This is a genomic window from Desulfoferrobacter suflitae (genome assembly GCF_022603395.1).
Lineage (GTDB): Bacteria > Desulfobacterota > Syntrophobacteria > Syntrophobacterales > Syntrophobacteraceae > Desulfoferrobacter > Desulfoferrobacter suflitae.
In genome coordinates this window covers 403,400-518,742 of sequence record NZ_JAIBKA010000002.1, presented here as the reverse complement: position 1 = coordinate 518,742, position 115,343 = coordinate 403,400, and the positions used below count along the sequence as shown (strand labels likewise).

The 115,343-nt window shown below is 54.3% G+C and carries 97 protein-coding genes and 1 pseudogene (2 of these 98 running past the window's edge); 62 read left to right on the top strand and 36 right to left on the bottom strand.

Going from position 1 to position 115,343, the window contains the following annotated elements; translation table 11 throughout:
• Positions 1 to 143, bottom strand: the beginning of a protein-coding gene (locus K1V27_RS05090) for a class I SAM-dependent methyltransferase (protein ID WP_258928479.1). Its footprint begins 424 nt before the window's first position; only the first 143 of its 567 coding nucleotides appear in the window; its start codon is at positions 141 to 143; its stop codon lies beyond the left edge, outside the window.
• Positions 144 to 443: 300 nt separating this feature from the next.
• Here K1V27_RS05090 and recJ point away from each other — a divergent pair, with 300 nt between their 5' ends.
• Positions 444 to 2,108, top strand: a complete 1,665-nt coding sequence (recJ, locus tag K1V27_RS05085; RefSeq protein ID WP_258928478.1) for a single-stranded-DNA-specific exonuclease RecJ — start codon at positions 444 to 446, stop codon at positions 2,106 to 2,108.
• A 38-nt stretch (positions 2,109 to 2,146) separates the two neighbouring features.
• Here recJ and K1V27_RS05080 read toward each other — a convergent pair whose 3' ends face one another.
• The gene (locus K1V27_RS05080; RefSeq protein ID WP_258928477.1) at positions 2,147 to 2,605 is read right to left on the bottom strand and encodes a CBS domain-containing protein; all 459 of its coding nucleotides are present in this window, start codon (positions 2,603 to 2,605) and stop codon (positions 2,147 to 2,149) included.
• A 385-nt stretch (positions 2,606 to 2,990) separates the two neighbouring features.
• On the opposite strand from K1V27_RS05080, the gene K1V27_RS05075 reads away from it, so the two are divergent.
• Both K1V27_RS05075 and K1V27_RS05070 read left to right on the top strand, forming a co-directional pair.
• Positions 2,991 to 3,614 carry a hypothetical protein gene (locus K1V27_RS05075; RefSeq protein ID WP_258928476.1) on the top strand — a complete coding sequence of 208 codons (624 nt, stop codon included), beginning with the start codon at positions 2,991 to 2,993 and terminating at the stop codon, positions 3,612 to 3,614.
• Positions 3,615 to 3,920: 306 nt separating this feature from the next.
• Entirely contained in the window at positions 3,921 to 5,186 is a 1,266-nt protein-coding gene (locus K1V27_RS05070; RefSeq protein ID WP_258928475.1) for a D-alanyl-D-alanine carboxypeptidase family protein, read from the top strand.
• Between the two features lie 288 nt (positions 5,187 to 5,474).
• On the opposite strand, the gene K1V27_RS22740 is transcribed toward K1V27_RS05070, so the two are convergent.
• Both K1V27_RS22740 and K1V27_RS05065 read right to left on the bottom strand, forming a co-directional pair.
• Complete coding sequence (locus tag K1V27_RS22740; RefSeq protein WP_353740518.1) at positions 5,475 to 5,684, bottom strand: FmdB family zinc ribbon protein; 210 nt, start codon at positions 5,682 to 5,684, stop codon at positions 5,475 to 5,477.
• A 119-nt stretch (positions 5,685 to 5,803) separates the two neighbouring features.
• The gene (locus tag K1V27_RS05065; RefSeq protein ID WP_258928473.1) at positions 5,804 to 6,226 is read right to left on the bottom strand and encodes a carboxymuconolactone decarboxylase family protein; all 423 of its coding nucleotides are present in this window, start codon (positions 6,224 to 6,226) and stop codon (positions 5,804 to 5,806) included.
• A gap of 350 nt (positions 6,227 to 6,576) precedes the next feature.
• Between K1V27_RS05065 and K1V27_RS05060 the strand changes: the two genes are divergently transcribed.
• Both K1V27_RS05060 and K1V27_RS05055 read left to right on the top strand, forming a co-directional pair.
• Entirely contained in the window at positions 6,577 to 7,464 is an 888-nt protein-coding gene (locus K1V27_RS05060) for an Mrp/NBP35 family ATP-binding protein (RefSeq protein ID WP_258928472.1), read from the top strand.
• 34 nt (positions 7,465 to 7,498) lie between these two features.
• Complete coding sequence (locus tag K1V27_RS05055) at positions 7,499 to 9,463, top strand: transketolase (RefSeq protein ID WP_258928471.1); 1,965 nt, start codon at positions 7,499 to 7,501, stop codon at positions 9,461 to 9,463.
• Here the strand turns inward: K1V27_RS05055 and K1V27_RS05050 are convergent.
• The 3 genes from K1V27_RS05050 to amrB all read right to left on the bottom strand — a co-directional run bounded on the left by K1V27_RS05050 (position 9,414) and on the right by amrB (position 12,364).
• Positions 9,414 to 10,232: a zinc dependent phospholipase C family protein gene (locus tag K1V27_RS05050; RefSeq protein WP_258928470.1), complete on the bottom strand. Its 819-nt coding sequence runs from the start codon at positions 10,230 to 10,232 to the stop codon at positions 9,414 to 9,416. The two genes, K1V27_RS05055 and K1V27_RS05050, sit on opposite strands and share 50 nt — an antisense overlap.
• A 21-nt stretch (positions 10,233 to 10,253) precedes the next feature.
• Entirely contained in the window at positions 10,254 to 10,793 is a 540-nt protein-coding gene (locus K1V27_RS05045; RefSeq protein ID WP_258928469.1) for a hypothetical protein, read from the bottom strand.
• 173 nt (positions 10,794 to 10,966) lie between these two features.
• The gene (gene amrB / locus K1V27_RS05040) at positions 10,967 to 12,364 is read right to left on the bottom strand and encodes an AmmeMemoRadiSam system protein B (RefSeq protein ID WP_258928468.1); all 1,398 of its coding nucleotides are present in this window, start codon (positions 12,362 to 12,364) and stop codon (positions 10,967 to 10,969) included.
• Between the two features lie 313 nt (positions 12,365 to 12,677).
• On the opposite strand from amrB, the gene K1V27_RS05035 reads away from it, so the two are divergent.
• Together K1V27_RS05035 and K1V27_RS05030 are read left to right on the top strand one after the other, a co-directional pair.
• Complete coding sequence (locus tag K1V27_RS05035; protein ID WP_258928467.1) at positions 12,678 to 13,436, top strand: RNA methyltransferase; 759 nt, start codon at positions 12,678 to 12,680, stop codon at positions 13,434 to 13,436.
• Between the two features lie 189 nt (positions 13,437 to 13,625).
• A complete protein-coding gene (locus K1V27_RS05030; RefSeq protein ID WP_258928466.1) occupies positions 13,626 to 15,605 on the top strand; it encodes a hypothetical protein in 1,980 nt (659 codons plus the stop codon).
• Between the two features lie 5 nt (positions 15,606 to 15,610).
• Here the strand turns inward: K1V27_RS05030 and K1V27_RS05025 are convergent, their stop codons facing one another.
• The gene (locus K1V27_RS05025; RefSeq protein ID WP_258928465.1) at positions 15,611 to 15,805 is read right to left on the bottom strand and encodes a CooT family nickel-binding protein; all 195 of its coding nucleotides are present in this window, start codon (positions 15,803 to 15,805) and stop codon (positions 15,611 to 15,613) included.
• Between the two features lie 139 nt (positions 15,806 to 15,944).
• Between K1V27_RS05025 and K1V27_RS05020 the strand changes: the two genes are divergently transcribed.
• From K1V27_RS05020 to K1V27_RS05005, 4 genes are all read left to right on the top strand, one after another.
• Entirely contained in the window at positions 15,945 to 17,114 is a 1,170-nt protein-coding gene (locus K1V27_RS05020) for a DegT/DnrJ/EryC1/StrS family aminotransferase (protein ID WP_258928464.1), read from the top strand.
• Between the two features lie 21 nt (positions 17,115 to 17,135).
• Positions 17,136 to 17,825 (top strand): thermonuclease family protein, encoded by a 690-nt coding sequence (locus K1V27_RS05015; protein WP_258928463.1) that lies wholly within the window; start codon positions 17,136 to 17,138, stop codon positions 17,823 to 17,825.
• An 8-nt stretch (positions 17,826 to 17,833) separates the two neighbouring features.
• Positions 17,834 to 19,096 (top strand): hypothetical protein, encoded by a 1,263-nt coding sequence (locus K1V27_RS05010; protein WP_258928462.1) that lies wholly within the window; start codon positions 17,834 to 17,836, stop codon positions 19,094 to 19,096.
• 156 nt (positions 19,097 to 19,252) lie between these two features.
• Positions 19,253 to 19,504, top strand: coding sequence for a hypothetical protein (locus tag K1V27_RS05005; RefSeq protein ID WP_258928461.1), 252 nt, complete (start codon positions 19,253 to 19,255; stop codon positions 19,502 to 19,504).
• Here K1V27_RS05005 and K1V27_RS05000 read toward each other — a convergent pair whose 3' ends face one another.
• The 7 genes from K1V27_RS05000 to K1V27_RS04970 form a co-directional block, all read right to left on the bottom strand.
• Positions 19,505 to 20,437, bottom strand: coding sequence for a DUF4338 domain-containing protein (locus K1V27_RS05000; protein WP_258928460.1), 933 nt, complete (start codon positions 20,435 to 20,437; stop codon positions 19,505 to 19,507). It lies immediately after the preceding gene.
• Between the two features lie 70 nt (positions 20,438 to 20,507).
• Positions 20,508 to 21,080, bottom strand: coding sequence for a hypothetical protein (locus tag K1V27_RS04995; protein WP_258928459.1), 573 nt, complete (start codon positions 21,078 to 21,080; stop codon positions 20,508 to 20,510).
• On the bottom strand, positions 21,052 to 21,861 hold the full coding sequence (locus tag K1V27_RS04990) for an LbetaH domain-containing protein (protein WP_258928458.1): 810 nt from the start codon (positions 21,859 to 21,861) through the stop codon (positions 21,052 to 21,054). Before K1V27_RS04990 ends, K1V27_RS04995 begins: the two co-directional genes overlap by 29 nt.
• Positions 21,862 to 21,949: 88 nt before the next feature.
• Positions 21,950 to 22,384 (bottom strand): CoA-binding protein, encoded by a 435-nt coding sequence (locus tag K1V27_RS04985; protein WP_258928457.1) that lies wholly within the window; start codon positions 22,382 to 22,384, stop codon positions 21,950 to 21,952.
• Positions 22,385 to 22,529: 145 nt separating this feature from the next.
• Positions 22,530 to 23,660: a sensor domain-containing diguanylate cyclase gene (locus K1V27_RS04980; RefSeq protein ID WP_258928456.1), complete on the bottom strand. Its 1,131-nt coding sequence runs from the start codon at positions 23,658 to 23,660 to the stop codon at positions 22,530 to 22,532.
• Between the two features lie 130 nt (positions 23,661 to 23,790).
• Positions 23,791 to 24,297 (bottom strand): TIGR00725 family protein, encoded by a 507-nt coding sequence (locus K1V27_RS04975; protein WP_258928455.1) that lies wholly within the window; start codon positions 24,295 to 24,297, stop codon positions 23,791 to 23,793.
• The gene (locus tag K1V27_RS04970; protein WP_353740530.1) at positions 24,298 to 24,939 is read right to left on the bottom strand and encodes a protein-L-isoaspartate(D-aspartate) O-methyltransferase; all 642 of its coding nucleotides are present in this window, start codon (positions 24,937 to 24,939) and stop codon (positions 24,298 to 24,300) included.
• A 323-nt stretch (positions 24,940 to 25,262) separates the two neighbouring features.
• On the opposite strand from K1V27_RS04970, the gene K1V27_RS04965 reads away from it, so the two are divergent.
• Entirely contained in the window at positions 25,263 to 25,550 is a 288-nt protein-coding gene (locus K1V27_RS04965; protein WP_258928453.1) for a hypothetical protein, read from the top strand.
• Here K1V27_RS04965 and K1V27_RS04960 read toward each other — a convergent pair.
• Positions 25,542 to 27,524, bottom strand: a complete 1,983-nt coding sequence (locus K1V27_RS04960; RefSeq protein ID WP_258928452.1) for a hypothetical protein — start codon at positions 27,522 to 27,524, stop codon at positions 25,542 to 25,544. The genes K1V27_RS04965 and K1V27_RS04960 overlap by 9 nt on opposite strands.
• Before the next feature lie 226 nt (positions 27,525 to 27,750).
• Here K1V27_RS04960 and K1V27_RS22735 point away from each other — a divergent pair, with 226 nt between their 5' ends.
• The 5 genes from K1V27_RS22735 (at position 27,751) to K1V27_RS04940 (ending at position 33,212) form a co-directional block, all read left to right on the top strand.
• A complete protein-coding gene (locus K1V27_RS22735) occupies positions 27,751 to 28,044 on the top strand; it encodes a FeoA family protein (protein ID WP_353740517.1) in 294 nt (97 codons plus the stop codon).
• 114 nt (positions 28,045 to 28,158) lie between these two features.
• Positions 28,159 to 28,401 (top strand): FeoA family protein, encoded by a 243-nt coding sequence (locus K1V27_RS04955; RefSeq protein WP_258928451.1) that lies wholly within the window; start codon positions 28,159 to 28,161, stop codon positions 28,399 to 28,401.
• Complete coding sequence (feoB, locus tag K1V27_RS04950; RefSeq protein WP_258928450.1) at positions 28,398 to 30,632, top strand: ferrous iron transport protein B; 2,235 nt, start codon at positions 28,398 to 28,400, stop codon at positions 30,630 to 30,632. Before K1V27_RS04955 ends, feoB begins: the two co-directional genes overlap by 4 nt.
• A 330-nt stretch (positions 30,633 to 30,962) precedes the next feature.
• Entirely contained in the window at positions 30,963 to 32,051 is a 1,089-nt protein-coding gene (aroB, locus tag K1V27_RS04945) for a 3-dehydroquinate synthase (protein WP_258928449.1), read from the top strand.
• 66 nt (positions 32,052 to 32,117) lie between these two features.
• Positions 32,118 to 33,212 carry a two-component system sensor histidine kinase NtrB gene (locus tag K1V27_RS04940; protein ID WP_258928448.1) on the top strand — a complete coding sequence of 365 codons (1,095 nt, stop codon included), beginning with the start codon at positions 32,118 to 32,120 and terminating at the stop codon, positions 33,210 to 33,212.
• 131 nt (positions 33,213 to 33,343) lie between these two features.
• Here the strand turns inward: K1V27_RS04940 and K1V27_RS04935 are convergent, their stop codons facing one another.
• From K1V27_RS04935 to K1V27_RS04925, 3 genes are all read right to left on the bottom strand, one after another.
• Positions 33,344 to 34,738, bottom strand: a complete 1,395-nt coding sequence (locus K1V27_RS04935; RefSeq protein WP_258928447.1) for an ammonium transporter — start codon at positions 34,736 to 34,738, stop codon at positions 33,344 to 33,346.
• 59 nt (positions 34,739 to 34,797) lie between these two features.
• The gene (locus K1V27_RS04930; protein ID WP_258928446.1) at positions 34,798 to 35,136 is read right to left on the bottom strand and encodes a P-II family nitrogen regulator; all 339 of its coding nucleotides are present in this window, start codon (positions 35,134 to 35,136) and stop codon (positions 34,798 to 34,800) included.
• A gap of 292 nt (positions 35,137 to 35,428) precedes the next feature.
• Positions 35,429 to 36,226: a tRNA (adenine-N1)-methyltransferase gene (locus K1V27_RS04925; RefSeq protein ID WP_258928445.1), complete on the bottom strand. Its 798-nt coding sequence runs from the start codon at positions 36,224 to 36,226 to the stop codon at positions 35,429 to 35,431.
• A gap of 344 nt (positions 36,227 to 36,570) precedes the next feature.
• Between K1V27_RS04925 and K1V27_RS04920 the strand changes: the two genes are divergently transcribed.
• The 6 genes from K1V27_RS04920 to K1V27_RS04895 all read left to right on the top strand — a co-directional run bounded on the left by K1V27_RS04920 (position 36,571) and on the right by K1V27_RS04895 (position 44,918).
• Positions 36,571 to 37,083, top strand: coding sequence for a MamS/MamX family magnetosome protein (locus K1V27_RS04920; protein ID WP_258928444.1), 513 nt, complete (start codon positions 36,571 to 36,573; stop codon positions 37,081 to 37,083).
• A 447-nt stretch (positions 37,084 to 37,530) separates the two neighbouring features.
• Positions 37,531 to 38,586, top strand: coding sequence for a BMP family lipoprotein (locus tag K1V27_RS04915; RefSeq protein ID WP_258928443.1), 1,056 nt, complete (start codon positions 37,531 to 37,533; stop codon positions 38,584 to 38,586).
• Between the two features lie 20 nt (positions 38,587 to 38,606).
• Positions 38,607 to 40,322: an ABC transporter ATP-binding protein gene (locus K1V27_RS04910; RefSeq protein ID WP_258928442.1), complete on the top strand. Its 1,716-nt coding sequence runs from the start codon at positions 38,607 to 38,609 to the stop codon at positions 40,320 to 40,322.
• 12 nt (positions 40,323 to 40,334) lie between these two features.
• Complete coding sequence (locus K1V27_RS04905) at positions 40,335 to 41,438, top strand: ABC transporter permease (protein ID WP_258928441.1); 1,104 nt, start codon at positions 40,335 to 40,337, stop codon at positions 41,436 to 41,438.
• 6 nt (positions 41,439 to 41,444) lie between these two features.
• A complete protein-coding gene (locus tag K1V27_RS04900) occupies positions 41,445 to 42,359 on the top strand; it encodes an ABC transporter permease (protein WP_258928440.1) in 915 nt (304 codons plus the stop codon).
• Positions 42,360 to 42,773: 414 nt separating this feature from the next.
• A complete protein-coding gene (locus K1V27_RS04895; protein ID WP_258928439.1) occupies positions 42,774 to 44,918 on the top strand; it encodes a flagellar assembly protein A in 2,145 nt (714 codons plus the stop codon).
• A 257-nt stretch (positions 44,919 to 45,175) separates the two neighbouring features.
• Here K1V27_RS04895 and K1V27_RS04890 read toward each other — a convergent pair whose 3' ends face one another.
• On the bottom strand, positions 45,176 to 45,982 hold the full coding sequence (locus K1V27_RS04890) for a M48 family metallopeptidase (protein WP_258928438.1): 807 nt from the start codon (positions 45,980 to 45,982) through the stop codon (positions 45,176 to 45,178).
• Between the two features lie 353 nt (positions 45,983 to 46,335).
• Between K1V27_RS04890 and K1V27_RS04885 the strand changes: the two genes are divergently transcribed.
• Together K1V27_RS04885 and K1V27_RS04880 are read left to right on the top strand one after the other, a co-directional pair.
• Positions 46,336 to 48,552: an ATP-binding protein gene (locus tag K1V27_RS04885; protein ID WP_258928437.1), complete on the top strand. Its 2,217-nt coding sequence runs from the start codon at positions 46,336 to 46,338 to the stop codon at positions 48,550 to 48,552.
• Complete coding sequence (locus K1V27_RS04880) at positions 48,527 to 48,916, top strand: response regulator (protein ID WP_258928436.1); 390 nt, start codon at positions 48,527 to 48,529, stop codon at positions 48,914 to 48,916. The genes K1V27_RS04885 and K1V27_RS04880 overlap by 26 nt, the downstream gene beginning before the upstream one ends.
• A gap of 137 nt (positions 48,917 to 49,053) precedes the next feature.
• Here K1V27_RS04880 and K1V27_RS04875 read toward each other — a convergent pair whose 3' ends face one another.
• From K1V27_RS04875 to K1V27_RS04860, 4 genes are all read right to left on the bottom strand, one after another.
• On the bottom strand, positions 49,054 to 50,031 hold the full coding sequence (locus K1V27_RS04875) for a hypothetical protein (protein WP_258928435.1): 978 nt from the start codon (positions 50,029 to 50,031) through the stop codon (positions 49,054 to 49,056).
• A 23-nt stretch (positions 50,032 to 50,054) separates the two neighbouring features.
• The gene (gene rpsA / locus K1V27_RS04870) at positions 50,055 to 51,260 is read right to left on the bottom strand and encodes a 30S ribosomal protein S1 (protein ID WP_258928434.1); all 1,206 of its coding nucleotides are present in this window, start codon (positions 51,258 to 51,260) and stop codon (positions 50,055 to 50,057) included.
• 83 nt (positions 51,261 to 51,343) lie between these two features.
• Positions 51,344 to 53,035 carry a glutamine--tRNA ligase/YqeY domain fusion protein gene (locus K1V27_RS04865; RefSeq protein ID WP_258928433.1) on the bottom strand — a complete coding sequence of 564 codons (1,692 nt, stop codon included), beginning with the start codon at positions 53,033 to 53,035 and terminating at the stop codon, positions 51,344 to 51,346.
• 141 nt (positions 53,036 to 53,176) lie between these two features.
• Entirely contained in the window at positions 53,177 to 53,902 is a 726-nt protein-coding gene (locus K1V27_RS04860; RefSeq protein WP_258928432.1) for a glutamine amidotransferase, read from the bottom strand.
• 478 nt (positions 53,903 to 54,380) lie between these two features.
• Between K1V27_RS04860 and K1V27_RS04855 the strand changes: the two genes are divergently transcribed.
• The 4 genes from K1V27_RS04855 to K1V27_RS04840 all read left to right on the top strand — a co-directional run bounded on the left by K1V27_RS04855 (position 54,381) and on the right by K1V27_RS04840 (position 60,444).
• A complete protein-coding gene (locus tag K1V27_RS04855; protein WP_258928431.1) occupies positions 54,381 to 54,899 on the top strand; it encodes a Ros/MucR family transcriptional regulator in 519 nt (172 codons plus the stop codon).
• 474 nt (positions 54,900 to 55,373) lie between these two features.
• On the top strand, positions 55,374 to 57,107 hold the full coding sequence (locus K1V27_RS04850; RefSeq protein ID WP_258928430.1) for a L,D-transpeptidase family protein: 1,734 nt from the start codon (positions 55,374 to 55,376) through the stop codon (positions 57,105 to 57,107).
• 8 nt (positions 57,108 to 57,115) lie between these two features.
• Positions 57,116 to 59,044 (top strand): molybdopterin-dependent oxidoreductase, encoded by a 1,929-nt coding sequence (locus tag K1V27_RS04845; RefSeq protein ID WP_258928429.1) that lies wholly within the window; start codon positions 57,116 to 57,118, stop codon positions 59,042 to 59,044.
• Positions 59,044 to 60,444, top strand: coding sequence for a mechanosensitive ion channel family protein (locus K1V27_RS04840; protein WP_258928428.1), 1,401 nt, complete (start codon positions 59,044 to 59,046; stop codon positions 60,442 to 60,444). The genes K1V27_RS04845 and K1V27_RS04840 overlap by 1 nt, the downstream gene beginning before the upstream one ends.
• 93 nt (positions 60,445 to 60,537) lie before the next feature.
• On the opposite strand, the gene K1V27_RS04835 is transcribed toward K1V27_RS04840, so the two are convergent.
• A complete protein-coding gene (locus K1V27_RS04835) occupies positions 60,538 to 61,149 on the bottom strand; it encodes a DNA polymerase ligase N-terminal domain-containing protein (RefSeq protein WP_258928427.1) in 612 nt (203 codons plus the stop codon).
• A 376-nt stretch (positions 61,150 to 61,525) separates the two neighbouring features.
• Here K1V27_RS04835 and K1V27_RS04830 point away from each other — a divergent pair, with 376 nt between their 5' ends.
• The 11 genes from K1V27_RS04830 (at position 61,526) to ahcY (ending at position 75,124) form a co-directional block, all read left to right on the top strand.
• Positions 61,526 to 62,002, top strand: coding sequence for a MarR family winged helix-turn-helix transcriptional regulator (locus tag K1V27_RS04830; protein ID WP_258928426.1), 477 nt, complete (start codon positions 61,526 to 61,528; stop codon positions 62,000 to 62,002).
• Positions 62,003 to 62,116: 114 nt separating this feature from the next.
• The gene (locus tag K1V27_RS04825; RefSeq protein WP_258928425.1) at positions 62,117 to 62,812 is read left to right on the top strand and encodes a vitamin B12 dependent-methionine synthase activation domain-containing protein; all 696 of its coding nucleotides are present in this window, start codon (positions 62,117 to 62,119) and stop codon (positions 62,810 to 62,812) included.
• Between the two features lie 59 nt (positions 62,813 to 62,871).
• A complete protein-coding gene (locus K1V27_RS04820) occupies positions 62,872 to 64,335 on the top strand; it encodes a trimethylamine methyltransferase family protein (RefSeq protein WP_258928424.1) in 1,464 nt (487 codons plus the stop codon).
• A gap of 167 nt (positions 64,336 to 64,502) precedes the next feature.
• Positions 64,503 to 65,303 carry a dihydropteroate synthase gene (locus tag K1V27_RS04815; RefSeq protein ID WP_258928423.1) on the top strand — a complete coding sequence of 267 codons (801 nt, stop codon included), beginning with the start codon at positions 64,503 to 64,505 and terminating at the stop codon, positions 65,301 to 65,303.
• Between the two features lie 109 nt (positions 65,304 to 65,412).
• Complete coding sequence (locus tag K1V27_RS04810) at positions 65,413 to 66,948, top strand: trimethylamine methyltransferase family protein (protein WP_258928422.1); 1,536 nt, start codon at positions 65,413 to 65,415, stop codon at positions 66,946 to 66,948.
• 91 nt (positions 66,949 to 67,039) lie between these two features.
• Positions 67,040 to 67,723: a corrinoid protein gene (locus tag K1V27_RS04805; RefSeq protein ID WP_258928421.1), complete on the top strand. Its 684-nt coding sequence runs from the start codon at positions 67,040 to 67,042 to the stop codon at positions 67,721 to 67,723.
• A 140-nt stretch (positions 67,724 to 67,863) separates the two neighbouring features.
• Positions 67,864 to 69,129, top strand: a complete 1,266-nt coding sequence (locus tag K1V27_RS04800; protein WP_258928420.1) for a class I SAM-dependent methyltransferase — start codon at positions 67,864 to 67,866, stop codon at positions 69,127 to 69,129.
• 118 nt (positions 69,130 to 69,247) lie between these two features.
• Positions 69,248 to 70,771 (top strand): asparagine synthase B, encoded by a 1,524-nt coding sequence (asnB, locus tag K1V27_RS04795; RefSeq protein ID WP_258928419.1) that lies wholly within the window; start codon positions 69,248 to 69,250, stop codon positions 70,769 to 70,771.
• A gap of 94 nt (positions 70,772 to 70,865) precedes the next feature.
• The gene (locus K1V27_RS04790) at positions 70,866 to 72,389 is read left to right on the top strand and encodes an asparagine synthase-related protein (RefSeq protein WP_258928418.1); all 1,524 of its coding nucleotides are present in this window, start codon (positions 70,866 to 70,868) and stop codon (positions 72,387 to 72,389) included.
• Positions 72,390 to 72,409: 20 nt separating this feature from the next.
• Entirely contained in the window at positions 72,410 to 73,609 is a 1,200-nt protein-coding gene (metK, locus tag K1V27_RS04785; protein WP_258928417.1) for a methionine adenosyltransferase, read from the top strand.
• A gap of 72 nt (positions 73,610 to 73,681) precedes the next feature.
• Positions 73,682 to 75,124: an adenosylhomocysteinase gene (ahcY, locus tag K1V27_RS04780; protein ID WP_258928416.1), complete on the top strand. Its 1,443-nt coding sequence runs from the start codon at positions 73,682 to 73,684 to the stop codon at positions 75,122 to 75,124.
• A gap of 143 nt (positions 75,125 to 75,267) precedes the next feature.
• Here ahcY and K1V27_RS04775 read toward each other — a convergent pair whose 3' ends face one another.
• Together K1V27_RS04775 and trkA are read right to left on the bottom strand one after the other, a co-directional pair.
• Complete coding sequence (locus K1V27_RS04775; protein WP_258928415.1) at positions 75,268 to 76,716, bottom strand: TrkH family potassium uptake protein; 1,449 nt, start codon at positions 76,714 to 76,716, stop codon at positions 75,268 to 75,270.
• Positions 76,716 to 78,080 (bottom strand): Trk system potassium transporter TrkA, encoded by a 1,365-nt coding sequence (gene trkA, locus K1V27_RS04770; protein WP_258928414.1) that lies wholly within the window; start codon positions 78,078 to 78,080, stop codon positions 76,716 to 76,718. Before trkA ends, K1V27_RS04775 begins: the two co-directional genes overlap by 1 nt.
• A 346-nt stretch (positions 78,081 to 78,426) precedes the next feature.
• Here trkA and K1V27_RS04765 point away from each other — a divergent pair, with 346 nt between their 5' ends.
• From K1V27_RS04765 to K1V27_RS04740, 6 genes are read left to right on the top strand one after another with little or no spacing between them, the layout of a single operon-like run.
• Positions 78,427 to 79,227 carry a methyltetrahydrofolate cobalamin methyltransferase gene (locus tag K1V27_RS04765; RefSeq protein WP_258928413.1) on the top strand — a complete coding sequence of 267 codons (801 nt, stop codon included), beginning with the start codon at positions 78,427 to 78,429 and terminating at the stop codon, positions 79,225 to 79,227.
• 53 nt (positions 79,228 to 79,280) lie between these two features.
• Complete coding sequence (locus K1V27_RS04760; RefSeq protein WP_258928412.1) at positions 79,281 to 79,919, top strand: cobalamin B12-binding domain-containing protein; 639 nt, start codon at positions 79,281 to 79,283, stop codon at positions 79,917 to 79,919.
• Positions 79,920 to 79,947: 28 nt separating this feature from the next.
• Positions 79,948 to 81,396 (top strand): trimethylamine methyltransferase family protein, encoded by a 1,449-nt coding sequence (locus K1V27_RS04755; RefSeq protein WP_258928411.1) that lies wholly within the window; start codon positions 79,948 to 79,950, stop codon positions 81,394 to 81,396.
• Between the two features lie 9 nt (positions 81,397 to 81,405).
• Positions 81,406 to 82,851, top strand: coding sequence for a trimethylamine methyltransferase family protein (locus K1V27_RS04750; RefSeq protein ID WP_258928410.1), 1,446 nt, complete (start codon positions 81,406 to 81,408; stop codon positions 82,849 to 82,851).
• The gene (locus K1V27_RS04745; RefSeq protein WP_258928409.1) at positions 82,851 to 83,486 is read left to right on the top strand and encodes a DUF1638 domain-containing protein; all 636 of its coding nucleotides are present in this window, start codon (positions 82,851 to 82,853) and stop codon (positions 83,484 to 83,486) included. Before K1V27_RS04750 ends, K1V27_RS04745 begins: the two co-directional genes overlap by 1 nt.
• 11 nt (positions 83,487 to 83,497) lie before the next feature.
• On the top strand, positions 83,498 to 85,426 hold the full coding sequence (locus tag K1V27_RS04740; RefSeq protein ID WP_258928408.1) for an ASKHA domain-containing protein: 1,929 nt from the start codon (positions 83,498 to 83,500) through the stop codon (positions 85,424 to 85,426).
• A 40-nt stretch (positions 85,427 to 85,466) separates the two neighbouring features.
• Here K1V27_RS04740 and K1V27_RS04735 read toward each other — a convergent pair whose 3' ends face one another.
• Positions 85,467 to 86,360 carry a DUF362 domain-containing protein gene (locus K1V27_RS04735; RefSeq protein ID WP_258928407.1) on the bottom strand — a complete coding sequence of 298 codons (894 nt, stop codon included), beginning with the start codon at positions 86,358 to 86,360 and terminating at the stop codon, positions 85,467 to 85,469.
• A gap of 515 nt (positions 86,361 to 86,875) precedes the next feature.
• Between K1V27_RS04735 and K1V27_RS04730 the strand changes: the two genes are divergently transcribed.
• From K1V27_RS04730 to K1V27_RS04720, 3 genes are read left to right on the top strand one after another with little or no spacing between them, the layout of a single operon-like run.
• Entirely contained in the window at positions 86,876 to 87,826 is a 951-nt protein-coding gene (locus tag K1V27_RS04730) for an ABC transporter ATP-binding protein (RefSeq protein ID WP_258928406.1), read from the top strand.
• 21 nt (positions 87,827 to 87,847) lie between these two features.
• Positions 87,848 to 90,334: a DUF4350 domain-containing protein gene (locus K1V27_RS04725; protein ID WP_258928405.1), complete on the top strand. Its 2,487-nt coding sequence runs from the start codon at positions 87,848 to 87,850 to the stop codon at positions 90,332 to 90,334.
• A 1-nt stretch (position 90,335) separates the two neighbouring features.
• Positions 90,336 to 91,394 (top strand): DUF4340 domain-containing protein, encoded by a 1,059-nt coding sequence (locus K1V27_RS04720; RefSeq protein ID WP_258928404.1) that lies wholly within the window; start codon positions 90,336 to 90,338, stop codon positions 91,392 to 91,394.
• Between the two features lie 10 nt (positions 91,395 to 91,404).
• Here the strand turns inward: K1V27_RS04720 and K1V27_RS04715 are convergent, their stop codons facing one another.
• Positions 91,405 to 93,225 (bottom strand): ATP-binding cassette domain-containing protein, encoded by a 1,821-nt coding sequence (locus tag K1V27_RS04715; RefSeq protein ID WP_258928403.1) that lies wholly within the window; start codon positions 93,223 to 93,225, stop codon positions 91,405 to 91,407.
• A 623-nt stretch (positions 93,226 to 93,848) separates the two neighbouring features.
• On the opposite strand from K1V27_RS04715, the gene K1V27_RS04710 reads away from it, so the two are divergent.
• The 9 genes and pseudogenes from K1V27_RS04710 (at position 93,849) to panB (ending at position 103,028) form a co-directional block, all read left to right on the top strand.
• Positions 93,849 to 94,607: an ATP-binding protein gene (locus tag K1V27_RS04710; protein WP_258928402.1), complete on the top strand. Its 759-nt coding sequence runs from the start codon at positions 93,849 to 93,851 to the stop codon at positions 94,605 to 94,607.
• Positions 94,608 to 94,630: 23 nt separating this feature from the next.
• A pseudogene (purH, locus tag K1V27_RS04705) lies at positions 94,631 to 95,230 on the top strand (bifunctional phosphoribosylaminoimidazolecarboxamide formyltransferase/IMP cyclohydrolase); the annotation flags it as partial.
• A gap of 26 nt (positions 95,231 to 95,256) precedes the next feature.
• Complete coding sequence (purD, locus tag K1V27_RS04700; RefSeq protein ID WP_258928398.1) at positions 95,257 to 96,552, top strand: phosphoribosylamine--glycine ligase; 1,296 nt, start codon at positions 95,257 to 95,259, stop codon at positions 96,550 to 96,552.
• 11 nt (positions 96,553 to 96,563) lie between these two features.
• Positions 96,564 to 97,088: a 5-(carboxyamino)imidazole ribonucleotide mutase gene (gene purE / locus K1V27_RS04695; RefSeq protein WP_258928396.1), complete on the top strand. Its 525-nt coding sequence runs from the start codon at positions 96,564 to 96,566 to the stop codon at positions 97,086 to 97,088.
• 103 nt (positions 97,089 to 97,191) lie between these two features.
• Positions 97,192 to 97,791, top strand: coding sequence for an L-threonylcarbamoyladenylate synthase (locus tag K1V27_RS04690; protein ID WP_258928395.1), 600 nt, complete (start codon positions 97,192 to 97,194; stop codon positions 97,789 to 97,791).
• A 55-nt stretch (positions 97,792 to 97,846) separates the two neighbouring features.
• Positions 97,847 to 100,015, top strand: coding sequence for a glycosyltransferase (locus K1V27_RS04685; protein WP_258928394.1), 2,169 nt, complete (start codon positions 97,847 to 97,849; stop codon positions 100,013 to 100,015).
• Positions 100,012 to 101,118 carry a phospho-N-acetylmuramoyl-pentapeptide-transferase gene (gene mraY, locus K1V27_RS04680; protein ID WP_258928393.1) on the top strand — a complete coding sequence of 369 codons (1,107 nt, stop codon included), beginning with the start codon at positions 100,012 to 100,014 and terminating at the stop codon, positions 101,116 to 101,118. The genes K1V27_RS04685 and mraY overlap by 4 nt, the downstream gene beginning before the upstream one ends.
• Positions 101,119 to 101,263: 145 nt before the next feature.
• Positions 101,264 to 102,199, top strand: coding sequence for a ketopantoate reductase family protein (locus tag K1V27_RS04675; protein WP_258928392.1), 936 nt, complete (start codon positions 101,264 to 101,266; stop codon positions 102,197 to 102,199).
• Position 102,200: 1 nt separating this feature from the next.
• A complete protein-coding gene (gene panB, locus K1V27_RS04670; protein ID WP_258928391.1) occupies positions 102,201 to 103,028 on the top strand; it encodes a 3-methyl-2-oxobutanoate hydroxymethyltransferase in 828 nt (275 codons plus the stop codon).
• Between the two features lie 22 nt (positions 103,029 to 103,050).
• Here panB and shc read toward each other — a convergent pair whose 3' ends face one another.
• The 5 genes from shc to K1V27_RS04645 all read right to left on the bottom strand — a co-directional run bounded on the left by shc (position 103,051) and on the right by K1V27_RS04645 (position 110,244).
• Positions 103,051 to 105,153, bottom strand: a complete 2,103-nt coding sequence (shc, locus tag K1V27_RS04665; RefSeq protein WP_258928390.1) for a squalene--hopene cyclase — start codon at positions 105,151 to 105,153, stop codon at positions 103,051 to 103,053.
• A gap of 491 nt (positions 105,154 to 105,644) precedes the next feature.
• On the bottom strand, positions 105,645 to 106,457 hold the full coding sequence (locus K1V27_RS04660) for a metal ABC transporter permease (RefSeq protein ID WP_258928389.1): 813 nt from the start codon (positions 106,455 to 106,457) through the stop codon (positions 105,645 to 105,647).
• A gap of 3 nt (positions 106,458 to 106,460) precedes the next feature.
• The gene (locus tag K1V27_RS04655) at positions 106,461 to 107,222 is read right to left on the bottom strand and encodes a metal ABC transporter ATP-binding protein (RefSeq protein ID WP_258928388.1); all 762 of its coding nucleotides are present in this window, start codon (positions 107,220 to 107,222) and stop codon (positions 106,461 to 106,463) included.
• Between the two features lie 8 nt (positions 107,223 to 107,230).
• On the bottom strand, positions 107,231 to 108,151 hold the full coding sequence (locus K1V27_RS04650; RefSeq protein ID WP_258928387.1) for a metal ABC transporter solute-binding protein, Zn/Mn family: 921 nt from the start codon (positions 108,149 to 108,151) through the stop codon (positions 107,231 to 107,233).
• A 5-nt stretch (positions 108,152 to 108,156) separates the two neighbouring features.
• On the bottom strand, positions 108,157 to 110,244 hold the full coding sequence (locus K1V27_RS04645; RefSeq protein ID WP_258928385.1) for an acetate--CoA ligase family protein: 2,088 nt from the start codon (positions 110,242 to 110,244) through the stop codon (positions 108,157 to 108,159).
• 369 nt (positions 110,245 to 110,613) lie between these two features.
• On the opposite strand from K1V27_RS04645, the gene mutY reads away from it, so the two are divergent.
• The 4 genes from mutY to K1V27_RS04625 all read left to right on the top strand — a co-directional run bounded on the left by mutY (position 110,614) and on the right by K1V27_RS04625 (position 113,777).
• The gene (gene mutY, locus K1V27_RS04640; protein ID WP_258928384.1) at positions 110,614 to 111,723 is read left to right on the top strand and encodes an A/G-specific adenine glycosylase; all 1,110 of its coding nucleotides are present in this window, start codon (positions 110,614 to 110,616) and stop codon (positions 111,721 to 111,723) included.
• Between the two features lie 64 nt (positions 111,724 to 111,787).
• Positions 111,788 to 112,987, top strand: a complete 1,200-nt coding sequence (locus K1V27_RS04635; RefSeq protein ID WP_258928383.1) for a ChaN family lipoprotein — start codon at positions 111,788 to 111,790, stop codon at positions 112,985 to 112,987.
• A 64-nt stretch (positions 112,988 to 113,051) separates the two neighbouring features.
• Entirely contained in the window at positions 113,052 to 113,198 is a 147-nt protein-coding gene (locus K1V27_RS04630) for a hypothetical protein (RefSeq protein WP_258928382.1), read from the top strand.
• A 24-nt stretch (positions 113,199 to 113,222) separates the two neighbouring features.
• On the top strand, positions 113,223 to 113,777 hold the full coding sequence (locus K1V27_RS04625; protein WP_258928380.1) for a lipocalin family protein: 555 nt from the start codon (positions 113,223 to 113,225) through the stop codon (positions 113,775 to 113,777).
• Positions 113,778 to 113,932: 155 nt separating this feature from the next.
• Here the strand turns inward: K1V27_RS04625 and K1V27_RS04620 are convergent, their stop codons facing one another.
• Both K1V27_RS04620 and K1V27_RS04615 read right to left on the bottom strand, forming a co-directional pair.
• On the bottom strand, positions 113,933 to 114,586 hold the full coding sequence (locus tag K1V27_RS04620; protein ID WP_258928378.1) for a response regulator: 654 nt from the start codon (positions 114,584 to 114,586) through the stop codon (positions 113,933 to 113,935).
• Positions 114,583 to 115,343 carry the 3' end of a cache domain-containing protein gene (locus K1V27_RS04615; RefSeq protein ID WP_258928377.1) on the bottom strand. Its footprint extends 1,423 nt past the window's final position, so the window shows 761 of its 2,184 coding nt (coding positions 1,424-2,184); its start codon lies beyond the right edge, outside the window; the stop codon is at positions 114,583 to 114,585. The genes K1V27_RS04620 and K1V27_RS04615 overlap by 4 nt, the downstream gene beginning before the upstream one ends.

The following is a 115,343-nucleotide window of genomic DNA, read 5'->3' as shown; positions in this document are numbered from 1 at the left end:
GGACCGTACTCGATGATCAAGCTGCTGCTGTCGAAGTCTATTTTGCGGCACACTCTTTTGACGCCCACCGATGAGGTAGGGGTGATGGAAGCCACATTCTTGTCCCTGAGAAACGTCTTTAAATAGGTAATCGTATCAATCATGGATGGCTCCTGCTAACAAAGTTCTTTAACGAAACCGGCACCCTCGCCGCCGGCAATATAAAACCGCCAAAACCAGGATCGCATGGATCTTGTGCGGAAAAGGATACACATTGTGCCCGCCTGTAAGGGGAATTTCATAGCAAAAATTAAACTTGGCATCTATAGCAAACTTTTAAAACTTAGAAAACTGTGTTGTACTCCCGCTGCTCTAAATAATGTGGTTTGCTGTCGGGCTGTTTCTCAGACGCGCGGGATCAGTGAGCAACCCAAAAAATCAAGAGATGAAAGGCAAAACAGATAATGATCAGACCCCGGTGGGAGATTGTTAACCGGCATAAGGCGGGTTCCGCACAAGAGGTCCTGGAGATTCTGCTGGCCAACAGGCAGACGGGCACAGATTTTATCACGGGTTCCCTGAAAGATCTGGAGGTGCATCTATCGATGCAAGGCATCGCGGAGGGTGCGCAGCTCATGTGCTGGCATCTGGCCAAGGGGCACAAGGTAGTGCTGGTGGGTGACTATGATTGCGACGGCATCACCTCGGCGGCTCAACTGGCCCTCTTTCTAAGAGACATCGGCCACCTCAATCACACGGTTGTGATACCTCAGCGCAGTGAAGGCTATGGAGTACCACAGCGGGCAATTTCTGCCAATGCCGACGCAAAACTCCTGGTAACCCTGGATTGTGGAACTCTGGACAAAGACACCATCGGGCTGGCCCGCTCCATCGGCATGGACTGTATCGTGATCGATCACCACGAGGCACCCGCTGCGGGTCTGGCCCCAGCGAACGTCATCATTAACCCGAAGCAGCACTCGTGCCCGTCTTCGTTTAAAGAATTCGCATCAGCGGGGCTCACCCTCATTTTTCTGGCCGCGCTTCGGCGCACGATGCAGCACAAATTTCCCCGCCTCCGGCTGGGCTCAAAGTATCTTGCTCTGGCTGCCATAGGCACAGTGGCCGATATTGCGCCGCTGGTCAACGCAAACCGAATTCTTGCCAAGGTCGGTCTTTACCACCTCGCTCAAGGCGCTTTTCCCCCCCTCACCCAACTGATCAATGCCGCGGGACTGGGCGGAAAGAATCTCACCGCCGGGCATATCGGCTATTACATTGGTCCCCGGCTTAATGCAGCCGGTCGCATGGCCAGCGCTCAACTGGCCTTCGATCTGTTGATGGAGAATGACCCCGGAAAGATTGCTCAGCTGGTCCAAGAGCTCAATCGCCTGAACTCCAAGAGACAACTCCAGCAGGAGTCAATTTTCGCTGAAGTTACCAATCGATATTCACACCTTGCAGCATCCGGGAGAAGTGTGGTGATGGGAGACTCCAACTGGCCAACCGGTATCGTCGGAATTATCGCATCACGCATTCAGCAGGAACTCCATTACGGCCCAACCATTGTTTTCTCCATCGATGAGGAGGGTGGAATAGCTCGTGGGTCGGCAAGAAGCATTCCCGGGATTGACATCCACACCGCCTTAAAGTCTTGTGAGCGAGAATTGATTCGTTGGGGAGGCCACAAGATGGCGGCCGGTTTGACGTGCGAATTGAGCCGGATGGAAAAGTTCGCAGATCTTTTTGAAAGAGCCATGTGTCACTATGCTCAAGACATTTTCATCCCCAGGGCAAAAGTGGATATGGAGCTCGATCTTGGCCTTGTTGGACCACCTCTGTTCGAAGCTCTCAAGCAATTGGAACCTCATGGGCCGGGAAACTCCACCCCGACCTTTGTCGCCAGAGGAGTCAAAACCCAAGTGCAAAAGGCATTCGGAACAAACGGGGAACATCTGCAAATGGTTGTGGCAGAAGATTGCCGGGGAGTTTTTTGGAGGGGAAGCCGCCGCCTTGACTGGGGCGGCAGCGAGGCCGCTGATGTTATCTTTCAGCTGCAATGGGATCATTTTCGCAATGCGCCGTCCCTGAACATAAAAGACATCGGGCGGTTCTTCCAGAATCAATAGGTCTCCCCAGGCCAGATCCTTTCAAACTGTTCTCAAATCTACTTCCTGGACGGCATCAATGTCGACAGGATGTCTTCTTTCCCCACCACGCCCACAAGCTTCCCGTCCTCCACAACCGGGAGCGTGTGCAGATTCTTTTCCACCATTAGAGTCGCAATGTCCTCCACGGTATCTTCCGCATTGATCACGACGGGATCCGCCGTCATAGCCTGGACCACTTTGGCCGCGGCTATTTTCTCCAGTTCCTTATCAATGCTTTTTTGCGATCTGACCGGAATAAAAGTGTCCAACAAAGTAAATACCGATGGAAGGCGAACCTTTTTCTGTAGACTAATCAGGTCACTTTGGCAGATGATGCCCACCAGTTTTCCATTCTTATCGACTACCGGCAGACCATTAATATGTTTATCGAGCAATATTTTGGCGGCCTCTGTTATGTCGGTATCGGGAGACACAGTGATCAGCTCTCTTGTCATGATGTCTTTGGCTTTGACCATATACGACGCTCCTTCAGCATCTGCTCGGTTTCACTAAATGCAGCCGACCGTGCTGCTGGTTGCCAAACCGGTAGTGCTCGGCACAGGACTGCAGTGCAACAATCCACATGTCACACAATGCTTTTGCCCCAGAAAATTGATCGTCATCTCGAGGCAAATGCATTGCAATGATGCAAGAACGATCCATCGCACCAGAGTATAGGCCAAATGTGAACGCGGCAAAAGTACTGATTACAAAAACGATCTGGCGCCGGACTTTTGCTTGAGTTGTGCACTGCTGTGTGGGCCTATTAGGCGCCTTTGTGCCGCCTTTTATTCACGAACGGCTGAAAAGAGTATAGAATATATTTACTGTAATGACGGTTTGCGAAGGGACATAATCACCATGAGAAGGTTTCGTGTCATCCAGGGGGGCAGGCAGAACAGGGCAACAGATCCCGGTCTGCCGCGTCTTTTCAAAGCACACTCTGTAGGCAATCTCACCAGGGCTGAAAAAGTCTACCATGATGTCAAGTTCAATTGGTATTGCCTGGAAAGGAGTGTTCCGACGGCGCCGTACGAGAATCTCATCGCTGATTATCACAAACTGGAGGAGAAGCAGGCGAATGCCTTAAGAAGAGAAATCGATCACTATTTCACAAGCGACGAAATAAAGAGCCTGGAAGCCTATCTGCGGGAACGCTACGGGTTAGGCTTGCAGACCGAAGAGGTGATGCTCCCAGTCAAAGTGAAAGGCGGGTTTTTTACGGAGGGCAACGCAGTTGTATACGATTTTATTGAGCTTTCCGAAAAACCCGATTACCCGTTGCCTTTCAAAGTCTGGGGGTATTATACGATTCTTGGCTGTCTGTCCACGCCGGACATGGATAATGCTGTTATATTTTTACGTAAGTCTCTTGAATTACTTGGCTTTCCATTCAATATCGCGAGCAGAGATCTGGAAAGTGTGGCGAAAGAAGTATATCACCGCGAGGGACTGGTGGTGAAACCGCAAAAGGAGACGGTCTGAGGTAAAAGCTTCTTCCAGCCCAAGCATATAGATGAGCTGCCGGACGAATGCCCTGGAATCGGGTGCCTTCTTGCCGTAATCTCAGAAAATCGTTAACTGACTCGCCCAAGGCCGTGCTGAACGGTTTCCTGCCAATTCAATCGGTGCACTTGTAAAATGGCGGGAGTGACGCTATATAGTAGCTTTGAAAAATCGGCACACTCGGTGCTCTGGGTATCCAGCTTTGAGTTCAAAGGAATAGACATCTCCGGCTTTCGACCGGTTCCTGTGCTCCTTTTGGCACATCAAATCCACAAGAGGGTTCCTATGCATAAGAATTTTATTGTGCTGCTTGCATTAGCCTTTGTCATCAACTGCCCACTCTGGCTTTCCCAGGAGGCACTCGCGCAGCAGCCCCCCCCTCTCGAAGTGGATGTTCAATCTGCCGTTCTCATGGAAGTGTCGACCGGAGCCACTCTTTTTGAATACAACGCAGACCAGCCAATTGAGCCCGCCTCTTTCACCAAAGTGTTAACGCTTTATGTGGTTTTCGAAAGTCTGCAAAAGGGCCTGATCAACCTGCGGGATGAAATTTACATCAGCGAGAAAGCCTGGCGCACCGGAGGATCGAAAATGTTCGTGGAAGTGGGTTCAAAGGTGCCCCTCGAAGATTTGATCCAGGGGATCGCTGTAGTCTCCGGCAACGATGCTTGCGTGGCAGTCGCCGAGCAGCTCTATGGCAGTGTGGACGCCTTTGTGAATGAGATGAACCGCAAGACTCAAACATTGGGTATGACCCAAAGCCATTTTGAAAATCCTCACGGTTTACCCGCAGAGGGTCAGATGACAACGGCACGCGACATGGCAATCCTCGATGCCGCTTACCTGAAACGTTTCCCCCATTCCCTCAAGTATCACTCGATGCGTGAGTATACCTACAACAATATCACACAGCACAACCGCAACCGTTTGCTGTTCAAGGATCCCAGTGTCGACGGGCTGAAGACCGGCTACGTCTCCGCTGCCGGCTATCACCTGTCTGCCACGGGAGAGCGTGACGGCATGCGACTGCTGGCTGTCGTCATGGGGGCCAAGAGTCCAGTGGCACGCGAACGTGAAGCGTTGAAACTGCTCAATTACGGATTCAGAAATTTTGCCCTTATTCAGCCATTTCCCAAGGACCAGCCGGTTGCAACAGTCAAGGTATGGAAAGGACTACTGGACAGCCTCGACCTGTTTCCTGCAGAAGAGGCAACCTTGCTGGTGACGCAAAAGGAAAAGGATGCCATTCGGTGGCAGATCGAAGCACCCGCTGAGGTTACGGCACCCATTGCCAATCAGCAGGAGCTCGGCAAAATGGTATTTTACATCGCAGACCAACCCAAAAAAACCGTCTCTCTGGTGAGTCACCAAGAGATTGCCCGGGCAGGCTGGTTTAAGAGTTTGTGGCAATCCATTGTGCAGATCCGCTTACCCAGCATCAACTGGCACTGGCTAACCGGTGTATCGGCAGCCGTCTTTTTGCTCGCGGTGTTCATCATGTTTGTCCTGAACCGCCGCTCATCGCGGAGGTCCAAGACTTTCAGGAGGTGATCAAACGCGTTAGTCCTCTGCGTTTTGGGACTTAAGCGTCTGTTTCTTCTTTGCGGAATCGCCGATCCCGCAGCTGGGCGACATTCACGTGTTAATCCCGAACCTGGGCAGAATCCAACGATTCAAAGCGATCCATCCAACCAAAACGCCTGCTAGAATCAAAAATTCCGTGGGCACTTGTCCACTCCTCCCTGATTTTCCTCAAAAAGAATTGTTCTCCTCGGCTTATTCAACCCATACACCCGGATTACCCGAGCTGTTCCGGCAGCCTGCCGGAGTCCGCTAAGCTCAGCTGAACTTGCTGGAAGAAGGGCCACAAAGCGAACTGGCCGAAGCTAAACCATCGGCTCCGGAAGATGTGCAAAAAGGCGATAAGATACGCCCCAGATCCTTGCCCTGGCACTGAGGGCAACAGATGGTCCGCTCATCCCGCTCCGACCAAACCAGCGCTTCGAATTCATTGCGACATTGTTTGCAGCGATACTCATAAATAGGCATTCCCAAAACCTCCACCAAGTGATTGACAAGTCCGAAATCACGCTGAATTATCGGCGATTACTCCATATCACTAACCCTCTTGCGCATCAGGGGCAAGATGCAAAATAATCAAGACCGGTCTAGCCTTGGTCGCCTGTTTCTCCTTGTGGTTTTCCCCTGGGCCATGCACCACGGCTCACCAGCACCTCTTTGAGCGCTTCCAGGGCCGCATTTACGGCGGGGAAACCGGCATATATGCCCACCTGGAAAATAGTCTCCGCAAGCTTTTCCGCCGGCACTCCCACATTCAGGGCTCCATGAGCATGTATTTTCAGCTCGTCGGTCTTCTGCAGAGCAGCCAGAGACGCAACGGCCACCATTTGCCTTTCCTGCAGCGACAGAATTTTGCGAGAATACATGTTGCCGGTGATGAATAGAGAAAGTTGCCTGGCCAAATCGGGATCAAACTCCTTCCAAAGCTGGTAGGGAACCGCCACTGGAACGGGTCCTGAAAACAACAGCCTGGCAGTCTCTTTGGTGCGCTTTACAACATCATCCATCATTTTCAACTCCACAATTGATCATTGAACTGGGACCTGCCGGAAAACCTCCTCATCCCCTTGCAACGGGCCTTCCTCAAATGTCGGCAATCCACGTGGACTTCAAGGAATCCTCTCTGACAAGAATCATGCAGTTTGCTGCGCCCATGCACAGACTTCGGAGCCAGCGGGTTCGTCGCTTATCGTCGAATAATCTGTTTGTGATTACAATGGTCACTACAGCAAAAAATTAAGATCGCGAATTTTCTGCAAGTTGACAAGAGAGAAGATTGCTTTTAAGTTAAGTCGCTTTAATTTTAGCTCACCCATGGGAAGTATGAGCAAGCCCAATTTGAATGAGGAGTACAGGAAGTATGAAAACGTGCGATCCCACATCGTGTGACACTTGTTCGAGTAAAGGAAAAGGCTCCAAAGAAGAGATCATTCGCTGCAAGTTGACGCGCATCAGGCACAAGATCCTGGTCATGAGCGGCAAGGGCGGCGTTGGAAAGAGCAGCGTGGCCACATATCTTTCTCTGGCCCTGGCGCAAAAAGGCTATCAAGTTGGCCTCATGGATATCGATCTGCATGGCCCGAGCATTCCCAAAATGTTCGGCTTGCATGGAGTATTGAACATCACCCAGGAACAAGAGATTATTCCGCACCAGTACTCGCCCAATTTGAAAGTGGTATCGATAGAATCGATGATGGAAGACACCGATTCGGCCATCATCTGGCGAGGCCCCTTGAAGCATGGGGTGATTCAGCAGTTCATCGCAGACTGCAAATGGGACGCATTGGATTTTTTGGTCATCGATTGTCCCCCGGGAACCGGCGACGAACCTTTGAGCATCGCAAGAATTATCCCGGAAATTAAAGCAGTCATCGTCACCACCCCGCAAGAGGTTGCCCTGGCGGACGTAAGAAAATCCATCAATTTCTGTCGCAAGATGAATGTTGAAATGCTTGGATTGGTGGAGAACATGTCCGGGCTCTACTGCCCGCATTGCGACGGGTTCATCGCAATCTTCGGGGCGGGCGGCGGTGAAAAGACCTCAGAAAAAATGAAGGTTCCGTACCTGGGCCCTCTGCCTTTTGACCCTGCGGTTGTAACAGGTGGAGATAAAGGGCGGCCGGTTCTGGAAGAGGAAAACGAATCCCCTTTCAAGACCGCAGTGTATGCCTTCGCCGCGAAGATTTTGGGGCGCCTGGGAGAATCCGGGGAACAGTCGGAGCAAGCCAGAGAGCAGACCATTCATTGACAGCAGGAATCAGGAAGGGAGGTCAGTCCGGGCCATGTTTACCATTTCTTTTGACCAGACGTCTTTGACGCAGGAACAACGACAACGACTTCACCAGATGTGGCTGCGCTGCATGCGCCGCATCATTGTCAGTACAACGCTGGCGGGCAGTGGGCACCCGGGCGGCTCCATGTCTTCCTTGCATGTGCTGCTGATGCTCTACAGTACACTCCGGCATCGCCCGGATGATCCCTGCTGGGAGGATAGAGACCGGCTGCTGGTCAGCATGGGGCACATCAGTCCGGGTGTTTACAGCGTGCTGTGCGAGTTCGGCTATACCAAAGAGGACAACATGCTGGTCGAGTTCAGGCGGGCGGGTTCGTCTTTTGCCGGCCATGTGGAATGCTGCGTCCCCGGCGTAGAATGGAACACCGGCAATCTTGGCCAGGGTTTATCCGTGGGTACGGGCATGGCTCTGGCACTCAAGCTTAGGAACAACCCCGCCCGGGTCGGCGTCTTGATGGGCGACGGGGAACAGCAGAAAGGGCAGATCGGAGAAGCACGACGCTTTGCGATAAAATACGAGCTCAACAACTTGTTTGGGATCATTGACCGCAATCACATGCAGATCGGCGGAAGCACCAATCACGTCATGCCCCAGACGATTCGAGCCGAATACGTTGGATCCCAGTGGAACGTAATCTACCTGGAAGACGGGCACGACTTTGAAGGGATATTTCAGGCCCTGAAGCGAATCCATACGGGGGAAGTCGATGATCCACGCTATCCCTCTGTCCTGGTAGCACGAACCACCATGGGTAAGGGCGTCTCTTTTATGGAAAACAAGGCCAAGTACCATGGCAGTACCTTGACCGTAGAGGAAGCCTCGCGAGCCTTGGAAGAATTGGGGATCGAAAATGACCTGGCGGAATATCACAAGAAACGATCAAACCTGGTCACATTTGCCGAAGAATTTTGCGCACCCACTCGCTATCCCACGATCCAAGTGGGAGAACCAAAGACTTACAACCCGGCAACGTTGACTGATAATCGCTCTGCTTATGGCGCCGTGTTGGAAGACTTGGCACGCCTCAACAATGCCGGTGCCGTGCCCGCAGTCCTCGGCTTCAGTTGTGATCTCGAGGGTTCAGTAAAAATGGGGGGATTTCGCAAAATCAACGAATCGGCCTTTTTCGAAGCCGGCATCCAGGAGCACCATACGGCGACCATGGCGGGTGCCGTCAGCAAAGAAGGCTTCACGGTCTTCTTCAGTACATTCGGGGTCTTTGGAGTTGACGAGGTGTATAATCAACAGCGACTCAACGACATCAACCGAACCCAGCTCAAGGTGGTGTGCACTCACCTCGGACTGGATGTAGGTGAAGATGGGCAAACGCATCAATGCATCGACTATATCGGCCTGCTGCAGAACTTGTTCGACTTTTCCGTATTCATTGCAGCGGATCCAAACCAGACCGACAGGATTGCCCGCTACATCGCCGGGCACCCGGGGAATTTCTTCCTGGGCATGGGTCGGTCCAAGATACCTGTCATAACCGATCAGGCCGGGAATCCATTCTATGCCGGCAGCTATCGTTTTGAACCAGGCAAGGCGGACTGGCTGCGAGAGGGAAATCAAGGGGCCATCCTGAGTTATGGAACCACGCTACAGTTTGCCCTGCAGGCTCAAAATGAGCTGACTGAGAAACACGGATTGCAGCTTGCGGTTGTTAACTGTGCATCGATCAAGCCGCTGGATATCGAAGCCGTGCTCAAAGCGGCTGATTGCGGATTTGTGATGACCGTTGAAGACCATCATGCGGACACCGGCCTGGGAGCCAGAGTGGCAAACGTGGTCACGGCCCATAGAATTGCCTGCCGGGTGATTCGGCTGGGAGTACAACACTACGGCGTTTCCGGCAAGCCCAGCGTACTCTATCAAATGGAAGGCATTGATTCCAAAGGAATTGTTAAAACCGTTTTAGAAGCTCACGCAAATGGGTGGCTAGGTGAGAAATGACTTTTGCCATGCAATCCGGCGTGCAGAGATCTCTGTTCAAATTTGCCTGCAAGGCTGTTCCCTCCGATGTGCACAAATCCGATATTGGCGGCACCAGAAGTGCCCCCAGGAATTGTGCCGGAGGGAGCCTGAGCAACATCGGTCGAATTGTTTCCCAGGCCGGGCAGGCAAATAACCTGAGCAGCCGCAACTGCCAATTGAGACACCGGCGTATTCGGGACCTGGAGGGGATATTCCCGGGTTGCGCTCGCTGCAAGAACCGCCGAACATAGTCCACATGCCTCGTGACGGCCGCCTCTTGGCTCTCAAACCGGTGCAGCAATGGAAGGTATCCGTGCGGCGGCCCAATAACTTCCAGCCAGTGGGATTCCAGCTGGCTCTCCAACCAATGATGGCACGCTGCGGCGGTCAAGCCCAGATTTTTTCTGAAGCACGTGCAGAAGGCGTTGATTCTTGGGTGCATCATCCCATCTGCCAGCAGATGACTGGCAAACCCGAGCATCCAATATTTCATTTCCCGGGTCAACCGCCCTTCTTCTGCATCCAGCCATGACCCGAAAAAATCAACAACCTTAAGACCTTCATATTTATGAATGGCTCTCCCTGAAGTGTTACCAAGTTGCAGGAAGGGCAGATCATAAAAGAAGCTGTCCGGCAGAATCGCCCCCAGAAGATAACCCTCCCAGGCATCCCCCTCCGCCGCGTGCGATTCCTCGAGCACGCGCAACGTCTCATGGGCCAGCAAGATGTGCAGACGTTCCTTGGGCACTAGCGCAAATCCATTTGAGGATCAGGCCTCCTCCGGATTTTCCTTATAAATCTCCAACATTTCAGGGATCAGCCGCCGGATGAAAGAAGGCCGGTCCCCCTCAAAGGTCTGCAGGTACTCCTTGTAGCGCGGATGACTGGACGAGAGGGTCGGAGTTCGATGTTTATCCGCAGAAAATCGATCGGCAAATTGTGCCACGAGATCCACCATGGGAACGCTCGAATTCGGGGTGCCCTCCACCCATCCCAGGCGGCGCATAGCTTCAAAGCGAAGTTGATCCAGAAAAAACAAGGTGATGTCCATGATCGCCATCTTATCCAGGTTTTCCAGAAAATGAAAGCGAGTGCCGGTTCCCAGGCCCTTCACTCCCATAATAAATTCATAGATGGCCATCGATGACTCTTCCCCCGGCTGTATCAGCTTGGCCAAAGTCGCATCATCGAGATCCATCAGTCGCGTATTTTCATCGAACGTCTGCGCAAAACGCCGGGTCCATTCTTCAAAGCCCCGTTTGGCCGTGAGCTGCTGACGCATTTCCTTCATGTCCAAAATCTTTGCCACACCTTCTCCCCTCTGAGACACTCTCAGAGCCCATCGCAAAATTTGTCTACATCGTCACCTGGAAAAATTCCGAAGCGGGGACCCGGAAGGCCCACGCACCGAAGTTCACAACCGCCTGTAAAACCCCTTTTCCTGCCGCCCTGGCGGTACTCCCCCGGGAGGGCATTATTTCCTTAAAACACATCCGCAGAAAACATGTAGAGCTCAACGTCGGACTTTTTCCACGCGTTGGGCTGCAGACCGGCTTTTCTGCATGTCCATTCCAGAAACTGCTCCCGATCCCATCCATTCTCTACCGCAACCTGTGGAAGCAACAGACCCGACCGGTAGCCCTTGCGAATGTATAGACCATGTTTGCCAATTTCGATTTTGTCAAGATCAGTAACCCTTTCCATGGGAGTCAATACGGATATTTCGACTTCAATCCCATCCAATTCCGACGGTTGCAATGCACAAAAGCGCGGGTCAGAAAAAGCTGCTTGAACGGCCATTTCCTTGATCGTTTCATGGAGCGCGCCGCGCGCTTCGATCATTCCGATGCAGCCGCGCAGCGCTCCCGCCTTTTTGACGCAGACAAATGCCCCCCTCGGTTCGGTCATCTTGGACGTTTGCGGAGAAAACTCGGGCAACGGTTCGCCCAAGCAGCGACTTCGGATCGTCTGATAGGCCAGCTGCCGCAATGCCTTCTTTTCCTCCTCAGACAGGCCCAGATCTACCCCCACTGTTCCTTTATCGCCTCCCGGGTTGTTGATCAAAGCGGCAGCCATGTAGCCCACGACACTGTGACGGTCGCCCGTGGCATCCCCGGAATTGGCATATTGCAGGACTTTGCACTTGGTCGCCCCGAGCTTTCTGGCAGCCAACATGACGCTGACCATCGGGCCTCCCCCGCACGCTTCACACTCACCTCTTTTGAGGCTCTCGGCCAATCCCTCGGGATTGAAGCTGGATACCCGATCGAGGACGATTTGATCGAGTCGCCTGGCCTCGTCGTAAGAATGGAAGTGAGACAGATCACTGCTTGCCAAAAGAAGTACCTTTTTGTCCTGACAGACACTCACGATCGAGTCGGCCAGCCGGGCACAATTCTCGAAAGACTGCTCTCCCATGACGATGGGAGTCAGCTTGAAATCCTGCAGGACAACCTGCAGGAAAGGCAGCTGGATTTCCAGGGAATGCTCCTGCGAGTGTGCCTGTGGAACGTAGTCGATCGAGCCAGGCTGCTGCAGCAGAGCATCCACAATCTCCCTGTCCAAGGGAACTACACCCAGTGGAGTGCGATATCCACCCAGCTTGTAAACGCTTGCCCCCTGGAAGTAAGCGCGGTGGCTCGGTGCAACAATCAAAACCCGGTCAAAAGGTCGATCGATCAATAGCCTGTAGGCATGTGCGGCGACACCGCCCGAGTAAGCATAACCGGCATGCGGAGCAATCATGGCAACGATCTCCCCTTGAGGTGGAGAGAATTTGACCTTTCCGATATGTGCTCGGATTTCCTCCTCCAACGCTTTCTTATTGGCAGGATACCAGGAACCGGCAATCACCGACTCCCGAATCTTTTCTCCCTTCATAGGTTCCCCCTTCGCATGAGGAAAGAACAACTCCGGAACATACCCTCAAAACTTCTCTCGCGGTGAAACCCGGTTGTCCACGCAGCACAACACCGGGAAGTCCCAGCGCCTCTCCATAAGAATAAAACACTGGCCTTGGCACGTGTCAACGCGCACCCGGAATTAAAATTGTGGTGTCTGTGTCCATCCGGTGAAGCTCAGGGTATTGATTCACATTATAAATTCTTATAATTTACCCCCGCTCGAAAGCTCATTTTGACCAATCTCGAAATACCACTCATATGCTCTCCGACATTTGGCAGAAGGGATTCTAATGAAAGCGAAACTGGAACATATCGCCATCGTTCTCAACAGGCCTCATTTCCCCGAAAACATTGGAGCCTCGGCCAGGGCGGCAAAGAACATGGGCATAGGGCGGCTGATAGCCGTAAATCCCCGTGACTGCGATCTGACGCGAGTACTTAAGATGGCCACCCACAATGCCGAAGATTTGGTTGCCGAAATGGACGTCTACGATGATTTGGAGGAGGCACTGGCACCCTATTCCTACATTGTTGGAACCACTGCCCGCACCGGTTCCCATAGACCAACCCTGAAGAGTCCAAGGCTCCTCGCGGAGGAGCTCGTGCCCATAAGTCAGAACAACCTGATAGCCATTTTGTTCGGTCCGGAAGATGCCGGCCTCGCTGCCCGGGAATTGAAGTATTGCCACAGCATTGTCACTATTCCCACCGCTGATTTCGCTTCAATTAACCTTGCCCAGGCGGTCATGATCCTCACCTATGAAGTCTTTCTGGCCAGCGTCAATCCACCCGGAACATTTGTTCCGAGACTTGCCAACAGTCATGAACTGGAAGGGATGTATGCGCATCTCAAAGAGACCCTGACCAGGATCAGCTTCATCAACCCGGAAAACCCTGACTACTGGATGATGAGCGTGCGGCGCTTCCTGGGTCGAATCGGCCTCAGAGCCAGAGAGGTCAAAATGATTCGAGGCATTTGCAGACAAATAGACTGGTACTGTGATAATCGACTGCAGTCGTCTTCATCTTCTTCCGACGCAGATCAATGATGGTTTTCCTTTTGGCCGCGCTTGCCTCACCCCTGGTCATCAGTCATAATATTCAATGATTATGATGAGTAATCCTGAAAGGAACGGTATTCTTCTTGTGCCTGTGTAAACCGGGGATAGACGGCGGCCGCAACAGAGAGCGCGGCTTCGCATCCCATCACAGTGCTCAGCGGTGAGTGAAGCATGCGGATGGATGATTTGTTTCCTGATTGTTCTCATCCTCGCCTGGTGAACGGGGTAACCATCATCGGACCGGATCTGTTTGCCCGTGATCCGATGGGCAAGCCACTCAGCCCCATTGCGTCCATCTTCCCTCACCACAGAGTCATGGTAACGGGCCGTGGAATTCACGGCATGCAGGTTCAGGCGATGATCGATTTCTTGAGACGTGCAGGTCCTCCAGGGGAACCGAGAGAACTGAGCAGCGATGAGGAAGAGGATATTTACCGCAATGCGGTATCGATTCTGGCGCGTGACGGAATTATCCTGATTCGCTCGGACCCCTGCGCAATGGAAAAAGTCTTTGCCGCTGACGACTTGCTGCAGAACCTGCTGCCCAAAGAGCGTATCCAATTTACCGGAATCCAGCGGGCGGAAGTGAGAAGAAAACTTCGCCGCCGTGGGGAAAGCTGGCGCATCTCACCCGCTCCCCACTCGACAGAAGACATTCAGCGCTTCATTGAATCCAGCCGGGTTCAAGTGGGTACGGGGGCCTCTTTTTACTACAACGCGCCTACCGGAGGACGTTACGTCACATACCAGGAGCTCATTAAAATTCGTCCTCTACTGTTCACCGACCCGATTGAAGCTCTTGCCAGGCTGGAGGAGATCTATCATCTCACTCGCCTGACCAATGAACAGGGAGCCCGAGAACTGAGCTTTTTTCTGCAGACCCAATCGGTACTCGATACCGAAGATCTCGGGAGGCTGATTCACGTCCTGAAATCGCCCCCTTCAGAGCAAAATGCAGCGGAGGCAAGATACCTGTTTGACCGCTTTTCGAGCGCCTTCGCTCGTGCCGCCGGCTCCGAACTGCTGATCGACAGCCCCAAAGATGCAGCATGGCGCACCACCATGTTCTGCCGGCTCTATGACATCAATGAAAACGAAATAGAGGAATGGTCATTGGGACTCAGCCCGGAATTCCGCTTGAATGTCAGGTGGCTGCCGGGAGCCCGTATATCGGGCAAATTGCTGTTTGAACCGAATGCCGGGCACAGAGTACGAGCATTGATGCACCATTATTGGCAGGTGCAGCCGGGAATAGTCTCAATCAACGTGGGGCGGGTGGAAAAATCGCAAACCGATAGAGACCGCAGCGGCGAGCAACGAGAGGTCTATCTGGTGGTGCTGGGGCTTGCCGATGGCAGTGAAGACATTCGCATCGTCCGCATGATCAAATGGGATGTGATGCATCGGGTCAAGCGGGGCACCCCCCTGCACCAGGCAATAGCCGAGACCATCCAGTACCGGGACTATATCTGGGATCGTCTGCGCGCAGCTGACGAACTGGGTATTCCCAAACTTTCCTATACCGAGATCCGATTGGATGAAGATGTGCCCACGTTGGGGCACATTCCGGTGTTCTTCTTCAGCCGGCCCTATGTTTCGGGTATCGTGACCGATAAGATCCCTCTTGGCAGCTACGCTCAACCTGGTTTTGTGATGAGACTCTCCGGCCTGCTGGGCGCTGCTGCAGCTGCAAGCCTGGTCCTGGGTAGAGCGTGCCCGCGCAGCGGGCATGTCTTTTTTGACGATGGTGATGAAGTGATACAGCTTGGCGCTGATGGCCTGCCCGAGCGGCTGATCATAGCCGACATTACCGGATCTTTCACCGACTGGAGCACCCCTCTGGCGCAATTGTTGCCGCATTGTCTGTGGCACCTGGCTGTGCATCTGGACAAAGCAAAACAGAGTGACATACCCAATGCAGAACTGAAAGCCTCCGTTGCCGTCTTTGCCGGCAACTTAGCCAACGAGGTCATGCGCATGCAGCGCATCCTCACCCAGCCAGGCTCCCCGTTATGCTCTCTATTTGCCGATCGCACCAGCGAGCCCGGCGGCGTGCGTCATCGTTGGCAATCCATACTGCACCGATTGAACGAGACCAACATTGAACAGTTGCTTGGAATCATTGCGCAAAGTGATCATCTCAAGGCGTTTGTATAAATCTTCTAGGCTCTCGTCGCTTCCAGGACGATGCGGTGTTCCACCAACGACATACTGTGAATCTTGGCATTGACGAGTTTTTGTTCCCCGAAGATATTGGCAACCCGCAACTTGTCCCCCTTGGGCTCCAGGACATCCACGGCTTCAAGCAACAATTCCTCCTTTCCATCTTTCAACAAGTAAGCATTTGCTTCGCACATTGCTCGGTTCTCCTGTTGTTTGATTTACATTGGCCTTTAATTAATATAAAACCCTTTAATCTTCAAGGTGCACCCATTCTCGCGCGACGGCGGGTACTTTGGCAAGGTCAAGTCTATTCTGGAAAGCGAGAGGTTCTCGATGGAATTTATTGATCTCAAACTGCAACAGGCTAGAATAAGAAATCCTATTGACCAACGTATCAAAGCGGTGCTGGCACATGGCCGCTACATCATGGGACCGGAAGTCAAGGAATTGGAAGAGGCTCTTGCATCCTATACAGGTTCGCGTCACGCTGTCGGCTGCGCCTCGGGAACGGATGCTCTGCTGCTGGCTTTACTGGCTCATGATGTGAAGCCGGGCGACGCCGTTTTCACGACTCCCTTTTCTTTTATTGCTACCGCCGAAGCGATAGCCCTGCTCGGTGCAACGCCAATCTTTGTTGATATCGATCCGGCTACTTTCAACCTGCACCCCGAGAATCTGCAGAGAGCCATTGAAGCACTCCTGGACCGTGATCCGACACGTCATCCGCTGCCCAGGCAGACGACCGGTTCCACTCTGCACCCCAAAGGCATCATTGCCGTAGATCTTTTCGGACTGCCTGCAGACTACCGGCAGATCAATGCAATTGCTCAGAGCAACGGCATGTTTGTCATCGAAGATGCAGCCCAGTCTTTCGGCGCGGGATACTTTGGCAAGAAAGCCGGCAGTCTTGCACAAATCGGCTGCACATCGTTCTTTCCGGCAAAACCTCTGGGCGGCTACGGCGACGCGGGCATGTGCTTCACCGATGACGCAGCGCTGGCCGACAAGATGCGTTGCCTGAGTCTCCACGGGCAGGGTGCGCACAAGTATGATCACATTCATATCGGTATCAACGGTCGGTTGGACACCTTGCAAGCAGCCATCCTCCTGGCCAAATTTGAGATTTTTCCCGAAGAAGTGGCGCTTCGCCGGCAGGTCGCAGACCAGTACCATAAACTTTTATTCTCGCAATCGTCCCCGGTTCTTCCACCCGCTGTCCCGGAAAATTATGATTCTGTTTGGGCTCAATACTCCGTTCTGACCAAGAAGCAAGAATATCGACGGAACCTGCTCGACAGGTTGCACGAAGCGGGCATACCAACAGCCATCTATTATCCCAAGCCGCTGCATCTGCAACCGGCCTTCAACCATCTGGGCTACAAGGCAGGTGATTTTTCTGTCAGCGAGGATTACGCGCGGCGCATATTCAGCATTCCCATGCACCCTTACCTGGAAAAGGAGCAGCAGGAAAGAATCGCCGGTATGTTGCTGGAATTGTCCTGAGGCGGCAGCAAAGAGCAGAAGATGATCACAGGAACTGGGCATGGCATCCGCACCATTTGCTGGCTTGGCCTTTTCACGGCGCTTTTTGCCGGCGCTTCCTGGGCATGGACGGGGAAAGTGATCGAACTGGAAGACGGTGACTCCGGAAGAGCGCTCAAGGGCTGGTCAACGGTAGAGTTCAGATTGTATGGCATAGATGCCCCGGAACATGAGCAGCCATTCAGCCGAAAAGCGAAATCGTTTGTTTCCAGGAGACTGCTGTGGAAGGAAATGGAGTTTCGGACGCTGGATCGCGATCAATATGGGCGCGAGGTGGGACTTGCTTACCGGGGCGGCCGGTGCATCAATGAACAATTGATAGAATCGGGCCTTGCCTGGGTTTACAGGCCGTACTGCAAAGAAAGCTTTTGCACCAAATGGATGATATTGGAAAACCAGGCCCGGGGAAAAAGAGCGGGCCTTTGGCGCCAGAGCGACCCCACCCCGCCGTGGGAGTTTCGCCGCAGCACCAAGACGAAGTATTCGCCGTCGATGGTGGACTTCCTCACGGGTCTTGTCAAGGGCAGGGGATACCATGGAAATGTCTCCTCCAAGGTGTTTCACAGCGAGCAGTGCAAGCACTACAACTGCAAAAACTGCACAGCCCGTTTTTCCAGCAGAGATGAAGCCCTCCGCGCGGGGTTCAAACCCTGCAGCATGTGTAGGCCATGACGAACGTTGTGAAAACTAAAGTTGCGTTGTCCGGCGCAGCGACCTCCCGGGTGGAATCCCCCAGGGACTGGCTGCTGCGCCTACAGCCGGTCATGTTGAAGGCGGCAATCCCCATCATGCTGCTGGTTTCCGCGCTGTTTCTGACCTATGAATTTTGGCGCCTGCTTTCTGACGCTGAAGTCAATCCCCTGAGCGACGTGCATAACGCTATCGACCTGAAGCTGCGCTATTGGGAGGTGCATCTGTGGTTTGCCGCCAAGAAATCATCGGCCGGCATTTGGCGGTCGGTCTATCAGCCGGCGAGTTTCGTCATGCTGTGGCCTTTCATGGGCTGGCTGTCACTGACTGCTGTCCGCTGGCTGTGGGCGGCAACCACTGTCGCCATGCTGGTTTGGCTGGTGCACATCACCGTCCGGGAGTCAGGGGCCGTGAACAAATTTCAACGTCGCTTCATGGCGCTGCTGCCGCTGTCCATGTACGCCACCGGCGCCACCATCGGCAACGGGCAGCTCATCGTGCACATCCTGCCCATGCTGCTGACCGGCCTTTTGATCCTGAGGAGGCAGCCTGCATCGATAAAATACGATCTGCCGGCGAGTCTGCTCATCCTTTTTTCCCTGGTCAAGGCATCCATCGGGGCTCCCTTCTTCTGGATGGTGATGTTCATGCCGGGCCGGCTGCGTCCGGCGATTTTTGTTGCCGCAGGATATCTTCTGCTCACCCTGATAGGGATCACTCCACTGGAGGCGCCGACGGAAGTCATGATGACATCGGTGGAGAGATCCTATGAGTTGGCTGCGCACAGCACGGAATGGGGAAGGGATCTGCGGGTGGCCGACCTGGCGGCCTGGATGCGTTTTGTTGGCCTAAAGAACGTGGTCTTTCCCGTTTCCGCCTTCTTCATGGGGTTGCTGGGCTTGTGGCTGTGGCGTCACAGGGCCGCAGACTTCTGGGTCCAGTGCGGGGTGACGGGGATCTGGACGCGTTTGCTCGCATATCATCGATGGTACGACGATTTGCTGCTTCTCCCGGCCATGATCGCCCTTTTCCGCCTGGCGCACATGGATGAGGACACTTCCTCTCGCAGGTTTTCGGGCATCCTATTTGCGTTGATGGTGCCGGCCATGCTTGCTCCGGGAACCCTATACGTCTTGCCTACTCCAATGAACCTCTATGTGGAAATCTTGAAATCCCTGCTGTGGATGACGGTGCTCGTGCACTTGATGATGCGCAGCGGAGCTGCCCTGGTCAGCGATCCCGCGACCGGCTGATACCCGCCGGACCCGTTATTCAGCAGCCGGAGGAATGGTATGCCGTTGTTGCCTCTCATGTTCACCCAGTGCAGACCGAGGCCGAAAATTTTGGCGGGGAATTGCCGGACGCAATCTTTGCCGCGGACCCGTAGGATGTCATTACAGGCAAGGCACATGAAGACTTTTGCAATCCGGAGGCGTTCTTCTCGGGGGACTCACCCCGTCGCAAACCTCGGGCTGCTGGAGAAAGATGTGGCCGAGCGGCTTGCCGGAGTCGAAGGAGGAGCACCGGTTTTCAGTCTTGAAACAGGGTTTGGTGGCGGCAAAACTCACGGCATCATTGCCGCTGTCCTGCATCAGAGCTATTCCATCCGGTTGACTTTTGCATTCGCTGCACTGCAGCGGATTGGCGGTGCGCCATGTTGATTACAGATCGGCGGCGTCCGGAAGCCTTGGCGCTACAAAGTCTTCCAACAGCCTTTCCCGGGCTTTGCGGCACAGGGGATAGACCCAGATGTCTTTTGGCTCCAGGCCGTGGCGCTTATGGGTTTTGTCCATGCGGCCGCGCCCCGTGGTCCGTCCCAGATAGATCCAGTTGGCGGCGCGGTAGCAGGTGCCCAAGTAGCGGGACGGATCTACCAGAGTTTCCATCAGAATCGGTCGGATGACATAGGCTGCTTGCCAGTCGTTCACTACGCGACGGGTCAGTCTGGCCAGGGATGCACTGGCCAAATGAGGAATTTTTACCCAGGGCAGAATCAGGAAGCGGCTGTTTTGGATGATTTGCTGCAGTCCCTTGGCACGTTGCGCGTCCGTCCAGCCGATCCATTCATCGCGCGGCGCCATCCTCCAGGCTGGACTCGATACCTGCAGACATCCCACCTGCTGCGGACGCGGCTTGGTTATCCACACGAAGTAGCGCAAATACGCTCCAAACGGAACCTTGTACCCCAAATAATGATGCTGCCCAACCCACTTGCGCCACTGCTTGTGCTCTTCGCTGGTGGTCACCAATTGCAGTTCCAACGGTCCCACCTCACTGAGCTTGCCCGTCACCGTCATAGGTGCCGGCGCAAGCTTTTTTTCGGTACTTTTGGGCTTACTGCGGCGCTTGCCGGCGTTGGCTTTGAGCTCCGGCAGCTGTAAAATCCCTTGTTCCTCGAGCTTCTCCAGGAATCCGCGACATTCGTGACCCTTGAGGGACCCGTTGGGGCGCCGCCAACCCAATAACTCGCACACGGTGTAGGCAAGTTCGGTACGGCTCAATCCTGCACAATCCCTGATGGTGCCTTCAATCAGTTCCAGATCGGATGAGCTCACCTCAATGCCGCAAAAGTTTAGACTGCCTCTTTTCGCCATGGTTTTCTACCCCCCGGTGGATGTTCTTATACCTCAAAACAAGCGCCGTGTTCCGCGAAAAAAGGTCGCATTATGGAACATTCATGTACAACGCCATTTGCTCTCGGCCACACCTGAGCATACCCACGGCTCGCAAGCGGTGTGGAGGCAGATGCGGCCCGTAAACAAGAAGGGTCCCGTTCCATGAGGAGAGCCTCTCTGCGAGACGATCAAAGGGCTTATCCGGGTACAGGTAGAGGCAATCCGCTCGATCCATACGGTGATCCAGGTAATCCCCGCAGACGAACGTGACTCGATGGCCCAGCCCCAGATCAAGTGAGGCCCTTCGAGCGATGCAACAAAGATCCGCATCGATTTCGATTCCCATGGACCGAGTGAACAGAGCGGCGACGCAACTGACGATTCCGTCTCCACTTCCGAGATCAAGAAACAGTTTGCAGGAGGAGAGATCAACGGATTTAAAAAAGAAATAAACATGCGACGCTCTAGAAGCCGCCCAGGCACCAAGCTGGGTCATGCGGTAGAGTTCGTGGCCGCCGCGTTGCAGTTCTGCATAAAAATCACGATAGTAACGGGCAATGGCTACCAGGCGCCTGCCGGTCGCAGCGGGAATATTAAGCACTGACAAAGGAATTGGGACCATAATAACCGGCTCGCACCGATACAACGGGGAACACCATGCTGCGTCGGCCAAGCAGCGTTCCGGGGTTGGTCACCGCGTTGCAGCCGATCTGAACCTCATCCCCTATGATGGCGCCAAATTTGCGCATGCCGCTGTCGATGATCTCCTCACCAATCTTCAGCTGGACCGTTCCCTCGGTGATCTTCAGATTGGCCAATTTCGTACCCGCCCCCAGGTTGCAGTTTCTTCCCAAAATGCTATCTCCGATGTAGGCAAAGTGCCCGGCTTTGGCACCATCCAGCATGACGCTGGTTTTCATTTCGGTGGTGTGTCCCACCACGCAGTGATCCCCCACCAAGCATTTGCCTCTCATGTAGGCCCCCTGACGAACTTCCGTGCAAGCTCCAATGATGGTGGGTCCTTTAATGAGTGCACCGGGTTCCACAACAGAACCCTCTCCCAAGAAAATCTGAGCATCCCACAGCACCGCTCCGGCAAAAAGCACTGCCGCTTGAGACGCTTCTTCCCCGCCAATGCGCACACGGAATTTCCCTCTGTTCACCTCTCCACCGAGAATCTCATATCCATCCCACCAGATCTTGTTTTTCCACAGAATCACCGTCTGCGGCAGAGGCCGCCCCCAACAGCCTATGGCTCCAACGTTGGGCTCCAAACATTCCGCTAGATAGGCGGGAATCTTGGCCAGGGCCTGCCAGACCTGATTGCAGCCTGCGAACAAGCCTCGATGCCGAAAAGCCGCCACATCGAAAAACGCCTCCGGGCGCAGAAAATCCATCGCCATGTCCTCTTCCTCTCAAAGCCTGACAGCAAGATAAATTCCATTCGGACGACCAGCTCCCAGATCCCTCGGTTCACCCGGCTTTATTTGTTCATTTGTTCATCAGGCGCTGATGCTCGATTTTGATACACTTGTCCATGACTACCTTGAGTCCTTCCTTACAGGCTTTTTCAGCCGACTCGTTGTGAGCCAGGCCCAACTGCATCCACACTGTGTCGGCGCGCACCTCGATCGCCTCATCCACAACCCCTGGAATGGCTTCCATATTTCTGAATATATCGACGACATCAATGTGCTCCGGTACGCTCTTGAGATCCGGGTAACAGGGCTCTCCCAGGACCTCTTGGTATTTAGGATTGACGGGAATCATCTTGAATCCATGTTGTTTCAAGTACTTGGCCACCTTGTGGCTGTCCCGCTCCGGTTTGTGGGAAACACCCACAACGGCAACCGTTTTTGTCTTTTCAAGTATCGCAACAACCTCTTCATCAGTAGCTCGTTTTTCAGGTATCTGGCATACTGTCATGGAAAATCTCCTTGTTAAGCGTCCAATTCAATCGAACAGCCCGCTTGGCGGTTCGCTCGCGTCAACCACGAGCAGCATCCGCGGATGGCTGTACCCATCCAACGAATATATCGACGGCCATCGAGAGATCACCCATGGCTCAATTCTACCCATGGGCAACCGGATCTCCACCGTGCTCATCCTTGGACATCTTGAGGCGGCACAGTTCGGTGCCGGCAGCATCCAGCAGGTCCTGTGTGCGCCTGGTCTGATCGCTTAGGGTTCCCATACCGATGTTGGTCTGGATCAAGATGGCGGTATTTTGATATTTGAAGGGGGACCTGCGGATGGCTTGAGTCAAGTAGGGTACGACTTCAGCGGCTTCCTCGGCGGGCACATCGGGCAATACCGCCAGGAACTGGTTGCTGCCGAATCTTCCAAGGTATCCTTCTTGTTCCGGAATAATTTCCTGGAGAACGCCGGCCGCATGCCTGAGCACCTCGTTCAGGAGTCCCGGATCGCCGTCGGTTGGATGGAAGAAGTCCATTTCAATCATCAGAATCGAGAGGGGGGTCTCAAAGCGTCGAGCTTTTCTTGCCTCTTTTTCCAGGATGGTGTGAATCTGGAAATAATTCATCAGTCCCGTCAACGGGTCGAGTACTGAAAATTCCTTCACTTTTTCATATGTCAGACAGTTGTCCATGCAGAGCGCAATTTTCACCCCCAACTGCTCCAGCAAGTCGGTGCTGTCAAACGGATGATAACGCTGCAAATCCTGGCTGCCAAAGAAGAGACTGCCGAACACCATTTCATGAATGCATAAAGGGACTGAAACTCCCGACATTATAGAAGAAACAATCGCTTCGGGGAGAACCGTGAGAAGCCCCCGGACCTCGCGGTCATTCAAGAATGAGGGCCTGCAAACATCGGCAGCGACGGCACAGCCATTATTCGAAGGCAGCGGCAACACCCAGGTATTCTCGGCAATGGGCTCATTCGTCCGACAAATCTCCGGGAAGAACTGTTCGATGATGTCCGTATGACTCAAAAAAAGCACCAGATAATCGGGTTCAAAACGGACCTTGATCTCCCTCAGCAGCTCTTCGACCAGGACATCCAACTGCCGGGTCCGAAAAAGAATCCGTTCAATCTCCGTAAAATGCCGCCAAATCTTTTCGTTATTGCTGGCCGTGGTGAGCAGGTGCTGCAATTGTTTTCGAAGCTCCTCATTTTCCAATCGAAGCCGTTCCAGTGCTGCCGTATCATTTTCAACCTGGTTGCTTCGGCCAGAATCCATCTGTTCCATCTTGCCGACCTCGGAGAATAAGATGATGTTCCTATAGTGGCCTGCTGACCACACCGACTTGCGCCCACTTCGTTGCCGGCCGCCCTTGGGCAGGGCCGCATGAGCGTTCCTGTTCCCTTTTTCAAGGCTCCGGAGGCAAGGAATGCTCCGTGTCATCGATGGGCCGTGGACTTTTCCGCACACAGGCCAAAGCCTCCTGCACCGCCTCCACAGGGGATTGGGCCGTGCGCAATCCTGGAATGGAAAAGCGTGGGGCGAGTGCGATCACCGTCCTTCCGATTTTGAGGGCCAGAGCGATTTCAGATAGAGTCCCATAGCTACCGCTCACGGCGATCAACACATCCGCTGTCTGGACTATAATGGCATTTCTCGCCTGCCCCATGTTGGTGGCTATGGGAAAGTCGATGTAAACATTGGCGTCCCGGGTGGAACTGCCAGGCAGAATCCCGACGGTAGCTCCTCCAACCTCCTTTGCACCCCGCGCGGCAGCGCTCATGACTCCGCCCAGACCGCCACAGATGAGAACCGCGTCGTGCCGGGCAACTTCACGGCCTACCTCGGCCGCCAATTCTTCCACCGATGGTTCGCAGGCACCGGCTCCAATAATTCCTACAATAGGGCGTCGCATCTATTCTTGCCACCCCCATTTACCAACCAGGTCCACAAAGCGCACTCCGCCCAGGTTGGTCTTTTGAATGCCCTCCGGCACACGCTTCACCAGAATCAGCTCCTGGGAAATCCGATCCCCCACTGGAACCACCAAACGCCCCCCCATGGCCAGCTGATCGACCAGCGGTTGGGGTACCCTGGGGGCCCCCGCAGTCACCATGATGGCATCAAAGGGGGCTTCGTCCGGCCAACCAATGGTCCCATCAGCCACCCGCACAATAACATTTTTGTATCCCAGTTTTTGCAATACCTGATTGGCTCGATAGGCAAGATTGGGGTAGCGCTCAATGGAAAATACCCGCTCGGCCAACTCGCCCAGAATGGCCGCTTGATAACCCGATCCGGTCCCTATTTCGAGTACCTTTTCGTCGCCTTTCAATTGCAGGGTCTCGGTCATTAAAGCTACGATATAAGGTTGAGAGATCGTCTGTTTATCGCCAATGGGCATGGGGTGATCACTGTAAGCCTGCTCTTGCAAAGCTTCGTCGACGAACATATGGCGCGGTACCTTGCGCATTGCCTCGAGCACTCGCGGGTCTTTAATCCCCCGGCTGATCAGCTGCGTCTCAACCATACGATCGCGCGCTTTTTGAAAGTTGATCATGGACCACTCTGATTTTCTGAAATTGTTGAGAAGTCTAAATATGCAGCGCAGCAATTGCTTACCGTCTCAGTTATCTGTTAGCCATAAAACTAAAGATGAAATGGATAACATTGTCAACGGTTTTTACTGGGTGCCAGGCGGCGCTCCCGCGCCATTCCTTTTGCATTGATCTGTCCAATCTTCAAAACAGCCTCAGTATTGCAGCAGCGGAAGGAATTGGAGCCGCACTTCGATTTGCTTGTGGAGATCAATGGCAACTTTTGGAATCCATTGTTATTATTTGGAAGAGTCAGAGAGCCTGGACCAAGAGGAGAGTCAAGATGTCCGAAAAGGAATATGGCTTGGTGGACATTATCCGCGACCCCGGCGTCTGGATCTATGAGACCTTTGAGTTATCCGAGGGCGGGCATTATTACCTCTACCGCTATGACGCAGGGGAAAGTGCTTTCAGTAGAGCGACGGTTCCCGCAGGCGCGGCGGCCATTCATTTTTATCCGCTCAAAGGCGAGGACAAAGTACCCATTGGCGGCTGGCGTCCTTTGGAAAGAATCTGGCTGCCGGCAGGACGTCCCAGGTTGGTAGCCGTTCGCAAGTCGGCCTCAGAGTAGGTTTGCCCAGTGATCATATGCGCTGCACAATGGATCGGCTGCCTCATCGCGTTCGTCTAATGACAGCTCCCTCAGTCGTTCTCTGAAATACAGGCCAAAGGGATACTTGCGCCCGCTCCAGGCGAGCCAGGGAGGAAACTGCTCCACATCGCACTGGATTGATAACAGAGGAAATACCTGGGTGCCGACATAGATGAAGGCCAGGCCATCTTTCCAGGCCGAGTCATAAGGTCGAAAAAACGGATAGTTGCGCTCTTGCAGCAGCTGCTCAAGGGACCAGGGATGATGAAGATCGTTGAGGGGCCGCAGGGCGAACAAACGAGTTTGGCGGTGCTCATTGAGGATGTGCTGCAACGCGTCGTCACGCTTTGATTCGCTCGGGTCAAACACGCCTATTCCGCGAAACGGAAGCCCCTGCGTCGCCAGTCTTTTAAGCATCAGCTGCAAGCTTGGAGCGTGACCGTGAGAGGTATCTTCCCAAAACAGCACAAGGGGATCTGCACCCTGTTGTTCCAGGTAGCTGACAAGGGAAGGCAAATACTCGATGTCATCCACCCGACGAGAGGAAATGAAGAACTTGTCGATCCAGGGCAGTACAAGATAAGGTAGTTTCTGCTTTGTCATCAGTTCTTGCCCTTCGGCCAGCATGGCAGTAAGTCGGACGAGACCTTTTTGCCAAATTCTCTTGCGCATTGCGCACCAATCCATCAGCCGGCCCAGGTGAATTCGCTGATGGGGGCTGACCGCACCACACCAGCCAAGCATTTTGTCTTGCCGAAGCTTTGCTTCATCAGGGCTTTTGAGCAACACCCTGGAGGATTCCAAATCCCTCTCATATGAGTCTTGCTGCGCCTCATCAAGGGCTGCTCGGAGCCGACTTTCCCACATTGCGTGCAGCACTTTTGGCCTGACCAGTCGTTCTTCCCACAGATCAAAAAGTTGAATCGCTGTGCTGTCACTCGAATATCGTCCTCCACTGGCCGATTCCATCCGCCTTTGGACTCCTCTCTTAAACTGCAGCCACAGATCCTCTGAGGGAAACTGGCGCGACAATTTTTCAAACGCCCAGCCGCCGGCGGCCGCCAGGCTGGCGTTATGCAAGCTCAACACAACCCGGCGCGTCTTCTGACTCACTGCGGTGGCAAGCCCCTTGACGGCGGCCAGCTCTTTGGCCTGCAGCCGAATCAAAAGATCCAGGCAACGCAGCGAATGGCTTCCCAAGCCTCCATAATAGATTCCCTCAGCGAGCGGCGGCAAGGGAGGTCGCTCGCCTCTTTTATGCAGCGTCCCTGCTCGAGCCGTACTGGAGGCATCGACTTGAGAAAAACCGGAGGGCAACAACAGGGCACGTCCAATCCTGCGCCATCGCCCGGTTGAACCGCAGTCACTGGCCCCCTGCCTGCTTTGCAAGAGCGGTTTCAAATCCGTCCAGGTGATCTCGCCAATCGCTGGCGATACGGATCCGGCAGGCATGTTCCGGCGCAATATCCGCCACCTTCTCTTGAAGTTTTTCTGTTGCGATGCGCGGCGCGGCATGACCGTTCGAGGCTTGATCCAGGGAAGAAAGGGGCCGGGGGCAAGCGGCCTTTGCAGAAGCACGGCAAAAGATGATTTGGACAAATGGCTCAAGACCCGTTCCGTTGCAGTTTGCAAAGGACCCGCCCTGGGAATCTCGCCCAGAAAACCCACGAGGTCAAAAACAAGCTCCAGGATGGCAACGGGCAGACGCTCCACACAAGCGACTGCTGTAAGAATCCCGGGCAGCAGCCACCGATAATGGGCAAATTCGTCGACATCGGGCGGGTGAAGCAGTGCAATGATTGCCTCTTCGCGCATTTTTTCCTGCGGATGGTTGCAAAGCTCCAACAATTGTCGCAGTTCTTGCCCGGCAGGCAAAATCTGCCGTTCTATTTTTCTCCTTATTTTTTTCACGATGTGGCCCGGGGTAGGCTCACGATGCGTTTCCATGTCCATTGCTATGGCATTCCTAACAGATCCGCGTTCTCTTTTCCTTTGCAATCAAAGTCTAGCACATTCACTGACTTTGGGGGAATCTGGTGTGGCTTTGCGGACAACGGGACTGACTTGACCATAGTCAAGGAAATTCTCAGCATGTCGAGTTATGGAATAGAAAAGCTATTGACAGCTTATAAAGTTTGGATTACCTAATATTCGACTTCAGTTGGGTGGGAGGAAACTCATGTTCAAGAACTGGAAACGCAATCAAGCGTGCCCTTGCAGGTGCCCGAAGGCCTCCGAAAGCTGCGCGCAGCCCCTTTCCAACGCAAAGGCGGGAAAGCGATTTAAAGTATGCGCTATTTCCGGAGGACGCAACCTGTGTGGGCGAATGGCTTCCATGGGTATCTATCCCGGAGTAGAAATGGAAGTGGTTTGTGGAGGATGCGGGTGTCCCTGCGTTGTCCGAGTGAACGGAGGAACATTCAGCCTTGGATCTGGGGTGAGTCAAAAGATTATGGTAACTTCCGCAGTATGACGAATTTACAGGGCAAGTGCAAGGTTTGCTGTAACGGGGCGGCTGTTCTTTCAGCCGCTCTTTTTTGAAAGAAAAGTTAGGCGCGCCTAATTTTGGGCCGAGAAAGGATGTCCTATGCCGACAGTGTTGCTGCGCCAGATGGCCGTCGGACAGGAAGGCGTCATCACCAAGGTGACGGCGGAAGGCGAGTTGGGGCGGCGCATTCGCGATATGGGACTGGTCCCCGGAACTCCTTTGAGAATTCAAGGTCGGGCTCCACTCAAGGATCCAGTAGCCATTAAGCTGCGCAATTTCACTCTGAGTTTACGCAACAACGAAGCGGATTATATCACTGTGGAGGTCGATGAGGGCAAATGACAGCTTCAGCCGAATATTTGATCGCCCTGGCAGGGAATCCGAACTGCGGCAAGACCACCCTATTCAATGCCATTACAGGGGCCCGTCAGCACGTTGGCAACTATCCCGGAATAACTGTGGAAAAAAAAGAAGGGGTTCACCTGTTCAACGGCCTCAAGTTGAGGCTGGTGGACTTACCCGGCACCTATTCTTTGACTGCCTATTCGATGGAAGAGCTGGTGGCGCGCGACTTCCTCGCCCTGGAACGTCCCCAGCTGGTCATCAACATCGTCGACGCATCCAATCTGGAGAGAAATCTTTACCTTACGATCCAGATCCTGGAGTTGGGGATTCCTGTCGTTCTGGCCTTGAACATGGTAGACGCCGCCGCCAGCCGGGGCATTGAAATTGATGCCGAAGAACTCTCCCGGCGTCTGCAGATACCGGTCATTCCAACGGTTGCCAGGAGCGGCACAGGCAAGCTGGAGTTGCTTGAGAAAACAGCCGAGGTGGCCGCTGAGAACCGATCGTGGAAACCTCTGCACATCTCCTACGGGGCCGATATTGATCCGGTACTGGATCAAATGGAAACAGACATCGCAGGTTCAGACTTTTTGCTGGACTTCTACCCCGCCCGCTGGATTGCCCTCAAGTACCTGGAAGCCGATGAACAGGTCATCAACAAAGGAGCGGAGGTGAACCCGGAGCTGTCCAGTCGGCTTGAGGCTTTAGCCGATCACGTTGCGGAGCATTTGCAGAAAACTCTGGAGACCTATCCGGAAGCAATCATTGCTGACCATCGCTACGGGTTTATCTCTGCCGTTCTCAAGGCGGGCGTGGTGCACAACAGTCAAAGGAGCGATCGCCTGTACCTTTCCGACCAGCTGGACCAGGTTCTCACCAACCGTTTCTTTGGCCCGCTCATCATGCTTGTCATCCTGTACGCCGTGTACAAAGCCACTTTCGATTACAGCGCCCTGCCGGTTGAGTGGCTGAACGCTGGATTCACGACCCTGAGCGCCTGGATGCAGACCATTATTCCACCGGGCCTGCTCCAATCGTTGATCGTTTCCGGCATTATCGACGGAGTTGGCGGCGTATTGAGCTTTATTCCGCTGATACTCTTCATGTTTTTCGCCATCGCCTTCCTGGAAGACACAGGCTACCTGGCGCGCGTTGCCTACATGCTGGACCGGGTGTTCAGGACTTTCGGTTTGCATGGCAGTTCGGTCATGGCGTATATCGTTTCGGGCGGCATAGCCGGCGGATGTGCCGTGCCGGGAGTGATGGCCACGCGCACCCTGCGCAGCCCCCGAGAAAGGCTGGCGACACTGCTCACAGCGCCGTTCATGAATTGCGGTGCCAAGTTGCCGGTCTTTGCCATGCTCATTGCGGCATTCTTTCCTGCCCGCCATGCGCAAATGATGTTTTTGCTGACAATTTTCTCCTGGATTGCGGCTCTCTCCATGGCAAGGATCATTCGCTGGACCATTCTGCGCGGCCCCAGCACGCCGTTTCTCCTGGAACTGCCCCCTTATCGAATGCCGACCCTTAAAGGGCTGCTGATCCACACCTGGGAGCGCACCTGGCAATATATCCGCAAAGCCGGCACCATCATTCTGGCTCTGTCGATCCTGTTCTGGGCTCTCATGACCTTCCCGCTGCTTCCGGATGCGCGCAAGAGTCAGTTTGAAGCCGATCGACAGCAAATCTTGTCGCAGCTTCCCGAAGACACACGCACTTCCCTCATGCAGCCTGGAATAGCCCAAGATGGCCTGACACGGGAAATCGCCAAAGCAAGCCAACGAATCAGAGCAATTGACAGGGCCGAATCTGAAGCGACGCTGCAACATTCTTACGCCGGCAGAATCGGAATGGCGCTCGAAACCTTGACCCAATGGTCCGGTTTCGAATGGCGCACCAACGTCGCTCTGCTGGCAGGCTTTGCCGCCAAAGAACTGATCATTTCAACCCTTGGGACGGCTTATTCATTGGGTGGGGCGGACCTTGACGCCGGCATGTCTTTGAGCCGGCGCCTGGCAAGTGATCCGCAATGGAACCGTTTACGAGCATTTTCTCTCATCGTGTTTATTATGTTATATGCTCCCTGCCTGGCTACCGTGACCTGCATAGCCAAGGAATCAGGCGCCGTCAAATGGGCCTTGTTTTCTCTGGCATTCAACACAACCGCGGCCTACTTGATTTCGGCAGCGATCTATCAAGGTGGTCTGTGGATGGGAATCGGAGGATGAGCGGTACATGTTTGAGACAGCCATTGTTTTAGTTATCGTGGCAACGGTTCTGATCTATGTGATACGGCACTATGCCCGAGTTTTGCGTGGGGAATCCGCCATGTGCGGTGACTGTTCACAGTGTTGCTCCGCTTCCCGCCGTGACGCCGGCGAATGCAGTCAAGACCTCATGCGATTCGCCGACCCTGCGGGATGGAGTGAGTATGCCGTCGGGGAAAGTGCACTGCGTTGCTCCGAGCTGAACGCGAAAACTCGGGATGTAGCGGAAAAGTCCTCTTCGAGGACCAGACGATCGCGCAAACCCTCTGCTTTGAGTCAAACGGAGCTAACATGAAGCAAACGATCACGCTGCCGGGAAGTCCTGCGCGCATCTCCCGGCTGGTTGCGGGCGAGAATCTTCTTGGGGAATTGCCCGGGGCGCTGGAAGCTCATGCCGGAAAGCGCACGCCCTATTGGATTTGGGACAAACGGGTGTGGGAAATATGGAACGAGAAACTCGGCCCCCTCGGCTGGCCGGGTACAAACACTGGGCGTGTGCTCTTGTTCGGGGCACTGGAACAACGCAAGCGTTTGAGCTCGGTCGAGCAGTTGGCACAGCAACTGGTCGAGGCCGGCGCTGACCGGCGGAGCGTGCTGGTTGCCGTTGGGGGAGGAGTCACGGGCGACGTGGTGGGGTTTTTAGCTTCCATCTACATGCGGGGCATCCCCCATTACCAGATTCCGACCACTCTGCTGGCTCAAGTTGACAGCAGCATCGGGGGAAAAACCGGGGTCGATCTGCCGGAAGGAAAAAATTTACTCGGTACCTTTCACCAGCCCGACTTGATCTGGATGAGCCCCGAGTTTCTCGAAACCCTGGCAGAGGAAGATTTTCGTCAAGGCATGGCGGAAGTGATTAAGACGGCGTTGATCGGCGACGAAGTTCTCTGGAAATACCTGGAGACGCACGCCGAGCAAATCAAGGGACGCGACCGGGAGGCTCTGCTGCGGATTGTCAGTGCCTGTTGCGTCATAAAAGCCAAGGTCGTGGAAGCCGACGAAAAGGAATCAGGATACCGCAGGGTCTTGAACCTGGGGCATACGGTCGGTCATGCTGTGGAGCGACTGAGCGACTACCGGATTCCCCATGGGGATGCCGTCGCCATGGGGCTGGTGGTCGCCACGAAATTATCCGTTGAGATGGCATGCATCGATCAGGGTGTGCTTTCCAAACTGGAACAACTTTGTGTCGTCTATGGACTCCCCACCCGGATTCCAAGCCACTTCGGCCCCGCAGCTCTGCTCGAGGCCCTGAAAACAGACAAGAAATGGGAGGCAGGCACACTCCACTTCATCCTTCCGGTAAGAATCGGAGAGGTGATGGATTATGACAGGCTCGATTTGCGAGCGTTGAACCGCGTGATGCAGTCTCTGAGATAGTTCATCTTCCCCGTAACGCCTGGTTCCGCCAGCCCCCGGCCGCACACGGCCGGCCCAGGAGATTCCATGGACATCCCTAAGCGCTCGACCGCCAAACTGCCATCCGAGTCCATTTTGTGGGACATTCTGGAATCTGTGAGCGATGCCGTAATAACCATTGATGAAGAACACAAAGTCTTGCTCTGTAACAAGGCCGCTGAACAAATGTTCGGCTTCAGCCGTGCAGAGCTCATCGGACACGATGTATCCCCCGTCATCCCCAATCCTCACCAGACCATACATCGAGACTATGTCGAAAGGTACCTGAATACGGGCATACCCAGAGTTATCGGCAAAGCGAGAGAATGCTACGGATTGCGCAAGGACGGCACCTCTTTTCCGGTGGAAATCTCCTATTCGGTTTCCAAGACCGGTGGTCATTTGTATTTCACGGCTGTGATCCGCGACATAAGCCGGAGAAAAGAGATGGAAAAGGAAGTGCGTTTTGTTGAGCGTCTGGCGGATGTTGGCAAAGCCGTAGCCCATGTGGCCCATGAAATCCGCAAACCGCTCATGCTGATTGGTGGCTTCGCCCGACAGGTGTCGCGCTGCGATGCCCTGAAAGGAGATGAAAAGGATCGCAAGAAATTGGGCATCATTGTAGAAGAGGTGCGCAGGTTGGAAAAACTGCTCAACGGTGTTCGGCTGATCACCAGACCCTCTACCTCGAGCAGAAAAGAATCTTTGCTGCTCAATCAGTTGCTGAGCGAAGCCTTTGATCTGCTGGAACCGGCCTTGAAAGACCGCAGCATCGAGCTGCAAATGGATCTGGCCGCCGGCCCCATCATGATCGAAGGCGACCCGGACCAGCTCAAACAAGTGATTCTTAACATCGTGGTCAACGCCATAGAAGCAATCCCCGATCAGGGAAAAATTCGTATCAGCTCAAGCGCATCCAACAGAGAAGCCCACCTGACCATAGCCGACAATGGCCCGGGAATTCCCCCTGAAGTCCAGGAAAACATCTTCGACCCTTTTTTCACCACCAAAAGTGATGGAACCGGACTGGGGCTGGCCATATCTAAGAATATCATCGAGGATCACGGCGGATCCCTCAAAGTTCGTTCAATCCCCGGAGAAGGTGCAAGTTTTTACATCTCGCTGCCGTTCGATATCCCCTGATGCAAGCCCGAAGGCGACACTGACGCGATCAGTAATCAAATAAGACCCCCTATGCAGTCGTGAGGCTGCATAAGGGGGCAAAATGGGTTTGCAAGAGCGATGTGAAGCAAGAGAAGTTCAACTGCACGACCCTATCTGCTCGCTTCCGCCTCCATCGCTCGGGGGTGGCCAAAAGCTTCCCTGGCCGTTTTGGAACCGAAAACGCTGCCCACCCCATGATCTGATGCCGTCGTGAAATCGGGGTAGGCTTCCTCGCCGTGTTCGCCGATGTCCAGTCCTTCCATCTCTTCTTCAGCGGTCACCCGGAGCCCTATGGTAGCCTTGATGATGCGAAACATGACATAGGCCGTTGCAAAGGTCCAAACGAAAGCGGTCGCGCATCCCAGTGCCTGCACTCCCAATTGATGCAGCGTGAAGCCTTCCATGTGGAATATGGCGGCGGCCAAAGTTCCCCACACGCCGTTCACACCGTGGACCGAGATGGCACCCACCGGATCATCAACTCCGCTCCGGTCAATGATCAACACCGAGCCCACCACCAAGATCCCGGCAAACAAGCCAATGACCACCGCACTGGCTGGTGTCACATTGTTACAGGGAGCGGTGATTGCCACCAATCCCGCTAAACCGCCGTTTAGGGCCATAGCCAGATCGGGCTTCCTGGCAATCGTCCAGATAGCCGCCAATGCCGATACGACACCGGCGGCCGCGGCCAGGTTCGTGTTCACAAAAATCATTGCGATGTCTTTGCTGCCCGCAGTTGTGGAACCTGGGTTGAAGCCGAACCACCCAAGCCACAGAATGAAAACGCCGAGGGATGCCAGCGGCAGGTTATGACCCGGAATAGCTCGCGGGCGGCCCTGGGAATCATATTTGCCGATGCGCGGTCCCAGTACAATGGCCCCAGCCAGAGCCGCCCAGCCGCCGACCGAATGCACTACCGTAGACCCTGCAAAATCAATAAAACCAAGCTTCTCCAACCATCCGCCGCCATGATACAGGCCGCCCCAGGCCCATCCTCCCATGATGGGATAGATGATGGCGCTGATGAAAACACTGTAAACCAGGTATGCAGTGAATCTGGTTCTTTCCGCCATCGCACCGGAGACGATGGTTGCGGCGGTTGCGGCAAATACCACCTGGAACATCCAGAAGGCCAGTACCCAGGGATCGCCGCCAGGGGTGAAATCTGAAAGAAAGAATCCTGAGGTGCCGATCAAGCCCCCGGCGGATACACCAAACATCAAACCGAAACCAACGGCCCAGAACGCTATGCTTCCCACTGCAAAATCCATGAGGTTTTTCATCATGATGTTGACGGCATTCTTGGCTCGGGTAAAGCCGGCTTCCACGCACGCAAACCCCGCTTGCATAAAAAACACCAGAGCCGCCGCCAACAATGTCCAGACATAATCCAGGTGGGTCTGCACCTGTGCAGCCGTAAGATCCTCCGCCCAAGCAAACAGCGGGCATGCGAGCGCAACCAAAATCATCGGTAAGATAGTCAACTTCCTGCTGCTGTTCATCGTTTCTCCTTTCAGTCTGCGAAAATCTAAAATATGTGGTTATGGCTCTAGGATCACCCCTAAAGGGCGTCAGCGCCCATTTCGCCGGTCCGTATGCGCATCACCTCATCCACCCTGGAGACGAAGATTTTGCCGTCACCGATCTTGCCCGTTTGAGCGTTTTTTTGAATGACTTCCATGACCCCGCCAACCTGATCGTCCGGCACCACCACCGTCAGCATCAGTTTGGGGACAAAATCAACCTGATACTCAGCGCCACGATACATTTCCTTATGCCCTTTCTGCCGTCCGAAGCCCTTGACCTCGCTAACGGTCATACCCTGCAGGCCAATGTTGACAAGAGCTTCCTGCACGTAAGTGAATCGAAACGGTTTAACGATTGCATCAATCTTCGTCATCTTCCTGGCCTCCTCGTCTTTTGTGAGAGTTGAATGTGACCGGCTAATGAGGCAAGAAGCTTGCCAGGCTGCGTGCACATTTTCTAACAATTGAATATTATTGTTTTAATTGCATTTATGATGATTTGTGAGGAAGGAAACTCATGGAATAATGATACATTTTTGTAGTAAGAGCGAATGTATTTCCGGGCGGGAAAACTTTTTTGTGCAACACGTGGCAGGAACTCGACGGCCATGCTTCAGGGAAGGTGGATCGCTGGCTGCAGCAGGTGTGCGGCCACCGCATGGGGCATCAAAAAGCGGCAAGCATGGCTGTCGCCCGATTTACTTTCTTGGCCACGGTGAGGAATCCGGTGTGCGCCACCATGCGGTCTACCGGCCGCGCTCGCAGGGCGTCGATCATCCAATCCCGTTTGAGCAGTTCAAAGGTCTGAATGTGGATATATCCATTGGTCTTGAGCTCTCGGTGAGTCAGTTGCACCTGCCCGACGTTGGGACTCAAGCTCACCAGCAGGCCGCCCATTTTGAGAAATGGTGTGACTTTGTTAATGGCTCCCCATGGTTCGGGCAGGTCAATAACGACACGGTCTGCGGCAACCTTCAGGCACACATGCTGGATATCGGCGACCACAAGGTCGTGATTCGGCGGAGAATAGCCGTAAAACCTCTTGATGTTGTCAGCTGCCAGCAGAGCGAACTCTTCCCGCTTTTCCACGGATACGACCCTGCCGCGCTCGCCCACCGCCCGCAGCAGCGCCAGGCAGAGAGAACCGGAGCCGACCCCCGATTCGAGGATGGTCAAACCGGGTTGGAGATCTCCATAAATGATGATGGCCCCCAAATCCTTGGGATAGATGATTTGGGTCTGCCGCTTCATCTTGAAGATGTAATCTTCCATGGTGAGACGCAGGAGAAACAGTTTAACGCCCTTGTTGGTTTCGAGAAATTCGCCTTCCTCTTTCCCCACCGCATCCATCATGTTGACGGTTCCCAGGTGGGAACTGTAGGGGGCGTTCTCGATCCGAACGAGCCACGATTTTCCTTTTTGCGTGGTCAGCAACACCCATTCATCGGGACGGAAAACTGTCATGATTGGCCGCATCTCCTGTCAGGAACCATGCTCACTCACGGATAGTTCCAAAAAAGCCATAGGCTTCCCAAAACTGTTCTTCTGAGAGAAACACAGATCTGCTGTCTTCCTGAGCGGCAAGCTGCCAAGCTTGAACACCTACCGCAAAGAAAGGGCTGTCAATTGCTTGCAGGTGCCTTCTTCCAAAAGCATTGCACCATAAAGAATAGGAAACCTTAAAGTCAATCTGATTTTTTGCTATACTGGATTTGCCAAAGTCTTTTGCGGCTCATATTTTTATGGGTAATATGATGAGGTTTTGAGGTGTGCGCATCGGATAATGTTTCTCGCAAATAGGAGGCGATATGATGTTAAGGAATTGCAAATTCTTGTTGTTTGTCTCCCTGACGCTGGTTTGTCTGATTGCTTTTAATGCTCGCAGCGTTTCAGCCGAAGACCCAGGACTGGAAGGATGGGAGGAAAGCAGCGAATACAACGGTCACTATAACGTCAATGAACTGGACTCCTTTCGGGGGGTATTTCAGGAAGTCATTGACATCACTCCGCTATCCGGCATGGCACCCGGTGTCGGCATAATCGTCGAGGACCAGGACGGAGACTTGGTGAAAGTACACCTGGGACCAAAATCATTTGTTAAAATGGACAGCGTCGGCCTCAGGAAAGGCGATAAAGTCAAGGTAAAAGGGGTCTGGGCGGACATCGACGGGCAAGAGGTCTTTATGGCTTCAAAGGTCAAGAACAAGAGCAGAGGAGAAAATGTAGAATTGAAGGTTCGACTGACCAGCGACGGCACTCCCTTCTGGACCATGACGCCGGAGCAACTGGCAAAGGAGATGCAGCCGACTCCCGATGAATAGCCGGCATTTTCCCTGGTGAACGGCATTGTTCGCAACATGTCTGTATAACAAGCGTAAGCTTGCGGACCTCCACCGTGATTCTCCAACTGGCGGGGGCGGACCGTCCTGGTCTGCCCCGAATCAAGCTCTGAGCTGATCATGAAGCACCCCTCAAGTAGCGCTTTTTCGGCCACCCGCCCAACAGCCGTCCCAAGTGGGCCGACTGCCAAAAGGACCAATGTTCCCTACAAGACGGACCGCAATGGGATGCCCACATCCCCTTTGAATAACCTTTGCACTTTAAAGCGTAGTTGTTTTATGAAGGCGGGATCGGGTGACGCCCGGGGCGTCAGGCCCGCATCGTTGGACTCATGATCGTTGCAGCTGCGACAAGCAAGAACCAAACGGGCAAAGGGTTCTGGTGTTGACGATGCAAACCGGGGGCTATCAGGAGGAGGAGAACGCTGCATGGAAAACTTTGCGCGGAGAATCGCTGTCAGGATACTTGCAACAGTCCTATTGATTTTTGTTACCCGGGTGTCCGCCCTGTCATCTGGCAGCGCTGTCGCTTTCCCGGATCCGCCATTAGAAGTCATGGTTTTGACCGATGTAGCCGGTCTTGGCGACAAAGGATTCAACGATGTCTGCTGGCAAGGGGTGCTGAGAGCCAAGCAGGATTTTGCACTGAAAGCCCGCTTTGTGCAAGCAAGAGAGCAGGCGGATTACCTGCCGAACATCACGCTTGCCGCCCAGAACGCGGATGTGGTGGTCACTCTGGGGTATCTGTTTGTGGATGCGCTCAAGCAAGTGACACCCGGTTTTCCTGGGACCCGATTCATCCATATCGAAGGAGATGTCACCGGAGAAAATGTTGCCAGCTTTGATTTCAAGTCCGAGCAAGGGGGGTTTCTCGCTGGCCTGGTGGCTGGCCTTTTCACCAAATCACTCAAAGTGGGAGTCGTGAGCGGCATGGATATCCCTCCGGTGAAAGCCTACGTCAATGGGTTTAAAAGCGGCGTTAAAACCGCCGAGGAAAAACGCGCCAAGGCGATAGAAGTCATTGTCGTTTCCGCAGGTTCGTTCAACGACCCGGTGAAAGGCAAGTCCCTGGCTCAAGCATTAATCGCCAAAGGCGCGGACGTGATTTTTCGAGTTGCCGGCAACACGGGCATAGGTGTGATGGAGGCCATAGCAGACAGGCAGGGCGTTTACCTCATTGCCGAAGATCTCGATATGGATGCGGAAATGCCGGGAAAAATCCTGGCGAGTACATTGAAGCGCATGGACGTCGCCATCTATCAGGCCATCGAAGGCATCGTACAGGGTCGATTTGAACCGGGTCATCACTGGCTGGGTGCTGCACAAGGAGCCATAGACCTTTCTCCGATGAAATATTCGCAGCAGCTGTTCACACCCCGGGACATGGAGTGGATCGACAAAGCCAGGAGGCTTCTCAAAGAAGGCAAAATCTCGGTACCCAAAAGCGATGCCGAACTCGCTGACTTTCAAATTCCTGAACTGTAGCCCGGCCCTAAGGACGTGATTTGAGTGCACCCCCCCTTATTCTCATGCAGGGTATCAGCAAAAGATACGGCGAGCTTTGGGCAAACCGGCAAGTGACATTGGCTGTTGCGGCGGGAGAAATCCATGCATTGGTGGGGGAAAACGGGGCCGGCAAATCCACCTTGATGAAAATCCTGTTCGGACTGGTTCAGCCGGATGAAGGCAACATCCACCTTGATGGCAAACCCGTCGCTTTCAAACACCCCAAAGAGGCGTTGCGAGCCGGAATTGGCATGGTCCAGCAACAACTTCTCATTTTCCCGCAACTGACCTCGTTGGAGAACATCGTTGTGGGAGCCGAAGTCAGGAGATGGGGCGTACTCAACAGAAAAGAAACCAGGCGAAAGGTGGAAGCACTTTGTTGCTCTTTCGGATTCGACCTGCCGCTGGATGTGCATGCAGATGAAATTTCCTTTGCCCATCGACAGCAAATGGAGCTTTTGCGGCTCCTTTACCGGGGGGCGCGGATTCTGCTCCTCGACGAGCCGAGCAGCCTTCTGGCTCCCGCGGAAATAGAAAGGTTGTTGGCGCTGCTGCGCGCCTTCAGGGCAGAGGGACATACAATCATCTTGACCACTCACCGGCTGCGGGAGGTCTTCGCCATTGCAGACCGCATCACGATTCTGCGCCGCGGTGAATTGGCAGGCACCTGGCAAAGAGACCAAACTTCCGCTCAACAAATCGCATCCCTCCTCGTGCCCGCAGGCGACGATGCGGCAGTCCCGAATGGAGACGGGATCAATTACCTCTCTCCCGGGCGAATCGCCGGGAGCTTGTCCGAGAATGCGTCAAGCCCATCATCTCGACCCCGGCCGGAATCCATGAAGGATCAGGAATGCTGGATAACGGCGCCTGCCGCAGACTCCGATCCGGAATTTGTCGACATGACGGGCAACGGCGGGGAGGCAATGCTCGGACAGCCTTCCAGCGAACTGCCCCCCGAGGCTCCTCCAATATTGAGTGTGGAAACGGTAACAGCCCAATCTGTCCACCAGGAACCTGGAATTACAGACTTTTGCCTGCAGCTTCGGGAAGGAGAAATATTTGGCATGGCTGGAGTCGTGGGCAACGGGCAGCGGGTTCTGGCGCTGCTGTTGGCGGGCATGCACCGCGTCAGCGCAGGAACAATCAGGCTGGGCGCCCACGATATCACCAATACACCGACTGCCGCACGTCTAGAAATGGGCATCCGCTGGCTGCCGGAAAATTCCCTCGAGGAAGGTGCTCTGGCCGAGTTGTCGCTATGGGAAAACCTCTTGCTGGGCTTCCAACGCAGGCCTTCCAACCAGACTTTGGGCTGGCTGCACAAAAAGCGCATCATGCAAAAGGCTGAGAGCCGGCTCGAGCTTAGCCGGGTGGCCTATACAAACATCACACAACCTCTGTCCGACTTGTCAGGTGGGAATCAACAGAAGGTGATCCTCGAGCGCGCCCTTACGGAGCCTCTCAAGATGGTGCTACTCGAGCAACCGTGCCGCGGACTGGACATACACGCCCAACGGGAAACTCACAGGAGGATCCGATCGTTGATCCGCGCTGGGGTCACTTTTTTAATCTTTTCCTATGACCTGGAGGAGCTTTTGTCACTCAGTCACCGCATTGGCGTCATGTACCGGGGGCGACTGATGGGAGTGACGCATACCCATCGAGCCGAGCGCGAGTTGCTCGGACAGTGGATGCTCGGTGCACCCGAGTAACTGAGAGCGCCTATGTCCATTGCAAGAAACCAACACCCCATCATTAAGCAACTGGAGCCCCTGGTTGCAACGCTTTACGCGTTGATGGCGGGAATGCTGTTTTGTATCATTCTGGCCTATTTTCTTGGTACCGGGTCATTCGAGCTGATTTCGGCCATCTGGGAAGGAGCGTGGGGAAGCCCCAATGCAGCTGCGGCCACCTTGAGCAAATTGACTCCATTACTTCTCACCGGTCTGGCAGTGAGCGTTGCATATCAGGCCGGTCTCCTGAACATCGGCTGCGAAGGGCAGTTGACTCTCGGGGCGCTGAGCGCAGCATGCTTTGCCCTCACGGCTTCGCAGCTGCCTCGATTGCTGCTGATGCCCCTGACTGTCCTTGTGGGGGCTTTAGCGGGAGCCCTGTGGACGCTTCCGGCGATGTGGTTGCGGCAAAAACGCGGGGTACACGAAGTGGTGAGCACTCTTCTGCTGAACTACGTCGCCATATACCTGGCGGACTATCTGGCGCGAGGCCCGCTCGGCGACGGCTCAGCCATGGCGCGTACGGCCGAAATACCCCTTGAGAGTACCTGGCGTGCGGTTTGCTCGGTCGGAACCATAGGGGTCACTGCCGCACCCTGGGCGGCTTTAATCGCCATGTGCCTGGTGCATGTGTGGCTCTACCGAACATGCGGGGGATATGAAGCCGGCGCCTGCCGGAGCAATCCACTTGCTGCCCGTGCAGCAGGCATTCCAGTAAACCGCCGGCAAACCCGCTCCTTCCTGTTAAGCGGTGCATTGGCCGGGCTGGCGGGAGCATTGGAAGTGGCGGCGGTCCACCACCGCTTCTATGCAGCGTTCTCACCCGGCTACGGTTTCGATGGCATCACCGTCGCATTTCTGGTCAACAATGTCCCCGGTTGGACATGGTTGAGTGCCCTTTTGATTGCCAGCCTGCGCGCCGCAGACAAGTGGCTGCAACTCGCGCTCGGCATCTCACCGAGCACCATCCTGGTACTGCAGGCCCTGCTGCTCATCACAGTGGCCAGTCGAGTGCGCTTGCCCGTTCCGGGCAGAACCCGCCGGCGCTCACTGTTGGGGCATCTTTTCGGCTACCCCGAACAAACCAGGCAATGATTCACCATGGCCGCCTTTCAATTGTTTCTTGTTACCCTTGGAAAAACCACACCGATTTTGCTGGCGTGCATGGGTGGCATGATTTCCGAACTTGCCGGGGTGATCAATTTCGCTCTCGAGGCCATGATGTTGACAGGGGCATTCCTGGCGGTTTGGCTGGCCTTTGTCAGTGGCTCTCCTTGGCTTGGCCTCATGGGAGGCGCCCTTGGAGGCATGCTCATAGGGCTCATGCACAGCCTGGCTTGCCTCAAGTTTCGAACCAACCAGATTGTCAGCTCCATCGCTTTGAATTTGCTGGCCGCCGGCGCCACCGGGGTTCTCTTGAACCAGATTTTTGGAGTCTACGGCACTTCACCCTCTGTTGCCAAACTCCCAACGTTGCGACAGTGCATTTCGGAAAGCTTGCCCTTCGTGGACAACGGGCCGGCATGGACCTCAGGGGAAATATCGATTCTTGCTCCGCTCGCCATCGCTCTCAGTCTGCTGACCATGGCTTTCTTTCGCTGGAGCGTTTGGGGGCTGCGCATCAAAGCATGCGGTGAAAACCCACTGGCTGCAAAAGCAGCGGGGTTGCCGGTCACCCTCATGCGCTCCCTGGTTGTCCTAACAGGGGGCGCTTTGGCAGGGATGGGTGGCGCCTACCTGTCCATCGGCGAGCTTTCCGCCTTCGTCGAACACATGACGCAGGGACGTGGCTACCTGGCCATCGCTGCGTTGATATTGGGCCGCTGGAAGCCTTTGGGGATACTCCTCGCGGCGCTTCTCTTCGGCTTCAGCGAAGCTTTTTCGGAGTGGCTGGCGGTCTCCTGGGCAAACCTTCCCCATCAGTTCTTCCTGGCCCTCCCATACCTGGTCTGCCTGGCCGTGCTGACCCTGCAAATCGGCAAAACCCGACCTCCTTCCTCCCTGGGGCGCCTGTAGCCAGGGTCCGCGTTTCCATCGTGTGCCCTATCGACCTCGACTGTGCACTTTATTCCTTCATCGACTTCTTTAGGCAGGATTGCTGCTGTTTTGAAGCGTTGATCATCCTTTGGGAACGCGACCAAGATCAGATCAAAGCACCCCGGTCAGCAGGACGGCCGACTGTCTGCACGCTTGCACGAAAGCGCACCCGCCCTTAAAAGATTTTATTAAAGAAATCGCTCTAATAAGTCGATTTATTAGAGCGAAGGCACTACCGATGGCTGAATCGCATCTGCTGCGCCGCTTCTTCTCCCCATCTCCACAGGTCCGGGCTCAACCTTCGACTCTGGCAGTATCAATTTAACCTGCAGACCAGAAGATCTCTCGGGATCTCGCTGGGAAGCCAGGCAAGTTGCTGAAGGAATTTAGAAAATGATTCAGCGAAACAGAGCAAAAGAAGATCACGAGATGCTGGCCAAGCTGCTGCTGAAGTATGGTCTGGCAACGAAAGAACAGGTTTTGTCGGCTCTTGCGGTTGCCCGCAGGGAGGAGACCAAGGGAGTTGAGGAGCCTTTGGGGGCTGTGCTTCTGCAGATGGGAATCGTGACCGAAAAACAGCTGCAGTGTGTCTGCCAGATCAGATCCTTTCTTATGACAAGAGAACAGGACAAACGGTCTGTCGAAGATCTTCTGAAGAGAGGTCTTTGCTCTCCAGATCAGGTGACAGCTGCTTTCCATGAACAAGAGATCCGGTTTCGAAAGTTCCGGCGCATTTGCCGTCTCTCTGAGATTCTGGCGCAACAGGAAAGAGTCCCATCCGAACAGCGGGCTGAGATGCACCCGCCGGCCAATAGCAGCAGGGAAGCGTCTGTGCACTCAGAAACCGAGAGGGACAAGGGGCAAGCCAACCAGCGGGGGTATGTCGCTGCCGTTGACTGCCAGCCTTCCCATGGACAGGGTTCGGTTTTGGGTGCAAACGAGTTGACCTTATTTGCTGGAGCGGAAAGCGAGTTACGCGTCTCGGACGACGGCTTGCAGGCATTTCTGCTACTGAAAAGTCCGCACGCCAGCGGGTTGACCGTCGAGCAGGTTCTTGCACTACTTGAGTCGCATGGCATCGCTCACGGCATCGTTGAAGAAAGTCGCATCGCCGAATTTCTCGATCAACCGGAGACAGGCGAGAGGATTTTGGAAGTGGCTCGAGGTCAAGCACCCGTGGAAGGCAGAGATGGCAGCATCGAATACTTCTTCGAGACCGATCCTCTGAGGATTGGTGCGGTAAAAGGCGGCCAGCGCATTGACTTCAAGGACCGTGGTGAGGTGCCGCAGGTCAACGAAGGAGAAATTTTGGCGCGATTGATCCCGACTGTCGAGGGACAGGACGGTCTGAACATTTACGGTCTCAAGACTCCGGTTTATAAGCCGAAAAAATTGCGCCTTTATTGCGCAGAGGGAGTCATTCTCAGTGAAGACGGTTTGGAGGCTCGGGCAAGGCGGCCAGGGCGGCCCAAAATCAGCATAGACGGTAGACTTGTGGTGGAACCTGAATATGTGGTGCAGGGAGACGTCAATCTCGCAACCGGCCATATCGACTTTGACGGCAGTATCTGCGTGCACGGCACCGTCGAAGATGGTTTTCGGGTCAAGGGAGGGAGTCTTTCCGCCAAAGAAATCAGAAAGGCCCAAATTGAGATTGCCGGCGACGTCGTGGTGAAGGACGGGATAATTGGTGCGACCGTCAAGACGCAAGGCAATGTAAAGGCAAAATTTATTCAGGGTGCGACTATTGAGGCCATGGGCGATGTTCTCGTTGAATCGAGCATCATAGACTCCACGGTAGCTTCCTGCGGCACATGTTTTGTCAGGTGCGGCAGGATCTTTTCATCAATGGTGCAAGCCAAGCGCGGCATTGAGGCGAAGCAAATAGGATCAGAGCAATCCCGGGCTTGCCGACTGGTGGTCGGGATAGCCGCGCAGTTGGAGGTCCAGCTGGCAGAACTAAAGGCCCTTATCAGGGCAAGTGAGCGCAAAATCGCTCGAACTGAAAATGCTTTGCGGAAACTCAATGGTTTCCGCCAGCGGATGGAAATTAAGATGGGGCGTTTGATTCAAAAACAGGAGGACATCCTACGCGAGCTGAGATCCCTAGAAGAGGAGGCACAAGAGCTGGAGTCGGTGAATAACCCGGCTCACGTAGAGCAGGTGAAGTTCTCCACCATCTATTTTCAATCCACCTTCCGGGACGCTGAAAGAAAAATGAATGACATTCAAGACAAAAGGTGTGCACCGGTTAAAGCCAGGATGTCAGATGTGAAAGAGAAAATTGTATCCCTCAAGGACCTGCACAACGAGCTAACCCAGAGATTTGAATCGCTTAGTACCTGGGCAAAAGAAAGCCCACCGTTGCCGGTCGTGAAGGTCTATGGGGCAGTCCTGGCAGGGACGCAAATCCGGACTGCTCATGCCTGTACGAGGCTCACAAAGGAACTGCAGAAAGTGGTCATACGGGAGAGCCGTGAGACCTCCAAGGGCGGTATGGACGACTGGCGCATAACGGCACGACCTCTGAGATCATAGCGCCCGCACATGGTTTGACGAAGGAATACGTTAAACCTGCCACGATCCTTCCTCACTGAGATGTCTGCAGCCTGTTTGTGCGTCTCTACCCTGTGGTGTCATTTTCCCTTGCTCGGCTCGCCCGCTCGCAGCGGCTTTCTGCCTTCTTGCGGATTCACCAACTATACTGTTCAAGAAAATGATTCCAGCTTCCAAGTAGGCTGGGTTGAAGTACGAAACCCAGCAGAATAGGCATTGGGGTTCCGGATGGACACCCGCTAGCCTGGCCGATAATAGTTCATGGCTTCGGGAATGTAGTTCTTGATATTTTCTGTGCGTGTCGAACTGGCCGGATGCGTGCTCAAAAACTCGGGAGGAGCTCCGCCCTTCTTATCCTCAGCCATTCTTTGCCAGAAACCCAGAGCCACGTTTGGATCGTACCCCGCCATAGCCATAAAGATGAGGCCCAAACGATCCGCTTCAGACTCTTGCAGTCTGCTGTAAGGCAGCAAAATGCCCACCTGTGATCCCGCTCCGAAGGCAGCCATGAACAGGTTCTGAGTTTGCGCAGGGTACTTGGTCAGGGCCGTGCTCAGCACAGTCGCCCCCAACTGGGTGAGCAACTGCTGGCTCATGCGTTCGTTGCCATGCCCTGCAACAGCATGAGCAATTTCATGTCCCATGACGACCGCAAGGCCGGCTTCATCTTGCGCGACCGGCAGCATGCCGGTGTACACCACCACTTTTCCTCCCGGCATGGCCCATGCGTTGACGCTCGGATCCTCGACCAGATTGAATTCCCAGTTGTAACCCTGCAGACGATCACCCATATTCTGAGCACTCATATATTGTTCCACCGCCTGCTGGATTTTATATCCAACCCGTTGGACCATCTGAGAACCTTCTGTTCCCTGGACCACCTTGTTCTTAGACAAAAAGTCGTTGTAGGCATTGAAGCTCATGGCATTGAGCTCTTGCGAAGAAATCAGGTTGAGCTGCTGCCTGCCGGTAATGGGCACAGTCTCGCATGAAAAGAGCAACAATGTGGTGAACAGCAGCATGAAAATCGTTGCCTTGGATCGCATAACACCCTCCTTGCATTCATGATTCAGGGAAAAAAGATTATCGGCCTGTCATTGTCAACCTAAACGAATGTAGCGATGTTCATATTGTTAAGCAGCACCCGTTGCGATTTCAATGGAAATTTTGCAGGAGCTACCACGCACCGGGTTAGTGTTTTTCATCTACCAATTTTTGTGTATTCTTATGCTGTCGATCAGTTCAGGGGTACGGCCAACAATCACTGATCGATTCAATTCCCTTCCCGTTCGCCTGCCCGTGCACGCACGAAAGCCGAATCACGGCCGGCGCGCTGGCTTCGGCGGTGAGCTTTGCGCGGTCGAAAAACTCAGATGATTTCGTCCAACAGGAGTCGTGGATGGCAAATGAACGGATCTCCGCCTGGCTCAACCGAGTCCTGCCCGGATTGCTGCTGATCTTCCTGCCTTTTCTGCATTCGTACACCCCGCGGGTATGGGCCGATGGAAGAATTGTGAAAGTGGGCGTCTATGAGAACGCGCCCAAGGTCTTCACCGATCAATCCGGTCGTCCTGCCGGCATTTTTATTGACGTCATCGAGCACATAGCGGAGCGCGAGGGGTGGAATCTGCAATACATACCGGGCAGCTGGGGAGAGGGATTGGATCGTCTGGCGAACCAAGAAATCGACCTGATGCCCGATGTGGCCCACACCGCTGGACGCGAGACGATGTATTCCTTCCACAAGGTGCCCGTCCTTTCTTCCTGGTTTCAGGTTTACGCACGCCAGGGCAGCGGCATCAGATCGATACTGGATTTGGATGGACAGCGAGTCGTGGTGCTGGAACGCTCCGTTCAACAGGACGCGTTTGCAAAGATTGCCGACAGCTTCGGATTGAGCATCAGCCTCATTTCCGCACCGGACTATGGAAAGATTTTTGCGATGGTGGCGAAGGGAGAAGCCGACGCTGCCATTACCAATCGTTTTTATGGCTTGATGCATGCCAAGAAGGCGGGGCTGGAAGACACCGCGGTAATATTCAACCCGTCGGACCTTTTCTTTGCAGGCCCGAAAAACCAGTCCGGGCAACTGCTCGCAGCCATTGACGCCCACCTCGTCAACCTCAAGAGCGACGCCCAATCTGTCTACTATGAGTCGCTTAAACGATGGACCTCCGAACAGGTTCGCTTAAAGCTTCCGTCATGGCTTTTGGGAATAGGGCTGGCCACCGGTTTGATTTTGTTCATGAGCGTGATGGGGAGCGTCATCCTCAAGCGTCAGGTGAATGCCCGCACCCGGGATTTATCTAAGCGCAACAAACAGTTGGCCATCATCGATCGTACGCTTCGAGCGACCACCACGGAGCTCGACCTGCAGGCAATTTTGCAGCGCGCACTGCGCGGGGCACTGGCACTCACCAAACTTGAAGGAGGCGCTTTATGCCTGCTGGATCGGGACAGTAAACGGCTCGTACCGGGAACGTCGGTAACTGCCTCGGGGCCAATACCTGTTTCTTCGAGCAGCTCCACCCGAATCGGCGAATGCTTGTGCGCAGCGGCCGTGCTTGGCGGGAAACCGTGCATCCATTGGGACGGAGCACCGGCAGGCATGACTGTCCCCCTGATCCAGGGCAACGAAGAGATGCGGTTTCACGCTGCTTTTCCATTGCAGGTGCGCAACGAGGTCATCGGCGTCATGTGTGTTTACTCGTGCACCGACGAAAGACCGAGTGAGCTCAAACTCAAATTGGTTCAGGATATCTGCGGCCCGGTAGCGTTGGCCATCGAAAACGCGCGCTTGTATGAACAGGTTCTACATCACTCGGAACAACTGGAACAGCGTGTCACCGAGCGGACCGAGGAACTGGCGGTAGCCATGGAAAGAGCGCAGGAGGCCGACCAGCTCAAATCCGCCTTCCTGGCTACCATGTCCCACGAGTTGCGCACCCCGCTCAACTCCATCATCGGTTTCACCGGCATCATGCTACAAGGGCTGACAGGCCCGCTCAACGAGGAACAGCTCAAACAAATGTCCATGGTGCAGAGCAGCGCCCGCCACCTGCTGGCGCTCATCAACGATGTGCTCGATATTTCTAAAATCGAGGCGGGGCAACTGGAACTTGCCAGTGCATCCTTTGATCTGAGATCATCCCTCGAGAAAACGGTCAAACTGGTTGCGCCGCAAGCGGCCAAGAAGGGGATCGAGCTGAAATTGCACATCGCTCCCGATGTTTCGACGGTCTGTGCCGACCAGCGCCGTTTGGAACAGGTTTTCCTCAACCTGCTGAACAACGCCGTAAAATTCACGGAAAAGGGACATGTCCACATCCATTGTGACGGCGAAATGGATCACTATATTGTGGCGGTTTCCGACACCGGCATAGGGATCAAACAGGAACAGCTGTCGGGGCTGTTTCAACCTTTCCACCAGATTGACACCGGGTTGGCACGGAAGCATGAGGGGTCCGGGCTGGGGCTTTCCATATGCAAGAAACTCATGGATATGATGAACGGATCCATCAGCGTTACCAGCGAATGGGGAAGCGGCAGCACATTCACCATACGCTTTCCCAGGAACCAGGAGGCCTGCAGTGAAACAAAGACTTCTGATCATTGAAGACAACGAACAGAATTTTTACATGATGCGCTTTTTGTTGGAAAAAAGCGGATTCGAGGTGATCGGTGCGGGAGACGGCAAAGAAGGCATTGAGAAGGCGCTGGACACGAATCCCCAGGCCATACTGCTGGACATCCAGCTGCCGGAAATGGATGGCTATGCCGTGGCTGCAGAACTGACAAAACATGATGAGCTCAATGGCGTTCCCATCATTGCCGTGACTTCCTACGCAATGGTCGGAGACCGGGAACGGGTGCTGGCGGCCGGCGCCACCGGCTACATTGAAAAACCCATTGATCCGGAAACATTTGTCGCCGAGATCGTCCGTTATCTGCCTGCCAGCCAAACTGATCCGGAAGGATAGCATGCAACTGACCGGAAGGTGTTGGAGAAATCAAGGCCGAGTAAAACGGAGCTCAACGAAGCACCCGAACGGGAGGCTGCAATCTTCAAGCTCCATGCTGAATGATTGAAGAGAAAGCTCGATCAGACACTTGTTTCTCAGCAACTGCGGACAAGCGTTTGAGGATCAATGTTCAGTTTATCCATGAACGGTTCTATCTGCCGCAGAAACCGCCTACCATCGTTAACATAGCCGCATGTCGGCTTCACTCCCGGCGCATGGGTTTTCCAGAATGCCTGGAATCGCATCATCAAGAGTTCTCGAACGTACTTGGCAGTCATGGAAGCAAAGGCCACCGGCAGATGCAACATGTCGCCTTTGACTTGTACAATAATGTGCATGGATCCATCCCCAGAGGCTATCCGGTAACGGCTGGTCCGATCCGCTTCTTCAAGAATCTCCAGTGTCGCTTCGGGAAATGTGGTTCGAAGCAAGTTTGCATAATACTTTCTTCCCCCTTGACGATCGACAGTAACGAAGATTGGGTGCTGCCGAAATTGGTTCCATATTGATCGCAGGTGACCGCTGACAAATTCCCAGGCACACATAGCTTTAGATCCGCCGGCAGCAACCAGGCGGTTAAATCGATCTTCAAAAACCACAGCGGCATTGACATCGGCCAACCGGATTCGCAGCCTTGTTGTGGCCTCCGCCAACCGTTGGGAGGTTGCCAGAAGATCTGAACATTGGACCGCAACCGGCAGACTTGCAGTGTCGCCTGCGCCTGCGTACCAGGGTTGAACAGCGATCATGGATTCCTCATCAAATGCCAGTTTTCGCAGCAACTCATCCAGGCACTCGGGGTTGCAGCCATTTGCCCCAAGAAAGCTGAGAATGCACCGTTCCAAATGTTGCACTCCTCCAGCTGGTCGATAGAGCAATTTGGAATCGTTTATGGCAATGCGGCGACCTTTGTCCGCACAATCTTTACAAACAACTGACTTGAGGAGAGCCCACAACGATGGACACTCATCTAACGAGCAATAATTTTCCAGCACAAAGACACTGCGCACTATGACAAGGGGACCCAAAATGGGCCCGTAACCGGCTTCATCGATGCCCGCGTAGACCAGCATGGCAAAGCGTACCTCGTACGGAGTTATGTCGGCTTTTTGCTGGCGAGCTTATTCTGGAGGAGATCTCCCAGGGTTCCCATGGAACCGCCGGCCTGTCCCACAAATTTCCTGACTTCATCGGCTTCAGCGGCTTTCTCCTGGTGCTCGCCCGCCGCCGGAGAGAGAGACAGGCGCTTGTTCTCCTCGTCCACTGCGGTAATTTTCACCTCGATGGACTGCCCCACAGCGAGGACCTCACGCGGATGATTGATGCGTTTTTCTCCCCGCAGCTTGGAGATATGAATCAGCCCGTCGACCCCGTCCGTTAATGTAACGAACGCACCATAGTTGGTCAGGCGTGCAACCACCCCGGTGTGCTGCGATCCCTCCGGGTACTTGCTTGATATGTCTTGCCAGGGATCGGGCAAAGCCTTCTTCAAACTGAAGCTATAACGTTCCTTGTCCCAATCCAGCTGGGTAACAACAACCTCTACCTCCTGATCAACCGCCAGGAACTCGTGCACATCCTCCACCCTTGCATAGCTGATTTCGGAGATAGGAATCAGCCCTTCCACGCCGCCAATGTTGACGAAGGCGCCGAAGTTTCGAATGGAGGTAATGACTCCTTTTACCGTCATTCCTTCGTGCAGGGTTGCCTTGAGGGATTCTTTCTGGCGCCGGCGTTCCTCCTCCAAAACCATGCGGTTGGAAAGAACCAGGTTGCGCCCTCGCTCACTGAATTCCGTGATCTTAAAGGACAGTCGCTCACCGGCGTACACCTTGGGATCTTCAACCCGTTGCAGGCCCATCTGGGAATAAGGGCAAAATCCCCGTATATTGCCGGCAATCTTGACTTCAAATCCGCCTTTGATTTCCTTTTCAACCAATCCTTCAACAGGTATTCCGCTCTGCCAGGCTTCCTCCAGGTAACTGCTCTGTACCTCACCTCCTCCCAGTTTGGTCGTGAACAATTGTTCCTGATCCTCTCTCGGCAGATAATAGGCTTCAATGATGTCGCCCTCTTTGACCGTGATGTTTCCCTCTTTGTCAAGCAGCTCCTTGGTGGCCAGATAGCCCTCGCTCTTTCTGCCCAAATCAAGGAATATCCAATCTGAGGTAATCTTGAGTATGGCGGCTTTCACCCGTTGTCCCGGTCGTAGTCGTTGCGCGCCGACAAAGCTTCCTTCCAGCAGCTCGGCGAAACTGCCTTCATCATCCATGTCTTCTCTCTTATTCTTGTCCACTTCCATCCTGCTCTACCCTTTTCTATCGATCGTTCAATCTCAAATCTTCCCTCAAACAAATGCCTGCTTTTCTTGCCCGGCCGCAACGTTTACTTCTTTTCAGCCTGCATGATCTTGGCCCAGGTGTCGCGCAGCTGCACGGTCCGGTTAAACACCAAAATGTCATTGGAAGAGTCCGGATCGACGCAAAAATAACCCTGGCGCTCGAACTGAAAACGACTCCCCGGTGCCGCCGCAGCAACACTCGGCTCGATTTTGCAGCGTTTCAGCACTTCCACAGAGTTGGGATTCAACAGGGACTGAAAGTCTACATCCTTTTCCTCAGACGGATCGGGTTTGGTGAAAAGTCGATCGTACAGCCTCACCTCAGCGTTAAGTGCATGGGCGGCAGAAACCCAGTGGAGAGTCGCTTTCACCTTACGGCCATCCGGCGACCAACCACCGCGGGTTGCGGGATCATAGGTGCAACGGAGCTCCACAGGCTCGCCGCTCGTCTCATCTTTGATCAGGTCCACGCATTTGATGTAGTAACCGTAACGCAACCGCACTTCACGACCTGGGGCCAGGCGGAAGAACTTTTTGGGAGGATTTTCCATGAAATCGTCACGTTCGATATAGAGCACCCGGGAAAACGGCACCTTGCGCGTCCCCATGGCGGCATCTTCCGGATTGTTCACGGCTTCCAGCTCTTCGACGAGATCTTCCGCATAGTTTTCGATCACCACTTTCAGGGGCCTGAGTACGGCCATCACGCGCGGCGCTCGAAGATTCAGGTCTTCTCGCAAACAATGCTCCAGCAGCGCAAGGTCGACGACGCTGTCCCTTTTTGCCACACCGATCCGCTCGCAAAAAACCCGAATCGCCTCCGGCGTGTAACCCCGCCTGCGCAAACCCACCAGCGTGGGCATGCGGGGATCGTCCCAACCATGGACGTGACCCTCCTGCACCAGCTTCAGCAGCTTGCGCTTGCTCATCACGGTGTAGGTCAAGTTGAGGCGCGCAAACTCGATCTGCTGCGGGTGAAACACCCCCAACTGGTCAAGAAACCAGTCGTAGAGTGGACGATGATCCTCGAATTCCAGGGTGCAAATGGAATGCGTTATCCCTTCCAGTGAATCGCTCAAACCATGAGCAAAATCGTACATCGGGTAGATGCACCATTTGTCACCGGTTCTGTGATGCGATACCTTCAAAATCCGATATATCACCGGGTCGCGCATGTTCAAGTTGCCCGATCCCATGTCTATTTTGGCTCTGAGAACGCGCGAACCCTCCTTGAATTCTCCGGCCCGCATGCGTTGAAAAAGGTCCAGATTCTCTTCCACCGAACGATCACGGTAGGGGCTATTTCTGCCGGGTTCTGTGAGGGTGCCTCGAAATTCCCTGATTTCCTCGGGGCTGAGATCGCACACAAACGCTTTCCCTTTTTTTATCAATTGAATAGCATAATCGTACAGCTGGTCGAAGTAATCCGATGCGTAATACAAGCGATCATCCCAGTCAAATCCCAGCCAACGAACACTGTCTTTGATCGATTCGACATACTCGACATCCTCTTTACTTGGATTGGTATCGTCAAACCGTAAATTGCACAGCCCATCAAATTCCCTGGCAAGACCGAAATTGATGCAGATGGACTTGGCATGACCAATGTGCAGGTAACCGTTGGGTTCGGGCGGAAAACGAGTGTGAACACGGCCGTCGTTTTTATTTTTTTTCAGATCCTCCAGGATCATATTGCGAATGAAATTCGGCGGAGAAGATACGTTTGGCAAGCTCATGGTAATTACTCCGTTGTCAGCCCTTTTTGCGGTACCATATCCACAACAGGATTAGCGTCTGTAAAAAATCACCATAACATTACCTGGGAACCGGTAGATGTCGACTTATTCCAGCCTTGGAAGATCCAGCCCAACAATTTCTTAAATCGCTTCGGAGGCCGTTACTATTTTATAGAACCTTTTTAGTATCCGGGAACCATCGGCACTATCAGCCACTTGTTTCATACAGGCATCCGGATCTGCTCCTTCCCTCAGAAGGATTTCTCGGTAATGGTTTATATAATGGACAACAATGTCAGCGTCAAACTCGGGGTGAAATTGAACGCCCCATGCCCGATCACCGACGACAAAAGCCTGGAGCCGGTCCAAATCGCTTTCGGCCAATCCCCTGGCGCCGGGAGGCAAATCCAGAACCGATTGCGTGTGAAACACGTGAACCCTGATCTGACTGCCCATTCCACCCAGCAGCAGATCATCTTGTGCCAGTTCGTCGAGCCTCACGGCAACTGTTCCAATCTCGTTTCCCAGCGGGTTGTTGGCAACTCTTCCCCCCAGAGAATAGGCCAGTAATTGATGCCCATAGCAAATTCCAAGCGTTGGAATGCGGCGATCCACTGCACCGGGTAACCACTTTGCCGCATATTCACTCCAGCCCAGGTGGTCGGTGACCATGTCGTGGGAACCAGTGATCACGATGCCGGATATTTCGCGGTAATCCGGGAGTGTTTCACCGTTACTCACCTCAACGATGTTGACTTGCTCCGGTGGAATCCCCATCGCCGCAACAATCCAATCGTCGAAGTCGCCGCGGCCGGCGACAAGTGAAGGCAAGGTCCTCCCAACCTTGATTATCAACACGGGTCTCATGTTCACCACCGCAGGGCAACCGCCCAAGAATGAGACATGTGCCCGCCGGGCACAGTCCCGGAATCCTGATCAGTAAAATTTTCAGAACGCAGCGCATTTCGTAACGGCTGAAAGGGGCGCCGCCCTCTGAACCGTAATGTGAAGCTGGCAGTATAGCTTGAGGAAAGCAAAAAGTCAGTTGTCTCTGCCATCGGGCAGAATAAAACATTTTTGCCGCTTCACCGAGTTTTGGAAAAATAACATTTTAAGGCTGTTTTGCTGGGTTATAATAAATGTTTAAGAATATTGAAATAAAGAATCTTTTTCGGACGAGTGCAACATGGTGCACCTCACTCCTTATGGTATAAAAGGGAATCAGCGCGCTAATGCTTAAAAACAGCACCGGGCTTATCAGCATTAAGATTTATATTTTGTCATTGAAACAAGACTATTAATATGTTTTTTGTAATACAACTTAAAGTATAAAAGGAGTACTACCATGGCAAGATCATTGACGGAGATGACTGTAGATATTCTTACGGCTCAGCTGTCCCATCGTGACATGTCCGCGGACGAAATCGTTGATGTTTTAAATAATACATTTTGTGCGCTGAGGGCACTCAAAGATATGGAAACCCGAAGAGAACTGCAGGGAAGCGAGGCCGAAGCACCGGTGACACCGGCGGAAAGCAAGACCTTACCTTTGTCTGAATTGGTTCGCTCTGAATCTGAAGAGGAGCAGACACCGAAAGCATCTACCGAAATGAGACCGATGGATTCAATCCAGCAGGACAGAATTATCTGCCTGGAATGCGGACAAAGATTCAGACAGATATCGCACACGCATCTCAGCATCCACGGGTTAACCCCTCAGGAATATCGAAAAAAGTATCGCCTTCCCGCAAAACAGCCTCTTACTGCCCGTTCTCTTACCGAAAAAAGAAAACAAAGGGCCAAAGAAACAGGTCTCGGAGAGAAACTCAAAATCCTCCGGGAAGCCAAACGACGGTCAGGATAATAAACCTGGATTGGATGTGGACATATAAGGCGGCGCGGCATCCGTCGATGCAAGCGGTTAAAACAATGACCGCACGACCGACGGCACCTTCAAATTAATTAACCTCGGCATGCCCTGCCGCAAAGCTGTGCCATTTACCCCTCTCATTGCAACAGCATGGTCTTGTTTGTGGTGCCGGATACTGCTCGACAAACGATAGTCACGACCTGCGAATGGCTTTGCCTTTGTTCTTGAGCAGTGCATCACGATGTGCACCAGCGTTGCATCTCACATTTCCTTTGACCGCCCCCCTGGAGCCTGTACCCGATAACCCGTTGAGCAAAGATGGAATTGATTTCATCTCCACACCTGTGGCATATTCATTATCGCTGAAATTTGAAAAAGTTAGGCGAACGTATTGAGGTGCTCCGGAATTCCAATTGTTTTCTTATTCTTTATTCTGGCTTGTTTTCAATTGCTGAGAGGATCGAAAGGATGAAACCGAAAACAATGTTGAGACGAGCGATACTAGAGTGGGTGTTGAAATTTCTGAGTGCCGGTTTGCCTTTGCTGATCTGTTCATGTTTGTTGCCGCTTCCCGCCACCGCCGCAAGCAAGGTCACCGAAGTGCTGCGGCAAAAACTCGGCCATGTTGTACAGCCACGTATGCTGTGGGTGGGATGCGAAACCATTCACACACAAGAAGATCTTGTACAGTTCTACAAGGATCGTCAATTTGCACCCTTTTGGGTGAACGAACAAGGCCTCAACGCCCTCGGCAAGGACCTGCCTTCTCAATTGGCCGAAGCCAGACTCCATGGACTCGATCCGGAAGATTATCACCTGCGCTGCATTAATGCCACGATAACAGAGCTGAATGCCATTTCGCTCAGCCCACGGGAACCCACCGCACAAGCCTTGGCGGATTTGGATATCCTCATGACCGATGCCTTTATGATTTACGCATCTCATCTCACTACCGGGAAAGTGGATCCCGAAAGCCTCTATCCCCTGTGGTTTTCTCAAAAGGAAAAAGCTAATATCATCAGTGGCATGAATCGTCTTGTGAGGAGCAAGGACCTGGCTGAAACGATCAAGAGTTTTGCTCCTTCCCATCGACAATACTGGGACCTGATCGATGCCGCTCAGCAGATGGAGTCCATCATTGCAGCAGGGGGCTGGCCCATGCTGTCGCAGGGACGGACCCTGCGTCCCGGTGATCGCGATCCGCGGGTGGCAATGCTGCGCTATCGTCTGAAAGCGAGCGGTGATCTGGGGTCATCTGAACCCGATGGACAGCCGGACAAACTCGATGAAACCGTCGAGCTTGCCGTGAAGAAGTTTCAATTGCGCCACGGCTTGGCGGTAGATGGAGTGGTTGGACCAAACACTCTGCGGGAGCTCAACATTCCCGCCGAAAATCGACGTCAACAGATACTGCTCAACCTGGAGCGCTGGCGCTGGCTTCCCCATGAATGGAGCAAGAACTATGTCATCGTCAATACGGCAGCTTTCACCCTCAGTGCGCACAGGGCAAGTGAAAGCCTCTCAATGCGCGTGATCGTCGGTAAGGACTACCAGAAGACCCCGGTTTTCAGCGAGGCCATGCGCTACATAGAGATCAATCCCTACTGGAACGTTCCCCATAGCATCGCCGTAAAAGAAATGCTGCCCAAGATCAAACGCAACCCGGGGTATCTCGCAAACAACAATTATCAATTGCTCTCCGGGGGATCAGTGATCAATCCATGGCATATCGATTGGCAAAACATCAGCAGCAACAACTTCCCCGGACGTATTCGGCAAAAACCGGGAACAAGAAATGCTCTGGGACGAATCAAGTTCATGTTTCCCAATCGATTCAATGTGTACATGCACGACACCCCCGATCGTCACCTCTTCCAACGTGCCCGTCGAGCCTTCAGCCATGGGTGTATTCGAGTGCAAGAGCCAGTCGAGTTGGCGCTTTTGATGCTTAAGGACGACCCCGGCTGGACGCGCGAACGCCTGGAAAATGCCATCGCCAGCGGCAAAAGGCGGGTCATCAATATCAATTCCGATTGGATGGTTCATATTTTGTACTGGACCGCCTGGGTGGACGGCCTGGGGCAATTGCAGTTCTGCCCGGACATATACGAACGAGACCCGATACTGTGGCAGGCGCTGAATAAAAAAACGCGCCGGGCGACTGTGGCGAGCAGTGCTGCCGTAGACACCGCAACAAACTGAGTTTGAACATGCAACGCGTGACCGCTTGCACACTCGAATGCCCTGATGTCTGTTCCTTGTGGGTGAGGCGAAAACCGGACGGCACGCCGGCCATCAGAGGCAACCCTGAGCACCCTTTCACACGGGGGTTCACGTGCGCCAAGGTACATAAATTTCTGGAGCGTCTGCGCAGTCCGGAGCGCATCACCCAGCCGCGTGTTCGCAAAACAAATCGCTGGCAAACCATTTCCTGGGATGAAGCCCTGAATTTGTGTGCAGAAAACATCCAACGCTTTCGCTGCGAGCCGGCCTCCATCCTGCACATCCATGGTGATGGAGCCAAGGGCGTTCTGCAACTGGTGCCTCAATATTTTTTCGCCGCGCTGGGCAGCAGCAGGGTCATCGGCTCCCTCTGCGACAATGCCGGCATCGAAGCCTGTATTCAGGATTTCGGCTCGCTGGAAACCAATGATATCGAGGATATCCTCAATGCCCAGGTCATCGTCAACTGGGGAAAGGATCTGGCAAGATCATCCGTGCACGTGGCTGCGCTCATCCGGCAAGCGCGCAAGAAGGGCACGAGAGTCTTGACCATATCCCCGGGAGGAGACGGGAATGGACCGTTTTCCGACGTTATGCTCACCCTCAGGCCGGGAACCGATCGGTTCCTGGCAGCGGCAGTCATCCGGCTTCTCATGGAGCGAGATCGGATCGATCCACCCGTTGTTGAGCGTATCAGCAACTGGAGCGCCTTCAATCGATTGATGGAAGCCCATCCATGGCAACAACTGGCCGACCGGTGCGGCCTGTCAAACGAGAATATCGAGCAGGTTTTTTCGGCATACACTCGATTCGACAGGGTCACTACTCTCATGGGCTGGGGCTTGCAACGCCACACTATGGGAGGGGAAAATGTACGTTTTATTAACGCCCTGGCCGTTCTGTCGGGAAATGTTGGACGGATGGGTGCGGGATCGTACTTCAACATTTCCTCCATGCGCAATTTCAATACGTCCTGGGCTTCCATCCGAACACACAGAGTGCGCAGAGATTTCCTGCTGCCGGCGATCGGCAAGGAAATCCTTCGGACCATAAATCCTCCCGTCAGGATGCTTTGGGTAAACGGCAGCAATGTCGTCAATCAGGCCCCCGAATCCAGACTCGTGGCGCAAGCCTTCCAAAGAGTTCCTTTCAAGGTGGTGGTCGATGCTTTCCCGACCGATACCGCTGAACGGGCCGATCTGATATTACCCTGCAAGCTGATGTTGGAGCGGGAAGAGATCATTGGGTCTTTCCTGCACGATTACGTCCACTATGCACGGAAGATTGTCGAGCCCCCAGATGGAGTGCGCAGCGATATCGAGATCTTGACGGAACTGGGCAAGCGGCTTGATCCGGCGATTCATGTTCCTGATACCGATACCTGCTTCCGTATGGCCATAGACTCACCTTTTCTGGACATCTCGCTGGATACCTTGCGGCAGGAGGGCTTCACGCGAGCCAAACGGCCACGAATCGCCTACCACGACCTGCAATTTGATCATCCCGACGGCAGGTACCGATTGCCGCAAAGCCTTCATCCCGAACCGCAGGCTCCGCAAGACTTTCCTCTGCGTCTGCTCACTCTCATCCGCAAGAATGCGACACACTCTCAGATTCTCCCGGAAAACCAGAAGATGCCCCCGTGCGTCTGGGTTTCTCCCGACAACCCGGTTCTGCCCACCCTGCGTTTGGATCTGCCGGTATTTCTTGCATCCTCACTCGGTCGCATGCAAGTCCGGTTGAAAACCATAGCGGGGCTTCATCCGCAAGCGGTCATCTATCGACGCGGCGACTGGATGAAATACGGAGGTGGGGCCAACCAGCTGATCACCGCGCAAACGACGGATCTGGGCAACGGCACCGCCTATTACAGCCAATTTGTCCGGTTGGAAAATGCCTGCAAGGATGACCTGTGATGTACTCAATCGGCCTGCGACGTGACAGTTGCGGTTTTTCCCTGGGGCAATCTCCCGGGTACCGGCCTCTTCGCATCATTAGCCTGGCGTTTGCCGTGCTGATTTTCTTGTCGCTTGGCGCGGCCGATGCCCAGAGCCTTTTTCCCGCTACTGCAAATGAAGACAATGGACAGACCCAGCCGTTTCCTTTGCAAGGTGCCCCGGATGGCGCCCTTGGAGAACGTCTGAACGGGGTGCTGTCGCGCATTGTGCCATTTAAGAATATTCGAGCGGAGGTTCAGGATGGCGTAGTTATTCTCACCGGTACCACGCCGCGTGCCGAGTCCCGCAAAAAAGCGGAACAGCTCGTATCCCGCTTTGAAGGAGTCGTCTATGTGATCAACAACGTTGAAGTTGAATCTGAAGTAGAGACCCGAGTCAATCCGGCCATTGAAAAAGTACAGCAATACCTTGCTAAGGTCACCGATCAGCTGCCGGTAATCATCGTTGCCGTGCTGGTTGTCTTGGCCTTCTGGCTGCTCTCTCATCTGATGGCTCACTGGGATGCTCCCTTGGAGCGAATGCGCATCAACCCTTTATTGCGCGGGTTGATAAGACAACTACTGCGGACCGTCATTCTTTTGGCAGGCGTGCTCCTTGCCCTGGATATCCTTGATGTGACGGCCCTGCTGGGAGCCATCGTCGGTGCCGCCGGACTCGCCGGGCTTGCCATTGGATTCGGAGTGCGCGATATCGTTGAGAATTATCTCTCCGGTGTACTCCTGAGCCTGCGCAGCCCTTTTACCGTCAACGATTGGGTGCGCATTGATGACCATGAAGGTCGGGTAGTCCGCCTCACATCCCGGGAAATAATCCTCATGACCCTCGATGGAAATCATGTACGCATCCCCAACTCTCTGGTGTTCAAGAGTGTCATTCACAATTTCACGCGTAACCCCAAACGCCGTTTTGATTTCAAGGTGGGAGTCGGGGTCAAGGAAGACCTGGTACTGGTGCAGGAACTGGGATGCAGTACCCTGCGCGCCATGAACGGCGTCATGTTGGATCCCGGCCCGTTCATGCGCGTTGTGGAACTGGGCGATTTCAACGTCATTGTGCAATTTTTCGGCTGGGTCGATCAGCGCACGGCCGATTTTCTAAAGGTCAACAGTGAAGCCATCCGACTGGTGAAGACGGCCCTGGACAAAGCCTGCGTGGAAATGCCGGAACCGATCCAGACGGTTCGCCTCCGGCAGGTTTCACTTTCCGAAACCAGCCGGCCGCCCGCGAAGAAACCGATTCCCAAAGAGTTCGTGGAGCAGGAAGTGAAAAAAGCGGATGTCGCCCTGGACCGACAACTGGAAGAACAGATCGAGGAGGATATTGCCGCTTCAGATGAGAAGAATCTATTAAAAAATTAAGTTTCCCCTGGCGACGTCATCTTCGGGCAACAGCACCTTATCCCAAACGGAGACCCACGGTCTGTGGATCGCCCGTAAGTGGCCCCCCAGCCGTTACTCACCCTCTTCGCTCGCAATTTCCTCAATGCTCCGACCTGTGATCACCGATTCCGGCTCGCTGCTGGTGGGATTTCTTCCGGCATCCGCCTTTTCATCTTTTTTTTTGATGAGCAGCCATTGCTCCTTGTTGCCCCTTCCCGGTTTCCCCGTACGAATCAGAGCATATCCGCCCTGCAGCTTCTTCCCTTCCAGCCATACCTCTATTTTCCCCTCATCCAAACTCCGCCCCATCCCGGCCCGATCCTTTTCTTTTTCCTCCCTGAGGTTGCGGTATGTACCCGCATCCCAGACCAGAACCGTTCCCCCGCCATATTCATCCTTGGGAATAACGCCCTCAAAATTTGCATACTCCAGGGGATGATCTTCAGTGGGGACGGCGAGCCGCTTTTCCCGCGGATCTGTTGAAGGACCCTTGGGCACCGCCCAGGACTTGAGGACCCCGTCTACTTCCAGCCTGAAATCGTAGTGCAGACGGCTGGCATCATGCTTCTGAATGACAAAAACCGGTTTTCCGGATGATGTCACAACTTTTTCCCCCGCCGGTTCACCGGTCTTTCGAAAGTCACGTTTGTCCCGATAAGTCTTGAGAGAATCCTTCCCCGGCATGGTTCGCCTCCTTCAACGCTGCACTTTATCCCCTGAGTCACCGGTGTTGAACCTGACATCCTGCAGACAGATTTCCCACCTCCTGCCACCTCCATGGGTTGGCCGCCTTTTCTTTTCCCGCTCCCCTGCAGCGGCAACAACAGCTCAGGAAGTTCTTCTTAATCAATATAAGAAGAGAGTCAACGAGGGGAAAAAATTCGACCTCATTACCGGCAACCCTGCCGGAACCTGCTCCTAATGGTGTGTCATTTCTGGTGGGTCTTCACGCCTCGAGTGGTGTTGCCAAAAAAAACCTTGCAGGGTTGCTTTTTTCATGATACAAAAGTTTCTGTTGAAACAATCTCAGTAGATATGGAGTGATCAAAAATATTTAGACATGAATTCAGCGGACCGAAAACAGGACACGGGAGAAATCATTCATTCAATCCGTCGAATTGTGCAGGCGGGAGAACACTACAGTAAAGAGCTGGAAAAAAGCATCGGGGTGAGTACCCCTCAACTTGCGTGCCTTTACGTTTTGCGTCAACAGGGGCCGTTGCCGTTATCCCAGATTGCCAAACAGATCATGGTCAACTCCAGCACGGTAACCGGAATCATCGACAGGCTCGAAAAGAAAGACCTGGTGACACGAATAAGAGATCCACGAGATCGTCGTATGATCACCATCCAACTGACCAGGAGCGGGGCGACACTGGCAGCGCAAGCACCGCCCTTGATCCCATCAAGTATCATGCAGGGACTGATGTCCCTGTCGGATGAGGATTTCAACAAAGTTGTGTTTGGGCTGAACAAGCTCGCCGGCCTTCTGGACGGTGCAGCCCAGGAGCTCAGCCAGGAGCATGGGAAACGGTGAAAAGAGCTCATTATCGGACAGACGCCCGAACTGTGATGCTTGTGATCATTGCACGACTCTGTTTCAGCTGAACCAGGTTTGTTTTGTTGGGCCTTGCACTTGCCGAGGAGAGATATGGAAAATTTACAATTTGCAGAACAGTTGGTACCTGCCTTTGCTCCGGACAAGGTGGCTGTGCGCCTGGGCGGCAGGAAAAATCGCCGTTTGTCGTATGCCACCAGGCACAAAGTGCACCTTTCCAGGGAGAAGCTGCGTGATTTGATCCAACCCAGGTTCACATATCAAATCAAAGCGATTCAGGACAATTACCGTGGGCGTATCATTCTGAACGACCAGACGGAATTCAGGAGTCCCAAGCTGGCCAGAACTCTCAAAGAGAGCTCTCAGCTGGTTTGTTTTGTTGCCACCATCGGGCGAGGAATTGAACGGGAAATCAAGAAGTTGATGCACCTCAACCAGCTTTCCGAAGCGTACATACTGGATGCCATGGGATCAGTTGCCATTGAAGACATGGTCGAAAAATTTCAAACTCGTATGACTGCAGAACTGGGGAAGAAGCGCTTGAAATCCACCCTCCGATTCAGCCCGGGCTATTGCGACTGGCCGATCACGCAACAACAGCAATTGTTCGCCCTTCTGAACACGGACGACATTGGTGTGAAGCTCACCGATTCCTGCCTGATGAGCCCGAGAAAATCCATTTCCGGAGTTTTTGGCATCACCTCACGCAAGGCCGATCCCTACAACCCTTGCGGGGACTGCCGCAAGACCGGCTGCGAGGCAAGGAGAAGCAGACCAGCATCAGGTTGAGGGACCTGATTGCACCATCACCATAAAGCTGCCCTGATACAGATAAGGAAGGAACCCGAATGAACGTTAGAAAAGGATTGCCCGGAGGCCAATACAAGCCCCTCCAGGAAGCCGATATCGAAAAGATCCATCAAACTTGCATGCGTGCCTTTGCGGAAATAGGCATCCAGGTCAACTTCAAACAAGCGCGGGAACTGTTCCGCAAGGCGGGAGCCGAAGTGGATGAGACCACCCGGATCGTCAAGATACCTGCCGATTTGGTTCAGGAATTGATCAGCAAGGCTCCCTCGACAGTCCGGTTATGCGGTCGGGATGAAAACGGCGAACTGGATTGCGACATCGGCGGAACCAAGGTCTACATGGGAACCGGCGGTACTGCCTTAAACGTGCAAGACCCGGGCAGCAACGATGCTCGAAGGGCCGCATTGGAAGATGTGAAGAACATGGCTCGAATGGTCGATGCCCTGGACAATATTCACTTTTACATGCTGAATGTATACCCCGGCGACCTTCCGGTTGAACAAATTGATGTGAACCGCTTCGGCGCCGCCCTCAATTTCACGCGCAAACACATCATGGGCGGTGTGTACACTGTCGAGGGAGTGCGCGATGTCATCAAGATGGCGGAAATCATCGCCGGATCCCCGGAGAAACTGCGGGAACGCCCGTTCATTTCAATGGTAACCTGCAATATCAGCCCATTCAAACTGGATGAGAGCTACATGCACCTGGCCATGGAAGCGGCGCGCAACCGCATCCCCCTGGTGGTTCCGGCCGAGCCTTTGTGTGGAGCGACAGCGCCCATAACTCTGGCGGGCAACGTGGTGGTACAGACGGTCGACACTCTGGGCGGTATCATGTTCACCCAGCTGGTAAATCCCGGAACCCCAGTATTCTTCGGATGCATCTCCTCCATCACCGATTTGCGCGACATGAAATATCTGTCAGGGGCCGTAGAAATGGGCTTGATGAATGCAGCCTCTGCCCAGATGGCCCGATTCTATGATCTGCCGCTCTATTCAACTGCGGGCATGTCCGATTCCAAGGTGAATGACGGCCAGGCCGGATACGAATCGGCCATCACCGGTCTCATGGTCGCTCTGGCCGGCGGCAATTTTATCCATGACGCAGCAGGATTTCTTGAATTCTGCCTCACCGCTTCCTACGACAAATTGGTAATTGACAACGAAATCATCGGCATGGTCATGCGCGCCGTGGAGGGCATCCAGGTGAATGAGGCCACCCTCGCCTTTGACGAACTGAAGAAGGCCGGTCCAGGGGGACACTTCGTCTCCATGAGACACACCCGCCGCTACATGCGAAGCGAGCAGTATGTGCCCCAGTTGAGCGACCGGGAAAACCGCGACAAATGGCAGGCGGCGGGTGCCAGGGACTCGCGTGCACGGGCCGTTGAGAAAGCCAGAGAAATTCTGAACCGCCCGGAGCAGCCCGTGCTTGCAGCGGAAATTCGAAAGCGCCTGGTGCAGGAGATAGACGGGCTGCAACTGGAGCTGATGAAGTGAGTTGCGGGCCGGAAAAAGGGTTACCAAAAACCGTCAAAACGCCCCTGTGGAATCTGTGGGATGCAGGTCAGCTCAGTCGGACAGGCAGAGCGCTGCAGCAATTCGTTGCTCGACCACACGGCGTTACGCCGGGGGCTAACTCAAACATATATTGGAGCTGAAAACTTATGCTCGTTATCGGGGAAAAGATCAATGCAACACGATCTTCCATCAAGGAGATCATACAGAACAGGGACGCTGCCGCTCTTCTGCAGCTGGCAGAAAAACAGGCGGCGGCAGGCGCCGGGTACATTGACGTCAATGTCGGTACGGGGGTCGGTACATTAGAAGATGAAATGGATTCGATGCAGTGGGCGGTGCGAACCATCCAGGATAGTCTCGATACTCCGCTTTGCATCGACAGCGCCGATCCCAAGGTCCTGGAGACGGGGCTGAAAGCCAGAGACGGAAGACCTTCCATGATCAATTCCACCAAAGCCGAGCAGAAGGGATTGGATGAGGTCGTGCCTCTCGCCCAAAAATACGAGGCGCTCCTGGTGGGTCTGACCATGGACGAATCCGGCATTCCCAAGACTGCAGATGATCGATTGCGCGCAGCGGATAAGATTGTCGCCGCCTGTGAAGCACACAGAGTGCCCCTTAAAAACGTCTATTTTGATACGCTGGTCATGCCCATCAGCACAGATGTCAAGCAAGGCCTGGTCACTCTGGAAACCCTCACCCAAATAAAGCGCAAGTATCCTGAGGCAAAAACCGTTTTGGGGCTTTCGAACATTTCCTACGGGCTCCCCCAGCGCAGCAGAATCAATGCCGCTTTTATGCAAATGGCCATCTATGCCGGGTTGGATGGGGCCATCATCGATCCCTTGGACACGGAATTGATGGCTGCCATTACATCGGGGGAGGTTCTGGTTGGCAAGGATCGCCACTGCCGCAAATACATGCGAGCGTTTCGCCATCGAACTTAGCGAATATCTCAAAATTCCCCTTCGTCGTCACTCCGACGCACGCCGCGGGCCAGGGGATCCCCGGCCCCCTGGCGATTTCCAAAGGTAAATTTTCATCAGGAGGATAGTGATGATCGAATCTTATAGAGAAGGAGTGTTAGTCAATCCTTACGAGAGGCTCAATGAAGAGCAGGTGAAATGGCTGGATGAAGCGTCGTTGAGCATTCTGGCCGACCCCGGCGTGTGGTGTTACAACGAGCGCGCCGCAAAGCTTTTCCAAAACCACGGCGCCAAAGTCAGCGAAGAAAAGGTCACGGGGACCACCTGCTGGCGGGTGAGCTTTCCAGCTGGGCTGGTCAGGGAGGCCGTTGCCAAGGCTCCTTCCCGTCTGGTACTGGGAGCCAGAAAACCGGAAAACCGGCTGCTGCTCGATGCGCAGGTGCCGCGCGTGTACTTTGGTTCGGGCTCGGAAGCCAATGTCTGGATCGAGACGGAGCTGCAGGAATTTGTCAGTATGAACAACGGTGACGAGAAGATCCGAGTGCCCCGTTTCAAGCAACTGCGCGGAACGACAGCTCTGCTCAGTCGAGCTGCTCACCTGTGCGAACAGCTCGACAACCTGGACTTTTTCATCCGTCCATTGAACATCCAGGATAAAGAGATCAACCAGGACAACCATGACGTAAACAAGTTCTTTGCCAGCCTCAACAACATCACCAAGCATGTTCAGGCTGGGCTGACCAGTCTCGATAAGCTGCCGGATGTGGTGCGCATGGCTGAAATCATTGCGGGGGGGCCGGAAGCTCTGCGGAAAAACCCGCTAATATCTTTCATCACCTGCGTTTTCAAAAGCCCCTTGCAGATGGTGGCGGACACTGCAGACAAAGTCTTTGCCATCGTCGAATCCGGCCTGCCGCTGGTCATCTCATCCTCCCCGCAGGGTGGCTCTTCGGCGCCCATTCAAGAAGCGGGGATGGTCGCCCAGATCAATGCCGAGAGTCTGGCCGGCATCACCCTCACCCAGTTGATCCAAGAAGGGGCCCCGGTACTCTATGGCAGCGTGCCGGTGAGAGCGCGCCTGGATGATTTACACGACCTGTACGGCTGCCCCGAATTCAATCAATACAACATCGACTGCGTGCAACTGGCCCGCTATTACAGGGTGCCCTCCTACTCGACGGCCGGTGTGGGTGATGCCAAGGTACCGGGAATGCAGGCCATGTTTGAAAAACTCCTGACCCACTTGTACATGGGCATGAGTGGCGCCCAGTACGTCCATTATGCCTTCGGCCTCCTCGACCGCACAAATTCGTTTTGCCCCTTGCAGGCGGTCCTGGACGATGAACAGGTGGGTAAAGTCAAGCACTGCTTGCGCGCTCCCAAAGTGAATCCAGATGAGGTGCAGGATGTGCTCAAGATGGTCAAGAAAGTGATGGCTTCAAGTCATCGGCTGTATGCCCGGCATGCACGTAAAGCCATGCACAGCGGTGACATTTCAAGCCCGTATCGTTTCGAGGCCAAAGGCATGGAGGACAAGGTCATAGAAAATGCCCTGGCCTATATGGCGGAGCTTGAGGCAAGACCGGCGGACCGTATTGACGGTGCCCTGCAGGAACAAATTTTCAAGGAGGTTCCGGGCATTTTGCCGACCTTGAAAACAGTCTGATGTGAGGCACCGACATTTACAGATGGACCTTAGCCAAGCCGGCACATAAACAAAATACCAATCAATCTAATCGACAGGAGTGACACAACCCATGGACAAACAGGAACTTCTCGAAAAAATTGCATTTAATGTCGTACAGGGGAGAGTGGAGGCCGAGGACGAGGGATTCGATCCAGGGCTCGAAGGCCAACCCGCCGTCACGGAACTGGTGGAGCAGGCGCTGGAACAAGGCATCGATCCAAAAGAGATCGTGCTCGCATCTCTGACCGAATCCATGGAGCAGGTCGGAGAAAAATTTGAACGCAACGAATACCTGATTCCCGACATGCTGGCTTCGGCAGAATGCGTCGGGGCAGCCATGGATATCCTTTCACCCCACCTCATGAAGGCCGGCGTGGAAAGCAAGGGCAAGTTTGTCATCGCAACGGTATCCGGAGACTTGCACGACATCGGCAAGAATATCGTGGCCATCATGCTCAAGGGGGCAGGCTACAATATCATCGACCTTGGCACCGACGTTTCTCCGGAACGAATTGTTCAAGCGGTCAAGGAGCATCAAGCTCCGTATGTGGGACTTTCCGCCCTTTTGACCACCACCATGCGCGTGATGGGTGAGGTGGTCAGCAAGCTCAAGGAAGAAGGGCTGCGGGACCAGGTCAAGGTGCTCGTCGGCGGAGCCCCGCTATCCGATCAATTCGCCAAAGAGATCGGTGCTGACGCCTACTGTAAGGATGCCTTTCACGCCATCGACAGCCTGAAATCCATGGCCGCATGATTTTCCCTGCTCAGCGGGCAGTGGGCTATCGGCCTGGCTGCGAAGGCATTGGAACATACCTGTCCCGAGCACAGGCATTATAGCCCGCGCATTCTTTTCAGAGGACGAGTAGTTTGAAGATTGACCAGGGAGGATTCACCATGGCTGAAAAAACGGCATATTCGCAGGCCTTTCACTCGGGCAGATATGATAAGGCATCGGGCCTTCTCGGCAAATACGACAACGTCAGGAGATTTTGGGAAGACCAGGTCACCAGCATTTTCTTACGTCCAGCCCTGAACGATCTTGTCGAAAACAAGAGAAAGCGATTGGAACGGCTGCGGGTGCTCGATCTGGGATGCGGCAGCGGCGACGGCTTCGATCTCATCATGGGCGTCACCACCAAAGATCCCGGGATTTACGAATACATCACCGCCGCACTCACCGACGATATGCTCAAAGAATATGTCGGGTTGGACCTCAATGAGGACCTGCTCAGGCAAGCCGAAGAATATTATGGTCAGGCCCCCAAGATGCGGTTTGTGCAAGGGGATCTGACGCATGGGCTGCCGCCTCAAATCATGCAGGAGGAAGAGCCCTTTGACTTTTACTTTACTTCGTATGGAACACTCAGCCATTTTCACGATCACCAGGCGGTTGACCTGGTCGCGGATATCAGCAAGCACGCGCCGCACAAGGCCATCGTCATGCTCGACTGGCTGGGACGCTACACCTACGAATGGCAGAACCTCTGGCATCATCCCGTCGACCAGGAATACTTCATGGACTATCGCATTTCCTACATTTATCCTGAAGATCAACGCGATAAGGTGGAAGTGGCGTCGTTTCCTCTACGTCTCATGAGCCGGGACGAAATCATGAAGATCGTCGCGGAGGCATCGCGCAAATCCGGTGTCCAGGTCAAGCCTCTGGTCTTTTTCGATCGCTCCATTTTCATCGGCCGCCACATGGATACCGGCGACTACAACAAGAACTGTCCCAAATTGCGAGGCCCCGTCAATTCACTGTTTGAAAGCTATGTGCGCACCGATCTGGAAAGCCTGTTCGTGAATTATGTTCCGCGCCAGGGCTTCGCACCTATCAACAACTTCTTTGAGATGTTTTTCATGTCGTGCAATGCCCTGGTGGAATACACCATCTCCTTGTTGAGCAAATATTCATGCGACACGGCCACTTTTCAGTCGCCGCCCGCACAAGTGCTGCCCTATTACCCTGAACCGCTCAAAGAGGCGATGCACACCATGAGAAGAGTTGTCGAAGGGGTGGGCTGGGTGAAATTTGGGGACGCCCGGGCCAACATGATCGAATCGCATCTGGCCTACTCGCTGCGCAAACTGGAAATGGAGCTGCAGCCCGGGACGGGCATGGGACACGGCCTGGTAGGAATTTTTGAGATCAATAAGTAAGCTCGAACAGGAACCGCTTGGGTGTTGTTGAGTACGGTCAGCACCCGTCAGGAGATCCGGCAGCGCAGCGCTTTGGGAAAACGGTTTTGTGAGTCGATGCCGGCCAAGGAGTAAAGGAATGTGTGGCATTGTAACCATGTGGGGTGGAGCGGATGTTCCCTTTGTTAAAACCATGATGGCTTCCCTGGTCCACCGGGGACCCGATGCAGAGGGAACCTTTGTCTCGGCCAAGGGACCTGGAATACTCGGGCATCGACGTTTGAGCATCATGGACCCCGAGGGCGGAGATCAACCCATCTACAACGAAAACCGTAACAAGGCCATAATCGCCAATGGAGAGATTTACAATTACCCTTCATTGTATCCCGAGCTTTCCACCAAGCATCGTTTTGCAACCACCAGCGATAGCGAAGCCGTCTTGCACCTCTATGAGGACCACGGAGCCAGTGTGGTGGAAAAGCTCGACGGCATGTACGCCTTTGTCATTGCAGACAATGACAATATTTATGCGGCCAGAGACCCCATTGGAATCAAACCTCTCTACTACGGAGAGAAAGGCGCCAGCCTGGTTTTCGCATCCGAGCTCAAAGCGTTCCCCAGGGGCGTGGTTAACATCACCGAGTTCCTTCCGGGGACCTTTTATCACTCGGCCAGGGGATTTCAAACTTTCTATCAAATTCCAGACCTTGCGGTGGAACAAGCCCCTGTTGAAAAATATCTTGAAAAGGTCCGAGAGACCCTGGAACAAGCAGTCGCAAAACGATTGATGAGCGACGTGCCGCTGGGCGCATTTCTTTCCGGAGGCTTGGACAGCAGCATCATTGCAGCTCTGGCCAAGAAGCATATGGGTAAACTGCACACTTTTTCGGTGGGCATCGAAGGCAGCCGGGATCTGGATGCGGCTCGCCTGGTCTCCCGGCACCTGGGAACCATTCATCACGAATATGTGCTCACCGCCAGAGAGGTTGCCGAAAGACTACCGGCAATCATCTATTACCTGGAGTCCTATGACCAGGATTTGGTGCGCAGCGCCATTCCCTGCTTTTTCACCGCACGCCTGGCCGCCGATTACGTTAAGGTCATCTTAACAGGCGAGGGCGCGGACGAATTGTTCGGCGGCTACACCTACTATAAGGACATTTCAAATCATGAGGTGCTTCACGGAGAATTGCGCCGCTCGGTTGCTTCGTTGCACAATATCAATCTGCAACGAGTTGATCGCATGACCATGGCTCACTCCATCGAAGGACGAGTGCCTTTTCTCGACCTGACCATGATTCGCCTGGGACAGTTGATCCCGGCGGAGCTGAAGTTGGTTGGCGCGCCACCCATAGAGAAGTGGGTTCTGCGCAAGGCCTTCGAGGACCTGCTGCCTTCCGAGATCATCTGGAGACCCAAAGAGCAGTTCGACGAAGGAAGCGGAGCGGTCGATTTGCTTGAGGGAACATGTGCCCACCTCCTATCGGAGAGGGAGGCGGCTGATTATCGTTTGAAGCATCCCGAAACAACCCTCAGGTCAAAGGAAGAATGCTATTACCATCAGCTTTTTATGCATGCTTACGAAAATCCTGAACCGTTGGTCACCAATGTGGCACGCTGGGCGGAGCGGCCTGCCTGGACCGCCTCTTCCGCTAATTTTTGATTGAAGCCCGTTGGTGACCGGTCTTGCAATCAAGAGGTCCGTTCCTGTAACGGGCCTTTTTGTTAGGAAACTCAACAGCAACAGGAGCTGAACTATGAGTGGATTTGTTGTCGCCTTTGGACAGCCGAACCGCGCTGACATAACTTCCATGTTCGAGAGAATCCGTCATCGCGGACCCTATGTCCAAGGCATTTATGAAAACGGCAGAATCATAGCGGCGCAGAATTATTGCCGGGCGGATACCTCAGGGGCGGGGATCGGAATCCAGGTACCCGCCGTTTTGCCACGCAACGGCAATGTGCGCATCTGCTACGACGGACAAATGGGCAACTGGCAGGCGTTATCCAGTGATCACTCCACCGTCGATGGTCCATACCGGGAAGAACGGCTCCTTCTCAATCTCTATAAAGAGCATGGTAGTAAGATGTTGGACCTGTTGGATGATGCCATCTTCTCCCTGGTTGTCTGTGATGGAGAGCGGATTTTTGCCGCCCGCGATCTCCTGGGAATAAAAACTCTGTTCTACGGCTGGAAGGACGGCACCCTTTTGCTCGCCTCGGAATTGAAGAGTCTGACGGCGGTCACCAGTGATGTTTATGAATTTCCGGCCGGTCATTATATGACCAACGACGGCCAGACGATCCGATTTGCAGATCTACCGACGGCCGCTCCCAAGCCACTCGATGCCGACTTGGATACCATGACCGCCGGGGTGCGCGACATCATCCTCAAGAGTATCCGCAACCGGGTGGACTTCAGCGAGCCCACTGCCAGTCTGCTGAGCGGCGGCATGGACAGCAGTGTGATCGCTTATCTTGCCAATCAAAGGTACAGAGAAAAATTCGGCCCGAACGAGCGGCTCAAAACCTTCGCCATGGGGGTTGGGGAAGAGAGCGGGGACATCATCAGCGCCAGAATCATGGCCGAACATATCCAATCGGAACACCATGAAATGATCGTCGGGCTGGATGAAGTCATCAAGGCCCTGCCGGAGGTGATCTATTATTTGGAGAATTTCGATCCCTCCCTGGTGAGGAGCTCCGTATCCAATTACCTCATCTCCAAGTACGCCAGGGAACAGGGTATCGAGATCCTACTTTCCGGTGAAGGGGGCGATGAGATCTTTTGCGGCTATACCTATCTCAAGGATTTTCCGCCGGAAGAGCTGTTCACCCGGCAAATGCAATGTATTGCGTTCCTGCACAACAATGCCTCCCTGCGGCTGGATCGCATGAACCAGGCCCATTCCATCAAGGTTGTGGCACCTCTCATTTCGGGCGAACTGTTCCGCTACTCCCTGACGATTCCTCCCGAATACAAACAGAAGTCCGAGGGGAACGAAAAGATCGAAAAATGGATTTTCCGAAAAGCCTATGAATCAGCTTTGCCCGAAGCCATTACCTGGCGGTTGAAACAGGAATTTTCACAAGGATCAGGATCAGCAGCTCTGCTGCCGCGCTACTTCGATGATGTGATAACAGACCGGGAACTGAAGGAAGCTCAGGAAAGCTACCCGATGGTGCGGAGCAAAGAGGAATTCTATTATTTTCGCATCTTCACCGACTATTTCGGCAGCGACAAAGCAGTCAAAACCGTTGGACAGTGGATCTGTCTGTAGAGTTTAAAGGAGAAAAAAATATGAGCAAAATCAACGCGAGGCACGTGTTTACTTCGGAATCGGTTGGCCGCGGTCATCCCGACAAGGTCTGCGACCAGATATCCGATGCCGTCCTCGATGCCTGCCTGGCAGTCGATCCAACAAGCAGAGTAGCTTGTGAAACCGTTGTGGGACACAATCTTGTGTCCAACGTGGGGGAAATCACCTGCTCCGGCTGGGAATCCATCGATACTGAAAAGATTGCCCGTTCGGTAATCCGTGAGATCGGCTACGATCACCCCGATCTCAAGTTCTGGCACGAATCCTTTGAATACCTCAGCCGCATACACGGTCAGTCACCCGACATCAGCCAGGGAGTCACCCGAGGAGAAGGACTTTACGAGGAACAAGGAGCCGGCGACCAAGGCATGATGTTTGGCTATGCCACTAATGAAACTCCGGAATTAATGCCTGCACCGGTCGCCTTTAGTCATAGGCTCCTGCGAGAATTGGAACGATTGCGGCGCGATAACTCCATTCCCTATCTCAGGCCCGATGCAAAAAGCCAGGTGTCGGTGGAGTATGCAGGCGGCAGACCGCAGCGTATCACCAGCGTGGTGATCAGTCATCAGACCGCCGAGATCCCCCTGGAACAAATTCGCCGCGACCTGATACAAGTTGCCCGGGACGTTCTGGGCCCGACCAGGATGCTCGATAAGGAGACCCATTTCTATATCAATCCTACTGGAGCCTTCGTGTTGGGGGGCCCTTACGCCGACGCCGGGTTGACCGGACGCAAAATCATTGTAGACACTTACGGAGGAGTAGGCAGCCACGGCGGAGGCGCTTTTTCCGGTAAAGACCCCTCCAAGGTCGACCGCAGCGCCGCCTATTATGCCCGTTACGCAGCGAAAAATCTTGTTGCTGCCGGCTTGGCCGACAAATGCGAAATCCAGGTGGCCTATGCCATCGGGGTGGCCCGTCCGCTGAGCATCAATGTCGCCACGTATGGAACCGGAGCCGTCACCGAGAGTGTGCTGCAGGATATTTTGGAAAACAGCGGGATTTTCGATTTTCGCCCCGCTGCCATCATCGACCAACTGGGACTTCTCGATCCAGGCGATTGGTCTTACCAGCAGACTGCCGCCTACGGACATTTCGGCCGTAATCGATTCCCCTGGGAAAAGGTGGATAAAGCCGAGGATCTGCGTAAAGCGGCCGAGCTTAAGGAAGTCGCTTGATATGAACCGAAACTATATACAGGTTCAGATGCTGGAGGATATTTGTAGGAGGCTTTTTTGTAAGGAGATTCCATGAAAGCAGATACAGTAAAGAAACTCAACAACAACCATTCCGACACCCTCGACTTTAAGATCAGGGACATCCGTCTGGCCGATTTCGGACGTCGCGAGATAGAAATTGCCGAACATGAAATGCCGGGACTCATGGCTACCCGCGAAAAATATGGTCCACTGCAGCCTCTGGCCGGCGCGCGCATTGCGGGTAGTCTGCACATGACCATTCAAACGGCGGTTCTCATAGAGACCCTGAAAATTTTGGGGGCCGATGTCCGCTGGGCTTCGTGCAACATTTTTTCCACCCAGGATCATGCCGCCGCCGCCATAGCCGCAGCCGGCGTTCCAGTGTTTGCCTGGAAGGGTGAGACTCTCGAGGAGTATTGGTGGTGCACCAAGAAGGCACTGACCTGGCCCGATGGCAGCGGCCCTCAGCTGGTCGTGGATGACGGGGGAGACGCCACTCTTTTGATCCACAGAGGCTATGCGGCGGAAGAAGATCCGACCATACTCGATGAGCCGACCGGCAACAAAGAACTGCAGATTGTCAATGCCCTGTTGAAACAAACCCAAAAGGATGAGCCACACTTATGGCATCGCGTTGTACGAGGGTGGAAGGGAGTTTCCGAGGAAACCACCACCGGAGTGAACCGTTTGTATCAGATGGCAAGGGAGGGTAAGCTGTTGGTGGCGGCCATCAACGTCAACGATTCAGTGACCAAGAGCAAGTTCGACAACATTTACGGCTGCCGGGAATCTTTGGTGGACGGCATCAAGCGCGCCACAGACGTCATGATCGCGGGCAAGACCGCCGTGGTTTGCGGCTTTGGCGATGTCGGCAAGGGTTCTGCAGAAGCCCTGGCAGCCCACAAGGCTCAGGTGATTGTGACTGAAATCGACCCCATCTGTGCACTCCAGGCTTTGATGGCCGGGTACAAGGTCATGACCCTGGAGGACGCTCTGCCGTTTGGAGACATCTACGTGACGACCACCGGCAACCAGGATGTCATCACCCTGGAGCACATGTGCGGCATGAAGGATCAGGCGATTGTTTGCAATATCGGCCACTTCGATAATGAAATCCAGGTGGACGCACTGAACAACATGCTGGGGGTCAAAAAGGTCAACATCAAGCCCCAGGTGGACAAGTATGAGTTCCCCGATGGGCATGCCATCTACCTGCTGGCTGAAGGCCGGCTGGTCAATCTGGGCTGTGCCACGGGGCATCCCAGTTTTGTCATGTCCAACTCTTTTACCAATCAGACCCTCGCTCAAATTGATCTGTGGACCAATGATCGAGAAATCGGAGTCCATCGGCTGCCGAAAGAATTGGACGAGGAAGTGGCGCGGCTGCATTTGCAAAAACTCGGCGCCAAGCTCACCCGCCTCACCCCGGAACAGGCGGAATACATCGGCGTGCCGGTGGATGGCCCCTATAAGTCGGAGCATTATCGCTATTAGGAAGCCGCGGTTTTCAAAAAAACGATTTTGATACCATGCAGGTCGGGTTTTGTCGCGTGCCATGCGTGACTCAACCCAACCTGCCCCGGGAGATAGTCTTGGGGGCGGCAAGACCGCATGTCTTAGTCGTTGTCAGGACAACCCTACCTGCGCCAGAATTCCGGCACAAATAATACAATGACCGTATAGATTTCAAGGCGCCCCAACAGCATGCAAAAGGTGAGCAGCCATTTGCCGCTGACGGGCAGGTGAGAGTAATTGTCCGCTGGACCGACGCCGCCCAGACCGGGACCGATGTTTCCGATGCAAGCGGCAACGGCGGCGAAAGAAGTGACGACATCCACGTGCATGGCGGCCAACAGGAATGAGGACAGGATAAAAAGCCCCAGATAGATGATGAAAAACCCCCACACACTCTTGATCACATCGTCGGGCACAATGCGCCCGCCGAATTTGACCGGCGTCACCGCGCGCGGATGGATCAGGCGCAGGAGCTCGTGGTAACCGTGCTTGATGAGGAGCATGATACGCATGCACTTCATGCCGCCGCCGGTCGATCCAGCCGAGGCCCCCAGGAACATGCAAAAGAGCAAAAGGCATTGCGGCAGGGCGGGCCACAATTCATAGTCGGCCGTGGCATAGCCGGTGGTAGTCACGATAGAGACCACCTGAAACACGGCATAGCGGAACGATTCGCCCAGACCTTCATAGACAGCCTGAAACACACTCAAGGTCGAAACTACCACAAAGACACTGACGATCCCGCCAAAAAATTGAAACTCGGGATCTTTCAACATGACCAATGGCTTCCCCAAGAGAGCCAGGTAGTGGAGGCTGAAATTGACGCCGGCGATGAACATAAAGAGAGTGATGACGGAATCGATGTAGACACTGTTGTAATGGCCGATAGAAGCATTCTTGGTCGAGAACCCGCCGGTCGCCATGGTGCCAAAGGTGTGGCACAAGCCGTCAAACAGGTCCATCCCGCCGAACATGAGCAAGGCTGTCTCGAGGACCGAAAACAGTACATAGACCTTCCACAAGACCAGCGCCGTGTCGCGGATTCGCGGGCGCAGCTTGTCCGGCACCGGACTTGGGACTTCGGCTTTATACAGTTGCATGCCGCCCACGCCAAGGAAGGGTAAAATAGCAAGTGACAGCACAATAATGCCCATCCCCCCCAGCCAATGGGTCAAACTTCTCCACATGAGGATACCGCGCGGAACCACCTCTATATTGGTTAGAACAGAGGCCCCTGTGGTGCTGAATCCGGAGACCGATTCAAAAAAAGCGTCAGTGAACGCATCAAAGGTCCCTCCCAGGTAGAACGGCAACGCTCCCACCAGGCCTGCCGCAAGCCATCCCAGGGCGACGATTGCCATTCCCTCGCGATGCGAAATGATGGGATTTTCTGCACTGCGAAACAGCAGGAATAAGGTAAGACCAAAGCCGACCGTGAGGAGCATTGCTTTGATGAGGGGCAGGGCACTGTCATCCCGATAGACCATGGCGCAGGCGATAGGCAGTGCCATGGTCAGGCCAATACAGCCAATAAGCGCCCCAATGGTACGCAGGACATAACGCCAGCGCATTAAAAATACTCCAGTTTGACCATGAGCTCCTGCTCGACCCGCGAAATATTCTTGCGGGTGGACAGAATAATCACACGGTCGCCCGGTCGGACGATGCTCTCCCCATCAGGAATGATGCTTTTCTCATCCTGCAGAATGGCCAAAACGATCGCCCCTTTGGGAAAACGCAAATCCTTGAGAGGCGTTCCCACGATTCCCGAAGTTTCCAAAGCCACCGCTTCGAGCACTTCGGCCTCCTCACCTTTCAGTGAAACGGCGGATAAAACCTTACCCTTGCGCACATGCAAGATGATGGAATTTATCGCGGAAAGGCGCGGACTGACGATCTGGCCAAGCCCTATGGCCCCGATGATGGGCATGTAATGGAACTTGTTGATGCGGGTCATGGTGCGCTTCGCTCCAAGACTCTTGGCAAGCAACGAGGAAAGAACATTGGCTTCTTCATTGCCGGTAAGAGAAATGGCGACATCGATCTCCCGGATGTTTTCTTCTTCCAACAGCTCTCTGTCAGTACCGTCTCCGTGCAGGACAATGGTGCTGTTGAGCGCAGCGGCTAGAAAGTTGCACCGCTCCATGTCCTGTTCGATGAGCCGGATATGATATGGTTTGGTCTCGAGTTGGAGAGCAAGGCGCATTCCGATGTTGCCGCCTCCGACTATGAGAATATTGCGTATCGGCTCGGCCTTGCTCCCGAAGATTCTTAAGACTTTGCGCAGCTCATCCGCTTCGCAAACAAAGTAAACCAGATCCTGCGCCCGGATGCGATCTTTTCCGCCCGGGATAATCAAACGTTCATTCCTGAATATGGCCGCGATGAGAAACCTCAAGGCACCCGTTTTCTGGCGCAGGTCCTGTAGGCGTATTCCCGCAATGGGGCTGGACGGCCCGATTCGAAGCCCCACCAGTTTGACGCGCCCGTCAGCAAAGTCGCTCACATGCTCTGCGTCCGGAACTGCCAATGATTTTTCTATGGTTCTGACGACTTCGATCTCGGGATTGATCACCGTGTGAATGTCCAGGCTCTTCTCAACCAATTCGGGCCAATGGTGCGTGTAATCTTCATCTCTGATGCGGGCCAGTTTGACTATGCCGGGCTCCAGTGCATTGGCGAACAGGCAAGCCACAAGATTGGTTTCATCGCTGTCCGTTACCGCCAGAAAGGTATCCGCTCCACGAATGCCCGCTTCTTCCAGAATGCTCGGACTGCTTCCCGACCCCTGCAGGGTCTGAACATCGAGCAAATCCGTGAAGCGCCTCAGTGCTTCAGCTCGTTTGTCGATAACCACCACTTCTTTGTTCTCATAGGCCAGTCGCTGGGCAATGTGAAAGCCAACTTCACCCGCACCGACAATTATGATTCTCAAATTCTACCGTCCTCTATGGCTGATTCCGTATGCAACCCATCCTCTGTTCCTTCGCCACATCCCATCCTTCTAATCCAGAAAAACTGAGATGACCAGCTCAATCTTTAGGCCGCTAAAATGGGCATGGGAGCACGTTCAGGGGTGTTACTGAGAAGGAAAATGCACCGCTTAACCTGGACACAATGACTCACCTTATGATATGGAACAGGCTATATTCGGTTAACATAAAACATTGCATTGTTTTTCTTGGCTTTTCTGAAAGCGCCGAGCGCCGAACAGCCATTTCAAGGAATAATGCGAACAGCGACATCACGCGCGGCGGATGCGTCACGGAAAGGATCAATCCATGATTATTGTGGGAGAAAAAATCAATACGAGCCGCACCCGGATAGCTGCCGCAGTGGAAAATCAAGACTCCCATTTCATTGGTCAAATAGCGATCCAACAGGCCCAGGCGGGCGCTCATTTCATCGATGTCAATGCCGGAACTTTTCTCGAGCGAGAGAGCGAATGTCTCCGCTGGCTGGTGGAAACGGTCCAAAACGCCGTAGACCTCCCGTTGTGCCTTGACAGTCCCAGCCCGCAAGCATTGACCGAGGCCATGAAGGTTCACAGAGGGGAGCCCATGATCAACTCCATCTCCCTGGAAACGGAACGACTCGAAGCTCTACTGCCGGTTGTCGCCGGTCAGCCCTGCCACATCGTGGCCCTGTGCATGGCACAGACCTCGATGCCCAGCACCGTCGCGGAAAGGGTGGAGGTCGGCTCGCAGCTGATCAAGCATCTCACCGAACGTGGAGTTCCATTGGAAAGAATTTACGTTGATCCTCTCATTCAACCCGTTTCAGTGGACACGCAGATGGGCGGAGCGGCCCTCGGCGCTATCCAAAGAATCATGGCGGAATTCCCGGGAGTGAATACCATCTGCGGCCTGTCCAACATTTCCTTCGGCCTCCCGGTGAGGCGCCTCATCAATCGAAATTTTCTCGTACTGTGCATGGCTCACGGCCTGTCAGCAGCGATTCTGGACCCGACCGACAAGCAGTTGATGGCGGCTCTTTTGTCGGCGGACATGCTGCTCGGAAACGATGAATACTGTGAAAAATATATCGAAGCCTACCAGCAAGGTCTCATCACCGATCGATAACACCTCAATACCCGATTTTTTCCAACAGCAATGCTCCACGAAAGGGGGAAGCAATGGCCGAATTCAACGCATTGACTGAAAGTGTCATCAAAGGAGACATCAAGAGTGCCGTGGCGGAAACGCAAAAAGCCCTGGAGACCGGACAGGACATTCAGTCAATCATTGACGATGGTCTCATAAGAGCCATGGATGATGTGGGAGAAAGGTTTTCCAAGGGGCAGATCTTTGTTCCCCAAATGCTGCGCTCGGCCAAGACCATGCAAGAGTGCATGAAACTGATACAGCCGCACTTCAAAGAAGGTGACGTTAAGGCCAAAGGCAAGGTGGTCATCGGAACCGTGAAGGGAGACCTGCACGACATCGGCAAGAACCTTGTCTCCATGATGCTGGAGGGCGCCGGATTTACCATCATCGACCTGGGCGTGGATGTGAACCCCGAAGCGTTTGTGGAAAAAGTGAAAGAAACCGAGGCCGACATCATGGGCATGTCGGCTCTGCTATCCACCACCATGCCCGCCATGCGTCATACCATCGATGCCTTGAAGGAGGCGGGAATCCGGGACCAGGTGAAGGTGATGATCGGAGGAGCCCCAGTGACAGACGATTTTGCCCGAGAAATTAAGGCGGATGCCTATGCACCCGACGCCGGTTCTGCAGTGATCCAGACCAAGAAACTACTGGGACTATCCTGACCTCGGTCAATAGGGAGGAGAGCGAGCAATGAGACCAATTGAAATTCCCACTTTTCAGCCGCGCATGAAGGTCCTGAACCGTGAACAAGCGCTCGCCATACACACAGCGGCGCTGGAAATATTGGAAAAGACGGGCATTAAAATGGAGCACCCAACCGTGCTGGAAGCACTCGCCGGAGAAGGCTGCAGAGTATCCGGCAGGGACTGGGTCAAGATCCCGGCATATCTGGCAGAAGAGGCTCTGCACTCGGCACCGCGGCAAATTGCCCTGTACGATCAACAAGGCAACAAGAGCATGCCGCTGACCCATGAAAACCCCTTCTACGGTACAGGTTCGGATGCCACTTTCACGTTCGACATGGAAACCGGCGAACGTCGCCGCAGTGTTTTGAGCGATGTGGCCAACTACGCACGCCTGGTGGACGGACTGGAAAACATCGCCTTTTGCATGTCCATGGCCAATCCCGTTGACGTCCCTGTCATCGAAGACATCTACCTGCAGGTGTTCGCGGAAATGGTCAAGAACACCAATAAGCCCATCGTCTTCATCGCGGACAGCGGCAAAGACATTGCCAGGATATACGAAATCGCCTGCCTGGTGGCGGGCGGAGAAGAACTCCTGCAGCAAAAACCTTTCCTGCTCAACTACTCGGAGGCCATCAGTCCCCTTCGGTTTCCGCAAAATGTCATGGAAAGGCTGATTTTTTGCGCCGAAAAGAAGTTGCCCATTTGCCTGCCCTCGGGTTCCAACGCGGGAGGCGGATCACCCGTGACACTCGCCGGAGCCATGGCTCTCGGCATTGCCGAAAATCTGGCGGGATTGGTCATCCATCAGCTGTTCGGCAAAGGCTCGCCATTTTTGTTCGGTCCCAACGTCAGCGTTTTGGACATGAAATCAACGGTAGTCTCCTACGGCTGCCCCGAATGGAGCCTGACCCAGGCGGCTCTGGCCGATATGCGGGATGAGCTGTATGGTCTGCCCATTTGGGCCTTCGCCGGGGCATCTGACGCCAAGGTGATGGATGCTCAAGCGGGAGCCGAATCCATGTTTTCCATTATCACCGCCATGCTTTCGCGCTGCAACCTGATTCACGACGTTGGCTTCCTGGAATACGGCAGCACCTCCTCCCTCGAGATGGTCACCATGGCCAATGAATTGGTGGCCATGAGCCGTTTTTTTGTCGGCGGTATTCCGGTAAACGATAACACGCTGGCACTGGACGCCATAGAGCGGGTGGCAAGCGGTGAGCCCGGTTCCATATTCCTGATGGACGATCACACCTTCGAACATTTCATGGAAGCCCAGTTTTTGCCCACTTTGCTGGACCGCTCCCGTTATGATTCCTGGGAACAATCGGGCGCCCTTGACATGTATGGCAGGTGTAACAAGGAAGCCAAGAAAATCCTGGCCACACATCAGGTGAATGCCAAATCGGACGTGGTGCTGGAAGAAATCGACCGCTTGCTGAGGAGGTAGCGGGACGGGATGAAGGTCAACAAGGGAACCAGCCTGCCGTTCTACCGGCCGCTCAACCCCGCTCACATAGAAAAAATAGACGGAGCGGCGCGGTGGATACTGGAACATATCGGCATAAAAATCCACGACCGGCATTTTCTGGAGCTCATGGATCAGGGAGGTGCCACGGTCGATTCCGCAACAAGCACCGTCAGGTTTTCTGCTGAACGACTGGACAAGGCCCTGGCCGAAGCCCCCAGGAAGTTTATCCTGCATTCGAGAGACGGTCTAAACGATATCCGCCTGGGCGAAGATCGAGTCTATTTCACCAATGGCGGGCGGGTGTTCCGCGCCCTCGATGTCAACTCCGGCAACTATCGTTTGACGACCCTCGAAGATGTGGCCAACACGGCAGCGCTGGTGAACCGCCTGGCCCATATCAACTTTTACATTATCGCCTGCCAGGCCCATGATTTAGAACCCGAGCATTACCATTTGAACGATTTCTACCATGCTTTCAACGCGACCTCCAAACATGTGATGGGCGGCTGCGACAGCCTTGTCGGCGTGCAGCAGGTATGGGATCTTGCGGCCCTCATGGCGGGCGGTGAACAGCAACTGAAAGAAAGGCCCTTTTTTTCGGTCATCACCAATCCCATTAGTCCCCTCACCATCGAATCCAACACGCTGAACATACTGGGCTTCTGCTGCAGTCACGGCATTCCTGCCACCTGCGCCCCGGCGCCCATCTGCGGTGCGACCGCACCCGCCACTCTGGCAGGAGCGCTCACCCAGATGCACGCCGAAGCCCTGGCGGGAGTGGCCATCGCACAGATTTTTGCGCCAGGATCGAAGGTCCTGTACGGAGCGGTTCTCACGGCGATGGATTTGAGAACCATGGACTTCACCATGGGATCGGTGGAAATGGCCATGATGAACGCCGCCGCTGTGCAATTGGCCAAGCGCTATGATTTGCCCATCTACGCCTCGGCCGGTGTGACCGAATCCAAACGGCCGGACGTCCAGGCCGGATCGGAAAAAAGCTTTTCCAATCTGATGGTGGCCATGGCCGGTGGAGACTGCGTCCATCTGGCAGCGGGAATGCTGGATTCGGGCAATTCCATTTCCTACGAGCAATACGTCATCGACAATGAAATCCTCGGCATGGTGCAAAGAATTTTGGCCGGCATCAACGTCACTGAAGAAACCCTGGCTTTGAGCGTCATCCAAAAGGTCGGGCCAGGAGGCAATTATGTCATGGAAGACCACACCATTGATCATATGATGGACGAGTTCTTTTATCCCGATCTGTGTGAACGGCATTTATTCGACATATGGGTCCAGCAGGGCAGGCCCAATATGTTGAGCCGAGCGACTGCCATGGTGGAAAACATCCTGGAGGCGCATAAAGATTGTCTGGATCCGCAGTTGAACAGCAGGATCAGGAGTGCATTTCCCGGCATAAAAGATGTCTGATGCAGAACGGAGCTCGTTTTTCCGTGTTTTCCCGAAATGAAGAGCGGCTTGCCCAACAACCCTCGCAGACGCGCATCATTGCTTGCGGCGTGTTCCAGCCCGCCCTGGTGCACCTGCGATTGACCGCCAAATACAAGACGCTCAGCATCAGCTTTCTTCCCTCCTACCTGCACATGCACCCGAAGCGATTGAAAACCCAATTGCTCAACAGGATCATCCCTGCAAAAATGAACAGGGAGCGGTTAATATGCCTGTACGGCAATTGCTTTGCGGGCTTTGGCGAGTTTTGTGCACGCTACGGTGTCCAACGGGTGGCGGCAGCCCACTGTTATGAGCTCTTCCTTGGCGGCGCCAGATTCCGCCAAATAGTTGACGCCGAAGCGGGCTCTTATTTCATGGAAAGAGATCTCCTTGTAAACTTCGAATCGTATTGCCTCAAACCCCTGGAGCTCCAGGACGATGAAATGCGTCAATTCTTTTTCGGAAAATACAAGCAGCTCATCTATGTGCGCCAGCCGACGGATCAAGACTTGCTGCCGCGAGCCAAAGAGCTGGCCGATTTTTTGCGTCTGTCGCTCCAGGTGGTGGAAGCGGACTACGCTGAATTGGAAAGGAAGATCAGCGAACTGATTTGATTCCGGTAATCATGAGAAAACCCAAGAATCATAAGCCAAAGAAGAAAAAGCAAACCGTCAGGTTGCCGCCATCCAAGAGGCACAAACCCAAGTATGTGTGGCTCAACGTGTTGCCGGATGATCTGTGGATCAGAGTGCGCCGCGGCAAGACCATCTGGGAAGCTCTGCAGAAGGCCGCAGTCCACCTGGAGGGCGACTGCGGCGGTCTCGGCAAGTGCGGTAAATGCAAAGTGAAAGTTCTGTCGTTTATCGGTCCCCCTTCCAAAGAAGCAACCGAGCTTCTCACCGAAGAGGAGATCAAGGACGGCTTGCGTCTCACCTGCCGCAATAAGATCAAGAAAGACCTGGTGATTTATCTCGGTGAACCGCAACCGGACCAGGAATTTTTTCAAATACTCAAGACTGGTTACCGGCCCCCCTTGCAGCTCGATCCATTGATCGACAAACGCCTGGTCACCATTTCCCCGGAGCTCCAGAAACAGGAGCTGTCCGAAATGGATCGCATCCGCCGCGCAATGGGACCCGAAGGACGAAATTTACAGGTTCCTCTGCATTGTCTGCGAACTTTGCCGCAAATCTTTGGGAAGACCTCATACCACGGCGCTGTGGTGCTGCACGAGAACAGTATGCTGGCCTGGCAGGACTGGGAGTCGGTCGGCAGGCGCTACGGTTTGGTCTTTGATATCGGCACGAGTACCGTGGTGGGAAAACTGATCAGTCTGCTCGATGGCCATGAAGTCGCCGCCATTTCTCACTTGAACAGCCAGATCAGGCATGGCACCAATGTCATCAGCCGGCTGCAATTCATCAAGGACAACAAGGACGGTCTGAAACGCCTGCACGATCTTCTGTTAAAAGATATGCGCGGCATCACACAACGACTTCTGGAGGTCGGCGAACTCCGGCCCGAAGAGATTTTCATCGCCGTTGCCGCGGGCAACACCACTATGCAGCACATCCTCTTGGCCCTGGATCCGTCCGGTATCGCCGAGGCTCCGTTTTCTCCCATCATCACCGAGGGGATAGTGGTCAAAGCAGAACAGGCAGGTCTCAAGCTTCATCCCGAAGCCCTGCTGTATGTCATGCCCGCCAAATCCGGCTACATCGGGGGCGATCTGATCAGTGTCATCCTCGCTTCCGAAGCCGCAGAGCAGGACAGCGAAATGATCTTGGGCCTCGATCTCGGCACCAATGGCGAGATTTTTCTGGGCAACCGGAGCCGCTTGTTGACCTGTTCAACCGCTGCCGGTCCCGCTCTCGAGGGTGCCAGAATTTCTCATGGAGCCATAGCCAGGGTGGGGGCCATCGAGGCGGTGCGCATGGTCGATGGGCAAATCCAGTTTCAAATCATCGGCAACGTCAAGCCGAAAGGCATCTGTGGCAGTGGTCTGGTGGATCTGGTGGCGGTGCTGCTGCATTGCGGCATCATCGACTGCGAAGGGCTGATCCATCCCACAACCAACGAGGATACAGCCCATCTCAATGGCAGACTGGTGGAGAATTCCGGGGTCTACGATTTTTTAATTGCGTCGCCTGAGGAAAGCCATAACGGCCGCCCAATCTATCTGAAGCAAAACGACGTGCGCGAACTGCAACTGGCCAAGGGCGCCATCGCGGCAGGCATACGCTCGCTGATGCACGAGATGAAGATTGAAGTCGGGGCGATTCGCCACATTTACCTGGCCGGTGCCCTGGGTAACTACATCAATCCTTTCAGCGCCATGCGCATCGGACTCATTCCCACGGTGAATCCGGATATCGTCAAATCCATCGGTAATGCCGCCAGCACCGGGGCCTCCATGGTTCTTCTTTGCCGCAACAGCTGGCACATGGCCAAGCTCCTGGCGGATTTCATCGACCATGTGGAACTCTCCCATAGAGCCGATTTCAATCAACATTTCATCGAGCACATGGACTTCCCGCGGGATAATCTGTGGTAGGTGCGCTCGTTGGCAGCCGACCGTCGGTGGCTTCCCACTTTCATCCGCGCTGCAGCACCTCGCCCAGCGCGGCACAGTACTCCTCGCTTTGCGGGCCCACCGGCTTGAGCTCGATTGCCGCCGGCGACGCCGCCCCAAGTCCGAGCTCGACTGCTCTGGCGAGCTGCTCCTGGCTGAAAATGGGTCGGTTCATGATCTGGTCGTTACTGCCCAGATATTTGAGCAATGCCACTCCAACCGCGTCCAGCGCCACCCGGTCGGTGGCAGCCAGGAAAGCATCCGCCTTGGCGCGCTTGCCGGTCATCGGTCCACCATCCACAAAGGCGTCTATTGCGTCCATGACCACCAGTTGCGGACTGAACGGCTCATTGATTTCGGCAATCATCTTGCGCTGGTGGGGCGACTGATGCAACTGAGTCATGTATTTGAACCCGTTGCGGGATGTGGGCACCACACCCACATGGAGCTTCAAAGACAGGGTGAAGACCCCGCCGTATTGGTGCGTCTTGAGACAGCAGGTGGAAACCAGGCATTCCGCTTCGAGGACAGGGCGAGCGATGCGAAAACCCTTGGGCCAGTGGCTTCCTTTGGGCTTGAATTCCACCCAGTCCTTCTTATTCAAGTCGTCAAAGTTGAGGATGCGAACATCCTTTTGCTGCAACAGGGGAATGACCCCTTTCTGCTGCATGACCTCCAGGGTTGGCGGATAGCTCCTTTCCCCCAGGCTGATGGAGCGCGCCCCCATGTTCCAGAGGGTATCCACCAGGGCCATGAGCGTGTCATTGTGGGTAGACCCGGGAGTCGGATCGGCGGTATTGAAGTTTGGTTTGATCAAGACCTCCTTGCCCTTTACAGGATTTATCCCCAGGGCCCCCACACAGGCCTCAACACCGTGCCTCCTGTCATCGGTTTTAACAAAGGTCACACGACTCATCTGTCACTCCTTGAATTTGCCGGGAGCTTGTTGGAAAGCTCCCGGGTTTCCAAACCGGGCAACTGCGGCAGGCACCGCCCTCGCCTGACGGTAACGGGAACGGTCAGCAACACCATGCGACTGCCAATGCTCGATGCAGAAATCAGGATACCCCTTCACATGGCTGGCTGCAAAGTCAAATGTGCATTATGCGCGGTTTGCCGGCTTGCTCAGGCATTCTGTTGAAAGCCCGTGCTCGGTTTTGATTGCATTCGGAAAGAGAGAGAAGCCGCGATCTGGTTGACAACTGAGTCGTTATGAGTAAAATTCGGTCCGAACTTTTCGGAGGTCGGGTTCTACGGCTGCGTTTTGTGTGGCGGCATGAACGACACCATGAGTTCATCCTGCAGCTGTAACACCCTCCCTTCGATACCCCGGCAGATGCGGTGCAAACGGTTGCCACGCCGTAAACCGGCACTTGATCTGACCCGCCAGGTCAGGACGGAAAGTAAAACGAGAAACCAGGAGATGCGCCTGTGATTGAAGCCAAATCACTCACCATGCACTATGGAACCACCCGGGCGGTAGAAGATGTCAGCTTCAGGGTGGAGCGGGGGGAGATCCTCGGGCTTTTGGGGCCCAACGGAGCCGGCAAAAGCACGATCATGAATATTTTAACCACGCAGATCGCACCCACTTCGGGAACAGCATCCATCGAAGGATTCGACGTCATCGACCAACCCATCGAGGTGCGCAAGCATACCGGATATCTACCCGAGAATGTTCCCCTTTATATGGATATGGAAGTGGGGGAATACCTGCATTTCGTGGCGGAAGGCCGCGGGCTGCAGGGATCAGAGCTGCGCGAGCGCTTGGACTGGGTTATAGTAAAATGCGGCATCAAGGCCATGCTCAGGCGTTTGATTGCGCAGCTTTCCAAGGGCTACCGGCAGCGTGTGGGCCTGGCTCAGGCCCTGGTGCACGACCCCAAAGTGCTGGTTCTGGACGAACCGACCTCGGGGCTCGACCCCCTCCAGATTATCGGCATCCGGGATCTGGTTAAAGAGTTGTCCGCCGACAAGACCATTATCGTGAGCACGCACATCCTGCAGGAAGTGGAGGCCATCAGTGACCGCATCATCATCATCAATGAAGGACGCATCATAGCAGACGGCTCCCGGGTGGAACTGCAGCAGAGGGCAGCCCAAGGTGCCAGCCGAATGGTGGCCCTGAAAGGCGATCCGTCGGCAATCCTGGGCAATTTGCGTGAACTGCCGCGAGTCAGGAAAGTGACCCAACTGGAGGCGGTCGATCCTGACGGTGTGTGCATCTTTGCCATCGAGAGCGAGGTCGGCCAGGAGATCTGGCTGGATTTGGCTCAAATGGCTCTGCAAAATGGCTGGCTCATCAAAGATTCATGGGAACAGAAACCAAGCCTTGAGGAAGCCTTCATCCAATTGACCCGTGCCACCACGCAACCCCAATAGATTCTGGCAGGAGGAAGGTTTATGCGACAGTTCAGCACTATATTCAAACGTGAATTTGCTGCCTATTTCAATTCGCCGATTGCCTATGTGTATATCATTGTCTTTTTGTTGATCACATCGGGCCTGTACATGTCCACGTTCTTTCTGATGGAACGTGCAGACATGCGCAGTTATTTTGCCATGATGCCGCTGGTGCTCGCGGTTTTCATCCCGGCCATAACCATGCGGCTGTGGGCGGAAGAGCGAAATCTCGGTACCTTGAGCCTGCTGCTCAGCCTGCCCATGAAAAGCGTCATTCTGGTATTGGCTAAGTTTGCGGCAGCTCTCGCTTTTTATCTCATCAGCCTGGCCTGCACCGGCACCATACCTGTTCTCCTGGCCCTGGTCGGCAACCCGGACTGGGGCGCCGTCATCACCGGCTATATCGGGACGGGGCTGGTGGGGTGCCTGTTCCTGGCCGTCGGCATTTTCATTTCGGCCTTGTTCAAAGATCAAATTGTCGCTTTTATTCTGAGTATCATGGCATGCCTGGCCACGGCACTGCTGGGCAACGACTTTGTCGCCGCCTTCATAGACGGATGGGTAGCGGGCCTTGGTCAGGTGCTGCAGAAAGGCCTGGGAGCATCCTATCATTTCGCCGCGTTCGAACGCGGATTGATAGACTCCAGTGATGTCATCTATTTTTTATCGTTCACAGCAGCCTTGCTTATTCTGAATGGCTTCACCCTGGACAGCAAGATCAAGCTGCGGTCTCCCAAGCGGTTTTATGTGGCAACGATCTTTCTGCTCGGCATAGCGTTCATGCTCAACCTGATTGTCTCGGATCTGCGACCGGGACGTATCGACCTTACCGAAGGCCGCATCTACACTGTATCCCCGGCTACCGTGCGCATCCTTTCCACACTGAAAGTGCCGGTCGAGGTCAACTATTACGTGTCGGAGGAAGACAAGATGCCCTCCGCACTAAAGAGCATCCGCCGCGACGTCGAAGACAAGCTTTCAGACCTGGCAAGGCTTTCCCCCAATTTCACCTATCACGTTTACAACCCCGCAGCCGACGCCGACAAGCTGGAGGAACTTGCCCAAAAAGGAATTGTACCGTTTCAGGCACAAAGCATCGAGCGGGACTCCCTCGATATCAAGCGAGTCTATTCGGCGGTTTCCATCACCTACCTGGATAAGAAAACCGAGGTGATCCCGCAGATCGTGCCACAAAACCTGGGAGATCTGGAATATCAGATTGTTTCCAAAGTTCATCGGATGACCCTCGAGGAAAGCCCGAAGGTCGCCATGCTGGCTCCCGTAGAAGCACCTGACCCACGCTTCAATGATCCGCGCATGCGGCAATTGATGATGCAAATGGGACAAATGCCACCTCAGATGACGGACCATTATCAGAAGACGATGCAAATCCTGCGCAGAGAAGATTATCAAGTGAGTCGGATCGCTCTCTCGGAAACGGAACCTTTGCCGCAGGACACACAGACCCTGGTGATTCTCCAGCCGGATGAGCTCGACCCCAGGCAAATTTACGAAATCCAGCGTTTTCTGGCCAAGGGCGGGCGTGTCATTCTGGCGGCACAGACCTACAAATTCAATCTGGCTCCTACCCAACAAGGCGATCTGCAGGTCACCCCAGAGAAACTGCCGGAAAACGTCAACCAGCTGCTGGAGCCGTACGGGGTGCAGCTGGATTCGGGTATTTTGATGGACGAAAACCCTGAAATCTTAAACGTCAGCATGCCGCGCAGGATTGGTGGCCTGTTTAACGCGATGGTCAGCACTCCGGTAAAGATGCCCATGCAGATCCGCATCACTGCGGACGACCTCAATCCTGACATGAGCATAACGAATCGGATCAGTGGCCTGCTCTATCTGTGGGGATGCGCCCTCGACGCAGACCCAAAAGTGCTGGAAAAGAACCAGCTGAAATCAACAATTCTGGCCGATTCAGGACCAACAGCGTGGACCATTCCTTTCAAGAATTCCCCCCTTTCGGCCGATGATTTACTGGTCGAAAGAGGTCGGCAAAAATCATACCCTTTGGCGCTGCAACTGGAAGGACAGTTCCCCGACCCCTACGAAGGCAAAGACGTTCCTCCTTGGCCTGAGGCTCCTCCACCACCCGGTCAGCCACCGCAACCAAAAGCGGAAAAGCCCCCGGAAAAGGCTCCAACCCTAACCAGGGAACCGGGGAAGCTGATAGTGGTGGGTTGTTCGCAAATGTTCACCGACAATGCCATCGAGGCTCTCGACAACGGGTTGTTTTTTCAAAACATGGTGGACGGCCTGGCCTTGTCGGAAGATCTGATCGGCATTCGCACCAAGAGCCAGCCGGTCCGCTACATCGCAACGCTGACGCCCGGGCAGAAGCTGGTCTTGCGTTTCCTCGCTCTGGGCCTGGCGCCTCTGCTCATGGCCGTGTTGGGAGTGGCCCGTTTCCTGCTGCGGAAAAGGCGCCGTGAACACTACGAAAAATCCATTCAAACGGCTGCTGCGGGAGGATGAGATGAGAAATAAGAATTTGGTTCTGTTTGCCTGTGTGCTCATCGTTCTGGTCGCCATTTACATGGTGCAGAAACGCAGCTCGCGGATCTCTGTCGTGGAAACCGGTATCGAGCGATTACTGCCCGACCAGGATCTTGACAAAGTGGTTGAAATCCGTGCCCGACAAGACGGACGGGAGCCTGCAGTGATTTTGCAAAAAACCGAAGACTCCTGGATTGTCCCCAATTATTACGATGCCAGAGCCGACAAGCATAAAATCGAATCGTTTCTCAAAGACATCGAAAACCTGCAGGGCGAAAAGCGGGCTTCCAGCAAGGAACTCTTTCCGACTTTTGCCGTGGGCGATGATCAAGCTTTGCGCGTGGATTTTCTGGGTAAAGACAGGCAGCCACTGCTTGTTTTGCTGGTGGGAAAACCCGGACCGATGGGAAGGGGCTGTTTCGTCCGCTTTATGGACAAAACGGATGTATACCTGATCGACAACAATCTGCTGACGACCTTCGGCATCTTCGGCGAACAGAATAAAAACCCACACCCGAGGATATGGGCCGACCTGAAAATCCTGGCGCCTGGCAAAGATACTTGGTCCCGAGTTGAACTCACTTTACCGCAGGCCGCCGTCATTTTTGCCAAAGAGCAAAAGGCAGTGAAGGATTCGGCAAGCGGCGAGTCCGAAGACGCGAGTGTTGAAGTAAAGCCCCCTGCAATATGGCTGCAAAAAGAGCCCGAAACCCCCAAGTTGGAAGACGTGGACATTCAAAGCACGCTGAATGCTTTGGACAACCTCCGTGCCACCCAGTTGATGGACCCGGCCAAGACCGATTACGGACTGGAAGATCCCACCCATCGAGCTGCAGTGGCGTTGGATGACGGCACCTCGCTGCAGCTGCTGTTCGCTCAACCCGAAGCGGAGGGGCCGGTATACGTCAAAATCAAAGACCATAAACAAGTGTACGAAATTCCCGATTCGGTATTCAAAAATCTTTTTGACAAAGTCGAGAATCAGGTGCAGCCCAAAAAGGCATCGGACGACCAACCAACTGAACAGCAAAGCAAGTGATGACTGCCTGTCACTGGGAGCTCATGGCTTCCAGAACTTCCCAGCGGGCATAGGCCTCATGGAGTTGCTCCTCGAGCTGCTCGATCCTGGTCTTGGCAGCTGCGATTTGAACGCTGTTCTCACGGTAAAATGCTGGATCCGAAAGGGTTTGATACAATTTTTTCTGCTCCTTTTCGAGCATTTCAATTTGACCGGGCAAACCCTCCAGCTCACGCTGCTCTTTGTAGTTCAGCCGTGCTTTTTGTTCCCTTCGAGGCCCTGGTCTTAGTTTAGCGACGGGGCCTTTCTCCACTTTTTTGCGAGGCTCGGTTTTGCGCTGCAACAACCAATCATCGTAGCCTCCCACGTATTCACCGATACGACCCGCTCCCTCGAAAACAAGAGTGCTGGTAACCACATTATTGAGAAAGGAGCGGTCGTGGCTGACCAGAAGCAAAGTGCCGGCAAAGTTCAGGAGCAGTTCCTCCAGCAGTTCCAGGGTCTCACTGTCGAGATCATTAGTCGGTTCATCCATCACCAGCACATTGCACGGCACGGTGAAAAGCTTTGCCAGCAACAGGCGGTTTCGCTCACCGCCCGACAGGATGCGAACGGGAGAGCGGGCACGTTGCGGGGAGAACAGAAAATCCTGCAAATAGCCTATGACGTGGCGAGGCTTACCGTCGAACAGGATCATTTCGTTCCCCTCGCCGACATTTTCAGTCACCGATTTATCCCTATCCAACCGCATTCGAAGCTGGTCAAAATAGGCCACCTGCAGATGGGTTCCGTGCCGAACCACACCCTGATACGGCTGCAGATCCCCCAACAAAAGGCGCAGCAGGGTGGTCTTCCCTGCACCGTTTGGACCAATGATTCCCACCTTGTCGCCGCGCATGATCACCGTGGAAAAATCACGCACCACCAAAGCATCTTGTGCAAAACCGAAACAAAGATCTTCCGCCTCAATCACCAGCTTTCCCGTGCGCACCGCTGCCTGCGCGCGCATGCGCACCGCTGCGGCGCGTTCCCGCCGACTGCGCCGCATCTCACGCATGTCGCGCAGTTTGCGCACCCTCCCCTCGTTGCGCGTGCGCCTGGCCTTAATTCCCTGGCGAATCCAGGCTTCTTCTTTGGCCAGTTTCTTATCGAACTGGATCCACTCCTCCTGCTCGGCTTCCAGAGCCGCTTGCCTGCGTTTCAGAAAAGTTGCATAATCGCACGACCAGTCAAACAAGTTCCCTCTGTCCAATTCCACAATTCGCGTAGCGAGCTTTTGCAGAAACATCCGATCATGGGTTACCAACACCATGGTGGCGGAAAAGCGCAGCAAAAACTCCTCCATCCAGCTTATGGCCTCAATATCGAGATGATTGGTGGGCTCATCCAGGAGCAGCACATCGGGGTCCCTCACCAGGCCCCGGGCAAGCATCACGCGGCGCTTGAGGCCGGCGGAGAGAGTCTCGACCAAAATATCAGGGGCCAGATTCATGAGGGACATGATCCGGCCGACTTTCAATTGTTCGCGCCACTCGGCCCCTTCATGGGCAGCTACCGGCGCACCATCGCCATCCTCCAGGAGGCCGCCCGCGACAACTTGGGCAATAGTGCCCTGGAGTCCCTGTGGAACTTCCTGGGGTAGCAGTGCAATCTTAACACCAGGAGCGCGAATGATCTCCCCCGCATCAGCCTGAACATCCCCTTTGATCAAGCGCAACAAGGTGGATTTCCCCGCCCCGTTCCGGCCCACCAGGCAAATGCGCTCACCACCTTCAATCTGCCAATTAACACCATCGAGTAGGGGAGCACCGCCAAAGCTCATACCTACCCCTCGCATACTGATCAAAGCCATTCCCCGTTCACTCTCCCGTATCCAAAATCTGCAGACGTTCTCAACATGCCGGCCAATTGTTCCGGTTAAGGTCCAAGGGTACCTTATCGCCCGAGGTCGGCAACGGGTTTCGCTTCGCTCTACCCCTCCTGCTTTCGATCCACCAAAGGAACCAGGTGATCAGGACGGGGAAAGCCGCATGGACCCCATGACAAAGTCCGTCAGGATTCCAGGCAACGCCAATGAAACGCCTCACCCTCACAGGGCACAAGCCGGCTGCAGGGACTCACCCCCCCCCCCAACAATTAAAACACACGAGCCAGAACACGAACAAGCCCCGCCTTAAGATCCTGGCAGTTCCCACCGCCTTTGGCCCGCTCGGATCGAGACAAAACGATCAGTTCGACCAGCAAAACCCCTGTCAGGATCTGGTCCCAGAGGGCTCCCTCTGCCGCGGGGAGCAGAGGAATTTACCGTTCTTGGGCAACGCCGCAGGATCACCAAGATTTTGAGTTGCCAGAGTCATTTCCTGGATTTTTGCAGGCGATCAAATCTTCCATTTGCGTTATATTAGAGTTGCCAAAGGCGAAAAGCGCATTAAAATTTGTATTTTTTACATTCATATCACTTTAGGGAGGATCTCTGTGAGCTATACTGTTGCGCTGGGTGGCAAGGGCGGCACCGGCAAAACCACCATTGCGGGTCTTTTGGTCCGTTACATGATCAACAATGGAATGAAACCGGTTCTGGCTATCGATGCCGATTCCAATGCTAACCTCAACGATGTCCTGGGGGTCAAGCTGGAAGAAACCCTGTCGGATGCCCGCGAAATGATGAAGACGGATGTTCCGGCGGGAATGACCAAGGACATTTTCATGGAAATGAAGGTTGAACAGTCACTCATCGAGGGCAACGGTTACGACCTCATCGCCATGGGGAAACCGGAAGGCCCGGGATGCTACTGTGCCGCAAACAATCTGCTCAGTAATCTCATCGACCGGTTGATGAAGAACTATCACTATCTGGTAGTGGACAATGAAGCGGGCATGGAACATTTCAGCCGCCTCACGCAAAAGGATATCGACCTTCTACTGCTGGTTTCTGACCCGAGTCGTAGAGGGATGACGGCCGCCTGCCGCATTGCGCAGTTGGTCCGCAGCCTGCCGATCCGCGTCGAGGAGACCTATCTTTTGGTCAATCAACTGCGGGCGGAGCCGGATTCATGGCCGCAGGAAGTCTTGGAAACTTTCGCTAAAGACCACATCAAGATGTTGCCTGCAGACCCTCTGCTTGCCCAATTCGATTTTGAAGGCAAACCTACGGCAACTCTCCCGGACGACGCCCCGATTGTGCAGGCGGCGAATGGTCTGTTCAAAGAGTTGGTCAAGCCGCCCAAGTATTGATCGGGAAAGAAAGGAGAATGGCTATGTTTCGAATCCGCCGTGCGTTGCTCAGCGTCACGGACAAGTCAGGTTTGGTGGAGTTTGCAAACGGGTTACGAGCCCATGGTGTGCAGCTCCTTTCAACGGGAGGCACGGCCCGGTTGCTGCGCGAGAACAGCCTGGATATTATGGAAGTCTCTGATTACACAGGGTTCCCTGAAATGCTCGATGGTCGAGTGAAAACCCTGCATCCCAAAATTCACGGCGGAATCCTCGCCATGCGAGATAATGCAGCGCACGTCAAGACCATGCAGGAGCATGGCCTTGAACCCATCGACATGGTGGTGGTCAACTTGTATGCCTTCGCCAAGACGGTAGCTCGACCGGACTGTACGCTCGAGGAGGCCATAGAAAACATCGATATCGGAGGTCCGACACTGATCCGTGCAGCCGCAAAAAATTTTCGCCATGTGGCGGTGGTAACGGACCCCGGGGATTATCCTGCGGTTCTGGATGAGATGCGCCGAACGAGCGGCCAGGTTTCCAGGCAAAAGAGCCTTGAACTGTCCTGCAAAGCATTCTGCCTGACGCACACCTACGACCGCCATATCTGTGAGTACTTGCAGAATGTGACGCGCGATGGCTCGTACGAATAGGAGAGGGTGCATTGATGAAGGTACTGGTAGTCGGTAGCGGAGGAAGGGACCATGCCATCGCATGGAAATTTGCCCAAAGCAAGCGTGTGAAACAGGTCTATGTGGCTCACGGCAACGCCGGCATCGCCCAAACCGCGATGTGTATTGATGCCAGAGAGATCGAACAGATGGCTGATTTTGCCGAGAAGGAGAACATCGACCTCACCTTTGTCGGCCCCGAAAAACCCCTCTCCGCCGGAATCGTAGACCTTTTTAACCAGCGGGGTCTCCCCATCGTCGGTCCCGATCAAAGAACCAGCCGTCTTGAATCGAGCAAATGCGATACCAAAGTGATGCTTCGGGAACTGGGCATCCCCATCCCCGAATTTGCCGTTTTTTCCGATCCGGACCGGGCCCGCAATTATGTACGTCGGATCGGGTATCCGGTCGTGGTGAAAGCGGACGGCTTGGCCGCCGGCAAGGGCTCTTTGGTGTGCGATGGCATGCAGGACGCCCAACAGGCAATTCATGAAATCATGGAGGAAAGGGTTTTTGGCGATTCCGGCGATCGCGTCGATATCGAGCAAAGGCTTTACGGGCGGGAGCTCTCCTTTTTCTGTTTCACGGACGGCAACACGGTGGCGCCGATGGTGGCGGCCCAGGACTACAAACGGGCCAGAGACAATGACGAAGGGACCAACACCGGCGGCATGGGCGCCTATTCTCCCCATCCGTGGCTGGACGATAAGCTGGTTGGAACCATCATGACTCGAGTTGCCGAGCCGCTCATCCAGGGGATCCGTGAGAAGTACGATATCGTTTACAAAGGCATCCTCTATCTGGGACTCATGCTGGTGGAAGAGCACGGCGAGGTGACCCCGTATGTGCTGGAGATCAACATTCGCCTGGGAGACCCCGAAGCACAAGTGATCTTACCGCGCCTGAAAACTGATCTGGTCGATGTCAGCCAGGCGATTTTGGAAAACCGCCTCGATTCCATCGAGCTCAAGTGGGATCCGCGCTACCGGTTTTGCTTGATTGCCACGAGCGGACGCACCAAAGGTAAGAAAGGCTGGTACAAAGGCTACCCGGGACGTTATAAAATCGGGGTACCGATCCACGGGTTGGATCAGGTTGACGACAATTGCCTGATTTTCCATTCCGGTACGGGGTTCAATGAGGCAGGCGAGCTGGTCACCACCGGGGGCCGCGTGCTGTGCATTGTGAGCAGTGGCGAGACCCTGACCGAAGCGAGACAAATCGCTTATCGAGAAATGCAGAAAGTGTCCTTTGAAGGAATATACTATCGAAGCGATATTGGAATTTCCTAGAGGAGGGGAGGTTGGCGACACAAGCGAATGACCCTGTGGTTGGAATTGTGATGGGAAGCGATTCAGATCTTTCCGTCATGGAAGCGGCCTGTCAGGTGCTTGAATCATTCCAGGTAACCTTCGAGTTGCGCATTTTGTCGGCTCATCGTTGTCCGCAGAAGACTTCCCAGTACGCCAGGGAAGCTTGCGCGCGCGGACTGCGCGTACTCATAGCCGGCGCCGGCTGGGCGGCTCACTTGGCCGGGGTGCTCGCCGCCGAAACCACCCTTCCGGTCATAGGCGTTCCCATAGCTTCTTCCCCGCTGCAGGGGGTGGATGCCCTTTATGCCACCGTGCAGATGCCCCCGGGGGTGCCGGTTGCAACCATGGCGATCGGCCAGGGAGGCGCGCGCAACGCGGCGCTCTTTGCAATCCAAATATTGGCGCTGCAGGACGTCGGACTGGCCGAAAAGTTTCGGCTGCACAAGGAAGAAATGATTGCCCAGATCGCCGAGAAAGATCAAAAATTGCAAGGTCGCATGGCCGGCGGGCATTGACCGCCGACCACGGCGGGACTTGCTGCGAGATTTCGTCAAGATGCAGGTGCCCTTATCCCATCCAACCAGGCCGAGGCTGTGGAAAATTCGTGACGGGCTTCCTATGGAACCGATCATCCGAGAGGCTTCTCTATCGATTGGCAGAGGCGGTGTGATCATCTATCCTACCGAAACCTTCTATGCCCTCGGGGGGTTGCCGACATCGCAAGGGGCAACAGGGCGCATTTTTGCCATCAAAGGAAGGGGCCATGACAAACCCTTGCCTTTGATTGCCTCGTGCCAGCAGGACGTACGGCAGGTGACCGCAGCATGGCCTGACACTGCGGAAAGGCTTGCCGGAGCGTTTTGGCCCGGCCCGCTCACGTTACTGCTGCCCGCTTCACCCAAACTCCCTGCTGAATTGCACTGGGCTACAGACAGGATCGCTGTTCGCATTTCATCCCATCCGGTGGCAACAGCTCTGGCCGAGGCAGTGGGAGGATTGTTGATCTCAACCAGCGCCAATATCTCCGGGCAGCCCGCCGTTGCCGATCCCGCCGACATGGAACCGGTTTTGACCTCCCAGGTAGACGGGCTGATTAATGCCGGCAGGTTGACTGGAGGCCGGCCGTCAAGCATCGTCGATCTGTCACAGGGCATTCCGAGGCTGATCCGTGCGGGCAGCATTCCGTGGCGTGATATCCGGGCCGTTTTGCAGGCATAACTGCGGATACTTCTCCGCCAGACTGACAATGCAACCTTAACTCGAGTTGATTTTGGTGAATTATTTAAGCATAGCCGCTCTCCTCATCATTTCACTTCTACTGCTAGTTTTTCTGCCGGCCGCCTATCGATGGCATTTGCTGGCAGGGCGTGAGCTAAGAGTCCTTTTGACAGGCGGCGGCACCGGCGGCCACGTCAACCCTGCCCTGGCTATTGCCGAAGGGATAAAGCAACGGGAACCCGGTACTCGCTTTCTGTATGTCGGAGTGCGAGGCAAAGCGGAAGCAGTGATTGTCAGACGTGCCGGGTATCCGCTGCGGTTCGTGTCCTCGGAGGGCTTCCCCGGGCTCAGGCCGTCCCCCGCTTCCTTGCGGTTTCTTTGCCGTTTGTCCCTGGGCATATGCCAGTCGATTGTCATCCTGCTTGGTTTCGCCCCTCGCTGGGTGATAGCCACCGGAGGATATGTGAGCGCCCCGATCATCTGCGCCACTCTTCTGCTGCGCGCCCTGAGACTTTCCCCGACCAAGATTTTCGTACACGAACAAAACAGTATTCCAGGCCAGTTGAACGCTTTTCTCGGCCGTTGGTCGGACAGGATCCTGCTGACGTTTCCGCAGACCCTCTCCTTCTTTCCCAAAAACGGCGTTGTTGTGGGCTACCCAGTACGCCATTCCATCGTGACCAAACCCAAAGAAGAAGCCCTTGAACAGCTTGCATTCACAATCCCAGAGAAAAGACAGGTAGTGTTCGTATTCGGTGGGTCACAGGGAGCACGCACCATCAACAGGGCCATCGTTGACGCTCTGCGCCACTTCATTCCACACCGGGAGCGATTGTTCATCATTCATGGCATGGGCCTCAACAAATCGTCGGACTATCATGCCGAACGAGATACTGAGAATCGACTCAAAGCCCAGTACAGCCGGGAGGAAAGAGATCTTATCGAGACCTTCTATTACCGCAAAGATTATTTCCACAACATTGCAGACGTGTATTCGGTCAGCGATCTGGTCGTGTGCCGCAGTGGCGCCGGCAGCCTGAACGAAATTTCACACCTGGGAAAACCCTCTTTGCTCATCCCCAAGGCCAACCTCCCCGGCGATCATCAGGTGATGAATGCGCGGGCAATGAAGCACTCGGGAGCAACAGAGATTCTCTTCGAGGATACTGTGGTGGAAGGCAACGAGGTGCTGGAAAGGGTTGACGGCAGCGCATTGGCAGAGCGAATATTAAGACTGCTCAACGATCCGGATCGACTGCGGGAAATGGCGGCCAAGAGTCTGCTGTTTTTGAGGCGGCGATCCAACGAGCGCATCTTGAGTGAGCTTTTTGAAGATCAAAATTACAACAATGGGACCGGCTTTCATTCCATTCCGTTCAAACCGCTGATGAACAATCACCGTCTGCTGCACCTGCTGAGCGCGACCTACCAGGCATCCCCCGGGGATTTTGACCCGGTGCGGGCGGTGGGCGATGAAGACGACCTCATCTACTATCGCCATCGGGCCGCCGCCCTGCTGACCCACGAAGCCTGGCAGGATCGCAACCTGGGAGTCAAACTCGTGGGACTGACACGATACGAGGAAAAGATTCCCGCACTGTTGCTCATGTTGACGGACCGGCAACCTGCTGCATTAGTCAAACGGCTGTTCGGCGGGGATTTCAAACAAGTGGGATTCATCCGCAGGAATGTTGTACAGGCCTTGCAGGTATTGAATCGGTTCAACGCCGAAATCGAACAAAGCCTGCTGATGGCCATAGCCGATCCGTATTTCGAGGTTCGCGCTCAAGCTTGCCGAGCGGCGGCGCATTTCGGATTCCTGCTTGCCGGCAAAGAACAATGGCTGCAAGCTCTCTTGGCTTGCCTCCAGGACAAGTCCTTCGAGGTCAAAGCGGAAGCAGCCAGAGCCGTGGGTGAGGTGGGAACCGATGGGCGCGCCGTCGAAGCTCTTATGGCGCTCAAGGAAGACTTGCTCTGGCAGGTGCGCGACGCGGCACTGAGGGGCATCAAGCGCCTCATGGAGCGCCGAGTGATCGCTCCTTCTGAAGAACTGTTATCGCAGGTGGGTACTTTCGTGCTCACTGCGACGGATTTCAGTCCGCATTTTTCCATTAAGGCCACCTACCGGACCATACAGGATTGCTGCCGCGAGGGGGCGGTTGAAGAGGGCCCGGTGCAAAGCCCTGCGCTTCTGCCTGATGCATTGGCAAGGAAACCCCGATGATCTACGAACTCTGCAACCTTCTCATGGAGCTTTCGGAAAGATTTTCTTTCTGCCGGCTGGTCAATTACATCACTTTTCGCTCCATCATGGCCGCTCTCACATCCGTAATATTCGTCTTTCTGTTCAGTCGCCCGTTCATTCTTTGCATGCATCGTCGTTCATTCTGGGATCAAGTGCGCGAAACCGGCACCCATTCAGCTTTTGATAAGAGCGGCACCCCTACCATGGGTGGGCTGCTGATCATTGGCGCGGTGCTGAGCTCTATGATGATCTGGGGAAATTGGCACAATCCTTTTTTGCTCTGTTCGCTGGCGGGAATGATCTGGTTCGGCTTGATCGGTTTCTGGGATGATTACGCCAAGGTCAGGCGTCACAGCGGCGATAAAGGCATGTCCGAGCGCACCAAGCTTATATTGCAGAGCCTTTTTGGAATTGGTTTTGCGTGGGTCTGTGTGGGAACCTATGCGCCCCTGGGAACGCTCGCCACCCAGTTGTATGTTCCCTTCTACAAGTATCCTCTAATTGATTTGGGGCCATACCTGTATGGGGCATTCATCTTCCTGTTCGTCATTTTCGTCTCCAATGCCGTCAATATAACCGACGGGCTGGACGGGCTGGCCATTACCCCGTCGTTGTTTGTGGTGACGGTTCTGGCAATTTTTGCCTACGTCGAAGGCAACAAGATTTATTCGGCCTACTTGTATTACCCCTATCTGCGTGGAGCCGGCGAACTCACCATTTTTGCCGCCGCATTTGCCGGTGCGGGATTGGGCTTTCTCTGGTATAATGCATATCCGGCGCAGATTTTTATGGGCGACACGGGCTCCCTGGCCATTGGCGGAACCATGTCGGTACTCTCTGTCCTGCTCAAGCAGGAGATGCTTTTCCCTTTGCTGGGCGGACTTTTCATTGCCGAGGCGCTCACCAGTCAGATACAGGACAAAATCGGGGTGCAGTGGCTGGGTCGCCGCCTGTTCTACCGAGCTCCGCTGCACCACAATTTGCAGCACATCGGCATTGCGGAAACCAAAGTGGTCATTCGCCTGTGGATCGTGTCCGGTATTTTGGCGCTGATTTCACTCGCCACATTGAAGTTGCGCTGACTGTCCTTCACCGGCATGGCCGGGCGGGGAAGTCGGAAGTTACAGGATTCATCTTAATGCCGCCGCTGATCATCCCACAAACCGCTATGATTTTGCTTTGCTGTGATCCTGCCACAAGCGGACCAGTGAAAAACGGGAAAGAAAGATGCGCATTCTTATCTTAGGGGCGGGAGCTCTGGGAAGTCTGATCGGCGCCAGGCTTTCCAGAACGAATGGTCAAGTGCTCCTGCTCACCACCGACCGCGAGCACGTCGCGTCGATCCAGCAAAGGGGCCTTCTGGTGGAAGAGCTGGACGGCAGCACCAGCCGCTATTATCTTCCGGCTCATGACCATCCGCACACCATTTCAGAAAAACCGGACATTGTTATTGTAACCGTCAAGAGCTACGACACGGTCGCGGCGGTTCACAGTGTAATGGATTGCTGCTGCGCTTCGACGGTTTTCCTGACCCTCCAAAACGGCATTGGTAATTGGGAAAGCATATCGCAAATGGTTGGCGAGGAATCGGTTTTGGCGGGCTCCACGGCGCAGGGAGCCACCATGCTGGAGCCGGGGATGATTCGCCACGGGGGCAACGGCCAGACTCATGTCGGAGAGATCAACGGCCGACTTTCACCACGGGTTCACCGCATTGTGGATGTTTTCCGCCAGGCTGAGATGGAAGCCCATGCCAGCGATGCCATGCAGCGGCTTATTTGGGAAAAACTGCTGATCAACGTGGGCATCAATGCCATCACAGCTCTTACCGGAATCACTAATGGGCTGGTTGCAGAGCTCGAACCTGCCAGGCACCTTTCCCAGTCTGCCGTTCAGGAGGCGTTTGACGTCGCACGCGCTAGAGGGTTCGCCATCGATGTGGACATTTTCGAACGTGTGCTGGCCGTGGCCAAAGCTACCGCTACCAATCGTTCTTCCATGCGGCAGGACGTAGACCGCAAAAAACGCACTGAAATCGACGCCATCAACGGAGCGGTGGTGCGCTTCGGACAAGAGGCGGGGATTGCAACCCCCGTCAATCAGTCCCTTGCCCGCCTCGTGCATACCCTGGAAGCCACTTACCTGATAAAGGAGGCGAACTGATATGAACAAACGTGTTACCGTCCCGGATATTGTTGCTGCCAAAGGCAAACGCAAGCTCACCATGCTGACCGCCTATGATTTTCCTACAGCGCGCTGGGTTGACCGCAGCGGCATGGATATGGTGCTGGTTGGGGACTCGCTGGCAATGGTCGTATTGGGCCATGAAGACACCCTGGCAGTCGGCATGGAAGAGATGATCCACCACACCAAGGCAGTCAGTCGCGCTGTGCAAAGAGCGCTGGTGATCGGCGATATGCCCTTTCTTTCCTATCAGGCAAGCATCGAGCAGGCGGTGCTGAATGCCGGTCGCTTTTTAAAGGAGGCGCACGCGCAGGCGGTTAAGCTTGAAGGGGGCACACGGGTTCTTCCCCAGGTGAGCGCCATGGTGGCTGCGGGAATTCCGGTGCAAGGGCACCTTGGTTTGACACCCCAGAGTGCGGCTCAATTGGGCGGATTCAAGGTCCAGGGGAAGACCGCGGAAGCGGCCAAGATTCTCATTGAAGACGCCCAGGAGCTGGCCGCCGCCGGCTGTTTCAGCATTGTGTTGGAAGCCATTCCGGCCGCCATCGCCGCCCGTATCACCGAGGCAGTTCCGGTTCCCACCATCGGCATTGGAGCCGGGAGAGAGTGTGATGGACAGGTACTGGTGATACACGACGTATTAGGGCTTTTTGACCGATTCGTGCCCAAATTCGTGAAACAATATGCACGGCTGAGCGCAACAATCGAGGAAGCGCTGACATGCTATCGTCAGGAAGTGGAGACGGGAGCTTTTCCTGGTCCTGAGCATACCTTCACCTTCGACGCAAAAGAGACGGATAAGCTGTGATTTACCGCGAGGGAATTTGCGGTTAGCGCGCACCTATCCTGTAGGTGCCGCGCAGGGTTCGCAAATACTGGCCGAGGGCCATCAAGGGAAAACAATTGCGGTAGTTATGGTAGCGGATGTAGAAGTGGTTGGGAAAGCCGGTTCCGGTAAAATAGGGTTCGTCCCAGGTTCCATCCGCCTTCTGGGTCCGCAGTAAATACTGGATTCCGCGCTGCACCGCAGGACTCTCCCCTTCTCCTCCCGCCAACAGCCCCATGACGGCCCATGCGGTTTGAGACGCGGTGCTGTGCCCCTGCCCTCTGAGCTCCGGCCTGGCATACGTCTCGCAAGTTTCGCCCCAGCCTCCATCGGGATTCTGGCGGTCTTTCAGCCATTGTAAGGCCCTCTGAATATACGGGGCACTGGGATCTTCCCCAATCGAGATCAATCCGCGCAGAACACTCCAGGTCCCGTAGATGTAGTTGACCCCCCAGCGTCCCCACCAGCAGCCGTCCTCTTCCTGCAAACCGCGCACAAAGCGGAGCGCCGCTTGGGCCTGCGGGTGAGTTTTTTCATAGCCGTAAAAGCCCATTGCTTCAAGCATGCGTCCCGTTACATCGGCGGTGGGGTAATCCACCATGGCTTCCTGATCGGCAAAGGGTATGCGATTCAAGATCATCATGGTATTGTCTCGATCGAAAGCCGCCCATCCTCCACAGCTGCTCTGCATGCTCAAACACCATTGCATGCCGCAATCTCTGGAGCACTCCAACCCGTCACACCTGCTATCGTCCAGCCGATGCAAAGTGTAGAGAATGACAGCCGAATCATCCACATCCGGGTAGTTGGTGTTGACAAATTCAAAGGCCCACCCGCCGGGAGGGCAACAGCTTTTTACCTGCCAGTCCCCTCCCGATTTGATCTGATTCTTGACCAGCCAGCGGGCAACCTTTTGCAGGCTCGGATGATCTGCAGGCACCCCTGCATCCAGCATGGCCAGGGCAGTAAGCGCCGTGTCCCACACGGGCGACACACACGACTGCATGCGCAAACCGCGCTCATCTTCCAGGCAAAAATTCTTGAGGGCCTTCAATCCCTTGCCTATGGCCGGGTGGTCTAACGGATACCCCAGGTAGTAAAAGGCCAGCACTGAGTACACCATCGGCGGTTGGATTCCCCCCCAATCACCGCTCTCCTCCTGACGCTCCAAGGTCCACGCTTCTGCCGCCCGAATGGCTCGCTCGCGGAGCGAACGAAGGGGGTATTTTTCATACAATTTTGCCAAACGGTCCAGAAGAGAGAATATTTTGTGGGTGTAGGTGATGGTGGTGGTAGGAGGAAACAGGGAGGGCTTGCCACCCACGAAAAGCTCGGGGATCGTTTTTTCCGCAGGGAGATCAAATTGCGGTCGCAACGCCATGACAATGGATAAGGGGACCGCCGTACCCCGCGCCCACATGCTGAATTCATAAATATTGAAATAAAAATGCTCCGGCAAAAGCACCAGCTCTACCGGCATCGTCGGGATCTCGTCCCAATCGTACTGCCCGAACAAAGCCAGCCACACCTTAGTGAAGACGCGCGACGATTCCACCCCCCCTTGTCGCAGAATAAAGTCCCTGGCCTTGCGAAGGCGGGCGTCGGTGGGATCTTCCCCCGCCAGTTTTAATGCGAAGTACGCCTCCACGGTGATGCTCAAATTGCCTTCATCCCCGTAGTACAGACCCCAGGCTCCGTTCGTCAATTGCTCATTATAAAGATACCGTACGGCACTCTCCTGCATCTCGGAATCGACGATTCCCAAAAGATGCAGCAGCATGATATATTCGCTGGTGATGGTGACGTTGGATTCGAGCTCGGCACACCAATAACCTTCCTCGTGCTGGCTCTCCAGAAAATGCCGGCAGCATGACTCAATGGCCCTTTCGATCTTATGAATCCAAACACTTTGGGTGGTGCTCAGTCGGCCACCCCCATCGCCATCCAGACTTCTCTGCCGGCCTGTATACTCTTCCTCGGCAAGTGCCGAAGCATGACTCAGCGGAACATAATTCGGACTGCCGCGGAGCGCTCCGGCGTTTTCTCGCTTCTCTGCCTCATCGAGAAAAACAGCCTGGCTTCCTCGCTTCCCTGTCCCTGAAATCATTCCGTCACCCTGACTCAGTTTTTTCCTCCTCGCCGCTCCAACTCGTGTCTGTCGCAACGGAAGATCATAAAAAATTATCTCAAAATCCCTCTCTACCGTCGCTCCGGTGCGGATTGCCCCTCACATGCTTCGAGAGAGGAACCCCGGATCCAGGAATTCAATAAATTTCGGACTCCGTCTTCTACCGGAATGACTCACTACAACATTCATGCATTTTGAGATAGTTACTCAGTGACTGTTCCCGCTCCACGGGTCCACCAATGCAAACAAAGCCCCTTTTATATTGCATCGGTGCCATCACCACAACAATGGCAGCCTACATCATTTGCAGCAATTTCTCAAATAATATAAGAATAACAACGCCCCTATAACACAACAAAACGGTCCTTCGTCAACCCATTAATAAAACAGCCTGTATAATAACCCTGTTTTTTTTCGCTTCAAGCTAAATCTTACTTCAGGGCCCGGCAAAACCGATTAACTTCCTGATACTATTGCTTTTTATCGGCCAAACGCGCGAATAGAGGGTGGATGAAGAAGAAAGCCGCAGCCACCATGATGATGGTAGCCCCGGAAGTGATGTTGAATGAATATGCGAGCCACAGGCCCATCATAACAAATAGACAACTGAACATAATGGAAAGGATCATCATGCTACGCATTGATTCGCTGTATTTTTCGGAAATGTAGGCAGGGATAGAAAGCAATGCAATCACCAGGATCAAACCCACCACCCGCACGATCATCACCACAACCAGAGCAATCATCGCCAGCAGTGCGAAATGCAGCACCTTGGCCGGCACCCCCATGGCCGTAGCGAATTCTTCGTCGAAAGATATGGCCAGGAAGTCCTTGTAAAAGAGAATCACCGCTGCCAGAATCACCAAATCCAAAATCAGCATGAGCAAGAGATCCGATTTCGACACGGTTAAAATACTCCCGAAAAGGTAACTCATGAGATCCACGTTGTATCCTGGCGTGATATCGATAAGCAGCACGCCTAGCGCCATTCCAAATGCCCACAGCGCTCCGATGACAGTGTCCGAGCGATGCCTGCTGTTCACAGTAACCGCCGCCATGATGGCCGCTATGACCAGAGAAAATCCACCTATCCCGACCAACGGTGCAAGCCCGAAATAGAATGCAATGCCGACCCCCCCGTAAGCCGCGTGGGCTATTCCTCCGGAAATAAAAACAATGCGATTGACCACCACCAGCGTACCGATGATGCCGCACGCGACGCTGGCGAGCAGTCCGGCATACAGAGCGTTGCGCATGAATTCAAACTGCAGAACTTCGATCATGATCTAATCGTCCTCGTGGTCGCGCAATACACGATGCGGTAATCCGTGAGCGACAAGCTCCACCGGACAATGGTAGGCCATGTCGAGCATTTCCGATGTGATTTCGGCAGCATCATGATAAAATAATTTTTGATTCACACAGGCCACCGATTTGATATAGGACGACAGAACACTCAGGTCGTGGCTGACGACCAGGATTGTCACGCTTTCATTGAGCTTCCGCAAAAACTCATACAACTCCGTTTGAAACTCCCGGTCTACACTTGCCGTCGGTTCATCCATGAACAAGATGTCGGGATCTCCAGCCAACGCTCGTGCAATAAAGACACGTTGGCGCTGTCCACCCGACAATTTCCCGATGTGGCGCTTCCGCTGTTCCCACATGCCCACTGTTTCCAAAGCTTTCTGGGCCATAGCCCGATCATGAGCGGAATAGCGGCGGGCACGCTTGGCATGGCCCAACCGCCCCATGAGCGTGGCGTCGAAGACCGAAATGGGAAAACTCTTATTGATATTGGTATCCTGGGGGACATAACCTATTTTGTGCACCACCTTGTGTGGTTCTTGCCCGAAAATTCTTACCCAGCCCCTGTCCGGTTTGAGCACTCCGAGCATGAGCTTCAAAAGTGTTGTCTTGCCACTGCCGTTAGGGCCAAGGATGGCCAGGAATGCCTTCTCCGCGATGTTGAGATTGACTTCTTGGAGCACTTGATGATCGTTGTAAGAAAACCACAGGTCTTGGATTTCCACCGCCCAGGTGTGCATAGCTTCCCCTATTTTGCTTCAGCAGCGATCTCACCTGCCACTTTCAGCAAATTCTCCTGCCAATCGGATGCCAGGGGATCGGCAGAGACTATCCTGCATCCTATTTCAGCGGCTATGGTCTGAGCGGTTCTTGAAGAGAATTGCGGTTGGACAAACAACGTTTTCACACCGCTCTTGCGGGCAAACGCTATGAGCTGCCGCAAACCCTTGGCCTTGGGTTCTTTCCCTTCGATCTCCACCGGAATTTGCTCCAACCCATAGGCCTCGGCAAAATAGCCCCAGGCCGGATGGAAGATCATAAATTTTCGCTGCCGTCCAACATCCTGCATCAGATTTCTGATCTTTTGGTCCAGCTTGACCAACTGCATTATAAAATCGCGGTAATTGGAATCGTAAACCGCCCTGTGGTCGGGATCCACTCGCAGCAGGCCGGTGAGGATATTGCGCGCTTGCAGCATCACCAGCGGCGGTGAAAGCCAGATATGCGGGTCATCGCCGGAACAACCCGTGCGGCTGGTGTGTGCATGCGGCACCACGGTGTGCTCTTCATCCACCTCCCCGGGCTCGGTATGCGCTTGCATCGCAAGCCTCTCAATTCCCGCCTGTGTGTGTACCACGAGCATCTGCTGATTCATCGCCGCAAATTTGGTGAGCCATACCTCTTCAAATGGAACTCCGATGGCAAAATAGGCCTTGGAACTTGAGAGATCGACCATCTGTTGCGGCCTGGGTTCATAGCTGTGGGGACTGGATCCAGGGGGGATCATAACGGTAATGTCGAGCCGATCGCCTCCGATCTTTTCCAGGAAATACCGCTGCGGAACGATGCTCACAGTCACCTTTAATCTCTCATCGGCACAGACGGGAAAAGCACTCATCCACCAAACAAAAAACAGAACCAGCCCCATCAGGCACTTTGCCATATTCATTGGGCTCACTCCACAACAATTCGGCAATCAACACTGTAACACCCCTCAGTGCTTGCCACGACAGGATTCAAGTCCAGTTCGACGATCTCGGGATAATCCACAGCCAGCCTGGATAACGCCAACATGGTGTCGATCAGTGCGGCAAAATCGATCCCCTGCTGACCTCGAATCCCTGCAAGAATCGGATAAATCTGCAACGCTTGCAGCATTTGCTCCGCCTCCTTGGAACCGATCGGCACCAGGCCCCGGGAAATATCTCGAAATACTTCGGTATAAATACCCCCCATCCCCGTTACAAAAATCGATCCAAATTGAGGATCCCGCTTGATGCCAAGAAGGAGCTCCGTTCCCTTCACCTGGCGTTGCACCAGGATCCCATCGAGAGCCGCCCGGGGAGAGGCTGCGGCAAAAAGCCGCTGGAGCTCGCCATACGACTCGAGGAGCTGGGACTCATCGTTGACATTCAACCTTATTCCCCCTAGGTCGGATTTGTGCAACCACTCGGCAGAGATAATTTTAAGCACCACCGGATAGCCGACTCTTGTCGCCGTGGAAACCGCTTCTTCAGGGCTTGTAGCCATCTCTCCCGGAGCCACTGGAATACGGTATTCCTTGAGTACCTCGAAGGCTTCTTGTCCCACCAATAAACCGCTCGGCAGCCGGGCTCGTGATGGCGCCCCTTGAGTCGATTCGGGTTGAGAAAAAGGCGTCGCTTCGCTTTCTCTCCGATACCTGGTATAGCGGTAGACAGCAGCCAATCCCATAACGGCCTCATCGATGCTGTCAAAGCAGGCCACATCGGGGATGGCATCAATAGATCGACAGCGGCCCGGCTGGTCCCCCCCATACAGCCAAAGTGCCACGGGCTTGTGACGTACGTTGGCCTCCTGGATTTCCTGCAGGGCGCTCGCCATATCCAGGTCCGCATGCAGTGGGGAAGCCATTGCCGGGGCAATCCCCAATACCGCATCCACGTTGTCGTCTTCCAGCAGACCGCAGGCGGCACGCTTGAAAACATTGGTGAATGATCCACCCACCATGCCGAGCGGCCAGACATCCACCGGATTATGCAGACGGTGCCAGGCGATATGAGCGATCTCCAGTCGACCACGCAACTCCTCAGGGAACGGCGCCAGCTCCAGCCCATAATCCTCACACGCATCGGCGGTCATGATCCCGCAGGCCCCGGTAGCCGTCACCACTCCCAGCTTCGACCCCTGCAGCCGCTCAAAGTGGAGAAAGGCGCGAGCGACCGCGTGCAATTCGATCATGTTGCGCACCCGTATCAGGCCGGCCCTGGCGAAGGCCACATCGAACACCGCGTCTTCACCCACCAGCGACCCGGTATGGGATAGCGCAGCTCGAGCGCCAGCCACGCTCCTCCCGGTTTTGAGGACAATGATGGGCTTGCTGCGGGCAACCCGCGACGCGACCCTGACAAATTCTCGACCACGCTGCATGCCTTCCATGTGTATGGCGATGATTTTGGTTTGCGGATCGTGTTCGAGATACTCGAGGGCATCGACAAAATCCAAATCACACGCATTGCCGATGTCGATGGCCTTACCGAGTCGGCCGGTGAAGGATTCCAATCCAACCTGAAAGACTCCCGACTGGACCACAATGGTCAGAGGCGGCGGCGCAGGGTCTTTGGCTATATCCACAAAGGCCGTGCTGAAGCCGGTAAAGGCGTTGAGCACTCCCATGGTGTTGGGTCCCATCACCCTGGTTCCGCTTTTTTTCGCCAGCCCAGTCAATTCTTCCTGCAGTTCCCGTCCTCTCTCGTCGGCATCCGCAAACCCCTGGCTGATGACAATAACTCGTCTGATGCCCTTGTTGACGCACTCCTGGAAACTTTGCAGAACGCGCTCGCGCCCCAGCGATATGACGGCCAGGTCGGGAACTTCCGGTAACGCCGCTACATTGGGGTAACAGTGGTGCCCGAGAATCTCCGGGACTTTGGGATGGACCAGGGCGACGCGTCCCTGATATCCATATTTCAGCATCATCTCGAGATTGTTGTACGCACCCGTACCCGTTTTCCGGGACACGCCGATGAGAACCACTGAAGACGGCTGGAAAAATCCTTGCATGCAACACTCCTCTGAAATTAAGTCAAAGCCCGGGAGCTTGTCCGAGCAGGTGTTCGGTCCACCATTCCGACCAATCCTCGTTCGCGACCGACAGCGCAATCCAAACAGCGGTATTCCGGCTGGATGCCTGCCGCCTTGGCGGCATTTCGCCGACAGGGCGAACGGGGCACGTGGCCGATGCTCAGTCAGCCTCCCAGTGTCTGTTCATGAGTGGCCTAGTGTAGTTGAACTCGGTCGGTTAGATCAACTGGATACTTGGTTTGACAGCACTGGGCGGTTAAGATCCATTCATTGATTCTTGATACTGCATTTAAAATATTGAGAATTAGATTGTAACAACAGGACCTTGCGGAGGATGATGAATTGTCAATGGAAGCGGATCAAGCAGGCCCACAGGATGAGCTAAGAGAACGATTGCTACGCTGGTTTGGAGCAAACCAGAGAGATCTTCCCTGGCGGAAGGCATACTCGCCATACGAAGTCTGGATTTCTGAAGTAATGCTGCAGCAAACCCAGGTGAAAACCGTCCTGCCCTACTATCAACGCTGGATGGAACGTTTTGAAAACATCCCATCGGTAGCCGTTGCCTTCGAGGATGAACTGCTCAAATACTGGGAAGGCCTGGGATACTATTCGAGAGTCCACAACATTCATAAAACCGCTAAGATTTTACTGGAGTATTTTGGCGGCAACTTCCCCAGAGAGTTCCCCAAAATCCTAAGCCTTCCGGGAATCGGCCGCTACACAGCCGGCGCCATCATGAGCCTGGCCTATAATGAAAGCTTTCCAGCCGTAGATGGAAACATTGAGCGGGTTTTTGCACGCCTCTTCAACATTGCCACACCCGTAAAGGATGCATCAAACCAGAAATTCATCTGGACGACGGCAGCACAATGGATCCCCGTGGGACGGGCAAGACGCTTCAACCAGGCTCTTATGGAACTGGGTGCACTGGTTTGCGTTCCCAAGAAACCGCTCTGCGGTGGATGCCCCATTGACGAATTTTGTCAAGGCTTCAAATGGGGTGTGGCCAATGAACGACCCGTTGCTCGCCAAACCAAAAGGATCAAAGCCATTGAAGCCGCCATAGGCGTGCTTATCCAAAAGGGTAAGGTGCTTATCCAGAAACGTCCGACCAATGGGCTGATGGCCGGCTTATGGGAATTTCCCGGAGGCAGGCTCAATAGGGGTGAAAGGCCTGAAGAGGCCCTCGAAAGAGAATTTTTTGAGGAACTGGGTTTGAAGGTCACATGTACAACCAGGATCATCACCATCCGCCACGCCTACACCAGCTTTCGCGTGACCCTGCATGCCTTTTTTTGCCGGTTGCTGGAACCGGCTCAAAGGCCTACACTGAATGCGACATCGGAGGCGCGCTGGGTGACCCGAAACCAACTGGAGCAATTCCCCTTCCCGGCAGCCAACAAGAAATTAATAGGGATATTGGCGGAGAAAAAATGGCCGACCGACGGTTACTGAAAAAGCTCAGCCTTGTTTCCAAATGGTGGCTTGCCTGCCAACATAACCCATAGAGGAAACCTTTATGGCAAAAATGCATATACACTTAAGTGCCGTTCTTTTTTTGGTTCTTGCCATCGCCGCAGGATGTGCAACCATAAAAACGACGATCCCTCCTCTCACCATCGAGGGGTCCACGCAGGCCCTGCAGACTGGAGACATAGTCGATACGCGCAGAGGCACAGTGATTTCATTCGAAACCCTCATCGACGACCTGTCCAAGGCAACCGTGATCTATCTCGGAGAAACCCACACCAGCATCGAAGACCATCAGATTCAAAGGAAAATTCTTGCCGGCTTATATGCCAGGAACCCTCATCTGATCGTAGCACTGGAGATGTTCCCACGAGCTGTGCAGCCCGTTCTGGATGGATATTCTGAAGGTGCCATGGAAGAAAAACAATTTCTGAAGGACGTTGGATGGAATGCAGTTTGGGGCTATCCCTTCCAGCTCTATCGAGGCATCCTGAGCTGGGCGCGGGAACGGCAGCTGAAATTGGTGGGACTCAACGCACCACCGAACGTCGTTCGAAAAATTGCTCGCACCGGCATATCATCTCTTTCCGTCGAAGAACGGCAGCAAATTGCGACCCACATGAACTTTGCCGATGCTGGTCATCGTGCCTACATCAGGGAGGAATATGAGCAGCACCTGAAGCACAACATCAAAGGTTTCGATTCCTATTATCAGGCTCAACTGGCATGGGAAGAAACCATGGCAGAGACATTAGCCGCAACCCTGAAAAGCTTACAGAGCTCCGACCAAATCGTCGTACTGGTGGGGAAAGGGCATATCGTCCATCAATTTGGCGTGCCTCAAAGGACTTTCGAACGAATCGGGCAACCTTACAAAACAGTGGTGCCCATCCCATCGGATCACCCGCATCGCACCATTGACCCCGGCCTGGCCGACTATCTGTGGGTGACGGGGAAATCCACAGAATTTAAACATCCCCGCATGCTTGGGGTCATGTTGAATACCTCGGCGGGTGACAACGGGCTCTCTGTGATGCAGGTGCTCCCCGGCAGCGCGGCTGCCCGAGCAGGCCTAAAAAAGGGCGACGTCCTGCGTGCCATCGACGGCAGCAGCATCAACAGCGTGGAGGATATCCACGGAGCCGTTGCCCAGGAAAGAAAGACCGAGTATCGGCTGCGCATCGAACGGAATGGCAAGGAGCTGGAACTGCCCGTAACGTTTCCCCCAATCACTCAAATGGGGCAATGATTTTCTTTTGAGAGAAAAAACCTTACAAGAAAGGTGAGCATGATGCTGGGTGGTTCCACCTCCTGTGAAAAAATCCAAAGTGGCCGTGGTCAGTATCCACAACTATTTTCCCATCCCGCCGGTGGTGGAGAGATCCATGGCAAGCGGCGATGTTTTCTTACTGTCGGACCCGGATAAGGAAGCGAGGGAGCAGACTGATCACCATCAATGAAACTGTTGGCGAGCGGATGATTCCATGAAAGATAAGCTCATGATTGCTCTGGTGGTGGCCATTTTATCCCTGTTCATAGGCGGCTGCGTGCTTTTTGGGCAGCGCGAATATGCGGACCACTCGGTCGACTCCGTCGATCTGGAGAAGTATTGCGGCAAGTGGTATGAAATCGCCTCGTTTCCCAGCTGGTTTCAAAGGAATTGCCACTGCACAACCGCCAAATATACGCTCAAGGAAGGTTTTGTTGAAGTCGTCAACTCGTGCCGCAAGGGGTCACCCGATGGAGAGCCGACCGTTGCCGTCGGTAAAGCCCGGGCTGTGGCGGGCAGCAGCAATTCACGATTCAAGGTACAGTTTCAGTGGCCTTTCCAGGGCGACTACTGGGTGATCGCTTTGGACACAGGCTATCGATACGCCATGGTTGGCCATCCCCAAAAGAAATACCTGTGGATCCTGTCCAGAACTCCGCACCTGGATGGCCGGATCTATCAGCAGCTGCTGGCGATCGCAGCCGCCAAAGGATACGACATCTCCCGTCTGCAAATGACCGATCAATCCTGTGGGGAGTTATCCTCTTGAAGCGACAGAGAGCAGGCCGCACACAGGCGGCTTAATAAGCGTTCCGACCAACACCCCGACGGGTACCGTAATACAGGTGTTGGACGAATGTCGTCTTGCCGGCGTCAAGGACATGAGTTTGCCTGCGTTATCCGCATTGGAGGGATTGCCGACTATCAAGCATCAAGAAAGGTAATCCCCTCTCTAATGGCGTATTTGATGAGGTCCGCCAGACTGCCGACTTTCAGCTTGTGCATGATCTGCTGCCGATGAGTCTCAATGGTCTTGACACTCACAAACAGCTCGGCAGCAATTTCCTTTGTCGCCTTGCCCTCCGCCAGCAGCTGCAGGACCTCGCGTTCCCGGGCGGTCAGTACGCTGAACCCGGAAGAATCCGTCCTGGAAATATGCCTCACATAATCCTCGATCACGGCTCCGGCAATCTCCGGGCTCAGATAGATTTGCCCGGCCACGACAACATCGACCGCCTGCACAAGTTCTTCAAAGGCACAGTCTTTCAGCAGATACGCCGCTGCACCGGCTTTGAACATCTGAGCCACAAAACGTCTATCGGAATGCATGGACAAGGCAATCACTTTGGTCTCATTTGCTTCGGCAACAATTTGTCGGGTGGCGTCAATGCCGTTTAGACCGGGCATTCCGACATCGATGATGACCACATCGGGGGACAGCTCGCGAACCAAACGCACCGCTTTGCGCCCGTTCTCGGCCTCCGCTATGACCTGCAAATTCTGTTGCGTCTCCAGCAAGGCGCGCAACCCATCCCTGACGATATTGTGATCGTCTGCGATCAGCAGTCTGACACTCATTTCTCATCCCTCACTGGCATATTCCGGTCTTCATTGATCGGTCCTGGTAATTTGGACAACCTGGCCACCAAGGTCACTCGAGTTCCACCCCCCGGCTCAGAATGGATTTCCAGATCACCGCCAATGTGACTTAACCTTTCGCGAATGCTGAACAAACCGAATCCATCGCTGGCGCTTCGGCGGGCGGCTACCTCTGCCAAATCAAAACCGATACCGTCGTCCTCGACATTCACCACAATGCGTTCGCCGGTCTTTCGAGTGGACAGCTCCACCGTGCGGGCACGAGAATGTTTCACCACGTTGACCAGCAACTCGTTCACCGCCTGAAACAAGAGAACCCTGACATCGTCTTGCAGCTGCTTGGCACTGCCATCATCCCAATATTTGACCAGAATATCATGCTTTTTCTGGGTTTCTTCCGCCAACCATTCCAGAGCCGCTTCCAAACCGAGCTCGTAAAGTATGGGGGAACTGATTTTAAATATCAATGAGCGGGTATCTTTAATCGCCTGGCCAACGAGCTTGCGAACTTCATCCACCCTGGTCGCATACTCTTCCGATGGAGATGCTTCCTTGAGCATACCCAATTTAATTCTGGATATGGCGAGAGCCTGCCCAACGTGATCGTGCAGGTCCGCAGCAATCCTGCGCCGCTCGCGCTCTTCCGCCAGCAGCAGTTGGGAAGCCAGGGAACGCAATTGCCGCTGATAGCTCATAAGCTGTTCCTGAGCTGTTTTCCGCTCACTAATGTCGATCA

Bases quoted from the DNA above. Each gene is read 5' to 3' on its own strand.
- panB (WP_258928391.1), top strand. From the start codon at position 102,201: ATGAACAAACGTGTTACCGTCCCGGATATTGTTGCTGCCAAAGGCAAA.
- K1V27_RS04885 (WP_258928437.1), top strand. From the start codon at position 46,336: ATGGCAAATGAACGGATCTCCGCCTGGCTCAACCGAGTCCTGCCCGGA.
- recJ (WP_258928478.1), top strand. From the start codon at position 444: ATGATCAGACCCCGGTGGGAGATTGTTAACCGGCATAAGGCGGGTTCC.
- K1V27_RS04760 (WP_258928412.1), top strand. From the start codon at position 79,281: ATGGCCGAATTCAACGCATTGACTGAAAGTGTCATCAAAGGAGACATC.
- K1V27_RS05065 (WP_258928473.1), bottom strand. From the start codon at position 6,226: ATGATGGATGATGTTGTAAAGCGCACCAAAGAGACTGCCAGGCTGTTG.
- K1V27_RS04790 (WP_258928418.1), top strand. From the start codon at position 70,866: ATGAGTGGATTTGTTGTCGCCTTTGGACAGCCGAACCGCGCTGACATA.
- ahcY (WP_258928416.1), top strand. From the start codon at position 73,682: ATGAAAGCAGATACAGTAAAGAAACTCAACAACAACCATTCCGACACC.
- K1V27_RS04990 (WP_258928458.1), bottom strand. From the start codon at position 21,861: ATGGCGATGGATTTTCTGCGCCCGGAGGCGTTTTTCGATGTGGCGGCT.
- K1V27_RS04900 (WP_258928440.1), top strand. From the start codon at position 41,445: ATGGCCGCCTTTCAATTGTTTCTTGTTACCCTTGGAAAAACCACACCG.
- rpsA (WP_258928434.1), bottom strand. From the start codon at position 51,260: ATGGAAGTGGACAAGAATAAGAGAGAAGACATGGATGATGAAGGCAGT.
- K1V27_RS04810 (WP_258928422.1), top strand. From the start codon at position 65,413: ATGATCGAATCTTATAGAGAAGGAGTGTTAGTCAATCCTTACGAGAGG.
- K1V27_RS04765 (WP_258928413.1), top strand. From the start codon at position 78,427: ATGATTATTGTGGGAGAAAAAATCAATACGAGCCGCACCCGGATAGCT.
- K1V27_RS04980 (WP_258928456.1), bottom strand. From the start codon at position 23,660: ATGGATTCTGGCCGAAGCAACCAGGTTGAAAATGATACGGCAGCACTG.
- K1V27_RS04960 (WP_258928452.1), bottom strand. From the start codon at position 27,524: ATGGACATGGAAACGCATCGTGAGCCTACCCCGGGCCACATCGTGAAA.
- K1V27_RS04985 (WP_258928457.1), bottom strand. From the start codon at position 22,384: ATGACAGTATGCCAGATACCTGAAAAACGAGCTACTGATGAAGAGGTT.
- K1V27_RS04975 (WP_258928455.1), bottom strand. From the start codon at position 24,297: ATGCGACGCCCTATTGTAGGAATTATTGGAGCCGGTGCCTGCGAACCA.
- K1V27_RS04650 (WP_258928387.1), bottom strand. From the start codon at position 108,151: ATGAATATGGCAAAGTGCCTGATGGGGCTGGTTCTGTTTTTTGTTTGG.
- K1V27_RS04750 (WP_258928410.1), top strand. From the start codon at position 81,406: ATGAAGGTCAACAAGGGAACCAGCCTGCCGTTCTACCGGCCGCTCAAC.
- K1V27_RS05000 (WP_258928460.1), bottom strand. From the start codon at position 20,437: ATGGCGAAAAGAGGCAGTCTAAACTTTTGCGGCATTGAGGTGAGCTCA.
- K1V27_RS04935 (WP_258928447.1), bottom strand. From the start codon at position 34,738: ATGAACAGCAGCAGGAAGTTGACTATCTTACCGATGATTTTGGTTGCG.
- K1V27_RS05020 (WP_258928464.1), top strand. From the start codon at position 15,945: ATGGAATTTATTGATCTCAAACTGCAACAGGCTAGAATAAGAAATCCT.
- K1V27_RS04820 (WP_258928424.1), top strand. From the start codon at position 62,872: ATGAACGTTAGAAAAGGATTGCCCGGAGGCCAATACAAGCCCCTCCAG.
- K1V27_RS04850 (WP_258928430.1), top strand. From the start codon at position 55,374: ATGAAACCGAAAACAATGTTGAGACGAGCGATACTAGAGTGGGTGTTG.
- mraY (WP_258928393.1), top strand. From the start codon at position 100,012: ATGATCTACGAACTCTGCAACCTTCTCATGGAGCTTTCGGAAAGATTT.
- K1V27_RS04855 (WP_258928431.1), top strand. From the start codon at position 54,381: ATGGCAAGATCATTGACGGAGATGACTGTAGATATTCTTACGGCTCAG.
- K1V27_RS04825 (WP_258928425.1), top strand. From the start codon at position 62,117: ATGGAAAATTTACAATTTGCAGAACAGTTGGTACCTGCCTTTGCTCCG.
- K1V27_RS04930 (WP_258928446.1), bottom strand. From the start codon at position 35,136: ATGACGAAGATTGATGCAATCGTTAAACCGTTTCGATTCACTTACGTG.
- K1V27_RS04735 (WP_258928407.1), bottom strand. From the start codon at position 86,360: ATGAGTCGTGTGACCTTTGTTAAAACCGATGACAGGAGGCACGGTGTT.
- K1V27_RS04835 (WP_258928427.1), bottom strand. From the start codon at position 61,149: ATGCCGGGGAAGGATTCTCTCAAGACTTATCGGGACAAACGTGACTTT.
- K1V27_RS04775 (WP_258928415.1), bottom strand. From the start codon at position 76,716: ATGCGCTGGCGTTATGTCCTGCGTACCATTGGGGCGCTTATTGGCTGT.
- K1V27_RS04725 (WP_258928405.1), top strand. From the start codon at position 87,848: ATGCGACAGTTCAGCACTATATTCAAACGTGAATTTGCTGCCTATTTC.
- K1V27_RS04865 (WP_258928433.1), bottom strand. From the start codon at position 53,035: ATGAGCTTGCCAAACGTATCTTCTCCGCCGAATTTCATTCGCAATATG.
- K1V27_RS22740 (WP_353740518.1), bottom strand. From the start codon at position 5,684: ATGCCTATTTATGAGTATCGCTGCAAACAATGTCGCAATGAATTCGAA.
- K1V27_RS04660 (WP_258928389.1), bottom strand. From the start codon at position 106,457: ATGATCGAAGTTCTGCAGTTTGAATTCATGCGCAACGCTCTGTATGCC.
- K1V27_RS04845 (WP_258928429.1), top strand. From the start codon at position 57,116: ATGCAACGCGTGACCGCTTGCACACTCGAATGCCCTGATGTCTGTTCC.
- K1V27_RS05005 (WP_258928461.1), top strand. From the start codon at position 19,253: ATGAAGACTTTTGCAATCCGGAGGCGTTCTTCTCGGGGGACTCACCCC.
- K1V27_RS04720 (WP_258928404.1), top strand. From the start codon at position 90,336: ATGAGAAATAAGAATTTGGTTCTGTTTGCCTGTGTGCTCATCGTTCTG.
- K1V27_RS04740 (WP_258928408.1), top strand. From the start codon at position 83,498: ATGAGAAAACCCAAGAATCATAAGCCAAAGAAGAAAAAGCAAACCGTC.
- K1V27_RS04955 (WP_258928451.1), top strand. From the start codon at position 28,159: ATGCCGACAGTGTTGCTGCGCCAGATGGCCGTCGGACAGGAAGGCGTC.
- K1V27_RS04965 (WP_258928453.1), top strand. From the start codon at position 25,263: ATGTCCGAAAAGGAATATGGCTTGGTGGACATTATCCGCGACCCCGGC.
- K1V27_RS04905 (WP_258928441.1), top strand. From the start codon at position 40,335: ATGTCCATTGCAAGAAACCAACACCCCATCATTAAGCAACTGGAGCCC.
- K1V27_RS04715 (WP_258928403.1), bottom strand. From the start codon at position 93,225: ATGGCTTTGATCAGTATGCGAGGGGTAGGTATGAGCTTTGGCGGTGCT.
- K1V27_RS05070 (WP_258928475.1), top strand. From the start codon at position 3,921: ATGCATAAGAATTTTATTGTGCTGCTTGCATTAGCCTTTGTCATCAAC.
- K1V27_RS05015 (WP_258928463.1), top strand. From the start codon at position 17,136: ATGATCACAGGAACTGGGCATGGCATCCGCACCATTTGCTGGCTTGGC.
- K1V27_RS04625 (WP_258928380.1), top strand. From the start codon at position 113,223: ATGAAAGATAAGCTCATGATTGCTCTGGTGGTGGCCATTTTATCCCTG.
- K1V27_RS04915 (WP_258928443.1), top strand. From the start codon at position 37,531: ATGGAAAACTTTGCGCGGAGAATCGCTGTCAGGATACTTGCAACAGTC.
- K1V27_RS04690 (WP_258928395.1), top strand. From the start codon at position 97,192: ATGGAACCGATCATCCGAGAGGCTTCTCTATCGATTGGCAGAGGCGGT.
- K1V27_RS04840 (WP_258928428.1), top strand. From the start codon at position 59,044: ATGTACTCAATCGGCCTGCGACGTGACAGTTGCGGTTTTTCCCTGGGG.
- K1V27_RS04675 (WP_258928392.1), top strand. From the start codon at position 101,264: ATGCGCATTCTTATCTTAGGGGCGGGAGCTCTGGGAAGTCTGATCGGC.
- K1V27_RS04645 (WP_258928385.1), bottom strand. From the start codon at position 110,244: ATGCAAGGATTTTTCCAGCCGTCTTCAGTGGTTCTCATCGGCGTGTCC.
- K1V27_RS04800 (WP_258928420.1), top strand. From the start codon at position 67,864: ATGGCTGAAAAAACGGCATATTCGCAGGCCTTTCACTCGGGCAGATAT.
- K1V27_RS04860 (WP_258928432.1), bottom strand. From the start codon at position 53,902: ATGAGACCCGTGTTGATAATCAAGGTTGGGAGGACCTTGCCTTCACTT.
- K1V27_RS04895 (WP_258928439.1), top strand. From the start codon at position 42,774: ATGATTCAGCGAAACAGAGCAAAAGAAGATCACGAGATGCTGGCCAAG.
- K1V27_RS04805 (WP_258928421.1), top strand. From the start codon at position 67,040: ATGGACAAACAGGAACTTCTCGAAAAAATTGCATTTAATGTCGTACAG.
- feoB (WP_258928450.1), top strand. From the start codon at position 28,398: ATGACAGCTTCAGCCGAATATTTGATCGCCCTGGCAGGGAATCCGAAC.
- K1V27_RS04655 (WP_258928388.1), bottom strand. From the start codon at position 107,222: ATGCACACCTGGGCGGTGGAAATCCAAGACCTGTGGTTTTCTTACAAC.
- K1V27_RS22735 (WP_353740517.1), top strand. From the start codon at position 27,751: ATGTTCAAGAACTGGAAACGCAATCAAGCGTGCCCTTGCAGGTGCCCG.
- purD (WP_258928398.1), top strand. From the start codon at position 95,257: ATGAAGGTACTGGTAGTCGGTAGCGGAGGAAGGGACCATGCCATCGCA.
- K1V27_RS04940 (WP_258928448.1), top strand. From the start codon at position 32,118: ATGGACATCCCTAAGCGCTCGACCGCCAAACTGCCATCCGAGTCCATT.
- K1V27_RS05030 (WP_258928466.1), top strand. From the start codon at position 13,626: ATGGATGATTTGTTTCCTGATTGTTCTCATCCTCGCCTGGTGAACGGG.
- K1V27_RS05025 (WP_258928465.1), bottom strand. From the start codon at position 15,805: ATGTGCGAAGCAAATGCTTACTTGTTGAAAGATGGAAAGGAGGAATTG.
- K1V27_RS04995 (WP_258928459.1), bottom strand. From the start codon at position 21,080: ATGGTCCCAATTCCTTTGTCAGTGCTTAATATTCCCGCTGCGACCGGC.
- K1V27_RS04830 (WP_258928426.1), top strand. From the start codon at position 61,526: ATGAATTCAGCGGACCGAAAACAGGACACGGGAGAAATCATTCATTCA.
- K1V27_RS04890 (WP_258928438.1), bottom strand. From the start codon at position 45,982: ATGCGATCCAAGGCAACGATTTTCATGCTGCTGTTCACCACATTGTTG.
- aroB (WP_258928449.1), top strand. From the start codon at position 30,963: ATGAAGCAAACGATCACGCTGCCGGGAAGTCCTGCGCGCATCTCCCGG.
- shc (WP_258928390.1), bottom strand. From the start codon at position 105,153: ATGATTTCAGGGACAGGGAAGCGAGGAAGCCAGGCTGTTTTTCTCGAT.
- K1V27_RS04920 (WP_258928444.1), top strand. From the start codon at position 36,571: ATGATGTTAAGGAATTGCAAATTCTTGTTGTTTGTCTCCCTGACGCTG.
- K1V27_RS05060 (WP_258928472.1), top strand. From the start codon at position 6,577: ATGAAAACGTGCGATCCCACATCGTGTGACACTTGTTCGAGTAAAGGA.
- K1V27_RS04925 (WP_258928445.1), bottom strand. From the start codon at position 36,226: ATGACAGTTTTCCGTCCCGATGAATGGGTGTTGCTGACCACGCAAAAA.
- mutY (WP_258928384.1), top strand. From the start codon at position 110,614: ATGGAAGCGGATCAAGCAGGCCCACAGGATGAGCTAAGAGAACGATTG.
- metK (WP_258928417.1), top strand. From the start codon at position 72,410: ATGAGCAAAATCAACGCGAGGCACGTGTTTACTTCGGAATCGGTTGGC.
- K1V27_RS05055 (WP_258928471.1), top strand. From the start codon at position 7,499: ATGTTTACCATTTCTTTTGACCAGACGTCTTTGACGCAGGAACAACGA.
- K1V27_RS04815 (WP_258928423.1), top strand. From the start codon at position 64,503: ATGCTCGTTATCGGGGAAAAGATCAATGCAACACGATCTTCCATCAAG.
- K1V27_RS04620 (WP_258928378.1), bottom strand. From the start codon at position 114,586: ATGAGTGTCAGACTGCTGATCGCAGACGATCACAATATCGTCAGGGAT.
- K1V27_RS05080 (WP_258928477.1), bottom strand. From the start codon at position 2,605: ATGGTCAAAGCCAAAGACATCATGACAAGAGAGCTGATCACTGTGTCT.
- K1V27_RS05035 (WP_258928467.1), top strand. From the start codon at position 12,678: ATGAAAGCGAAACTGGAACATATCGCCATCGTTCTCAACAGGCCTCAT.
- K1V27_RS04745 (WP_258928409.1), top strand. From the start codon at position 82,851: ATGCAGAACGGAGCTCGTTTTTCCGTGTTTTCCCGAAATGAAGAGCGG.
- amrB (WP_258928468.1), bottom strand. From the start codon at position 12,364: ATGAAGGGAGAAAAGATTCGGGAGTCGGTGATTGCCGGTTCCTGGTAT.
- K1V27_RS05075 (WP_258928476.1), top strand. From the start codon at position 2,991: ATGAGAAGGTTTCGTGTCATCCAGGGGGGCAGGCAGAACAGGGCAACA.
- K1V27_RS04635 (WP_258928383.1), top strand. From the start codon at position 111,788: ATGGCAAAAATGCATATACACTTAAGTGCCGTTCTTTTTTTGGTTCTT.
- asnB (WP_258928419.1), top strand. From the start codon at position 69,248: ATGTGTGGCATTGTAACCATGTGGGGTGGAGCGGATGTTCCCTTTGTT.
- K1V27_RS04875 (WP_258928435.1), bottom strand. From the start codon at position 50,031: ATGCTGGTCTACGCGGGCATCGATGAAGCCGGTTACGGGCCCATTTTG.
- K1V27_RS04755 (WP_258928411.1), top strand. From the start codon at position 79,948: ATGAGACCAATTGAAATTCCCACTTTTCAGCCGCGCATGAAGGTCCTG.